The sequence below is a fragment of the Planococcus salinarum genome, from assembly GCF_007004625.1.
Lineage (GTDB): Bacteria > Bacillota > Bacilli > Bacillales_A > Planococcaceae > Planococcus > Planococcus salinarum.
On record NZ_VIFV01000010.1, the window covers coordinates 1 to 104829 of the forward strand.

105 protein-coding genes and 1 riboswitch are annotated in these 104829 nt (G+C 46.8%); of the genes, 97 read left to right on the forward strand and 8 right to left on the reverse strand.

What is annotated here, in order from left to right:
* The first annotated feature begins 217 nt into the window (after positions 1–217).
* The 28 genes from DIJ65_RS07560 to DIJ65_RS07695 all read left to right on the forward strand — a co-directional run bounded on the left by DIJ65_RS07560 (position 218) and on the right by DIJ65_RS07695 (position 35173).
* The gene (locus DIJ65_RS07560) at positions 218–1231 is read left to right on the forward strand and encodes an aspartate-semialdehyde dehydrogenase (protein WP_230321320.1); all 1014 of its coding nucleotides are present in this window, start codon (positions 218–220) and stop codon (positions 1229–1231) included.
* Positions 1232–1658: 427 nt separating this feature from the next.
* The gene (locus tag DIJ65_RS07565) at positions 1659–3326 is read left to right on the forward strand and encodes a ribonuclease J (protein ID WP_117300818.1); all 1668 of its coding nucleotides are present in this window, start codon (positions 1659–1661) and stop codon (positions 3324–3326) included.
* Between the two features lie 80 nt (positions 3327–3406).
* Entirely contained in the window at positions 3407–5737 is a 2331-nt protein-coding gene (locus DIJ65_RS07570; protein ID WP_117300820.1) for an FtsK/SpoIIIE family DNA translocase, read from the forward strand.
* Between the two features lie 178 nt (positions 5738–5915).
* Entirely contained in the window at positions 5916–6644 is a 729-nt protein-coding gene (locus tag DIJ65_RS07575) for a GntR family transcriptional regulator (protein ID WP_071152033.1), read from the forward strand.
* 47 nt (positions 6645–6691) lie between these two features.
* On the forward strand, positions 6692–7768 hold the full coding sequence (locus DIJ65_RS07580; protein WP_117300822.1) for a BMP family lipoprotein: 1077 nt from the start codon (positions 6692–6694) through the stop codon (positions 7766–7768).
* 164 nt (positions 7769–7932) lie between these two features.
* Positions 7933–9492: an ABC transporter ATP-binding protein gene (locus tag DIJ65_RS07585; RefSeq protein ID WP_117300977.1), complete on the forward strand. Its 1560-nt coding sequence runs from the start codon at positions 7933–7935 to the stop codon at positions 9490–9492.
* Entirely contained in the window at positions 9482–10531 is a 1050-nt protein-coding gene (locus DIJ65_RS07590) for an ABC transporter permease (RefSeq protein WP_117300824.1), read from the forward strand. Before DIJ65_RS07585 ends, DIJ65_RS07590 begins: the two co-directional genes overlap by 11 nt.
* A gap of 1 nt (position 10532) precedes the next feature.
* Positions 10533–11492, forward strand: coding sequence for an ABC transporter permease (locus tag DIJ65_RS07595; protein ID WP_117300825.1), 960 nt, complete (start codon positions 10533–10535; stop codon positions 11490–11492).
* A 313-nt stretch (positions 11493–11805) separates the two neighbouring features.
* Positions 11806–13080 carry an EF-P 5-aminopentanol modification-associated protein YfmF gene (gene yfmF / locus DIJ65_RS07600; protein ID WP_117300827.1) on the forward strand — a complete coding sequence of 425 codons (1275 nt, stop codon included), beginning with the start codon at positions 11806–11808 and terminating at the stop codon, positions 13078–13080.
* Positions 13073–14377, forward strand: a complete 1305-nt coding sequence (yfmH, locus tag DIJ65_RS07605) for an EF-P 5-aminopentanol modification-associated protein YfmH (RefSeq protein WP_117300829.1) — start codon at positions 13073–13075, stop codon at positions 14375–14377. Before yfmF ends, yfmH begins: the two co-directional genes overlap by 8 nt.
* Complete coding sequence (gene ymfI / locus DIJ65_RS07610; protein ID WP_117300831.1) at positions 14374–15093, forward strand: elongation factor P 5-aminopentanone reductase; 720 nt, start codon at positions 14374–14376, stop codon at positions 15091–15093. The genes yfmH and ymfI overlap by 4 nt, the downstream gene beginning before the upstream one ends.
* A gap of 110 nt (positions 15094–15203) precedes the next feature.
* Positions 15204–16007, forward strand: a complete 804-nt coding sequence (locus tag DIJ65_RS07615; protein WP_117300833.1) for a YmfK family protein — start codon at positions 15204–15206, stop codon at positions 16005–16007.
* Between the two features lie 14 nt (positions 16008–16021).
* Positions 16022–16918: a helix-turn-helix domain-containing protein gene (locus DIJ65_RS07620; protein ID WP_230321318.1), complete on the forward strand. Its 897-nt coding sequence runs from the start codon at positions 16022–16024 to the stop codon at positions 16916–16918.
* Between the two features lie 50 nt (positions 16919–16968).
* Entirely contained in the window at positions 16969–17547 is a 579-nt protein-coding gene (gene pgsA / locus DIJ65_RS07625; RefSeq protein ID WP_117300834.1) for a CDP-diacylglycerol--glycerol-3-phosphate 3-phosphatidyltransferase, read from the forward strand.
* A gap of 190 nt (positions 17548–17737) precedes the next feature.
* Positions 17738–18973: a competence/damage-inducible protein A gene (locus DIJ65_RS07630; RefSeq protein ID WP_117300836.1), complete on the forward strand. Its 1236-nt coding sequence runs from the start codon at positions 17738–17740 to the stop codon at positions 18971–18973.
* 192 nt (positions 18974–19165) lie between these two features.
* Positions 19166–20227, forward strand: coding sequence for a recombinase RecA (gene recA, locus DIJ65_RS07635; RefSeq protein ID WP_117300838.1), 1062 nt, complete (start codon positions 19166–19168; stop codon positions 20225–20227).
* Positions 20228–20523: 296 nt separating this feature from the next.
* On the forward strand, positions 20524–22080 hold the full coding sequence (gene rny, locus DIJ65_RS07640; protein WP_117300840.1) for a ribonuclease Y: 1557 nt from the start codon (positions 20524–20526) through the stop codon (positions 22078–22080).
* Positions 22081–22145: 65 nt separating this feature from the next.
* Positions 22146–22943, forward strand: a complete 798-nt coding sequence (locus tag DIJ65_RS07645) for a TIGR00282 family metallophosphoesterase (RefSeq protein WP_117300979.1) — start codon at positions 22146–22148, stop codon at positions 22941–22943.
* A 100-nt stretch (positions 22944–23043) separates the two neighbouring features.
* Positions 23044–24591 (forward strand): tRNA (N6-isopentenyl adenosine(37)-C2)-methylthiotransferase MiaB, encoded by a 1548-nt coding sequence (gene miaB / locus DIJ65_RS07650; protein ID WP_117300842.1) that lies wholly within the window; start codon positions 23044–23046, stop codon positions 24589–24591.
* Positions 24592–25020: a YlbF/YmcA family competence regulator gene (locus tag DIJ65_RS07655; protein WP_117300844.1), complete on the forward strand. Its 429-nt coding sequence runs from the start codon at positions 24592–24594 to the stop codon at positions 25018–25020.
* A 128-nt stretch (positions 25021–25148) separates the two neighbouring features.
* Positions 25149–27674, forward strand: coding sequence for a DNA mismatch repair protein MutS (gene mutS / locus DIJ65_RS07660; protein WP_117300846.1), 2526 nt, complete (start codon positions 25149–25151; stop codon positions 27672–27674).
* 4 nt (positions 27675–27678) lie between these two features.
* Positions 27679–29487: a DNA mismatch repair endonuclease MutL gene (gene mutL, locus DIJ65_RS07665; RefSeq protein ID WP_117300847.1), complete on the forward strand. Its 1809-nt coding sequence runs from the start codon at positions 27679–27681 to the stop codon at positions 29485–29487.
* A gap of 15 nt (positions 29488–29502) precedes the next feature.
* A complete protein-coding gene (gene glpK / locus DIJ65_RS07670; protein WP_117300849.1) occupies positions 29503–30996 on the forward strand; it encodes a glycerol kinase GlpK in 1494 nt (497 codons plus the stop codon).
* 12 nt (positions 30997–31008) lie between these two features.
* On the forward strand, positions 31009–32673 hold the full coding sequence (locus DIJ65_RS07675; protein ID WP_071152250.1) for a glycerol-3-phosphate dehydrogenase/oxidase: 1665 nt from the start codon (positions 31009–31011) through the stop codon (positions 32671–32673).
* A complete protein-coding gene (locus tag DIJ65_RS07680; protein ID WP_071152249.1) occupies positions 32670–33590 on the forward strand; it encodes an alpha/beta fold hydrolase in 921 nt (306 codons plus the stop codon). Before DIJ65_RS07675 ends, DIJ65_RS07680 begins: the two co-directional genes overlap by 4 nt.
* Positions 33583–34539, forward strand: coding sequence for a tRNA (adenosine(37)-N6)-dimethylallyltransferase MiaA (miaA, locus tag DIJ65_RS07685; RefSeq protein WP_071152248.1), 957 nt, complete (start codon positions 33583–33585; stop codon positions 34537–34539). The genes DIJ65_RS07680 and miaA overlap by 8 nt, the downstream gene beginning before the upstream one ends.
* Positions 34540–34549: 10 nt before the next feature.
* Positions 34550–34774, forward strand: a complete 225-nt coding sequence (gene hfq / locus DIJ65_RS07690) for an RNA chaperone Hfq (RefSeq protein WP_033544068.1) — start codon at positions 34550–34552, stop codon at positions 34772–34774.
* 99 nt (positions 34775–34873) lie between these two features.
* The gene (locus DIJ65_RS07695; protein ID WP_071152247.1) at positions 34874–35173 is read left to right on the forward strand and encodes a rhodanese-like domain-containing protein; all 300 of its coding nucleotides are present in this window, start codon (positions 34874–34876) and stop codon (positions 35171–35173) included.
* A gap of 50 nt (positions 35174–35223) precedes the next feature.
* On the opposite strand, the gene DIJ65_RS07700 is transcribed toward DIJ65_RS07695, so the two are convergent.
* Positions 35224–35829: a trimeric intracellular cation channel family protein gene (locus tag DIJ65_RS07700; protein ID WP_071152246.1), complete on the reverse strand. Its 606-nt coding sequence runs from the start codon at positions 35827–35829 to the stop codon at positions 35224–35226.
* Positions 35830–35935: 106 nt separating this feature from the next.
* Here DIJ65_RS07700 and DIJ65_RS07705 point away from each other — a divergent pair, with 106 nt between their 5' ends.
* The 6 genes from DIJ65_RS07705 to DIJ65_RS07730 all read left to right on the forward strand — a co-directional run bounded on the left by DIJ65_RS07705 (position 35936) and on the right by DIJ65_RS07730 (position 40846).
* A complete protein-coding gene (locus DIJ65_RS07705; RefSeq protein WP_071152245.1) occupies positions 35936–37168 on the forward strand; it encodes a methionine gamma-lyase family protein in 1233 nt (410 codons plus the stop codon).
* A 100-nt stretch (positions 37169–37268) separates the two neighbouring features.
* Complete coding sequence (locus DIJ65_RS07710; protein ID WP_071152251.1) at positions 37269–37652, forward strand: MerR family transcriptional regulator; 384 nt, start codon at positions 37269–37271, stop codon at positions 37650–37652.
* A gap of 39 nt (positions 37653–37691) precedes the next feature.
* The gene (gene glnA / locus DIJ65_RS07715) at positions 37692–39026 is read left to right on the forward strand and encodes a type I glutamate--ammonia ligase (protein WP_117300851.1); all 1335 of its coding nucleotides are present in this window, start codon (positions 37692–37694) and stop codon (positions 39024–39026) included.
* Between the two features lie 368 nt (positions 39027–39394).
* The gene (locus tag DIJ65_RS07720; protein WP_117300853.1) at positions 39395–39595 is read left to right on the forward strand and encodes a hypothetical protein; all 201 of its coding nucleotides are present in this window, start codon (positions 39395–39397) and stop codon (positions 39593–39595) included.
* Positions 39596–39764: 169 nt separating this feature from the next.
* Positions 39765–39959 carry a hypothetical protein gene (locus DIJ65_RS07725; protein WP_117300855.1) on the forward strand — a complete coding sequence of 65 codons (195 nt, stop codon included), beginning with the start codon at positions 39765–39767 and terminating at the stop codon, positions 39957–39959.
* A gap of 140 nt (positions 39960–40099) precedes the next feature.
* Positions 40100–40846: a class I SAM-dependent methyltransferase gene (locus tag DIJ65_RS07730; protein ID WP_117300857.1), complete on the forward strand. Its 747-nt coding sequence runs from the start codon at positions 40100–40102 to the stop codon at positions 40844–40846.
* 85 nt (positions 40847–40931) lie between these two features.
* Here the strand turns inward: DIJ65_RS07730 and lexA are convergent, their stop codons facing one another.
* Positions 40932–41552: a transcriptional repressor LexA gene (lexA, locus tag DIJ65_RS07735; RefSeq protein WP_117300859.1), complete on the reverse strand. Its 621-nt coding sequence runs from the start codon at positions 41550–41552 to the stop codon at positions 40932–40934.
* A gap of 164 nt (positions 41553–41716) precedes the next feature.
* Between lexA and yneA the strand changes: the two genes are divergently transcribed.
* From yneA to DIJ65_RS07760, 5 genes are all read left to right on the forward strand, one after another.
* Positions 41717–42034: a cell division suppressor protein YneA gene (yneA, locus tag DIJ65_RS07740; RefSeq protein WP_117300861.1), complete on the forward strand. Its 318-nt coding sequence runs from the start codon at positions 41717–41719 to the stop codon at positions 42032–42034.
* Complete coding sequence (locus DIJ65_RS07745) at positions 42031–42684, forward strand: YneB family resolvase-like protein (RefSeq protein ID WP_117300862.1); 654 nt, start codon at positions 42031–42033, stop codon at positions 42682–42684. Before yneA ends, DIJ65_RS07745 begins: the two co-directional genes overlap by 4 nt.
* A gap of 57 nt (positions 42685–42741) precedes the next feature.
* Positions 42742–42975, forward strand: coding sequence for a DUF896 domain-containing protein (locus DIJ65_RS07750; RefSeq protein ID WP_117300864.1), 234 nt, complete (start codon positions 42742–42744; stop codon positions 42973–42975).
* Between the two features lie 87 nt (positions 42976–43062).
* Positions 43063–45063, forward strand: a complete 2001-nt coding sequence (gene tkt / locus DIJ65_RS07755) for a transketolase (protein WP_117300866.1) — start codon at positions 43063–43065, stop codon at positions 45061–45063.
* 123 nt (positions 45064–45186) lie between these two features.
* Positions 45187–45429 carry a YneF family protein gene (locus DIJ65_RS07760; protein ID WP_117300868.1) on the forward strand — a complete coding sequence of 81 codons (243 nt, stop codon included), beginning with the start codon at positions 45187–45189 and terminating at the stop codon, positions 45427–45429.
* 85 nt (positions 45430–45514) lie between these two features.
* Here DIJ65_RS07760 and DIJ65_RS07765 read toward each other — a convergent pair whose 3' ends face one another.
* Entirely contained in the window at positions 45515–46513 is a 999-nt protein-coding gene (locus DIJ65_RS07765; protein WP_117300870.1) for an alpha/beta hydrolase, read from the reverse strand.
* Between the two features lie 13 nt (positions 46514–46526).
* A complete protein-coding gene (locus DIJ65_RS07770) occupies positions 46527–47426 on the reverse strand; it encodes a hydroxymethylglutaryl-CoA lyase (protein ID WP_117300871.1) in 900 nt (299 codons plus the stop codon).
* A 79-nt stretch (positions 47427–47505) separates the two neighbouring features.
* On the opposite strand from DIJ65_RS07770, the gene DIJ65_RS07775 reads away from it, so the two are divergent.
* The 3 genes from DIJ65_RS07775 (at position 47506) to guaC (ending at position 50066) form a co-directional block, all read left to right on the forward strand.
* The gene (locus DIJ65_RS07775) at positions 47506–48690 is read left to right on the forward strand and encodes an acetyl-CoA C-acetyltransferase (RefSeq protein WP_117300873.1); all 1185 of its coding nucleotides are present in this window, start codon (positions 47506–47508) and stop codon (positions 48688–48690) included.
* 13 nt (positions 48691–48703) lie between these two features.
* Entirely contained in the window at positions 48704–48913 is a 210-nt protein-coding gene (locus tag DIJ65_RS07780) for a DUF3886 domain-containing protein (protein WP_117300875.1), read from the forward strand.
* Positions 48914–49082: 169 nt separating this feature from the next.
* Entirely contained in the window at positions 49083–50066 is a 984-nt protein-coding gene (gene guaC / locus DIJ65_RS07785) for a GMP reductase (protein WP_117300877.1), read from the forward strand.
* A 129-nt stretch (positions 50067–50195) separates the two neighbouring features.
* On the opposite strand, the gene DIJ65_RS07790 is transcribed toward guaC, so the two are convergent.
* A complete protein-coding gene (locus DIJ65_RS07790; protein WP_117300879.1) occupies positions 50196–51653 on the reverse strand; it encodes a UDP-N-acetylmuramoyl-L-alanyl-D-glutamate--2,6-diaminopimelate ligase in 1458 nt (485 codons plus the stop codon).
* A 308-nt stretch (positions 51654–51961) separates the two neighbouring features.
* Positions 51962–52864 carry an aldo/keto reductase gene (locus tag DIJ65_RS07795; RefSeq protein WP_117300880.1) on the reverse strand — a complete coding sequence of 301 codons (903 nt, stop codon included), beginning with the start codon at positions 52862–52864 and terminating at the stop codon, positions 51962–51964.
* An 81-nt stretch (positions 52865–52945) separates the two neighbouring features.
* Here DIJ65_RS07795 and DIJ65_RS07800 point away from each other — a divergent pair, with 81 nt between their 5' ends.
* From DIJ65_RS07800 to DIJ65_RS07830, 7 genes are all read left to right on the forward strand, one after another.
* Positions 52946–53506 (forward strand): NUDIX hydrolase, encoded by a 561-nt coding sequence (locus DIJ65_RS07800; protein ID WP_117300882.1) that lies wholly within the window; start codon positions 52946–52948, stop codon positions 53504–53506.
* 95 nt (positions 53507–53601) lie between these two features.
* Entirely contained in the window at positions 53602–54066 is a 465-nt protein-coding gene (fur, locus tag DIJ65_RS07805) for a ferric iron uptake transcriptional regulator (RefSeq protein WP_117300884.1), read from the forward strand.
* A 237-nt stretch (positions 54067–54303) separates the two neighbouring features.
* On the forward strand, positions 54304–55206 hold the full coding sequence (gene xerD / locus DIJ65_RS07810; protein WP_117300886.1) for a site-specific tyrosine recombinase XerD: 903 nt from the start codon (positions 54304–54306) through the stop codon (positions 55204–55206).
* A gap of 77 nt (positions 55207–55283) precedes the next feature.
* Complete coding sequence (gene deoB / locus DIJ65_RS07815) at positions 55284–56468, forward strand: phosphopentomutase (RefSeq protein ID WP_117300888.1); 1185 nt, start codon at positions 55284–55286, stop codon at positions 56466–56468.
* An 18-nt stretch (positions 56469–56486) separates the two neighbouring features.
* Positions 56487–57791 carry a pyrimidine-nucleoside phosphorylase gene (locus DIJ65_RS07820; protein ID WP_117300890.1) on the forward strand — a complete coding sequence of 435 codons (1305 nt, stop codon included), beginning with the start codon at positions 56487–56489 and terminating at the stop codon, positions 57789–57791.
* A gap of 60 nt (positions 57792–57851) precedes the next feature.
* Positions 57852–59174 carry a diaminopimelate decarboxylase gene (lysA, locus tag DIJ65_RS07825; RefSeq protein WP_117300892.1) on the forward strand — a complete coding sequence of 441 codons (1323 nt, stop codon included), beginning with the start codon at positions 57852–57854 and terminating at the stop codon, positions 59172–59174.
* 269 nt (positions 59175–59443) lie between these two features.
* The gene (locus DIJ65_RS07830) at positions 59444–59803 is read left to right on the forward strand and encodes a GNAT family N-acetyltransferase (protein WP_071152120.1); all 360 of its coding nucleotides are present in this window, start codon (positions 59444–59446) and stop codon (positions 59801–59803) included.
* Position 59804: 1 nt separating this feature from the next.
* On the opposite strand, the gene DIJ65_RS07835 is transcribed toward DIJ65_RS07830, so the two are convergent.
* Positions 59805–60305 (reverse strand): DUF309 domain-containing protein, encoded by a 501-nt coding sequence (locus DIJ65_RS07835; RefSeq protein WP_117300894.1) that lies wholly within the window; start codon positions 60303–60305, stop codon positions 59805–59807.
* Positions 60306–60364: 59 nt separating this feature from the next.
* Between DIJ65_RS07835 and DIJ65_RS07840 the strand changes: the two genes are divergently transcribed.
* From DIJ65_RS07840 to DIJ65_RS07890, 11 genes are all read left to right on the forward strand, one after another.
* On the forward strand, positions 60365–61138 hold the full coding sequence (locus tag DIJ65_RS07840) for a segregation/condensation protein A (RefSeq protein ID WP_071152119.1): 774 nt from the start codon (positions 60365–60367) through the stop codon (positions 61136–61138).
* On the forward strand, positions 61116–61709 hold the full coding sequence (gene scpB, locus DIJ65_RS07845) for an SMC-Scp complex subunit ScpB (RefSeq protein WP_117300896.1): 594 nt from the start codon (positions 61116–61118) through the stop codon (positions 61707–61709). The genes DIJ65_RS07840 and scpB overlap by 23 nt, the downstream gene beginning before the upstream one ends.
* A gap of 134 nt (positions 61710–61843) precedes the next feature.
* Positions 61844–62575, forward strand: coding sequence for a pseudouridine synthase (locus tag DIJ65_RS07850; protein WP_117300898.1), 732 nt, complete (start codon positions 61844–61846; stop codon positions 62573–62575).
* An 89-nt stretch (positions 62576–62664) separates the two neighbouring features.
* A complete protein-coding gene (resA, locus tag DIJ65_RS07855) occupies positions 62665–63225 on the forward strand; it encodes a thiol-disulfide oxidoreductase ResA (RefSeq protein WP_117300900.1) in 561 nt (186 codons plus the stop codon).
* A gap of 13 nt (positions 63226–63238) precedes the next feature.
* Positions 63239–64915 carry a cytochrome c biogenesis ResB family protein gene (locus DIJ65_RS07860; RefSeq protein ID WP_117300902.1) on the forward strand — a complete coding sequence of 559 codons (1677 nt, stop codon included), beginning with the start codon at positions 63239–63241 and terminating at the stop codon, positions 64913–64915.
* Entirely contained in the window at positions 64912–66096 is a 1185-nt protein-coding gene (ccsB, locus tag DIJ65_RS07865) for a c-type cytochrome biogenesis protein CcsB (RefSeq protein WP_117300904.1), read from the forward strand. The genes DIJ65_RS07860 and ccsB overlap by 4 nt, the downstream gene beginning before the upstream one ends.
* A gap of 502 nt (positions 66097–66598) precedes the next feature.
* Positions 66599–67315: a response regulator transcription factor gene (locus DIJ65_RS07870; protein ID WP_117300906.1), complete on the forward strand. Its 717-nt coding sequence runs from the start codon at positions 66599–66601 to the stop codon at positions 67313–67315.
* A complete protein-coding gene (locus DIJ65_RS07875) occupies positions 67308–69089 on the forward strand; it encodes an ATP-binding protein (protein WP_142836487.1) in 1782 nt (593 codons plus the stop codon). Before DIJ65_RS07870 ends, DIJ65_RS07875 begins: the two co-directional genes overlap by 8 nt.
* Positions 69090–69134: 45 nt before the next feature.
* The gene (gene sigX / locus DIJ65_RS07880) at positions 69135–69668 is read left to right on the forward strand and encodes an RNA polymerase sigma factor SigX (protein WP_071152484.1); all 534 of its coding nucleotides are present in this window, start codon (positions 69135–69137) and stop codon (positions 69666–69668) included.
* Positions 69658–70896: a hypothetical protein gene (locus tag DIJ65_RS07885; RefSeq protein WP_117300909.1), complete on the forward strand. Its 1239-nt coding sequence runs from the start codon at positions 69658–69660 to the stop codon at positions 70894–70896. Before sigX ends, DIJ65_RS07885 begins: the two co-directional genes overlap by 11 nt.
* Positions 70897–70977: 81 nt before the next feature.
* Positions 70978–71111, forward strand: a riboswitch (FMN riboswitch).
* 146 nt (positions 71112–71257) lie between these two features.
* Positions 71258–71839 carry an ECF transporter S component gene (locus tag DIJ65_RS07890; RefSeq protein ID WP_117300911.1) on the forward strand — a complete coding sequence of 194 codons (582 nt, stop codon included), beginning with the start codon at positions 71258–71260 and terminating at the stop codon, positions 71837–71839.
* A 145-nt stretch (positions 71840–71984) separates the two neighbouring features.
* On the opposite strand, the gene DIJ65_RS07895 is transcribed toward DIJ65_RS07890, so the two are convergent.
* On the reverse strand, positions 71985–72236 hold the full coding sequence (locus DIJ65_RS07895) for a ferredoxin (RefSeq protein ID WP_117300980.1): 252 nt from the start codon (positions 72234–72236) through the stop codon (positions 71985–71987).
* A 107-nt stretch (positions 72237–72343) separates the two neighbouring features.
* Here DIJ65_RS07895 and DIJ65_RS07900 point away from each other — a divergent pair, with 107 nt between their 5' ends.
* The 37 genes from DIJ65_RS07900 to ltrA form a co-directional block, all read left to right on the forward strand.
* Complete coding sequence (locus DIJ65_RS07900) at positions 72344–73366, forward strand: YpbB family protein (protein ID WP_117300913.1); 1023 nt, start codon at positions 72344–72346, stop codon at positions 73364–73366.
* Complete coding sequence (locus DIJ65_RS07905) at positions 73366–74793, forward strand: RecQ family ATP-dependent DNA helicase (protein ID WP_117300916.1); 1428 nt, start codon at positions 73366–73368, stop codon at positions 74791–74793. The genes DIJ65_RS07900 and DIJ65_RS07905 overlap by 1 nt, the downstream gene beginning before the upstream one ends.
* A gap of 80 nt (positions 74794–74873) precedes the next feature.
* Positions 74874–75554, forward strand: a complete 681-nt coding sequence (locus DIJ65_RS07910) for a LysM peptidoglycan-binding domain-containing protein (protein WP_117300918.1) — start codon at positions 74874–74876, stop codon at positions 75552–75554.
* Positions 75555–75617: 63 nt separating this feature from the next.
* The gene (locus tag DIJ65_RS07915) at positions 75618–76247 is read left to right on the forward strand and encodes a CBS domain-containing protein (RefSeq protein WP_117300920.1); all 630 of its coding nucleotides are present in this window, start codon (positions 75618–75620) and stop codon (positions 76245–76247) included.
* 63 nt (positions 76248–76310) lie between these two features.
* Entirely contained in the window at positions 76311–77072 is a 762-nt protein-coding gene (locus DIJ65_RS07920; protein WP_117300922.1) for a metallophosphoesterase, read from the forward strand.
* A gap of 35 nt (positions 77073–77107) precedes the next feature.
* On the forward strand, positions 77108–78124 hold the full coding sequence (locus DIJ65_RS07925) for a YpdA family putative bacillithiol disulfide reductase (RefSeq protein ID WP_260678692.1): 1017 nt from the start codon (positions 77108–77110) through the stop codon (positions 78122–78124).
* A 144-nt stretch (positions 78125–78268) separates the two neighbouring features.
* A complete protein-coding gene (locus DIJ65_RS07930; protein ID WP_117300926.1) occupies positions 78269–79237 on the forward strand; it encodes an asparaginase in 969 nt (322 codons plus the stop codon).
* A gap of 81 nt (positions 79238–79318) precedes the next feature.
* A complete protein-coding gene (gene prsW, locus DIJ65_RS07935; RefSeq protein WP_117300928.1) occupies positions 79319–79999 on the forward strand; it encodes a glutamic-type intramembrane protease PrsW in 681 nt (226 codons plus the stop codon).
* Positions 80000–80456: 457 nt separating this feature from the next.
* On the forward strand, positions 80457–81131 hold the full coding sequence (gene cmk, locus DIJ65_RS07940) for a (d)CMP kinase (protein WP_117300930.1): 675 nt from the start codon (positions 80457–80459) through the stop codon (positions 81129–81131).
* Position 81132: 1 nt separating this feature from the next.
* Positions 81133–81717, forward strand: coding sequence for a lysophospholipid acyltransferase family protein (locus DIJ65_RS07945; protein WP_117300932.1), 585 nt, complete (start codon positions 81133–81135; stop codon positions 81715–81717).
* A 75-nt stretch (positions 81718–81792) separates the two neighbouring features.
* Complete coding sequence (rpsA, locus tag DIJ65_RS07950) at positions 81793–82938, forward strand: 30S ribosomal protein S1 (protein ID WP_117300934.1); 1146 nt, start codon at positions 81793–81795, stop codon at positions 82936–82938.
* A gap of 21 nt (positions 82939–82959) precedes the next feature.
* A complete protein-coding gene (gene fni, locus DIJ65_RS07955) occupies positions 82960–83994 on the forward strand; it encodes a type 2 isopentenyl-diphosphate Delta-isomerase (protein WP_313903015.1) in 1035 nt (344 codons plus the stop codon).
* 93 nt (positions 83995–84087) lie between these two features.
* The gene (der, locus tag DIJ65_RS07960; RefSeq protein ID WP_117300938.1) at positions 84088–85398 is read left to right on the forward strand and encodes a ribosome biogenesis GTPase Der; all 1311 of its coding nucleotides are present in this window, start codon (positions 84088–84090) and stop codon (positions 85396–85398) included.
* A gap of 24 nt (positions 85399–85422) precedes the next feature.
* Positions 85423–86442: an NAD(P)H-dependent glycerol-3-phosphate dehydrogenase gene (locus DIJ65_RS07965; protein ID WP_117300940.1), complete on the forward strand. Its 1020-nt coding sequence runs from the start codon at positions 85423–85425 to the stop codon at positions 86440–86442.
* A 171-nt stretch (positions 86443–86613) separates the two neighbouring features.
* Complete coding sequence (locus DIJ65_RS07970; protein ID WP_117300942.1) at positions 86614–86817, forward strand: DUF2768 domain-containing protein; 204 nt, start codon at positions 86614–86616, stop codon at positions 86815–86817.
* A 10-nt stretch (positions 86818–86827) separates the two neighbouring features.
* Entirely contained in the window at positions 86828–87538 is a 711-nt protein-coding gene (locus tag DIJ65_RS07975) for a hypothetical protein (RefSeq protein WP_117300944.1), read from the forward strand.
* A gap of 175 nt (positions 87539–87713) precedes the next feature.
* Positions 87714–87986 (forward strand): HU family DNA-binding protein, encoded by a 273-nt coding sequence (locus DIJ65_RS07980; RefSeq protein ID WP_117300946.1) that lies wholly within the window; start codon positions 87714–87716, stop codon positions 87984–87986.
* 459 nt (positions 87987–88445) lie between these two features.
* Complete coding sequence (folE, locus tag DIJ65_RS07985; RefSeq protein ID WP_117300981.1) at positions 88446–89015, forward strand: GTP cyclohydrolase I FolE; 570 nt, start codon at positions 88446–88448, stop codon at positions 89013–89015.
* Positions 89016–89037: 22 nt separating this feature from the next.
* Positions 89038–89259, forward strand: coding sequence for a trp RNA-binding attenuation protein MtrB (mtrB, locus tag DIJ65_RS07990; RefSeq protein WP_117300948.1), 222 nt, complete (start codon positions 89038–89040; stop codon positions 89257–89259).
* An 88-nt stretch (positions 89260–89347) separates the two neighbouring features.
* Positions 89348–90124, forward strand: a complete 777-nt coding sequence (locus tag DIJ65_RS07995) for a heptaprenyl diphosphate synthase component 1 (protein WP_117300950.1) — start codon at positions 89348–89350, stop codon at positions 90122–90124.
* 5 nt (positions 90125–90129) lie between these two features.
* Complete coding sequence (locus tag DIJ65_RS08000) at positions 90130–90834, forward strand: demethylmenaquinone methyltransferase (RefSeq protein ID WP_117300952.1); 705 nt, start codon at positions 90130–90132, stop codon at positions 90832–90834.
* Positions 90835–90851: 17 nt separating this feature from the next.
* A complete protein-coding gene (hepT, locus tag DIJ65_RS08005) occupies positions 90852–91826 on the forward strand; it encodes a heptaprenyl diphosphate synthase component II (RefSeq protein ID WP_117300954.1) in 975 nt (324 codons plus the stop codon).
* An 88-nt stretch (positions 91827–91914) separates the two neighbouring features.
* Positions 91915–92361 (forward strand): nucleoside-diphosphate kinase, encoded by a 447-nt coding sequence (ndk, locus tag DIJ65_RS08010; protein WP_117300956.1) that lies wholly within the window; start codon positions 91915–91917, stop codon positions 92359–92361.
* A 194-nt stretch (positions 92362–92555) separates the two neighbouring features.
* Positions 92556–93728 (forward strand): chorismate synthase, encoded by a 1173-nt coding sequence (gene aroC, locus DIJ65_RS08015; protein WP_117300958.1) that lies wholly within the window; start codon positions 92556–92558, stop codon positions 93726–93728.
* A gap of 4 nt (positions 93729–93732) precedes the next feature.
* On the forward strand, positions 93733–94812 hold the full coding sequence (gene aroB / locus DIJ65_RS08020) for a 3-dehydroquinate synthase (protein ID WP_117300960.1): 1080 nt from the start codon (positions 93733–93735) through the stop codon (positions 94810–94812).
* The gene (aroH, locus tag DIJ65_RS08025; protein WP_117300982.1) at positions 94812–95192 is read left to right on the forward strand and encodes a chorismate mutase; all 381 of its coding nucleotides are present in this window, start codon (positions 94812–94814) and stop codon (positions 95190–95192) included. Before aroB ends, aroH begins: the two co-directional genes overlap by 1 nt.
* Positions 95192–96280, forward strand: a complete 1089-nt coding sequence (locus tag DIJ65_RS08030; protein ID WP_117300962.1) for a prephenate dehydrogenase — start codon at positions 95192–95194, stop codon at positions 96278–96280. The genes aroH and DIJ65_RS08030 overlap by 1 nt, the downstream gene beginning before the upstream one ends.
* Before the next feature lie 15 nt (positions 96281–96295).
* The gene (gene aroA / locus DIJ65_RS08035; RefSeq protein ID WP_117300963.1) at positions 96296–97579 is read left to right on the forward strand and encodes a 3-phosphoshikimate 1-carboxyvinyltransferase; all 1284 of its coding nucleotides are present in this window, start codon (positions 96296–96298) and stop codon (positions 97577–97579) included.
* Positions 97580–97663: 84 nt separating this feature from the next.
* Positions 97664–98917 carry a tetratricopeptide repeat protein gene (locus tag DIJ65_RS08040; RefSeq protein WP_117300965.1) on the forward strand — a complete coding sequence of 418 codons (1254 nt, stop codon included), beginning with the start codon at positions 97664–97666 and terminating at the stop codon, positions 98915–98917.
* A 14-nt stretch (positions 98918–98931) separates the two neighbouring features.
* Positions 98932–99495, forward strand: coding sequence for a ReoY family proteolytic degradation factor (locus tag DIJ65_RS08045; protein ID WP_117300966.1), 564 nt, complete (start codon positions 98932–98934; stop codon positions 99493–99495).
* 5 nt (positions 99496–99500) lie between these two features.
* Entirely contained in the window at positions 99501–99944 is a 444-nt protein-coding gene (locus tag DIJ65_RS08050) for a DUF2487 family protein (RefSeq protein ID WP_117300968.1), read from the forward strand.
* A 148-nt stretch (positions 99945–100092) separates the two neighbouring features.
* Positions 100093–100596, forward strand: coding sequence for a Rieske (2Fe-2S) protein (locus DIJ65_RS08055; RefSeq protein WP_117300970.1), 504 nt, complete (start codon positions 100093–100095; stop codon positions 100594–100596).
* A gap of 21 nt (positions 100597–100617) precedes the next feature.
* Complete coding sequence (gene qcrB / locus DIJ65_RS08060) at positions 100618–101292, forward strand: menaquinol-cytochrome c reductase cytochrome b subunit (RefSeq protein ID WP_117300971.1); 675 nt, start codon at positions 100618–100620, stop codon at positions 101290–101292.
* Between the two features lie 38 nt (positions 101293–101330).
* On the forward strand, positions 101331–102113 hold the full coding sequence (locus DIJ65_RS08065) for a menaquinol-cytochrome c reductase cytochrome b/c subunit (RefSeq protein WP_117300973.1): 783 nt from the start codon (positions 101331–101333) through the stop codon (positions 102111–102113).
* Between the two features lie 60 nt (positions 102114–102173).
* The gene (gene lhaT / locus DIJ65_RS08070) at positions 102174–102797 is read left to right on the forward strand and encodes a lipoprotein heptaprenylglyceryl N-acetyltransferase LhaT (protein ID WP_117300974.1); all 624 of its coding nucleotides are present in this window, start codon (positions 102174–102176) and stop codon (positions 102795–102797) included.
* A 41-nt stretch (positions 102798–102838) separates the two neighbouring features.
* Positions 102839–103522: a zinc metallopeptidase gene (locus DIJ65_RS08075; RefSeq protein WP_117300975.1), complete on the forward strand. Its 684-nt coding sequence runs from the start codon at positions 102839–102841 to the stop codon at positions 103520–103522.
* Between the two features lie 598 nt (positions 103523–104120).
* Positions 104121–104829, forward strand: a 709-nt coding sequence (gene ltrA / locus DIJ65_RS08080; protein ID WP_142836489.1) for a group II intron reverse transcriptase/maturase, incomplete at its 3' end; no start/stop codon positions are given.

Genomic DNA, 104829 nt, shown 5'->3' on the forward strand with positions numbered 1-104829 from the left:
GGGCTCAAAAGTCTGGTAGCACGTTATGAAACTTTGCGTTATGCATCTTAATTGAACCGCCGTATACCGAACGGTACGTACGGTGGTGTGAGAGGTCGGGAGTTAATCGCTCCCTCCTACTCGATTGATTCAATGCGTCAGTGCGCTAAATTATGATACAATTATCCAAATTATCATTGAAGGAGAGAGTCGAGTGAAAACTTATAACATAGCAATCATGGGCGCAACGGGCGCCGTTGGGCAGCAGATGAAAGAACAGTTGGAAAAGCGTGATTTTCCGGTCAACGAAATCCGATTCCTGTCCTCCAGCCGCTCAGCTGGCACCGAAATCAGTTTCAAAGGGGAGACCTATATTGTGCAGGAAGCAGTACCGGACTCTTTTGATGGTGTCGATATCGCGCTGTTCAGCGCAGGAGGCAGCGTTTCCGAGAAGTTCGCACCCGAAGCAGTCAAACGCGGTGCTGTTGTCATCGATAATACCAGCGCCTTCCGGATGGACCCGGAAGTGCCCCTGGTCGTGCCGGAAGTCAACAAAAACGACCTTTCTCTGCATAAAGGGATCATCTCCAACCCGAACTGCTCAACCATTCAGATGGTCTGTGCCCTGCAGCCGCTGAAAGAACAATTCGGATTGAGCAAAATTGTGGTATCAACATACCAGGCCGTGTCCGGTGCCGGAATCGATGCCATCAATGAACTGAAAGAACAGGCGGATGCCGGTTTTGACCGGGCGAAGGATGCACAGGCAAAAATGCTGCCCGTTAAATCAGCCGAGAAACATTACCCGATTGCTTATAATGCCATCCCGCAAATCGATGTTTTTGCGGACAACGGCTACACACTTGAAGAAATGAAAATGATCAACGAAACGAAGAAAATCATGCATGACGATTCTTTATCCGTAGCGGCCACTTGTGTAAGATTGCCGGTTGTTACCGGCCATTCGGAATCCGTCTATGTGGAATTGGATGCGGCACCGACTCTTGCAGAAATAAAAGACGCAATCGCTGCAGCACCTGGTGTGACATTGATGGATGATCCATCATCGCAACTCTATCCGATGCCATTGATGGCAGCAGGCAAGGACGATGTATTCGTCGGCCGCATCCGTCTGGATCTTGATAACCCGCAGGGCTTCCACTTGTGGGTTGTTTCCGACAACCTCGTGAAAGGCGCAGCCCTAAACTCGGTGCAGATCGCGGAAGCTTTGATAGAAGAAAAAATAATCTGATAAATTTTAGTTGAACCAAGTTAAATGCATTATAAAGACTCTGCGGTGCTTTGGAAAGCAAGCTGTTTTGCTGCATATCACCAATCACTTTCAATATAAGATATTCATTTCAGCTATTTTATAGTATTGAAGCAGATCCTATATTTTCGACCAGATTCAGAATGAAGTGACAGACGGTGACTCCTGCGGGAACCAGAGCGAGTCCTGAGACCCCGCAGTGAGCGAAGCGAGCGAGGAGGCTTAGGCCGCTCCCCGCGGAAAGCATCCGTCTAAAACGTAATGATTATAGAAGTTGATGGTTTCTCGACAGCCCGAAAATAAACCGGCGAATCCGCCGGTTTATTTTTTTCTTTGGACTGTTTCCTTCGATTCCCGTATAATAGATTTTATGGATGTGTACGGGTAAATTTTTTTAGGAGGAAATAAATTGAGTAAAATTAAAAATGAACTTATTAAAGTAATACCGTTAGGCGGAGTCGGCGAAGTCGGCAAAGCGATGTATGTAATTGAGGTTGACCAAGACCTGTTTGTTGTAGACAGCGGATTGATGTTCCCGGAAGATGAAATGCTTGGCGTGGACATCGTGATTCCGGATGTAACATACCTGGAAGAGAACAAGGATCGCGTAAAAGGCATCTTCCTTACGCACGGTCATGAAGATGCAATCGGTTCGATCGCTTACCTGCTGAAAAAAGTGCAGGCGCCAGTCTATGGTTCAAAACTGACGATTGGCCTTGCAAAAGAACATATCAAAGAACAGGGTTCTTTGAAGCAAGTAAAGTTCTTTGAAGTCACCAATAAGAGCCGCATGAATTTCGATACGACACATGTGACTTTCTTCCATACAACACACAGTATTCCGGATGCACTTGGTATCGTTTTCCATACTTCGGAAGGGGCCATTGTCCACACAGGCGAATTTAAATTCGATCAGTCGGCGAAAGGCAGTTATCAGCCGGATATCGCAAAAATGGCGAAATTGGGGGAAGATGGCGTTTTGATGCTGTTGTCTGACTCTACTGAAGCGGAGCGTCCCGGCCATACAACTTCTGAAATAGTTGTGGCAGAGCATCTTCTTTCAGAATTCCGCAAAGCGGAAGGAAGAATACTTGTTTCACTCTACTCATCCAATTTCATCCGCATCCAGCAAGTTTTCGATATTGCACAGGCGACAGGCAAAAAAGTCGCAGTTGTGGGCAGAAGTTTGGAAAGCAGCTATGAAGTCGGAGTCCGACTGGGTTATCTGAATGCCGGTGAAGACACCGTTATTTCCTTGAAGGATCTCGATAAATACCGTGACGAAGAAGTGGTTATCATTGTTACAGGCAACCAGGGGGAACCTCTTGAAGCGCTTGATAAGATGGTCCGCAAACAGCATAAAGATGTAAGAATCAAAGAGACGGATACAGTCCTTATTACATTCACACCATCGCCCGGCATGGAAGTTCCGATGTATCAGACGATGAATAAGTTGGCAAAAGCCGGTGCAACAGTCCTGACATCCAGCAAAAAAGTCCACGTATCAGGACATGGCAGCCAGGAAGACCTGAAAATGATGCTGAATATGATGAAACCGAAATATTTCATCCCCATCCAGGGTGAATACAAAATGCTGATTGCCCATTCCAAATTGGCACAGCAGGTCGGTTTGCAGAAATCCCAGATCTTTATCGCTGATAAAGGGGATATCGTTGAATATACAGGTGGAAAAGTACGCATGAGTGGCAGGGTTACGGCAGGAAATGTACTGATTGATGGAATTGGGATTGGTGATGTGGGCAATATCGTCCTCCGAGACCGGAAATTGCTTTCCCAGGATGGCATTTTCATCGTTGTTGTAACACTGAACCGCAAACAGAAAAAAATCGCTTCCGGTCCAGAGATGATTTCCCGCGGATTTGTCTATGTCCGCGAATCGGAAGAACTAATGGATGAATCAGCGAAACTGGTCAGAAAAGTCGTAGAAAAATACGTGACGCGTGATACATTTGAATGGAATAATATCAAACAGGAAATACGTGATACGTTGAATTCCTATTTGTTCCAGCAAACAAAACGCCGTCCGATGATCATTCCGATTATTATGGAATATTAAGATAGAAAAAGTAAAAGGATTTCCATACCGATCTATCGGGGGAAATCCTTTTTCGATTACATAGGAAATGAGGGGAAGATATGCCTCGCAGTGGACAGAATAAGAAAAAGAAAAAAGCACCAAAGGCAAAAGCAAAGAAAAACAATGTTCAACCCTTGCCGACTATCCTCTTTGAAATCATTGGGATTGTGATGCTTGGCGTTGCACTTCTAATGGCTTTTCAATTGGGCAAAGTTGGGCGACTGCTCTTTAATGCAACGGAATATATGACGGGGTACCTGGCTTTTTTGGTTCCGGTTTCCCTGGTTTTACTGGCAGTCTTTATAATGGTCAACCGCAAATGGCCCAAACCGCAGTTTCGAAAGAGTATCGGCTCCATTTTTTTGCTGACAGGTATTTTTCTGATCAGCCATCTTATCTGGGCCTCCGGTTCAATTTTGCCGATTACTTCTGCGAATGTAATAGGAGAAACAAGCAAGTCAATTCAGATCAGCGGCACGCTCTGGACCGAATTTACCGCAATCGGCGGGGGCATGATTGGGGCAATGCTCTATGCTGTGCTGCACCTGCTGTTTGAAACGGCCGGGACCTGGATTGTTTCCATCATCATTCTATCCATCGGAGCCATTATTCTGACCGGCAGAACAGCTGCACCGTTTATTGCTGAAAAAGTTCCGAGTTTCCAGCCGATGATTCAATCTCTGGGCAAACGCTTTTCGAGGCCCGCGAAAAAGGAAAAGGAAAATCGGGTCGTAACCGGTGAAACGGCAAGTAATGAAAGTTACGTTGACACCCATGAGCCGGCGGATAACAATTATGAATTTGAAAATGAAACAGTTTATATGGATACTCCGCAAGAACCGATTATTTCTGCCTTTACCGAAAATGTGAAGCCGAAACAGCCGGAAGCTCCAAAAGAAACAGAAAGTGAAACCGCAGAAGTTGCCACAGGAGAGGTCCAGTTGCTGACGACTGCAGAGGAGATGGAAAATGAGGAGTACCAACTGCCTCCGATTGACCTTCTTACTTTGCCTCCGCACAGTGATCAGAGCGGGGAGTATGCAGGCATTCAGAAGAATGCCAAAAAACTTGAAAAGACTTTCCAAAGTTTCGGTGTCCGTGCCAAGGTGACGCAAGTGCACCTTGGACCGGCTGTCACCAAATATGAAGTGCTGCCTGATACCGGTGTTAAAGTCAGTAAAATCGTCAGCCTGCACGATGATTTGGCACTCGCGCTTGCGGCAAGGGATATCCGGATCGAAGCACCAATCCCGGGAAAATCCGCCATCGGTATCGAAGTTCCGAACTCGGAAGTGGCGATCGTCAGCCTGCGTGAAGTTCTGGAATCTGAAGAAAACAACAAGCCAGATTCCAAATTGCTGTTTGGCCTTGGACGGGATGTCACCGGCCAGGCGGTCATGACGGAATTGAACAAAATGCCGCATTTGCTTGTTGCCGGTTCTACGGGCAGCGGGAAATCGGTTTGTATCAACGGCATCATCACCAGCATCATTATGCGCGCAAAACCGCATGAAGTGAAAATGATGATGATCGATCCGAAAATGGTGGAGCTGAATGTCTATAACGGTATTCCACATTTATTGGCGCCGGTTGTGACGGATCCCCGTAAAGCGGCGCAGGCTTTGAAGAAAATTGTTTCTGAAATGGAGCGGCGCTACGAACTGTTTTCTCATACCGGAACAAGAAACATCGAGGGCTACAACGAATATGTGAGAGTATTTAATGAGGAAAACGAAGACAAACATCCGAAGTTGCCGTTTATCGTCGTCATAGTTGATGAGCTTGCGGATCTGATGATGGTGGCTTCGAACGAAGTGGAAGATGCCATCACCCGTCTTGCGCAAATGGCGCGTGCAGCCGGCATTCACTTGGTCATTGCGACCCAGCGTCCAAGTGTCAACGTCATTACCGGTGTCATTAAAGCGAATATCCCGTCGCGGATCGCCTTTGCGGTTTCTTCCGCAATCGATTCCCGTACCATTCTTGATATGGGTGGGGCTGAAAAATTACTCGGTCGCGGTGATATGCTGTTTCTCGGTGCCGGTCAATCGAAGCCGGTGCGTGTTCAGGGGGCATTCCTGTCGGACACGGAAGTTGAAAAAATCGTTGATTTTGCCATCGAGCAGCAAAAAGCCCAATATCAGGAGGATATGATTCCGACTGAAGTGGAAGAGAAGAGCATTGATGATGAAACCGATGAAATTTACGATGATGCGGTGCAATTGGTAACTGAAATGCAAACAGCCTCGGTTTCCATGCTGCAGCGCAGGTTCCGCGTAGGCTATTCCCGCGCGGCCCGAATTATCGATCAGATGGAGCAGCGTGGGGTGGTCGGCCCTTATGAAGGGAGCAAACCGCGTTCTGTATTAGTTCAAAAGCATGAAGAATAGCAGTTAGCTACTCAATTTTCGTGACAAAATACGCGCATAAATAGGGACTTGTATCCGAAAATATCGCGAAATTCGACAAAACACTATTTATTTCAGCGGAAATAAGTGTTATAGTAATTCTGATTAGTAGGAATGTTTTACATCAGATGTCTGATCTCTGTCATTGGTGGTGAATCGTATGACAATTAAATCGGATCATCGGGCATTGTATCTCCAGGTGATTGATCGAATGAAGCAGGATATCGCTTCCGGAATATACAAAGAGAAAGAAAAGTTGCCTTCCGAATTCGAACTTGCTAAAACACTTGGGGTCAGCCGCGCCACCTTACGGGAAGCGCTCAGGCTGCTGGAAGAGGAAAATATCATAGTCAGGCGCCATGGGGTAGGTACATTCGTCAATCCGAAACCACTTTTTACATCCGGCATCGAACAATTGACAAGTGTTTCTGAGACAATCAGAAAGGCTGGAATGGAACCGGGCTCTATTTATTTGAGTACATCAGAGACACTGGCTTCTGACGATGATATAAAACGCTTACATTGCAAACCCGAAGATTCTGTAATTACTATTGAACGGGTCCGGACCGCTAACGGTGAACCTGTCGTATATTGCATCGACAAAGTTCTGTCCAGCTTTTTGCCGGATGATTTTCTGGGACGGGCCGAAAGCTCGATTTTCTCGGCAATCGAGGAGAGCGGAGAAACCCATATTAGTTATGCAGTGACGTATATCGATCCGGTTGGATACCACGATGTGGCGTCTCCAATTTTGGAATGTGATCCCGAAACTGCGTTGTTGGTATTAAAACAGCTCCATTATGATACAGACGATCAAGTGGTGCTTTATTCGAAGAACTATTTCAGGGCTGATAAGTTCAGTTTCCATGTAGTTCGAAAACGTGTGTAAAACAAACCATTCCTGCTAATATCAAAAAAACCTTGGGGGTTATTACATTGACAAAACGCAAATTTGGTCTAGGTCTTTCCTTAATGCTTGCTGCAGGCGTGCTTGCTGCATGTGGTACTGATGAAGACACTTCAAACGGCTCAACAACTGATGATGGTGGAGAAGGCACTGAAGAAACAAGCGATTTTTCTGTAGCGATGGTTACTGATGTCGGCGGTGTTGATGACAAATCTTTCAACCAATCGGCCTGGGAAGGTCTTCAAAGATTTGGCGAAGACAATGGGCTTGAAGAGGGCGATGGTGGTTATGCTTACCTTCAGTCACAATCAGATGCAGATTACAACACGAACCTGAACAATTTGATCCGTCGTGATTTCGATGTCGTCTTCGGTATCGGATTCCTGATGGAAGGCGCAGTAGCTGAAATCGCTGAACAGCAGCCGGACGCTCAGATCGCAATCATCGATGCAGTTGTTGAAAAAGATAACGTTGCAAGCGTATTGTTCAAAGAACAAGAGGGCGCATTCCTTGCAGGCGTTGCTGCTGCGCTTATGACTGAAACAGGAAAAGTCGGTTTTGTTGGCGGAATGGATATTCCGGTAATCGAGCGTTTCGAAGCTGGATTCCTTGCTGGAGTAGAAGCAGCTGACCCTAGCGTTGAAGTTGATGTTCAATACACAGGTGCTTTTGATAAAGCGGAATTGGGTAAAACTACAGCGAACCGCATGTACCAAGGCGGAGCTGATATCATCTTCCACGCTGCAGGCGGAACTGGAAACGGTGTATTCACGGAAGCTAAAGAGCGTAAAGAATCAGATGCAGATGCAAATGTTTGGGTAATCGGTGTAGACTCTGACCAATACGACGAAGGCCAGGTTGGCGATGACAACATCACGTTGACTTCTGTATTGAAACGCGTTGACAATGCTGTTTACAACATCTCTGAACAAGCGATGAACGGGGAATTCCCTGGTGGAGAAACGGTCGTTTACGGTCTTTCTGACGATGGTATCGGCCTTGCTGATTCCCGCGGAGCAATTCCGGAAGACATTATGACCCAGATCGAAGACTTCAAACAACAGATTATTGATGGCGAAATTACAGTTCCAGAAACTGTAGAGTAATTATCGTCTCGCACGGTCAACCTCATAAAGACCGGTTCCACCGGTCTTTATGGTTTTTTTTTCGCCAAAAATGACAAAAATTAATAGATGAAAGGTTTTTTGAAATGGAAACCTTTCCTGTATTAATTAAAAAGAATTTAGCAGTTTTCGAGGGAGTGAAAACAGTGGAATATGTTGTTGAAATGCTGAATATCCGTAAGGAATTCGGAAACTTTGTCGCCAATGACAATATCACCCTGCAATTAAAGAAAGGCGAAATACATGCCTTACTGGGTGAAAACGGTGCTGGAAAATCGACATTGATGAACGTCCTCTTCGGGCTGTATCAGCCAGAAGGCGGAGAAATTCGTGTTCGCGGGAAAAAAGTGGATATCACAAATCCGAATATCGCCAATGATTTGGGGATCGGTATGGTTCACCAGCATTTCATGCTGGTTGAAAACTTTTCTGTTACCGAAAATATCATTCTGGGATCAGAACCGACCAAGCTCGGTGTGACCAATAAGAAAGATGCGGCACAAAAAGTTCAGGCTTTGTCGGAACAATATGGTCTGAATGTGGATCCATATGCAATCATTGAAGATATTTCGGTCGGGATGCAACAACGGGTGGAAATTTTGAAAACGCTTTATCGCGGAGCTGAAATCCTGATTTTTGATGAACCGACTGCTTCACTGACTCCACAGGAAATCATTGAATTGACTCAAATTATGAAACGCCTGGTTGCTGAAGGCAAATCCATTATTTTAATTACGCATAAACTGAAGGAAATCATGGATATTTCTGACCGGGTTACTGTTATAAGAAAAGGTGAAGGAATCGGGACAGTTGTCACATCTGAAACAAATCCGAGCGAACTCGCGTCTTTGATGGTTGGAAGGCAGGTCGAATTTACGACTGAAAAAGGCCCTGCATTTCCGAAGGATGAAGTTCTTGATATCCATAATCTGGTAGTTGAAGATTATCGCGGCGTCGAGAAAGTCAAAAACTTGAACTTGAATGTACGCAAAGGTGAAATTGTTGGCATTGCCGGAATAGATGGCAACGGACAATCCGAGTTGATCGAAGCAATTACCGGATTACGAAAAGTGAAAAGTGGTACCATTCGCATCAACGAAAAGGATGTTACGGGATTAAAGCCCCGTAAAGTCACAGAATCCGGTGTAGGGCACATCCCGCAGGATCGCCACAAACATGGTCTTGTGCTGGATTTCCCGATAGGACACAATATTGCCCTTCAGACATATTACAAATCACCGATATCAAAAAACGGCATTATCGATTATGACAAGATCAACGAAAAAGCGAAGCAGGTCATAGCTGATTTCGATGTCCGGACACAAGGGCCACACGAGCCGGCGCGGGCGCTGTCAGGAGGTAACCAGCAAAAAGCGATCATCGGGCGTGAAGTCGATCGGGATCCGGATCTGTTAATTGCCGCATTGCCGACACGCGGCCTGGATGTTGGTGCAATCGAATTCATCCATAGCCGCCTGATTGAACAGCGTGATAACGGGAAAGCGGTCCTGTTGATTTCTTTTGAACTCGATGAGGTCATGAATGTTTCGGATCGAATCGCTGTTATTCATGACGGTGAGATTGTTGATATTGTGACTCCGGAAACTACCACGGAGCAGGAGCTCGGGCTGTTGATGGCCGGGCATAAAAATGGCGCTGGCGTAAAAGGCGTAGATAAGGAGGGTGAGGATCAGCATGTCGAATAGAGCAACCAATATTCTGGTCCCCCTGATATCCGTTATTCTGGGCTTGCTGGTCGGAGCGATTATCATGCTGGTCAGTGGATACAACCCGATTAGAGGATACACAGCTTTATGGAATGGGATTTTTGGGGATCTTTATACAATAGGAGAAACTCTCCGACAAATAACACCTTATTTATTGGCTGGTCTGGCAGTAGCCTTTGCATTCCGGTCCGGATTATTCAACATCGGGGTCGAAGGACAATTGATTGTCGGCTGGTTTGCAGCCGCATATGTGGGTGTTGCTGTTGAGCTACCTAAAATTATCCATTTACCGCTTGCAATTTTGGCTGCAGCGGTTGCCGGTGCTTTATGGGGCTTCGTGCCGGGGCTTTTAAAAGCTAAGTTTCGGGTGCATGAAGTAATTGTGACGATCATGATGAACTATATCGCTCTCCACGTAACCAATGCATTGATCAAAACGGTTTCGGGTGGAGGAGACCGCACGGAATTAATCTTTACAAGCGCTTCATTGCGTTCGGAATTCTTACAGAACCTGACGGAATTTTCACGCCTCCATTACGGAATTCTGTTGGCTTTGGTCATGGTTGGTGTGATGTGGCTGATCCTGGAGAAGACAACGTTGGGCTTTGAATTGAAAGCTGTTGGGTTCAACCAGAATGCATCCGAATATGCAGGGATGAACGTTAACAAGAATATTATTTTGGCAATGGTCATTTCTGGAGCATTTGCCGGGATGGCCGGAGCGATGGAAGCGCTGGGAACATTTGAATATGTTTCCTCCAAAGGCGGATTTACCGGAATCGGATTTGATGGTATCGCTGTCGCTCTATTGGGTATGAATACTCCGATTGGTGTCATTTTTGGTGCGACACTTTTCGGCTCTTTGAAATATGGTGCACTTAATATGCCAAACGAAGCACAAATTCCGATGGAAATTGTGGAAATCGTTATTGCTGTCATCATATTCTTTGTAGCTTCCGGCTATGTGATCCGCCTGTTCTTGCTGCGGGCAGCAAATAAGAAGAAGGAGGTGAAGTAATATGACATTCCTTGAAGTATTATATTTCATCGTTCCTTCTGCCATATTTTACGCTGCTCCGTTGATTCTGGTTGCAATTGGCGGCGTGTTTTCTGAAAGATCGGGTGTTGTCAACATCGGTCTGGAAGGATTGATGGTGATTGGTGCCTTTACCGGTATTCTGTTCAATCTTTTCTACGCTGATACCTTCGGTGGGGCCACTCCTTGGCTGGCACTTATCGCCGCCATGGTAGCGGCACTGCTCCTGTCGCTGCTGCATGCCGTGGCGTCAATTTCATTCCGCGCCGATCAGGTTGTGTCCGGTGTCGCCATCAACTTGCTGGCAATCGCCCTGGCACTGTATCTTGTGAAAAAGATATTCGGTAAAGGACAGACGGATTTCATCACTGAACGTTTTGCACGTTATAGTGTGCCAGTGCTGTCTGATATTCCTTTTATTGGAGATCTATTCTTTAAATCGATTTACAATACGTCATTTTTCGCAATTGCTGTGGCGATCCTTGCCTGGTTTGTCATCTATAAGACACCGTTCGGGCTTCGCCTGAGAGCGGTTGGTGAACATCCGATGGCTGCTGACACGATGGGTATTAATGTTACGAGAATGCGTTATATCGCTGTAATGATTTCCGGTGCTCTTGCCGGCATCGGCGGTGCAATTTATGCGCAGACGATTTCCAATGATTTCGGCCATGCCACGATCAATGGACAGGGGTTCATGGCGCTTGCTGCCATGATCTTTGGTAAATGGCATCCGCTTGGTGCGATGGGCGCCGCTCTTTTCTTCGGGTTGGCTCAATCATTGAGTATCGCGGGATCATCGATTCCTTATATTCAAAATATACCAAGTGTGTTCCTGCTGATTTTGCCTTACGTTTTGACAATATTGGCACTTGCAGGATTTATCGGCAAAGCCAATGCACCGAAAGCGATTGGCAAGCCTTATATCAAAGGTGAACGATAAGATTCTACTATATAAAAGAGCCGTCCAAGCGACGGCTTTTTTTCTTTATGGTCCAGACTCCCGTGGCCCAGCTCTTCGGGTCATAAGCCAAACAAGCTGCGTGGCAAAGAGCGCCACTTCTCTGGGTCGCCTTATACCTGTCAGAGCTGAACAGGCACTTCCGTTTTTCGCGACTGTGCGGCTTAAAACATGCCGCTTCGCCAGATTGTCTTATGCCTTTCAGAGCTCAACAGGCGCAGTCGCTTTTCTTTATTTGCAATTGGCTGAAACAGTTCGGTATAGTAAAAGAATGAACAATGAGAGGGGATTCCTAATGTTTGAAACTATCAGACTCGCAAAAGGCGTGAATGTCCACGTCAACGAAACTACACAATTCAAAACGATTAATATTTCAATAAAATTTAAAGATAAACTTTCCAAAGAAAAAGCATCGGCACGCTCGATTCTGGCAAACGTCCTGCAGCACAGCAACGAAGCTTACCCGTCCCATACTGCCCTTCGGATGGTGTTGGACGATTTATACGGAACTTCGCTGTATATGGACAGTTCCAAACGTGGAAATGAACATATTGTGAGCCTGAACGTCGAGACAGTGAATGATCAGTATCTTTCAGAAAGCGGCGTGCTCGAAAAAGTATTGAATCTGATGTATCTGGTTCTTTTCAAACCGAACCTCGAGCACGACCTTTTCAAAGAAACAATTTTCCAGCGGGAGAAAAATGCGGTAAAAGAGAGAATCGAGTCTCTTATTGATGATAAGACGCGCTACGCGCAGCAGCGCATGATGGACCTGGCACTGCCGGACCACCCGGCATCCATCCCGGCAACCGGTACAATCGAAGAAGTTGAAGCGATCAGCAACGAAAAGCTGATGGAAGAATACCGCACGATGATTGAGTCCAATGAAGTGGAAATCTATGCAGTCGGCGATGTGAAACCTGAAACGATCGCAGCATATATCAGAGATTACTTCCATTTCACGGACAGGGAGAAACCTCTCGCTGCACCTTCAATGGAATTGAAAAAACCGGCACAGCAGCGGGTTGCTGAATTTGAGGACATGAAACAAGGCAAATTGCATATGACGTTTTTCAGCCCGGTGACATTCCGTGATGAAAAATTCCCTGTCATGCAATTATTCAACGGGATTTTCGGCGGTTATGCGCATTCGAAATTGTTCGTCAATATCCGCGAAAAAGAGAGCATGGCCTATTATGTATCGAGTTCATATTCCTCCCAGTTCGGCCTGATGTTTGTGTTGGCCGGAATTGATGGAAAACTTGAAGAAAAGGCAGTCAAACTGATACTGCAGCAATTGGAAGAAATCAAAGCCGGAAATATAACGGACGTGGAATTTGGCCAGACTAAAGCGCTCCTTACCAATCAATTGACGGAAGCTCTTGATTCCGCCCGCGGCCAAATCGATATTTACGATCAATATATGGAGCTGGATGAGGGGTTCGAACCGGATTACCTGATCAGCAGATGGAATAAGGTGACAAAAGAAGACATCGCTCAGGCAGCACAGGATCTGAGCCTGGAAATGACGTATTTCCTGTCAGGAAAGGAAAGTGAAATAAATGCATAAAGTGGAATTCAAACAATTGGACGAAACCTTATACCATGAAAAATTGGACAACGGCCTTGAAGTGTTCATTTTGCCGAAAAAAGGGTTTTCCAAGACCTTTGCTACTTTCACCACCAAATATGGTTCGATTGATAACCACTTTGTTCCCCGCGGTGAAAAGGAAGCGATCAAAGTACCTGATGGCATCGCCCATTTTTTGGAACATAAAATGTTTGAAAAAGAAGAAGGAGATATTTTTCAGCAGTTCAGCAAACAGGGAGCATCAGCCAACGCGTTTACATCGTTTACGCGGACAGCATACCTGTTTTCAGCCACAGGGCAGCTGAATGAAAATATCGAAACCCTGCTTGATTTTGTCCAGGAACCTTATTTCACGGAATCGACCGTGGAAAAGGAGAAAGGCATCATTGCACAGGAAATCACCATGTACGATGACCAGCCGGATTGGCGCCTGTATTTCGGCATCATCGAAAATATGTATAAGAACCATCCGGTGAAAATCGATATTGCCGGAACTGTGGAGTCGATCCAGGACATCACTGCCGAACACTTGTATACCTGCTACAACACCTTTTACCATCCTTCCAATATGGTGCTGTTCGTCGTGGGCGCAGTGGACCCGGAAGCGATGATGAAGCTGGTCAAAGAAAACCAGTCACGCAAAACGTTTGAGGATGCACATGAAATCGAGAGAATCTTTCCGGATGAACCGGTCGAAACAGCGGTTAAGGAACGCGTGCTGACGATGAGCGTTCAGAAGCCGAAAGTTTTCGTCGGCATCAAGCCGGAGAAGATGGACATGCAAGGATCGGAAATGCTGAAACATGAACTTGCTGCCGAACTGGCCTTTGAGTTGCTGTTTGGCCGGACTTCCGATTTCTACCATAATGCTTATGAGAAAAACTGGATTGATGAGTCCTATTCTTTCGATTACTCACTGGAGAACGGATTCGGATATGCCATTATCGGATCGGATACAGCCGAACCACAGATCCTGGCAGATGAAATAAAACATACCATCGCCAATGCAGTTGAAAAATGGCCATTTGGACAGGCGGACCTCGACCGCATGCGCCGCAAGAAAATAGGCTTTTTCCTTCGGGCATTGAATTCCCCGGAGTATATCGCCAACCAGTTTACCCGTTACACATTCAACGGGATGAATCTTTTTGAGGTCGTACCGGTTCTTGAGGAAATCGAAGTGACGGACCTGCAGCAGGCATTTGCCCTGGTCAGTGCCGAAAGCCAGCAGTCCGTCTTTACGATCGAGCCGCCAGCCAAGAAGGAAGCGGAGTGAAGAAATTCGCCCTTGTTATGGGGGCTTCCGGAGAAATCGGGGAAAGCATTTCCCGCGTACTCGCTGCTTCGGGCTGGTCACTTTACCTTCATTGGAATACGAACCCGCCAGTCGAATTGGCGTCTTTCCTTCGAGAGGCTTATCCGCAGCTTGAGATTATCGAAGTTCATGCGGACCTTTCCAAGCCTGGTGCTTCGGAACGTCTGGCGAGCCAGGTGTTTGATGTATCCTGCATCGTTGTGGCGAGCGGCCACGCACTGGTGAAAATGCTGATGGATACGGATGATGGCGAAATGGATAGGCTTTGGCAGGTGCACGTTCAAAACCCTGTCTCCGCAATCCGGCAATTGTCGCATATATTCCAACGACATCCGAAATCCTATATTGTATTTATCTCCTCCATCTGGGGCGAAACAGGAGCTTCGATGGAAACTGTCTATTCCGCTGTGAAAGGGGCGCAGCTGGCATTTGTAAAAGCCTGTGCAAAAGAAATGGCTTCCTCAGGAACCCGGGTCAACGCCGTTGCACCCGGGTTTATCATGACCAAAATGAACAACGCGCTGGATCCCGCCGAACTGGAATCGATTCGTGAGGAAATCCCTCTTGGCATCGGCAAAACACAGGATGTCGCAGATGCGGTGGACTTTCTGGTGAGCGGAAAAGCGGACTATATTACTGGTCAGACTTTGCGAATAAACGGCGGCTGGCATATGTGAATGCCTTATTGCTTATTCTTTTGACGACCCCTTTTATTGCAGCACTAAATCAGCTATTATAAGAGGATAGGAATTTACTGAAAAATTGATAGCGAAAGGTCGGACGCTCAATGAGAGAATGGTATTTTGAATACGAAATTCAAGTGAACCGTCCGGGTTTGCTGGGAGATATAGCTTCGCTTCTTGGGATGTTGCGCGTTAATATTGTCACCATCAATGGTGTCGACCAGGGGCGGCGGGGAATGCTCTTGCGTGCAGAGCATGATGTGCAGCTTGAACGCTTTGAACAGATCCTTTCAACCATCGAAACGATTGCGGTCACGAAATTCCGTGAGCCGAAACTGCGCGATATTCTGGCGGTCCGCCACGGACGCTATATCCAACGCGATGCCGACGACCGGAAAACATTCCGTTTTGTCCGGGACGAACTCGGCCTCCTGGTCGATTTCATGGCGGAGATTTTTAAACAGGAAGGCCATAAACTGGTCGGACTGCGGGGCATGCCGCGTGTGGGCAAGACCGAATCCATCGTTGCTGCAAGTGTCAGTGCCAATAAAAAATGGATTTTCCTGTCATCCACTATGATCAAACAAACTGTAAGAAATCAGCTGATGGGCGATGAATTCAGTGAGAATAATATTTTCATACTGGATGGCATTGTTACACGCCGCGCCCATGATGAACGCCACATGCAGCTTGTCCGTGAAATGATGCGTATGCCTACCATCAAAGTGGTGGAACACCCGGATATGTTCATCCAGCAATCCGAATACAGCATCGAAGATTTCGATTATATCATCGAATTGCGCCATCATCCTGATGAAGAAATTACTTATGAAATAATGGAAAAGAATAATTTTACAAATGATAAGAGCCAGATGGATGATATGTTTGGCGGCGGATTTAATTTTTAGGCAGGCAGGTGATCGTGTTGAATGAAATGGGTACTCGTCTGAAAGAGGCGAGAATCGCAAAAGGTTACAGCCTGGAAGATTTACAGGATGTAACCAAAATACAGAAACGCTATTTGGCGGGCATTGAAGAAGGCAATTACAGCATGATGCCCGGACAGTTTTATGTCCGTGCTTTTATAAAGCAGTATGCCGAAGCTGTCGGACTGAATGCCGATGAACTTTTGGAACAGCATAAAGCGGAAATGCCGGAGACGACAAAAGAGCAGGTCGGCAAACCGATGGCTGCACCGTCCCCGTCCCGCAGGAAATCGATTTCAAAATCGTCTTCCAACAGCCGGATCAACGAAAAAATGCCGATGATCATCGTCGCGTTGTTTATCGTTGTCATTATTTTTGTGACGTGGTTCTTCTATAATATGCTGGCGCAAAACGATCCGACGGAAGAAGAAACAGGAACGGATGACGGTCTGCAATACGAGGCTCCTGCTGAAAATACTTCCTCCGCAACCGAGGGAGAAGCACCAGCTGATGAAGAAGAAGCGGCCGAAGAAGCAACAGAAGAGCCGGCCGAAGATGAAGCTGCAGAACCGGACACTGAAATTAGCGTTGCGGGAACTGACGGCCAGACGACGACATACCAATGGACAGGACCTGCTGAGCGGGAGTTGAACATGGATGTTTCCGGCCCATCATGGGTTGCGGTCACAAATGAGAACCAAGAAGAGCTTACTACCCCAGTCGAGATGCAGGCTGGCCAAAGCGAAACCATAGATCTCACAGATGAATCTTATGTGCGCTTGCGTCTCGGTGCTGCACCGAACGTGGAACTGACGCTGAACGGTGAATCGATCGAATATGAACAGGATCTGACAACGCAAAACATTGTCATTGAATTTACAGACGCTGAATAGCCATCTAAACAGATGGCTATTTTTCTTGAAAGAAAGGAAGGGGAAGAAAAATGAATATACCAAACAAGATCACGGTTTCACGCATTCTTTTAATACCGGTTTTTATGATATTCATGTTGGTTGATTTTGGCTGGGGAGAAATGACCTTGTTTGGCGCCACAATGCCGATCACCCATTTTATCGGAGCACTTATTTTCATTTTTGCATCATTGACGGATTGGGTGGATGGGTTTTATGCCCGCAAATATAACCTTGTGACGACTTTCGGCAAATTCCTTGATCCATTGGCTGACAAATTGCTCGTTTCAGCGGCCTTAATCATATTGGTGGAACTCGGCTTTGCGCCATCGTGGATTGTTATCATCATCATCAGCCGGGAATTTGCGGTCACAGGTCTTCGGCTTGTGCTTGCAGGCGAAGGAGAAGTGGTGGCAGCCGGGAACCTGGGCAAGATCAAAACGACTGCGCAGATCCTTGCGGTATCCTCTCTGCTGTTGTATGATACGATTTTCACATTGATCGGTCTGCCGTTCGGTTTGATAATGCTCTATGTTGCCCTGATCTTTACGGTATGGTCAGGCTGGGATTATTTTTACGCGAACAGAAAAGCGCTGATGGTTTCGAAATAAGGGTGGCAATCTTTCATACCATCCGCCTGTAAAATGTAAGATTAAAAATCAGCTTGTATATGACGGTTCGGCGCTTTGCGCAAAGGCAAAGATCGTGCTCGTGAGCTGTGCTCACTCTGGATTTTGTGGCATATCGACTTTATTGGTTTTATTCAACTTAAATAATGCACAACAGAAAGGGGTTTGACCGATGAATGCAGAAATTATTGCGGTAGGTTCAGAATTGCTGCTCGGACAGATTACGAATACGAATGCCCGTTTTGTTTCAGGCCATTTGGCTGAACTCGGCATCAACGTCTATTACCATACAGCGGTGGGCGACAATCCCGAACGGCTCGAACAGGCGATCCAAATTGCTGAAGGCCGGGCAGACCTGATCATTTTCTCAGGCGGGCTGGGGCCCACGAAAGACGATTTGACTAAAGAGACAATCGCAAGGCATCTGGGCACTACGCTCGAGAAGGATGAACACGCGATGAATTCGATCGAAGCCTATTTCGAGCGCGTCAAACGTCCGATGACTGAAAACAATAAAAAACAGGCAATGGTTCTAAAGGGCAGTGAAGTGCTCGTCAATGACAATGGGATGGCACCCGGCATGTTTTACATGCACGAAGGGCGTGTCTATATCCTGTTGCCTGGACCGCCGCATGAAATCGAGCCGATGTTCCAATTTGAAGCCAAGCCGAAATTGATTCGCATGCTCAACAAAGAAAATGTCATCATTTCGCATGTTCTCCGGTTTTACGGTATTGGAGAAGCGGCATTGGAAGACCTTCTGGACAGTATTCTGGAAAAGCAGACGAATCCGACAATCGCCCCTTTGGCATCTGCGGATGAAGTGACTTTGCGGATTACTGCCAAAACAGATACCACAGAACAAGCCTGGCAGCTGATCAATGAAGCAAAACGTGAAATTCTTGAGGTTGTGGGCCAATACCTTTATGGATATGACGATGATTCGCTTGCATCCCGGGCAGTGGACTTGCTGAAGCAGGAAAACAAGACAATTTCAGCTGCAGAAAGCCTGACTGCCGGACTGTTCCAGTCAGAACTTGCTTCTGTTTCTGGAGCCAGTGCGGTTCTTTCGGGTGGTGTCATTGTATATAATGAAGAAACCAAAATCAGCCAGCTTGGTATTGCTGCTGAACTGTTGGACAGCCATGGCGTTGTGAGCGAAGAAACGGCAATTGCGATGGCGGATGCAGTCCGTAAAAAGTTTGGGACTGACTATGGCATCGGACTGACAGGAGCAGCCGGGCCGGATGCCCACGGAGGCGAGCCTGCGGGAACTGTTTGGATCGGCATCGCATCAGAGTCGGGGAGTGAGGCATACCGGCTTCAATTGTCCGGCATGCGCAACACCAACCGCATCCGTGCTGTGAAACTGGCTTTGCATTATTTAATACGAACACTGACCCCTTAAAAAAACGCGCAAAATTCATTTTTGCGCGTTTTTCCATTCCATAACTCGAATATGGTCTCTATATAAGTTTCAAAATCGTGATTTCGAATGCGAACACGAATAAACGTTCGCTTTTTTCTTGTGTATTTCTCAATAACCTAGTATACTAGAAACAGGTAGAAAAATTGGTTTTAATTAAGAGGAGGATTTCTTTTGAGTGATCGTAAAGCAGCGTTAGATGTTGCGTTAAAACAAATTGAAAAACAATTTGGTAAAGGTTCAGTTATGAAATTAGGAGAAAAAAGTGACCGGAATATTTCATCGGTTTCCAGTGGTTCACTGGCAGTTGACTCTGCACTTGGAATAGGCGGATATCCACGTGGCCGTGTCATCGAAATTTACGGTCCTGAAAGTTCAGGTAAAACGACAGTTTCCCTCCACGCCATTGCGGAAGTCCAGGCTTCAGGCGGAACAGCAGCATTTATCGATGCAGAGCATGCGCTCGATCCGGTTTATGCACAGAACCTTGGCGTTAACATTGATGAGTTACTGTTGTCTCAGCCCGATACAGGTGAACAGGCTTTGGAAATCTGCGAAGCACTGGTGCGAAGCGGAGCTGTGGATATCGTCGTAATCGACTCGGTTGCTGCACTTGTTCCAAAAGCGGAAATTGAAGGGGAAATGGGCGATTCGCACATGGGCTTGCAAGCCCGTCTGATGTCTCAGGCCCTCCGTAAATTGTCCGGTATCATCAATAAATCGAATTCAATCGTAATCTTTATCAACCAGGTCCGTGAGAAGATCGGTGTGATGTTCGGTAATCCTGAAACAACAACCGGTGGACGTGCATTGAAATTCTATTCTTCCATCCGTATGGAAGTGCGTCGTGCCGAAGCTTTGAAATCCGGCAACGACATCATCGGTAACAGAACGAAGATCAAGATCGTCAAAAACAAAGTTGCACCACCGTTCCGTACGGCAGAAGTGGATATCATGTACGGCAAAGGGATTTCGCGTGAAGGTGAAATCGTTGATATCGGTGCAGAACTCGAAATCATCCAGAAGAGTGGTTCATGGTATTCCTATAAAGAGGAGCGTATCGGCCAGGGCCGTGAGAATGCGAAGCAATTCCTTCGCGACCACGAAGATATCCGCAATGAGGTTGCAGGGAAAATTCGTGAACAGTACGGCATGGCGGCAGCGTCATATACAATTGCCGCTACAAAAGAAGAACCTGAAGACTTCAATCTCCTGATCGATGAGGACGATAAATAAGTTTGAGCCCCAACAGCCGGTGGTGCCAAAGCGATGCTTTGGTTCTGCCGGTTTTTTATTTCGGATTTGGAAATTGCAAAGTTCCACTGGTGCTGGCGTGGCAAAGTCTGAAACGCAGTCCGAAGGTTTACTGGACCACATGCTGCCTGAATTCCGCGATATCAGCGGGTTGACACTTTAAAGGTCCATCTATACAATTAAAACTGTATAATTTACTAATTTTACAGCATTAGAGTAGCAAGAAAATTTAATCTATTTTTGAAACGTTAAAACGAATAGCAAGAGGAGGTGTCCGAATGGAAAACGTGATCATCTTCGCTTTGCTTGGTATCATCGTCGGTATAGTTGTTGGTTATTTTGTAATGAAAAAATCAAATGAATCCAAAATGGCAGGTGCGAGAAACTCTGCAGAGCAAGTTATTGAAGATGCTAAGAGAGAAGCCGAAGCGCTGAAAAAAGAAGCCCTATTGGAAGCAAAAGACGAAAATCACAAATTGCGTACTGAAACAGAATCTGATATTCGGGAACGCCGATCAGAACTTCAAAAACAGGAGAATCGGTTGTTGCAGAGAGAAGAAAATTTAGATCGCAAGGATGATGCATTAAACAAAAGGGAAGCTGGGCTTGAACGCAAAGATGAAGCCCTTGCCGAAAAACAACAGCATATTGAACAGATGGAAAGCAAAGCTGAAGAACTGGTTCAACAGCAGCAATCCGAAATGGAACGGATTTCATCATTGACACGCGAAGAAGCGAAGTCGATCATCCTGCAGCAGGTTGAAAATGAACTTTCAACCGATATTGCCGTGATGGTCAAAGAAACTGAAGCCCGTGCCAAAGAGGAATCCGATAAAAAGGCCAAAAACATTTTGTCACTGGCGATGCAGCGTTTCGCGGCAGACCATGTGGCGGAGACGACTGTATCAGTTGTCAATCTGCCGAACGATGAGATGAAAGGCCGTATTATTGGACGTGAAGGCCGTAACATCCGAACACTTGAAACATTGACCGGAATCGATTTGATCATCGATGATACGCCTGAAGCGGTTATTCTTTCAGGTTTCGACCCGATCAGACGCGAGACTGCGAGATTGGCACTCGAAAAACTGGTATCCGATGGCCGTATCCATCCGGCACGGATTGAAGAGATGGTTGAAAAATCCAGACGCGAAGTCGATGAGCAAATCCGTGAAATTGGTGAACAAACCACATTTGACGTTGGGGTACATAATCTGCATCCCGATTTGATCAAAATTCTTGGCCGTCTGCGTTACCGCACAAGTTACGGGCAAAATGTCCTCAAGCACTCAGTGGAGGTCGCATTCCTCTCCGGCTTGATGGCGGCGGAACTTGGCGAAGATGTCACTTTGGCACGGCGCGCAGGATTGCTTCATGACATCGGTAAAGCGATCGACCATGAAGTGGAAGGCAGCCATGTTGAAATCGGGGTTGAGCTTGGAACCAAATACAAAGAGCATCCAGTCGTCATCAACAGTATCGCGTCCCACCACGGCGACACCGAAGCGACATCGATTATTTCGGTTATCGTTGCAGCAGCGGATGCCCTATCAGCGGCACGTCCGGGAGCGAGAAGTGAGACATTGGAAAACTATATCCGCCGTCTGGAAAAACTTGAAGAAATTTCAGAATCCTATGAAGGCGTTGAGAAATCATTCGCCATTCAAGCGGGACGCGAAATTCGCATCATGGTCAGACCGGAACAGATTGATGATATGACTGCACACCGTCTGGCTCGCGATATCCGTAAGCGGATTGAAGAAGAGCTTGATTATCCGGGACACATCAAAGTGACCGTAATCAGGGAAACCAGAGCAGTTGAATACGCAAAATAATAGGATAAAGGCTTCGATGAATGTCTATTCAAAGAAGCCTTTTTCTTATGGAAAAAGGTGAGAGCATGAAAGTTTTATTTATTGGAGATATTGTGGGCTCGATTGGCCGCGATGCATTGGAGTCCTACCTGCCGCGCCTGAAGAAAAAATATCAGCCGGATGCGGTGATTGCAAACGGCGAGAACGCTGCTGCAGGAAGAGGGATCACGAAATCGATTTACCAGGATCTTCTCTTCATGGGCGTGGATATGGTGACGATGGGCAATCACACCTGGGATCAGAAAGAGATCTTTGATTTTATTGATGATGTGGATTATTTGATCCGTCCGGCGAACTTCTCTTCGGAAGCGCCGGGGCGGGGAATGGCAACCCTGACGAAGAATGGCAAAACATTATCGGTGATCAACCTTCATGGCCGGGTATTTCTGCCGCCGCACGATGATCCATTCCAAAAAGCGGACGAACTGCTGGCAGAAGCGAAAGCTGTTTCCCCGCTGGTATTTGTGGATTTCCACGCAGAAGCGACAAGTGAAAAAATCGCCATGGGCTGGCACCTTGATGGGCGCGCATCCGTGGTCGTTGGTACGCATACACATGTCCAAACCGCGGATTCGCGCATCCTTCCGGGTGGCACAGCCTATATTTCGGACGTCGGCATGACGGGTCCGTACGATGAAGTGCTTGGCATGAGCAAGGATTCGGTGCTTTACCGCTTTAAAACCAATATGCCAACACGTTTCGAGGTGCCAAAACGCGGACGTGCTGTCGTCAGCGGATTTTTCACTGAAATTGATGATGAAACAGGCAAAGCTGTGTCCTGTGAGCGAATCTATATCAATGAAGACTACCCCTTCCGGGGATAAATGGCCAGTTGGTGACGATTCTCCGACAATTCCATAGAATGACTTGTCGGAAGACAGGCTGTTTCAGTATAATTACGGTATAGTTGAAAGGGGTTTCTCGATGAATGAAGACCAGCGTTTGCATTCGACCCAAGTAACGGCTTCCCGAACGGACGATAAGACCGAAAAGGATTACAGCCAGTACTTTCAAAATGTCTATACTGCACCTTCATTGAAAAACGCTAAAAAGCGCGGAAAAGAGCAGGTGTCCTATGTGGATAATTTTGCAGTCGATTCCCGCTTTGAAAATATGGGCCGAGGTCGGAGATTCTATATCCGCACTTACGGCTGTCAAATGAATGAGCATGATACTGAAGTAATCGCCGGTATACTGATGCAGCTCGGTTACGAACCCACCGAGTCAGTCAAGGACGCCAATGTGATTCTGCTGAATACGTGTGCCATCCGTGAAAATGCGGAAAATAAGGTATTCGGTGAACTTGGTCATTTCAAGCCTTTGAAACTGGAGAATCCGGATCTGCTGATCGGTGTCTGCGGCTGCATGTCGCAGGAAGAATCAGTGGTCCATAAAATCCTGAAAACCTACGACCAGGTTGATATGATTTTTGGAACACATAATATTCACCGCCTGCCGGAGATTCTCGACAATGCCTATAAGTCGAAAGAGATTGTCATCGACGTATGGTCGAAAGAAGGCGATGTCATCGAGAATCTGCCGAAGGAGCGGAAAGGCAAGATCAAAGCGTGGGTTAACATCATGTACGGCTGCGATAAGTTCTGTACGTACTGCATCGTGCCGTATACGCGCGGCAAAGAACGCTCCAGGCGTCCGGAGGATATCATCCGGGAAGTTCGCCACCTTGCCGCACAGGGCTATAAGGAAGTCACATTGCTGGGGCAGAACGTCAATGCCTATGGCAAGGATTTCGCTGACAGCGATTACCGGCTCGGAGACCTGATGGAGGAGTTGGGAAAAATCGATATTCCCCGCATCCGGTTTACGACAAGCCACCCAAGGGATTTCGATGATCATCTGATCGGGGTCCTTGCCCAAGGCGGAAATCTTGTCGACCACATCCATTTACCTGTACAATCAGGGTCGACGGGTATGCTGAAAATTATGGCCCGCAAGTACACACGGGAACAATATATCGAACTGGTCCGAAAAATCCGGGCTGCGATTCCAACGGTATCATTGACAACCGATATTATTGTCGGTTTTCCAAATGAAACCGATGAACAGTTCGAAGAAACGATGTCGTTATTCCGGGAAATCGGCTATGAGATGGCGTTCACTTACATCTATTCCCCAAGGGAAGGGACTCCGGCTGCGAAAATGGAGGATAACATCCCGATGGAAGTAAAGAAAGAGCGCCTGCAGCGCCTCAACGAACTGGTCAAGGAACAGGCGCTGGCCGCCATGCAGTCTTACCAGGGGCAAGTGGTGGAAGTATTGGTTGAAGGCGAGAGCAAGAAAAATCCGGATGTTTTGTCCGGCTATACGGCGAAAAACAAACTTGTCAATTTCGTCGGGTCGAAGTCGATCGTCGGCCAACTTGTCAAAGTGAAAATAACTGAAACTAAAACATGGTCGCTGAACGGAGAACTTTCAGAAGTTGCCGCCGGCCAAGAAGTGGGTGTCCAATAGATGACTTATTCAAAAGATGAAATCGTAGCAAAAGCACGTGAAGTGGCGGACATGATCGCCGAGACCGAAGAAGTTGACTTCTTCAAACGTGCAGAAGCACAAATCAATGAAAACCAGCAGATTCGCGAAAAAATCGCCAGTCTGAAAAGCCTTCAGAAGCAAGCGGTCAACTTCCAGCATTACGGCAAAGAACGTGCGCTCGAATTGATCGAAGGCAAAATCAAGAAAATCGAAGATGATATCGACGCAGTGCCGATTGTGCAGGAGTTCAAGCAATCCCAGAGCGATGTAAATTCATTGCTCCAGATGGTGTCGACTGCAATCGCCAACCAGGTGACAAACAACATCATCACTGAAACAGGCGGCGACTTGCTGCGCGGCGAAACAGGTTCGAAAGTGAAAAACGATTCACCTGGAAGCTGTTCGTAAGCCTGCAACCCCAATAGAAAGTAATAGTTAAAACCGGAAGAGCCACATTGCTCTTTCGGTTTTTCTTTTATGCCCGCATTTTTGTTATAATGGAGAAACGAAGAATCGAATGCGAAAGAGGTTTTAAAATGGCGATTACACCAATGATGCAACAATACTTCCAAGTGAAAGCGGATTACCAGGATGCATTCCTTTTTTTCCGCCTTGGAGATTTTTATGAAATGTTTTATGACGATGCCCTGCAGGCGTCCCAATTACTTGAAATTACGCTGACCAGCAGGGGCGGTAATGGCGATGACCGGATTCCGATGTGCGGCGTGCCGCACCATGCGGCGAAGAATTACATAGACCAGCTCATTGCGAAAGGCCATAAAGTCGCCATCTGTGAACAGGTGGAAGATCCGAAATTGACGAAAGGTGTCGTCAAACGGGAAGTAGTGCGCCTCATCACACCGGGCACCCATACCGAAGGCAAAAGCGTGGACTCCAAATCGAACCACTTTATCGCGGCAGCGGAAGAATTGCCGGGCGGCTTTTCTTTATCCTACATCGATATCTCTACGGGAGAATCGACGGCCACATACATAATGGGCGAGGGGAAATCGCTGCTGCAGGAACTGCAGTCACTTGGAATCCGCGAACTGGTTGTCTCGGACTCCCTGTTCTTACTATTGAACGAAGATGCACAGGACTTATTATTGTCGATTGAACCGATGGAATTTTTCTATGATCTTGATGGATTGCTGGTAAAAGAATGTCCGCCGGAACTGACAGGCAGCAGCCACCGCTTGCTGACGTATATCGCGCAGACACAGAAGCAGTCACTGGAGCATATTCAGCCTTTTGTCTATCACGAAGAAGGGCAGTTGCTCAGCATCGATTTTCATTCCAAGCGCAATCTGGAATTATTGCAGTCGATCCGCGGAGGGGAAACGAAAGGGACGCTCCTGTGGCTGCTGGATGAAACCGTCACCGCAATGGGCAGCCGCAAGCTGAAGCAATGGCTGCATCAGCCGCTGGCAAACCGGCCCCGTATCGAACTTCGCCAGCAGATGGTCGAATCGCTCATTGAACATTATTTCAGCCGTGTTGAATTGCAGAATGCCCTGAAGGAAGTGTATGACCTGGAGCGGTTGAGCGGACGCATTGCATTTGGCAGTGCCAGTGGCCGCGATTTGGCGCAGCTCAGAAGTTCACTGGAAAAAGTTCCGGCCCTCATTGAAGAGTTGAGCGGATCGGGCAACCGGCAGCTTTCTGATTATGCCGGCACGCTGGACCACTGCGGAGAAGTCTGTGAATTGCTCCAGGCAATCAGCGACAGCCCCCCATTATCTGCAAAAGAAGGGGGCGTCATACGGGAAGGCTACAACAAGCAATTGGATGAATACCGGGATGCTTCGCGCAATGGCAAAGACTGGATTGCCCAGCTCGAGCAGCAGGAGCGCCAAAGGTCGGGCATCAAATCGCTGAAAATCGGCTATAACCGGATTTTTGGGTATTATATCGAAATTTCAAAAGCCAATATGCATCTGGCCGACCTGAACCGCTATGAACGCAAACAGACGTTGGCAAATGCCGAAAGGTATATTACGCCGGAGTTGAAAGAAAAGGAAAGCCTGATCCTGACTGCGGAGGAAGATAGCCTTGCTCTGGAATACAAATTGTTTACCGTGATTCGTGATGAAGTGAAACAGTATATTTCACGTATTCAAAATCTCGCATCAACTTTGAGTGCATTGGATGTATTCCTCAGTTTTGCGAATGTGGCAGAAAAATACCGCTTTACGAAACCGTCATTTACAGACACTCGGGAAATATCGATTGTCGGTGGACGTCATCCGGTAGTTGAAAAGATGCTCAACAGGCAGCATTATGTGCCGAATGATTGCGAGCTGAAGGAAGACAGCAATATGCTGCTCATTACCGGGCCGAATATGTCCGGTAAAAGTACGTACATGCGCCAGGTGGCTCTGACAATAGTACTCGCGCAAATCGGCAGTTACGTACCGGCGGAATCAGCAAAGCTTCCGGTGACTGACCAGATTTTCACGCGCATCGGAGCGGCAGATGACCTTGTCTCCGGACAAAGCACGTTCATGGTCGAAATGCTCGAGTCCCAATATGCCATCACCCATGCCACGGAGAGGAGCCTGCTGCTGTTTGATGAAATCGGCCGCGGGACTTCCACATATGATGGCATGGCATTGGCCCAGTCGATGATTGAGTATATCCATAAGGAAATTGGGGCCAATACATTATTCTCCACACATTATCATGAGCTGACGGCGCTCGATCAATCACTCGAGCGTTTAAACAACGTCCATGTGGCAGCAATGGAACAATCGGGTAAAGTGGTATTTCTCCATAAAGTGAAGCCTGGACCGGCAGACAAAAGCTACGGGATCCATGTCGCTGAACTCGCCAATCTGCCGCAGCCCATCCTGTCCCGTGCACGCGAATTATTGAAAACGTTTGAGGAAGAAAAGAAGCAGCAAATCCAGCATATCGAACAATTATCTTTCTTCGATGACCGCGACACAGACTCAGAAGAAGTGGTCCAGGCAATTTCGGAGGCCGATATATCATCGATGACACCGCTTGAAGCCTTGCAGATGATTAACCAACTGCAACAGAAGCTTAGCCGGAAGGAGTGATTCCATGGGGAAAATCCGTTTGATGGATGAACCTTTATCAAATAAGATTGCAGCAGGTGAAGTGGTTGAGCGGCCGACATCGGTCGTCAAGGAATTGGTGGAGAACGCCATTGATGCCGGCAGCGGGACGGTCGAAGTCCTGTTGGAAGAAGCCGGGCTCACTTCAATCCACATCATAGATAACGGAGCGGGAATGGACAGGGAAGATGCTTTGCTGTCTTTTTCCCGTCACGCCACCAGCAAAATTGCGAATGAACATGACTTATTCCGAATCCGGACGCTCGGGTTCCGGGGAGAAGCGCTGGCAAGTATCGCTTCTGTCTCGAAAGTGACTCTGCAGACTTCAGATGGTGTCAACGGCACATTCGTGAACCTGGAGGGTGGAAGGCTGGTGGAGAGCCGGCCAAATGCGCTGCGCCAGGGAACCGATATTAAGGTCGAGCAATTGTTTTTTAATACGCCAGCACGTTTGAAGTACATGAAGACCCTGCAAACGGAACTCGGCCATACGATCGATTTGATGAACCGGTTCGCACTCAGTTATCCGGCGGTGGCTTTCAAACTGGTCCATGACGGCAAAACCATTCTGCAGACTTCGGGCAGTGGAGAAATCCGCCGTGTGCTTGCAGATATCTACGGTGTTGCCATCGCGAAAAAAATGATTCCGTTTGAAGGGGAGACGCAGGATTACAAAGTGTCCGGCTTTACTTCTCTGCCGGAAATCACGCGTGCCAATAAAAACTATATTTCCTTATTCGTCAACGGCCGGTGGGTGAAGCATTACGCCATTGCCACAACCGTGCACCGGGCATATCATACGTTTTTGCCGCTTGAGCGGCAACCGATTGCCGTTCTGAATATTGAAGGCGATCCCTATTTGACCGATGTCAACGTCCATCCCTCAAAACAGCAGATTCGCCTGAGCAAAGAAAAAGAATTGATGGAATTGATCCATCAGACGATTCGGCAGGCAGTGGGCGCTGCGGTCCGGGCTCCGGTCATCGAAGAACCCAAACCGAAAAAAACGACGTTTTCGCCGTCGAGTCAACTCGACCTCTGGAAGACTTCCGTCACGGTGAAGGAACCGCAAGCAGCAGAAAAACCGCCATACAGTTCTCCGGTGACAGAACAAGAAGAATTGGAGGCAGCAGCCCAGGCAGACCCGGAGCCGATTTCACCTCCCCAGGAATATTCTTCTGCAGTTGAGGGAATGGAAGAAAGTCCTCAGTTTCCTGAGCTGGAAGTGGTTGGCCAGATTCATGGCACATATATCGTTGCCCAAAGTTCTGACGGCTTTTATCTCGTCGACCAGCATGCTGCGCAGGAACGGATCAAGTATGAATACTTTCGTGAAAAAGTGGGTCAGGCCGATGCAATGGAACGGCAGCCGCTGTTGCTGCCATTGACATTCCACTACAGCAGGGACGAAGCACTGCGCCTGCAGGACAACCTGGCCAGTCTGGCAGAAATCGGTGTGTTTCTGGAAGTGTTCGGTGATGCGTCGTTTATCGTAAGAGAGCATCCGACCTGGTTCCCGAAAGGTTTTGAACAGGAAATTGTTGAAGAGCTGATTGAACAGATTTTGAACGGCAACCGTGCGGATGTAAAAAAATTGCGTGAAGACGCAGCAATCATGATGAGCTGCAAGCGCTCCATCAAGGCGAACCATTATCTGCAGAAACAGGATATGGAACAATTGCTGGCAGATCTCAAAAGAGCCGAGCAGCCTTTTACCTGTCCACATGGCAGGCCTGTCATCATACATTTCAGAACCTACGATGTCGAAAAAATGTTTAAACGCATCATGAATTAAAGGAGGTATGTTGTCGTGGAAAGCTATATCCTATCCATCGACCAGGGAACGACAAGTTCCCGGGCGATCCTGTTCAACAAAAAAGGTGAAGTGGTCCATAGCTCCCAAAAGGAATTCAAGCAATATTATCCGAAACCGGGCTGGGTCGAACACAACGCCAGTGAAATCTGGGGTTCCGTCCTGTCGGTACTGGCTGCTGCATTGACCGAAAGCGGCATCCAGCAAACCCAGATTGCCGGGATCGGCATCACAAACCAGCGTGAAACGACAGTGGTGTGGAACAAGAAAACCGGCCAACCCGTCTATCCCGCGATTGTCTGGCAGTCGCGGCAGACACAGTCAATCATCGATGAGCTGAAAAAAGAAAATCTCGGAGAATGGTTCCGGAACAAGACGGGCCTGCTGCTGGATCCTTACTTTTCCGGCACAAAAGTCAAGTGGATCCTCGACAATGTGGAAGGTGCCAGGGAAGCCGCTGAACAGGGTGATTTGCTGTTCGGCACAATCGATTCGTGGCTGATCTGGAAAATGACCGATGGAAAAGTACACGTGACGGATCCTTCCAATGCCTCCCGAACTTTGCTCTATAATATCTTCGACTTGAAGTGGGATGAGGAAATCTGCGGGAAACTGGGCATCCCGATGCAAATGCTGCCGGAAGTCAAGTCTTCATCCGAGGTATATGGTCACACAGATCCAAATGTATTCTTCGGTCAGCGCGTTCCGATTGCCGGAATCGCAGGAGACCAGCAGGCGGCCCTTTTTGGCCAGCATTGCATCGAAAAAGGAATGGCGAAGAATACATACGGCACAGGCTGCTTTCTGCTGATGAATACCGGTGAAGAGCCGGTCCAGTCGGCCAATGGCCTGTTGACAACCATTGCATGGGGGCTTGACGGAAAAGTCGTCTATGCCCTCGAAGGCAGCGTATTCGTCGCTGGATCAGCGATTCAGTGGCTGCGTGACGGCATGCGCATGTTAAAGAATGCGGCGGATTCGGAAGATTACGCAAAACGTGTTCCTTCGACGGATGGCGTCTACATGGTACCCGCATTTGTGGGTCTCGGAACGCCTTATTGGGACTCTGAAGCCCGCGGTGCAGTGTTCGGGCTGACCAGAGGCACCGAAAAAGAACATTTCATCCGTGCGACATTGGAATCCCTGGCTTATCAGACAAAAGATGTGCTGGACTGCATGGAACAGGATTCCGGCATCGACATCAAAGTTTTGCGAGCGGACGGAGGAGCCGTAGCGAATGCCTTTTTGATGCAATTCCAAAGCGATATTCTTCAAAAGGATGTGGAATTGGCCCGGCTCAATGAAACTACAGCCCTAGGTGCAGCATATCTCGCAGGACTTGCAACAGGGTTTTGGGGTAATTTGGATGAAATTGGAATGTTGGCATCACACCAGCAAGTTTATCAACCGGCATTAGATGAAAAGAACCGGGACGAATTATATGCGGGGTGGAAAAAGGCGGTTGCCGCCACCCGTCAATTCAGTAGATGAGGGGTGAAGTATATGTTTTCTTCAAAAATGCGCGAGCAAAAGCTTGAAGATTTGCTGAAGTATCAATTCGACCTGGTGGTGATCGGTGGCGGCATCACAGGAGCAGGAATAGCACTCGACGCAGTTTCCCGTGGATTGTCGGTTGCTTTAATAGAGAAAAACGATTTTGCATCCGGCACTTCCAGTAAATCCACCAAACTGATACACGGGGGACTGCGCTATCTCAAGCAATTTGAAGTGAAGATGGTGCGTGATGTGGGCCGCGAGAGGGAAGTGGTCTATGAAAATGCGGTTCATGTGACCGAACCTCAGTGGATGCTGCTGCCTTTCCATAAAGGGGGAACATTCGGCCCCTTTACCACTTCGGTAGGATTGCGCGTTTATGATTACCTGGCAGGGGTCAAAAAAGGGGAACGGCGCAAAATGCTGAGTGCTGCCGAAGTATTGGAAAAGGAACCTCTATTAAAAAATGAAGGGTTGCAGGGTGGCGGCTACTATGTTGAATACAGGACCGACGATGCCAGGCTGACCTTGGAAATCCTGAAAAAGGCTGCTGAATTGGGCGCGCTCTGCCTTAATTATGTGAAAGCGGAAGATTTCCTTTACACGAACGGCAAAGTAAGCGGAGTCGAAGCGACATGTGGCGTCACCGGCAAAAAAATGAATATCGCCGGCAGAAAAGTTGTAAATGCGGCAGGTCCGTGGGTGGATGAAATCCGCGATATCGATTCGACAGCTGCCGATAAACAAATACGCCTGACAAAGGGTGTGCATATTGTAGTTGACCGCAAAACCTTTCCGCTTGGACAGCCGGTTTACTATGATGCTCCAGATGGCAGGATGATATTCGCCATTCCGCGAGACGATAAAGCATATATAGGAACGACTGATACTTTTTACGAAGGTGATCCTTCGGATGCTGCTGCAACGGAAGACGATGTTTCCTATCTGTTGGCCGCAATCAGCCATATGTTCCCTTCAGTGAAACCAGTGAAGGAACATGTGGAATCGACCTGGGCAGGTGTCAGGCCGCTGGTATATGAAGAAGGGAAAAACCCTTCGGAAATTTCGAGGAAAGACGAAGTTTGGGAATCTGAAAACGGTCTGATCTCCATAGCGGGCGGTAAGTTGACCGGCTACCGTAAAATGGCGGAAGCGATCATTGACCGGGTCACGAAGTCTCTGGAAAAAGAGGGAGACAAAAAGTTCGGCAAATCGGTGACGAAAACACTGCCTTTGTCCGGAGGTGATTTCGGAGGGTCGAAAAATTTTGCGCGCTTTGTAAACAGCATGGCCCTTCAGTCGCAACAATTCGGGTTGACTCCGGAAGAAGGACGGATGTTCGCGCAATTTTTCGGCACGAACGCCGGCAGAGTCTTCGAGTTTTATGAGAAGCGTTCTGCGAATTCAAAACCGGGCAGCCTGCCAGCTGTCCTTGCTGCAGTCGTTGAATATGCAGTAATTGAAGAAATGGCGCAGACGCCAAGTGACTTTTTCATCAGAAGAACAGGCGATCTCTATTTCCATATGGAAGATGTTCTCCGCTTCAAAGACCAGGTGCTGGAATTTATGGCGGAATTGCTCGATTACAGCGAGCTGCAAAAAGAAACCTATCGCCGGGAACTGCTCGAAGAAATCGACAAAGCGACAAGGTTTGGAAAGGGAGTGCCGCTATGAAAGTAACAAAAAATTTCATCAGAGCTTCAGACGGGCATGAAATCTATTATGAAGTGTACGAACCTGAAAATGCGAGCTCCCACATCCATCTCATACACGGGATGGCAGAACATATAGCCCGCTACGAAGAGTTCATATTCTACCTGACATCCCGGGGCTTTACCGTATCGGGCCATGACCAAAGAGGGCACGGGCGAACATCCGAACGAAACGGCGTTCAAGGTTTTCTTGCAGAAGAAAACGGCTTTGACCGGGTTGTCGAGGATGTAAGGGAAGTCATCGGGGAAGTGCAGCAGCAAATCGGTGAACTTCCGCTGGTGCTGTTCGGCCACAGCATGGGATCATTTGTCGGGCGTCGCTATATTCAACTTTACAGTGACAGTATTGAACGGGCATTGTTCTCGGGAACCGGTGAAGATCCGGGGGGCTCCGGAAAAGCAGGAATCCAGCTGGCAAAGACAAGTGGGAAAATAAATGGAAAGTCAGCTAAAAGCCAAGCGATCAGCTCGCTGGTTTTTGGTCCGTTCATCAAGGATTTCAAGGAGGAAGGTTCGGCATTTGCATGGCTCAGCAGTGATTCCTCGGAAGTTGCAAAATATGAAGCAGACCCGATGAGCGGATTTGTCGCCACCAATCAGTTCTTTGTCGACCTTTTCACGGGGATGCTGCTCGTTAATAAAGAAAGAGAAGTAGCCAAAATCAGAAAAGATCTCCCGATATTGCTGATCAGTGGATCAGATGACCCTGTGGGCCATAAAGGAAAAGACCTTTTCAGTGCAGCCAGGCAATATAAACAGGCCGGCATCGAAGAAGTGAAGGTTTACCTCGGAGAAGGGGCGCGCCACGAATTGCTTCACGAAGTGGATAAGGAACGTTATTTCTCCGTCATGGGAGATTGGATGGCTGGAGATGATTGATGTGTTGGCCATTGTCGGACCGACTGCTTCCGGCAAAACCGCCCTCAGCATCGATTTGGCAAAAAAATTCAACGGAGAAATCATCAACGGGGATTCGATGCAGATTTATCGCGAAATGTCGATTGGCACTGCAAAGGTGAAGCCCGAAGAAATGAGTGGCGTGACGCATCACCTGCTGGACATCAAAGATCCGGCAGAACCATTTTCGGTAGCGGAATACCAGCAGCTTGTGCGCAGCAAGATAAAAGAAATTTCCAGTGCCGGAAAATTACCGATCATTGTCGGCGGTGCAGGCCTCTATATTCAGGCAGTGCTGTTCGATTACCGTTTTTCCGAATCACAGGTTGACGAAAAGTTGCGAAATAAGCTCTACGCGGAGTTGGAAAGATACGGTCCGGAGCATATGCACAAAAAGCTGACCGAACTGGATCCTGATATCGATATTCATCCCAATAACACCCGGAGAGTGCTGCGAGCACTGGAAATCAGGCTTGGAAGTGAAGAGCAAGTGGACAGGAGCCTGGCTCTCGAGCCGATGTATAACGAACTGATCATCGGCATCGATATGCCCCGCCCCATCCTTTATGAACGCATCGACCGCAGAGTCGATGCAATGATGCAAGAAGGGCTTCTGGATGAAGTGGAAATGCTCCACAAACGCGGATTAAGGGAAGCGCAATCGATAAAGGCCATCGGCTATAAGGAAATCTATGCATATTTTGATCATAAAATGGATCTCGGCCCTGCGACAAAATTGCTTAAAAAGAATTCGCGGAATTATGCCAAGCGCCAACTAACTTATTTCCGGAACAAATTGCCGGTGTATTGGATTGACGGCCAAAGGAATTTAAAGGAAAATATTGAAGAAATTCAAATGATCATGCAGGAAAACGACCGCAGTCGTCGAATTAGGTTAATTGGTGAACAAAAACTAGATCAGGGGAAATAGGGGGAATTTCATGAAACCAGTAAATATCCAAGACGTTTATTTAAATCAGCTGCGTAAAAACAATATTTTTGTTACTGTCTTTTTACTAAACGGCTTCCAATTGAAAGGAACCATAAAATCCTATGATAATTTTACGGTACTGGTCGAGACAGATGGCAAGCAGCAACTTATCTACAAACATGCAATTTCCACATTCTCACCCGCGAAAGCGGTCTCGATTGAACACCAGGAATAATGTTGAACCGGCCGCATCGTTGGCCGGTTTTTCCGTTGACAGCAAGAATTTTTCCATATAGGATTTTGTTGTAACCAATAAATACGGAGGTGGATTTTTATGAAAACGATTACGACTGAGGAATTGCAGAAACGTGTGGAAGCAGGCGAACAATTGAATATCATAGATGTGCGTGAAGAGGAAGAAGTGTCAGCTGGCATGATTCCGGGTGCAAAGCATATCCCATTGGGAGAAATTGACAGCCGCGTAGGGGATTTTTCAAAAGGACAGCCTTATTATATGGTCTGCCGTTCAGGTGCCCGAAGCGGAAGAGCAAGTGCTTTTCTGAATGACCAGGGAATTGATGCTACCAATGTAGAAGGCGGCATGTTGAGCTGGAACGGAGAGACAAGAGCCTGAAATTTTGATGGTGCATGAAAAACCGACCGGAACTGATTCCGGTCGGTTTTTTAAAATGCGGTGATTTTTCTCGATGGCAGACGCCATTTGTAAGTATAGGATAAAATCCGCAAACCCGTGATGGCCGCAAACAATACATACAGATAGAAATCATTTCGGATGATGTCGACACTGATGAGCAATCCAGCCATTGCTGCCCAGACAGCATAGATTTCCGCTTTCAAAACCAGGGGCTTTCTGCCGGCCAGCATATCACGTATGATACCGCCGCCGGAGCCGGTCAGCACTGCTGCCACGACAACGGCGTAGACTGGAAGATCCAGTTCCACTGCGAACAGTGCACCCTGGACGGCAAATGCCGACAGGCCGATGGCATCAAAGAAATGGCCCCATCGGTTCCATTGCCCGAGCAGCCGGTGAGGGAAAAGAAAGACCAGTGTAATCGATACCAATGCCAACTGAAACATCATTTCCTGTTCCCATAGATTTGAAACGGGAACACCGATCAGCAGGTTGCGAACCGCGCCTCCACCGAATGCCGTCACTACGCCAAGAAGGTAGACACCGAAAATATCATATTCTTCTTCCATAGCGATAATTGCACCCGAAATTGCAAAAGCGATGGTACCGATTGCACTTAATACTTCCCAAGCCATTCTGTTCCCTCCCGGAATCTTCAACTCTAAGAATTGTAGCAGAGTTTGACGCAATTTCAAGGGCGTGACAATAATAGAAGGAATAAATAAAAGAACGGAGAAAAATATGCTTAATTCCATTCGAATAATAGAAGAGAAAATCCGTCCACAATTGCAGGAGGCGGATGAAACAGCATTTCTGAACCAGCAAAAAGTGCTGGCGGCATTCCACAGCCAGAAGGTAAGCGATCATCATTTCAATCCCTCCACCGGCTATGGCTATGATGACGAAGGAAGGGATACATTGGAAAGAGTCTATGCAGACGTATTCAGAGCGGAAGCCGCGCTTGTCCGTGCACAGATCATTTCCGGAACACACGCCATCACCATATCCTTGTTCGGTGTCCTGCGTCCAGGTGACGAACTTTTATACATAACCGGCAAACCTTATGACACATTGGAGTCGATTGTCAGTGGCGGCGGCAAGGATACCGGCTCATTGGAGGATTTCGGCATCAGTTATCGCCACATCGATTTGACCGGAGCCAATGGAATCGACTGGGATGAGGTCGGAAGCGCAATCAGCGAAAAGACCAAAGTCATTGCCATTCAGCGCTCCAGGGGATATGATACACGCCCTTCATTTACGGTGGATGAAATTGAAGAAATGATAACAAGAATTCGCATACTGAAAAGGAATGCCATTGTTTTTGTCGACAATTGTTACGGAGAATTCGTCGAGGAGCGGGAGCCGATTGAAGCGGGAGCAGACCTGATCGCCGGTTCCCTCATCAAAAATCCTGGCGGAGGGATGGCGAAAATCGGAGGCTACATAGCCGGAAGACGTGATTTGGTCGAAAAATGCGCTTACCGCATGACATCTCCGGGTATAGGAGGAGAGGCAGGAGCATCACTCAATACATTACCGGATATGTATCAGGGGTTCTTCATGGCACCGCATATCGTTTCGCAGGCTTTAAAAGGGGCAGTATTCACCGCTGCACTCCTGGAAAAGGAAGGGATGAAGACCACTCCTCATTACAGCGATAAACGGACAGACCTGATTCAGTCAGTGTCGTTTGAAAACGCGGCACAGATGATTGCATTTTGCCGTACAATCCAGGCAAGCAGCCCCGTTAACGCCCAATTTTTGCCGGAAGCCGCTTATATGCCCGGTTATGAGGACGATGTCATCATGGCTGCAGGGACATTCGTTCAGGGCTCAAGCATCGAATTGACTGCGGATGGACCGATTCGGCCGCCTTATACTGCATTCATACAGGGCGGGCTGACTTATGAACATGTAAAGATTGCAGTGATGACTTCAGTGGAATATTTAAAGAAAAATAATCTGATTTAATTCCTTTTAATTTTCATGTTATATTTTCTGACATTCATTTGACAGGAAACCTAACGCGTTATATACTTATAAATGAAGTATGAGTTAAAGGATGAGCATTATGACGAATCGCGTACGACGGACTATGCCGATCCTGCCGATCAGCATAGTGATGCAACTTACAGAATTATCGGCCCGTCAAATCCGTTACTATGAAGAAAACGGATTAATAAGCCCAGCCCGGACAGAAGGAAACAAACGGATGTTTTCGCTGAATGATGTCGACGTCCTCTTCGAAATCAAGGATTTCTTGGATCAGGGGCTTAATATTGCAGGCATCAAGAAAATGTTTGAACTGAAAAATCAGCCGACGAACGTTATGGCTGAACCGAAAAATCTCAGTGATGATGAACTGCGGAGAATTTTCCGTGAAGAAATGATGACTGGGAAACTGAATGACAGACATGGACTTAGACAAGGTGATCTATCCCGGTTCTATCATTAGGATTGGGTTTTATAAAACTTATAGGAGAGTGAAGAGAGCATGGGCAAGTATTCAAAAGAAGACATTCAAAGGTTAGTAAAAGAAGAGGATGTAAACTTTATCCGCCTTCAATTCACCGATATTCTTGGAATTATTAAAAACGTTGAAATCCCAACTTCGCAGCTTGAAAAAGCACTGGACAATAAAATGATGTTCGACGGATCGTCAATCGACGGATTTGTGCGAATCGAAGAATCAGATATGTATCTGTTTCCCGATCTTGATACATGGGTTGTATTCCCTTGGATTACAGGGAAAGGGAAAGTGGCTCGTTTAATCTGTGACATCTATAATGCGGATGGAACTCCATTCGCCGGAGATCCACGCACTAACTTGAAGCGGGTTCTGAAAGAAATGGAAGAGCTTGGATTCACACACTTCAATTTGGGGCCTGAGCCGGAATTCTTCCTGTTCAAACTTGACGAAAGAGGAGAACCTTCTCTTGAACTGAATGACCATGGCGGATACTTTGACCTTGCACCAATGGATCTTGGTGAAAACTGCCGTCGCGACATCGTTTTGGAACTGGAAGAAATGGGCTTTGAAATTGAAGCTTCCCACCACGAAGTGGCACCGGGCCAGCACGAAATCGATTTTAAATACGCAGACGCGATCAAAGCTTGTGACGATATCCAGACATTCAAATTGGTTGTTAAAACGATTGCAAGAAAACACGGTCTTCATGCTACATTCATGCCGAAACCGTTATTCGGTGTAAATGGTTCCGGTATGCATATGAACGTTTCATTGTTCAACGGCAAGGAAAATGCTTTTCTTGATGAAGACGGCGACATGAAGCTAAGTGAAACAGCATTTCACTTCATGGCAGGAATCCTTGAGCACGCACAAGGTTTCACCGCTGTAACGAATCCAACAGTGAACTCTTATAAACGTTTGGTGCCTGGATATGAAGCACCATGCTACGTAGCATGGTCGGGACAGAACCGCAGTCCGCTTATCCGTATTCCAGCTTCACGCGGACTTTCGACTCGCGTTGAAGTAAGATCTGTCGATCCTGCTGCTAATCCTTACCTTGCAATGGCTGTTCTGCTTGGTGCTGGACTTGACGGGATCAAACGTAAATTGACTCCGCCAAAACCAGTTGACCGCAACATCTATGCGATGAACAAAAAAGAGCGTCAAGCTGTAGGTATCGAAGATTTACCAGGCACTTTGTATGCAGCATTGCAGGAATTGCAGGCAGATGAAGTGATGATCGAATCTCTTGGTGAACACATTCTTAAGAACTTTGTGGAAGCGAAGGAAATCGAATGGGATATGTTCAGAACTTCTGTCCACCCATGGGAACGCGAACAGTATTTGAAAATGTATTAAGAGAGAAAAGCGTTGGGGCCTGGGCCTCAACGCTTTTTTTGGGTATCTAACCCCGGAACGTGGCAAGAGCGATAAAGGAAACGCCGGTTTCTTTCTATACATCTTCTTTATATAGGGGAACAATCTGATGGAGACGGTAACTCACAGGCAGAAACTACCTGATTTGCCAGCCGGTCAAGAGGAAGCGGTACCGCAGCCCAGATTCGAATGAATCGAAAGAAGTTTAGAATGAATATTATAATAGTGATATATAAATTTATGGTTAGTAAATTTATATTGGGGTATAAACAAATAAGGCTTCAATTTAATAACTCGTACTGAATTTTCTTTGGTATTTTTTCAAGGAGGATTTTGTGGGAGGTGATTAAATGGCCAAAATACAAGGTGTTGAAAATTTGCTGGTTTACTTGGATTCAGTGGGTTACCCACTGTCAGAACAGCAGATCAATGAGTTTCTATTGGCTAGAAAGATTCCTCATAGCAAACCGTTTGGCAAATTGATCGTATTTGATCGCTCCCACATTGAATGGTGGGTGGCAATGCAACGGAAAAATGATTCATTAACTTAACATGCTTTGTGCGCAAAACTCCGTACCCGCCTGAAATTTAGGGCAGTACCGGAGTTTTTGTGTGCAAGAGAAATGCTGGGCCCATATTTTCTTCGAAATTCGGTCTGCTTGAATAATTATGCTAAACTGGAAGTGAGAGATGGAAACAGTCTACAGGGAGGGGAATTGCATGAAAACATTTCAGGTCGAGTTCTATTTTGATCAGGGCAATACATTGACACATTATGTGAAAGCTACAAGCAAAGAATCTGCCTTGAGCAGCATACCGACAAACGGCACTTATGAATTCCAAAATGGAGAGAACAGAAACAATTACCGGATCACGGTCAACCTGGTCAAATATATTATCGTTTCAGAATTATAATCACATCAGCAAGACGAATTACTGTGAAAAAAAGCGCTGCAAGTTGCAGCGCTTTTTTGCGGCGGAATTTTCATATGCATACTGAATTGCCCGGCAGAAAGGTGTTTGTAACTAGGATCAGGTAGACGAGGGGGAGAAGCATGGATTATAAAGGATCAAGTGTGTATGAGGAACGGGATTTTTTGGAGAACTTCCTGAAACGGCGTTCGCGTAAAGACAGTCCGAACAATGCTATTGAAGGTCCGGCGATTGATTTGTTACTGGCATCAGTCGAAGGGGCTGATATCCTAGATCTGGGCTGCGGAGACGGGACGTACGGCAATGAATTGCTTGCCAGGGGAGCGGGCTCTTATACCGGAGTGGAAGGTGCTGCTGCAATGGTGGAGCTGGCGGCCAGTCGTTTGCTAAGTCCAAAAGGCGCAGTAATCCATTCCAGTTTGGAGAACTTTGAATATCCGGCAAACAGGTATGATGTTGTGCTGTCGCGAATGGTCATTCATTACATCGACAACATTGAAAAGTTGTTTGCCTCCATCAGCCAAACGATGAAGAAAGAGGGGAAATTCGTCTTCAGTGTCCAGCACCCGCTGATAACTGCATCTTTTGCAAGCAAAATCGATGGTGATAAGAGGGGAAACTGGCTTGTGGATGATTACTTTATACAGGGCGAACGGCAGGAACCCTGGATTGGAAAAACAGTTGTGAAATATCATCGGAGCATTGAAACGTATTTCGGTGCTTTGAGTTCTGCCGGATTTATGGTGGAAGCCCTGCAGGAAGGGCAACCGAAGCCGGAGAATTTTGCTGACAGCGGGGAATTCGAACGGCGAACACGGATTCCGGTAGTGCTGATCTTTTCTTGCCGCATAGCCGAGGATGGCCAATAGAGAGGAACTGCGCAATGCTGCAAAACCCATATGAAATGCAAAGAGCCCAGCGGAAATTTTCCTCTGGGCTCTTTTATATTTGGAATCAGTGTATTTGACGGTACACGCCGACAACTTTACCCAGAATGGATACCGAGTCAACGATGATAGGGTCCATGGAAGAGTTTTCAGGTTGGAGCCGGAAATAGTTCTCTTCCCGGAAAAAGCGTTTGACAGTTGCTTCATCTTCCTCGGTCATCGCAACGACAATATCTCCGTTATTGGCTGTCTGCTGCTGTTTGACGATAACGTAATCGCCATTCAGAATGCCAGCTTCAATCATACTTTCACCCATGATTTCAAGCATGAAGATATGGTCATCTTCTGTGCCGTAGCTTTGTGGGAGGGGAAAATACTCCTCAACATTTTCAATGGCCGTAATCGGCTGGCCAGCCGTTACTTTACCGATAAGCGGCACATGCAGAACCGGACTTTTGTCGATTAAGGCTTCATCAGTGGAAATGACTTCGATGGCTCTTGGCTTGGTAGGGTCACGTCTGATCAGGCCTTTGCTCTCCAAACGGGCCAGGTGGCCGTGGACAGTAGAACTGGAAGCCAGCCCAACTGCTTCTCCGATTTCGCGTACGGAAGGTGGATAACCCTTTTCACGCACTTCATCTTTAATGAAAGTCAGAATGTCTTCTTGGCGTTTTGATACTTTTTTCAACAGTTTCACCTCTTTGGGTTAAAATTCATATTTTCTAATTTAATTATATCAACTTGGTTAATGAAATGCAAACATAGGTTCGAATTTTCGGTTGACAAAAACACTTGTTCGCATTAATATAAGAACATACATTCCGAACACACATTCCAGGAGGCGGTTATTTTATGGCTTATATCCAGAAAAACACATTTGTATTGCTATTTTTCTTTCTTGTATTGATCCTTTCATTTTATTACGTCCTCTCCCATAATAGTGAACAGGTACATATGGTCCAGCTGAAAATTGAGCAGGGAGATACCCTTTGGACATTGGCCGACGAATACAGCGGGAATATGCCGCATCATGAATGGATTGATGAAATTATGAAAGAAAACAGCTTGACGGCCCCGGTGATCACAGCCGGCCAGACTCTCAAGATACCGGAAGGGCAGCTTGATTTTGCCCCCGACCACGATCTTAAACTGGCGAGTGATTCCGAATGAAGAAGAAAGCTTTCATTTATTGCCGGGTCAGCACTGAAAAAGAGACGCAGGAAACCTCACTGGACCGCCAGGAAGAAGAGCTGATGAAATTCGCTTTCGATCAGGGCTATCTGGTGGAACAGGTCTTCCACGATCAGCACAGCGGCTATGAAATGGACAGGGACGGGTTGCTGGAAATGCTCAACAGCATCAAGACCGAAAAATTGGATGCGGTATTTGTGCAGGACGAAACGCGGCTCGGCCGCGGCCATGCCCGGATTGCGCTGCTGCATGTCATGAATAAATATGGCGTCGCCGTCTACACATTGTCCGATAAAGGGCAAATCGCGTTGAATGACATGGACGACATGGTGCTGGAGATCCTGGCCATCGTTGAAGAGTACCAGCGCAAAATACATAATGCCAAGATAAAACGCGGGATGAGACGTGCTGTGGAAAATGGCTACAAACCCGAGAAAAATCTCAAGGGGAAGGGAAATCCGCAGGGGCGGGAGCGGCTTGAGCTGCCGTTGGACCAAATAGTCAACCTGAAGGCCAATGGATTAACTTTCCACGAAATCGCCGTGACACTTGAGGGCTTCGGCTACAAAGCCAGTAAAGCTACAGTACACCGCAGATACAGAGAGTTCCAGAAACTGTCCCAAAACTAAATTCTTGCACTTGCCTTTCAATTTTTATACCATATGAAAGTAGAAAGGCGGATGTATATGTTAGTACCTGATAAAATGAACCGAATAAATGAACTTGCGAAAAAATCCAAGACTGCCGGTTTATCCGTTGAGGAAGCCAGGGAGCAAAGCTCTTTGAGGCAGGAGTATTTGGAGACATTCCGCAAGACGATGCGGGGCACAATTGAAAATGTTACTGTCATTGATCCAAACGGAGATGATGTTACTCCGGAAAAGGTCAAAAATAGCCGGGAGAATAAGTATTTGAATTAATACTTATTCTCTTTTTCGTTGTATTCTTTTCTATTGTTGACTAAACTAGAAAAGGAGAAAATTTTTTGTATCAGAGAGGATGTTACGATGTCGAACCATACAGATCAACTTGCAGTAACTACTATTCGCACACTTTCCATCGATGCGATTGAAAAAGCGAATTCCGGTCATCCCGGATTGCCTATGGGCGCAGCACCAATGGCTTATACCTTGTGGACCAAGCACATGAATCATAATCCGAAAAACCCGGATTGGTTCAACCGTGACCGATTTGTATTGTCGGCGGGCCACGGCTCGATGCTTCTATACAGTTTGCTTCATTTGAGCGGTTACGGACTTGAAATGGACGAAATCAAGAATTTCCGTCAATGGGATTCCAAAACTCCGGGTCATCCGGAATACCACCACACAACAGGAGTGGAAGCGACAACCGGACCGCTTGGACAGGGTATCGGTATGGCAGTCGGCATGGCTATGGCTGAAAAACACCTCGCAGCAACATATAATAAAGACAATATGGATATCGTCGATCACCACACTTTCGCTCTTTGCGGAGATGGAGATCTGATGGAAGGTGTCGCAGGCGAAGCGATTTCACTTGCAGGCCATCTGAAACTGGATAAACTGGTAATTCTTTATGACAGCAACGATATATCGCTTGATGGCGACCTCAGCATGAGTTTTTCCGAAGATATCCGGAAACGCTTTGAATCATACGGATGGAATTATCTGCGTGTTGAAGACGGCAATGAATTGGATGATCTGTCAGCGAAGATTGCAGCTGCCAAATCAAATTCAGACAAACCGACTTTGATCGAAGTGAAAACCGTCATCGGCTACGGCGCACCGAACAAATCCGGTAAAGCGGACGCGCACGGTGCACCTCTGGGTGAAGACGAGATGAAACTGGTCAAGGAAGCTTATGAATGGACGTTTGATAAAGATTTCCACGTGCCGGAAGAAGTCTATGAAACTTTCCAACAGGCGACAGAAGAGCTTGGCGGCAAAGCGGAAGCTGAATGGAACAAACTTTTCGAACAATACGAATCCGAGCATCCGGAATTGGCCGAGCAGCTGAAAGCCGCGATTCGCGGAGATCTTCCTGAAGGCTATGATGCTGAATTCCCGGAATACGAAGTAGGCAAAAAGCAGGCAACTCGCGCTTCATCAGGTGATATGGTCAATGCAATTGCCAAAACCGTCCCTTCATTCTTTGGAGGAAGTGCGGATCTTGCCGGTTCAAACAAAACAAATATCAAAGGCGGCGGAGATTTCGACGCAGAAAATGCGGCTGGCCGCAATATCTGGTTCGGCGTACGCGAATTCGCAATGGGAACTGCTTTGAATGGCATGGCCCTTCATGGAGGCTTGCATGTGTTCGGCGGTACGTTCTTCGTATTCAGCGATTATGCGCGTCCGGCAATTCGTTTGTCGGCACTGATGGGCTTGCCGGTTACGTACGTCTTTACCCATGACAGTGTTGCTGTTGGTGAAGATGGACCAACACATGAACCTGTTGAACATTTGGCATCTCTTCGTGCTATGCCGAACTTGAATGTAATCCGCCCGGCTGATGCCAACGAAACCAAACAAGCCTGGAAATTGGCGCTTACAGCAAAATCACACCCTACTTTATTGGTGCTTTCACGTCAGGACCTGCCAGTGCTTGAACAGACAGGCGAGCTTGCAGCAACAGGAGTGGAAAAAGGTGCTTATGTCGTATCAGGTGTTGAAAATCCGCAGGCGATTTTACTTGCTACCGGTTCTGAAGTGAGTTTGGCCGTTGAAGCTCAAAAGCAGTTGGCTGAAGAGAATATTTCAGTATCTGTGGTTTCCATGCCATCATGGGACCGTTTTGAGAAGCAGGATAAAGAATACAAACAATCAGTAATTCCTCCGACAGTGAAAAAACGCCTTGCCATTGAAATGGGATCATCGTTCGGATGGGACCGCTACATTGGAGAAGAAGGCGATATTCTTGCGATTGACCGATTTGGAGCAAGTGCTCCCGGCCAGCGCGTCATGGAAGAATTCGGATTTACACCGGATAATGTAGCAGCAAAAGTTAAGAAATTGATCAACGGTTAATTTTTGGCGGGAGCGAACTTGCTCCCGTTTTTCTTTTTTCTTATTATGGTCAGTGCGCCTGTTTTATAGTATAATTTTTTGGGTGCACTATTATATTTAAGCAACACGAGGGAGGTAATAAATTTGGATACATGGATCTGGATCACAATCGTTATTTTCGCTTTGCTCGCAGGTGTTGCTCTTGGATTCTTCATCGCACGCCGTTACATGATGAAGTATTTGCAGGACAATCCACCGATTAACGAAGAAATGTTACGCATCATGATGATGCAAATGGGACAAAAACCATCTCAGAAAAAAATCAATCAAATGATGGCTCAAATGAATAAAGCGTCTACTAAGCCTGGGAAACCGGCTAAAAAATAAAAAGCACTCAGCTGAGTGCTTTTTTTATATGCTTTATTAAAAAATAATATTATTATGTAATCTTGAAGGTGGTCAAATGACACCTTCAAGATTTTTCTTCTTTTTCGGGTTCTTTCTTTTCAGCGGGAAACAGCAGTGCAGATGCATATTCAGTCTCCACTGGCGGTAGGATTCCATGCTGCTTCAGGAAATCCCTCACTGTTTTTTTGTATTCCAGCGGGTTTTCATTGAAAGACTGGGCGTGTCCGCCTTTTTCAAATAATTTCAATGCTTTCGGCCCGTGCTTCAGTCTGTGCATATCGATGCTCATTTCAGGAAGCACGAAGTCATCAGGCAGGCTGTGGATGAACAAAACGGGTTTGTTTATCGATTTAACCGCATCGCGCGGCGTTACAGTGCTGATGTGATACCCTTCGCGCAGTTTCATGAAAACACCGGCAAGTTTTAATGCCAAAGGCGTTTTCATGGAGGTAGTGGTCTGCATGACATGCCGAATCTGCTCTGATATATCCGAATAGCCGCAATCGGAAATATAGAAAGCGGCGTCATCCCGCATCCCCGCATAAAGCAAAGTTGTTGCGGCGCCCATCGACTCTCCGTGAATGCCGAATACCAGCTCGGGTCCGATATGTTCCTTCAGCACGTCCACTACCACCTTGAGGTCCATCTTCTCGAAATGGCCAAAGCTGGTGGTTTTGCCGCCGGTGTCCCCATGGCGGCGGTGATCGTATACCACTGAGTTGAATCCGAGCTCTTCAAACATCCGTGCATATTTGAACGAATTGACTTTTGTTTCCGTCACCCCGTGGCAGATGACAGCATAGTATTTGGTATCATGCGGTTCAAGGAAAATAGCGTGGACTTTATAACCGTTTTCGGACTGGATCCAATGCTCTTCTTTATTTACATTGGCATACCATACTTCGTCATAGCGTTTGGCCGAGGTTTCGCGCTCCAGTATCAGATCTTCATCCTTTTTCTTTACATACATAAGCCGGTTGCTTGCGATGATGCCAACCGCGGTTGCCCATAATGTGAAAATCCCTGAGACAGCGGCTGAGATTTGGAGGATGCGTTTTCTCATGGCCAGTACTCCTTTACGCTCGGTTTTTGTATAGCGTATACATTCCCGTATTTATCGGATTTGACACATGCGGTTCTATTTTATCTATCGCTTTATAAAGCTCTTCCAAATCAATCCCTGTCCGGATATCCATCCTGTGCAGCATATTTACGACATCTTCCGTTGCGACGTTGCCTGTGGCTCCGGGTGCAAACGGGCAGCCGCCAAGTCCGCCGGCTGATGTGTCAAAACGGTCGACACCTGCCTGCAGCGCAGCGAAAATATTTGCCAGCGCCATTTTTCTGGTGTCATGGAAATGGGCAGTAATCAATGTACCAGGGAATGTTTCTATCAATTGATGAAACAATCCATAGCTTTCGGCAGGATTTGCCATGCCGATTGTGTCAGCGACACTCAATTCATCGACACCCCAATCGACGAATTGACGGCATAGGCTGATGGTATCTTCCGGTTTGATTGCGCCCTCAAATGGACAATAAAATGCAGTTGAAATACAAGCCCTTATAAAGACATCGTCTTCTTTCAATTGCAGGATCAGTGGCTTTAACGCTTCCATGCTTTCTGCTGTAGATTTATTGATATTTTTCTTATTGAAAGAATCTGATACACCGACAAAAACAGCAAGTGCATCGGCACCGGCTTCACGGGCCGCGTTGATTCCGCGCTCATTGGGTGTCAGCACGAACTGGCGGCCGGCCTTTTTGGTTTCGGTTACGATTTCTTTTGAATCCCCCATCTGTGGCACCCATTTCGGTGATACAAAAGAGGTCAGTTCCATTTCTTCCACCCCCGCAAGCTGAAGACCTGCGATGAATTGCAATTTATCTTCAGTTGTAACAAGCTGCTTTTCATTTTGCAGGCCGTCACGCGGTCCAACCTCGATAATCGTTACTTTTTTTGGTAAACTTAACATAGTATCCCCCCTGATTCCATTGTATCGATGCGGGGGATAAAAGAGCAACAGTTTCAATCAAACAAGGGGGAAATGTAAAATGTCACATGAAATCGTAATCGTAAGTGCAGTTCGAACAGCAGTAGGATCGTTTCAAGGGAGCCTGAAAGATGTACCCGCCACTCAATTGGGTGCAATTGTCATAAAGGAAGCGGTAAACCGAGCCGGACTGAAACCGGAACAAGTATCTGAAGTCATCATGGGGAACGTTCTGCAGGCAGGCTTGGGACAAAATCCCGCGCGCCAGGCAGCCATCAATGCAGGCTTGCCGGAAACGGTTCCATCCATGACCATCAATAAGGTTTGCGGATCCGGCTTGAAGTCGATTCACCTTGCATATCAGGCGATTTTCGCCGGAGACGCTGAGATCGTGGTAGCAGGCGGCATGGAGAACATGAGCCGCGCACCTTACCTTCTTGAAAATGCACGCGACGGATTCCGGATGGGTGACCAGAAAGTTGTCGACAGCATGATTTCAGATGGTTTGACGTGTGCCTTCAACGATTATCATATGGGCAATACGGCTGAAAACCTTTGCGACATGTACGGGATTTCGAGAGAAGAGCAGGATAAATTCTCTGCACGTTCACAGGCGCGCGCCGCAGCGGCAGTAGAAGCCGGCAAGTTCCAGGATGAAATCATTCCTGTGGAAATTCCTCAGCGCAAAGGGGATCCGATCATCTTTGCAGTTGATGAATATATCAAAGCTTCCTCCACGGAAGAAAAATTGGGCAAGCTGCGTCCGGCATTCAAAAAAGACGGCAGTGTCACAGCGGGCAATGCTTCCGGGATCAACGACGGCGCAGCGGCGGTGGTCGTGATGACAAAAGCGAAAGCGGACGAATTGGGGCTGACTCCGCTTGCGACAATCGCGGCAAACGGCAATGCGGGTGTGGATCCGGCGATTATGGGGATCGGACCGGTCCAAGCCGTGAAAAATGCATTGGCGAAAGCGCAAATGTCACTCGAAGACATCGAATTGATCGAAGCGAACGAAGCTTTTGCGGCACAGTCGATTGCAGTCGATCGTGAGTTGAAGTTCAATCACGATATCCTGAATGTCAACGGCGGCGCAATTGCAATCGGACATCCAATCGGGGCAAGCGGAACACGCATATTTGTTACCTTGCTGCACGAAATGCAGAAACGTGACGCAAAAACAGGTTTGGCCACATTGTGCATTGGCGGCGGCCAGGGTGTGGCAACGATCGTCAAACGTCCGTAAGGAGAGGATTTCAATGGCAAAAAAAGAAGAACAGAACAATGGCTTATTCAATGAAGACGTCCTCGCGAAACTGAAAGACACCAAAAAAGCCTTGCAGGCCGAAGAGCAAGAGCGCAGGGAAGAGGAAGAGGCGAAACGCATTTTTGAGCGCAAACAGCGTGAGAAGAATATGTCCTTCGCCGAAATGTTGGATAAACACGATAATCAAGGCAGTAAATTTTAAGGAAAGAGCAACCCGGATATGCGAATGCATATCCGGGTTTTTCTTGCTGTAAAAAAGTTTCTGACGGAATGATAGTTTTTGACTTGGGAGAGAGATTGGGTTACATTATAAATTGGCGAACAATCAATGGTGATTTAAAATATAATGTTCGTATATAGGAGTGTTAATGATGGAAAATGTATTTGATTATGAAGATATTCAGTTAGTTCCTGCAAAAGCGATAGTAAACAGCCGGTCCGAATGTGACACGTCAGTGGTATTCGGAGGCCGCACTTTCAGGCTGCCGGTCGTCCCTGCCAATATGCAGACGATCATCGATGAAAAGACTGCCCTGTACCTTGCGGAAAATGATTATTTCTATATTCTCCATAGATTTAAACCTGAAGAACGTATCAGCTTTATCAAAGACATGCACAGCCGCAATCTTTTTGCCTCCATCAGTGTAGGCGTCAAAGAAGAGGAATATATTTTTATAAACCAATTGGCGGAAGCAGGATTGACGCCGGAATACATTACCATCGATGTGGCACATGGACATTCCGATGCGGTCATCAATATGATCAAACATATCAAAAAGGTGGTGCCGCAAAGCTTCCTGATCGCCGGCAACGTCGGGACACCGGAAGCTGTCAGGGAGTTGGAGAATGCTGGTGCCGATGCCACGAAGGTCGGGATAGGACCGGGGAAAGTGTGCATTACAAAGATTAAAACCGGATTCGGTACCGGCGGATGGCAGCTGGCTGCGGTAAGGTTGTGTTCAAAAGCGGCAAGCAAGCCGATTATTGCTGATGGCGGAATCCGTACCCATGGCGATATTGCGAAATCCGTCCGCTTTGGTGCATCGATGGTGATGATCGGTTCCCTGTTTGCGGGACATGAAGAATCACCGGGTGAAACTGTCGAACGCGATGGCGTATTGTATAAAGAATATTTCGGATCAGCTTCCGAATTTCAAAAAGGCGAAAAGAAAAATGTTGAAGGCAAAAAAATGTTTGTCGAATACAGAGGCGCATTGCAGGATACATTGACCGAAATGGAACAGGATCTGCAGTCGTCCATTTCCTATGCGGGCGGCGACAAACTGGATGCCATCCGTCATGTGGATTATGTGATTGTGAAAAGTTCCATCTTCAATGGCGACAGAGTGTATTAAGAAACGTACAGAAGCGGCAATTTGAATCGAAGTCGCAACAAAGCCGGCACCGAGAGCGAAACAAGGCTCTCGGCGCCGGCTTTTAATATGTCTGTCATTTAATTGTATCCCAAAGTACGGAAACAGAATTTATTCAGATTCTGCCAACTCCATCATATAGCGGACGGTTTCCTTGTCAGAGCCGGTCGGGAGCTGGAACTCATGGCTGTATTTTTCATGGCCCTTACCGGTGATGACCACCCAGTCGCCTTCTGAACTTTCATTGATGGCTTTCTGAATGGCTGTTGTACGGTCCATCTCGACCGCCCCTTTATCATTTCCGTAACGATCAGCGAGCTCAGAAGATAACGTTTGCATCTCTTCAGCAGAAACCGAATTCAAGTCATCGGTCGTAAGGATGAAGTGGTCACTGAGCCGTGAACTGATTTCAATCATTTCCTTGCGCTTGGTGGTGTCGCGGTCTCCGCGGAAGCCGAATATGTGGATGATCCTTTTTGCACCGGATTCTTTTGCTGTTGTCAGACAATGGTAAACAGCATCAGGCGTATGGGCATAATCGACAATTACAACAGCGCCATTTGGAGTTTTTGAAGTTTCAAATCTTCCTTCCACCCCCTGGAAATTCTTAATGGTGCGGAGCGCATCCTCTTTCTCTACGCCTATAGAAGTCGCGGTTGCATAAGCCATTATGGAATTATACATATTGTGGATGCCGGCCATTGGTGAATGGATGATGGTCTGTTCCGGATCTTCGAGATGGACAGTGGAATCCGCCATATCAAGGGAACGGATCCGCAACCGGCTGTCAGGTGTGCGCCCGATGCTGCAGACATTAAAGCCTCTCTGCAGGAGATTGCGGTTGAGTTTTGTGCCCCACTCATCGTCTATGTTGATAATTGCTGTGCCTGCGGGCTTCAGGTGATCGAACAGGATGGATTTGGCTGCGAAATAACTTTCCATCGAGCCGTGGTAATCGAGGTGTTCATGATGCAGATTGGTGAACAGACACACATCGAATTCGATTCCTTCAATTCTATGCTGCGTCAGGCCATGGGAAGAAACTTCCATGACCACGGCCGAATCATTGCTCAAAGACAGCAATTGCTGAAGAACAAGAGCGCTGGGAGTAGTATTTGCTGATTTGATGGAAGCTCCATTTACGATATTCTGAATGGTGCCCATCACAGCGCAGGAAATGCCATTCTGCTCCAGCAGATGCTTGATCAGATAACTTGTAGTTGTCTTGCCGTTCGTACCTGTAATGCCGATCATTATTTTTCGGCTGGCCGGATCCCCGTAAAAATTCTTGGCGAGAATCCCGAGTGCGATTCGGGTGTTTGCCACTTGCAGATAGGGAACAGGCAGCCCATCCATTTCTTGTTCACCAATAACCATTGAGGCTCCTTGTTCGATGGCATGTACGATATGATTATGGCCGTCTTCCTTGAAGCCCTTTATGGCAATGAAAATAAACCCCTCTTTGACCTCCTGGGAGCTGTCAGCTAAGCCTTGTATGCCAAGGTCAAATAAATTTTCTTCTATGCTGTTTTGGAGTGTCAGTCCTTGTAAAAGGTGAGTTAGTTTCATTTATATGCTGACCTTTCTATCAGTGGATTTTGTCACTCAGCTTTTCTCAGGTGAGTTGAAGATATAAAGCTTGTATGTATAGATGTATACACGTCCTGACAGAAGATGAAGATTCCTATTAGTATTACACCACGCATCCCTCTGGAAACCAAGTAACTTTAGAACTAGTGCTTTTCTATTTAACGGATAATTCTTACTATTCAGTCTATTATAACCGAAGCACAATTACAATTGAAAGCTGGTATTTTCTTCGTTTTTTCCTTTAAAATTGACCCCAGTGGAAAGGGGAGGCTATGAATCTCCCCATTTCAAGTCCGGTGCTGGGTATATTGGGATTTTTTTGTAATCTTTTTTGCTGTATTGATCTTTTCGGTGGAAACGGCAATATGATAGGCGGCAATCGTTTCCCGGATCTGGTCGGGTGAACTGGCACCGGCGACAACGGAGGCTACAGCGTTGTGCTGTAGGACAGAATGGATAGCCAGGGCATTCAAATTACCTTCGATTGCCAATAAATCTGTCAGCACCTTTTGTAGTTCGTTGGAATTGTAATCCATATAGCCGTCATGATTCTTTGCCCGTGCAAGGCCATCGGTCGTCAATAAACCTTTTGCGAAAGTGCCCCGTGTTACTACGGATCTTCCCGCATCATCGATTCTGTCCAGAAGCTCTTCTGGCCGGCGGTCAAGAAGGCTGTATTGCATCATAATTGAAACGATGGCACTCCTTTCAAGGAAACGGTTGATGACATTGGGGCGTATTGACGAGATGGCATATTCGCGGATCAGCCCCTCTTTTTTCAACGACTCGAAAGCTTCGATCGCTTCTTCTGACGAATCTGTGATCATTCCTCCATGGAGCTGATATAAGTCGATCCAATCAGTATTCAGGCGTCGCAGGCTTTCATGGACTTGGGACACGATATAGGATTTTGACGGATTCCATTTTACTTCATCGGAATCCTCTTGCCATTGATTGCCTACTTTTGTCGCTAAGATGATATCTTTTCGCCGGTTGCCCAGCGAACGGCCGACAATTTCCTCGTTCATTCCTTTGCCGTAGAGATCGGCCGTATCAAAATAATTGATGCCTCCGTCAAGCGCTTCATCGACGATGGCTTTTGCTTCTGGCAGATTGTTCGGCAAAGACATGCAGCCGAGGGCGACTTCGCTTACTTCCAGTGAACTGTTGCCCAGTTGCTTGCGTTTCATCTGTTTCACCCCGTTTTAGAATGTTGTTCTTCCTATGGTATACTTTGCGGTAGAAAAATCACAAACGAAAAGAGGCTCTTTATGAAAAAATTCGAAGAAAAGACAATCAGTTCGGAGCGCATATACGAAGGGAAAATCATTAACTTGAAAGTCGATGAAGTAAGTTTGCCAAACGGACATACCTCAAAACGCGAGTTGATCGAACATCCCGGTGCTGTTGCTATAGTCGCCATCACCGCGGAGAAGAAGATAATAATGGTCGAACAATACCGTAAAGCACTTGAGCGTTCAATCATTGAAGTGCCGGCAGGAAAGCTCGAAAAGGGGGAAGACCCGGAAACTACGGCTATGCGGGAACTCGAGGAGGAAACGGGCTATACAGCGGCTTCACTCCAGCTGATCCAATCGTTTTCCACTTCTCCCGGCTTTGCGGACGAAGTGGTTCACTTATTTTTTGCTGAAGGGCTCAGTAAATCCCAATCAGGCGCTGTTACCGATGAAGATGAATTTGTCGAACTCATGGAAGTGACGGTGGAAGAAGCCGAGCAAATGATGCAGGATAACCGGATTTATGACGCGAAAACCGCTTTCGCCGTTCTGTGGGCAAAACAACGATTGTCAAATGAGAATCAGAGGGGTTAGCACATTATAATCATTATAATTTAAACGCGGCGTGTATCCTTGTAATTGAGAACGGACCTTTGATATAATGAAAGCAGTTTGAGGGAGGGCGTCGCATGGAAACCAGGATTGACCGGATTAAAAAGCAATTACACGCTGCGAGCTACAAGTTGACGCCACAGCGCGAAGCGACCGTACGAGTATTGCTAGACCATGAAGAGGATCATCTGAGTGCAGAAGACGTCTATCTGTTAGTAAAGGATATTGCACCGGAAATCGGACTGGCAACAGTTTATCGGACCTTGGAGTTATTGACTGAATTAAAAATTGTCGACAAAATAAATTTCGGTGACGGAGTCTCGCGTTTCGACCTCCGTCAAGAAGGCGCCGCCCATTTTCATCATCATCTCGTGTGCCTCGAATGCGGTGCAGTGGATGAAATACAGGAAGATTTGCTGGAAGATGTAGAAGGTGTAGTGGAAAAACGCTGGAATTTTCAAATTAAAGACCACCGTCTTACTTTCCATGGCATCTGCTGGCGCTGCCATGACCGCAGCTCACAAGATTCACCGGAAAAATGAGGCGACAGAAAGTAACGGCCATTAATGGCCGTTTTTTTTGTTTTTATTCAATTTGAATTAAAGAATCAGTTTTCATATATACTGCTTTGCGCCAAAGCCGGCGCCTGCAATGCAGACAGAGACAGGAGCACAAGTTTTGGGAAGTCGAACTGTTTTGCAGAATATCGGCTGCTGTAGATCATGAGTTCGGCTAATATAACTTCTATGACCAAGCAAACAACAAAGGAGGCGGAGAAGATGAAATACGCGAAAGATGCTCTGGATGATTATATGCAATTTCTCCGAGTGGAACGGCAGTTGGCAGCCAATACTTTATTATCCTACGAACGCGACCTGAAAAGTTATGTGCAATACCTGAAAGAAGTTGAACAATTGGACTCGCTGCGCAATGTGGAACGGATACATATATTGAATCATCTCAGCCACCTGAAAGAGACGACGATGTCATCGAGGACGGTGGCACGGCACATTTCTTCCATACGGTCGTTCCACCAGTTCCTGATAAGGGAACGGATTGTCGACAAAGATCCGACTGTGCATCTTGAAATGCCACAGATGGACAAGAAATTGCCGAATGTGCTGTCGATAGAAGAAGTGGAAGCTCTGATTGAGGCACCTGATACTTCCAAAGCGAATGGCAAAAGAGACCAGGCCATGCTTGAATTGTTATATGCCAGCGGAATGCGTGTCAGCGAATGCATCAATTTGGATATGGAGGATGTCAACCTCACGATGGGCTTTGTGCGCTGTTTCGGAAAAGGCGGCAAAGAGCGCATTATTCCTCTCGGAAAATCAGCACTGGGTGCCTGCAAAGATTATTTAGCCGGTCCAAGAAGCGAGCTGGAAAAAACCGGAGTTACGACAGATGCTTTATTCATCAACCAAAGGGGTAAAAGACTTACGAGGCAGGGATTTTGGAAATTGCTGAAACAACATGCCCAAAAAGCGGGAATACAAAAAGAATTGACGCCGCATACATTAAGGCATTCCTTTGCGACCCATCTGATTGAGAATGGCGCAGATCTCCGGGCAGTCCAGGAAATGCTGGGCCATGCAGACATTTCGACAACGCAGATCTACACTCATGTCAGCAAAACAAGATTGAAAGATGTTTATTCACAATTTCATCCTAGAGCATAAAATAGGTCAGACATCTGACATTTTAAAGTTTTGTGGTAAAATAGCAAGGTAAATAAGGTAAACAAGGAGGGTGTTAAATGACAAACAAACGATTTAATCGCATTCATTTAGTTGTTCTGGATTCCGTGGGGATTGGCGAAGCCCCTGATGCTGAAGCATTCGGCGATAAAGGTTCCGATACACTGGGCCATATCGCTGAAGCAGTGGGTGGTTTGAACATGCCGAATATGGAACGGTTGGGCCTCGGCAATATCAAGGCGGCAGAAGGGATTTCCCCTGTAACTTCACCGGAAGCTTATTATGGGCGCCTGCAGGAAGCATCTGTCGGAAAAGACACGATGACCGGACACTGGGAGATCATGGGGCTGAATATTGATACGCCATTCAAGGTCTATCCTGATGGTTTCCCGCCGGAACTGATTGCACAACTCGAAGAAAAAACGGGGCGCAAAGTAATCGGCAACAAACCTGCCAGCGGCACAGAAATTTTGGATGAACTTGGGGAAGAACACATGAAAACCGGCGCAATCATCGTCTATACTTCCGCTGATCCGGTTCTTCAGATTGCAGCGCATGAAGAAGTCGTGCCGCTTGAGGAACTGTATAAAATCTGTGAAATAGCGCGGGAACTGACCCTGTCGCCCGAATTTTTGGTGGGCCGGGTAATCGCCCGTCCTTTCCTTGGGGAAAAAGGGGCGTTTAAACGGACAACGAATCGACATGATTACGCCCTGACACCATTCAGCCGGACAGTCATGAACGAATTGAAGGATAACGGCAAGGATGTCATCGCCATCGGAAAAATTGATGATATTTATAACGGAGCAGGTGTAACCAAAGCGCTTCGCACGAAAGACAACACTGACGGAATGGACATACTGGCTCAAGTGGCCGGAGAACCCTTCACCGGCATCAGCTTCCTGAACCTGGTTGATTTTGATGCGCTGTTCGGACATCGCCGGGATCCACATGGATACGGAGCGGCACTTGAAGAATTCGACCGCCGATTGCCTGAAGTTCTGGAAAAGATGGACAGCGAAGATCTTTTGATCCTCACTGCTGACCATGGCAACGACCCGACATTCTCGGGCACGGACCATACACGCGAATTTGTCCCTTTGCTGGCCTATTCACCGCGCTTTGCCAGAGGGAAAGAATTGGGGCTCGGTTCCACATTTGCGGATATTGGTGCCACAATTGCTGATAACTTCTCCGTGCCGATGCCGGAGTTCGGAACAAGCTTCCTGTCAAAATTAAAATAACAAAGGTGGTTACCCTGCATGAGAATGGTAGATTTGATCGAAAAGAAAAGAGACGGTTTTGAACTTTCAACAGAAGAAATTCAATATATCGTTACTGGCTATACAGCTGGCGATATTGATGATTACCAGATGAGCGCATTTTTAATGGCTGTCTATTTCCAGAACATGACCGACCGCGAACGTGCGGACCTGACGATGGCCATGGCCGCTTCAGGAGATCAGATTGACCTTTCCGCAATTGACGGCATTAAAGTGGACAAGCATTCCACAGGGGGTGTCGGAGATACGACGACATTGGTTCTGGGGCCATTGGTAGCTGCATGCGGAGTGCCGGTAGCAAAAATGAGCGGACGCGGCCTCGGCCATACAGGCGGTACGATCGATAAACTGGAAGCCATCGAAGGTTTCCATGTTGAACTGTCCACGGAAGACTTTATCAAACAGGTTAACGATATCAAAGTGGCGGTTATCGGCCAAAGCGGCAACCTGACACCTGCTGATAAAAAGCTATATGCACTTCGGGATGTTACGGCTACTGTAAACAGTATTCCGTTGATCGCCAGCTCGATCATGAGCAAAAAGATTGCAGCCGGAGCTGACGCCATCGTGCTCGACGTGAAGACGGGTGAAGGTGCATTTATGAAAACGGCTGAAGATGCTGAGGAATTGGCACATGCCATGGTCGGCATCGGCAATGCCACAGGACGCAAGACAATGGCGATCATTTCTGATATGAGCCAGCCTCTGGGCTTTGCCATCGGCAATGCGCTGGAAGTAAAAGAGGCAATTGAAACATTGCAGGGCAAAGGACCTGAAGATCTCACCGAACTTTGCCTCGTGCTCGGCAGCCAGATGGTCGTTGTAGGCGGAAAAGCAGATAACCTGGATCAGGCACGCAAAATGCTGGAAGAAGTAATCGACAATGGGAAAGCATTGGAAGTGTTCCGCCAGTTTATCAAAGCCCAGGGCGGAAATCCTTCAGTAGTGGACGACGTCAGCTTATTACCGCAGGCGAAATTCGTGAAAGAGGTTCCATCCCAGAAAGAAGGTTACGTTTCCTTTATGGAAGCAGACGAAATCGGTACTGCAGCAATGGTGTTGGGAGCTGGCAGAGCAACAAAAGACTCCGAGATTGATTTGGCTGTAGGCATCGTGCTTCACAAAAAAGTCGGTGATTTCGTCCGGAAAGGTGAGGCGATAGCGACTGTCTATTCAAATACAGAGGACCTCGCACAATGCCTGGAGATGTTATATAATAGTATAGAATTCAAAGATGAACCGGTTGAAAAGATTCAGCTGATTTCAAAATTGATTACAGACTAGGAAAATCTTGCCGGAAACTCCGGCAAGGTTTTTTCAAATTTTCCATTCAGGGGGACAATTATGCATTTATACGGGACTCAAACCATCGACGGACATGGCCACTTAACTATCGGAGGGGTCGATTCGGTCGATTTGGCCAAAGAATATGGGACTCCGCTGTTTGTTTATGATATCGAACTTTTCCGGAACCGGGCACAGGCCTTCCAGCAAACTTTTGAAAACGCCGGTATCGGTTATCAGGTGGCATATGCCAGCAAAGCTTTTTCAAGTGTTGCAATCTATCAGGTTGCGGCTCAGGAAAACCTTTCGCTTGATGTGGTATCCAGTGGAGAATTATTCACAGCTGTTAAAGCGGGTTTTCCGAAAGAAAAGATTCACTTCCATGGCAATAATAAAAGCATCGATGAACTGATGATGGCGTTTCAAGAAGAAATAGGGTGCATCGTTGTAGATAATTTTCACGAAATTTCACAGCTGAAATTTCTTTCTGAGAAGCTGGAACAGCCGATGAATATACTTCTGAGGGTTACACCGGGAATTGAAGCCCATACGCACGATTATATTACAACCGGCCAGGAAGACTCGAAATTCGGGTTTGATCTGAATAACGGCCAGGCTGATGAAGCATTCCAACAAACTTACCAGCATGAATTCCTGAACGTTCTCGGCCTTCATTGCCACATCGGTTCACAGATTTTTGATACCGCCGCATTCCGGCTGGCCGCGGAAAAATTGGTCAAAAAAATGGCGGTTTGGCAAAAAGAATTTGGCTACCGATGCGAAGTGTTGAATCTGGGCGGTGGTTTCGGGATACGCTATACAGACGAAGACCAGCCTCTTGAGCCCTCACAATATGTAAAAGAGATGATCGAAACGGTTAAGGAAATTTCCGGGGAGGCAGAATTCCCTGTTCCTGAAATCTGGATTGAGCCCGGACGTTCGTTGGTAGGGGATGCAGGCACCACGCTTTATACAATAGGTTCGATGAAGGAAGTTCCGGGGGTTCGGAAATACATTGCGGTGGATGGCGGCATGTCCGATAATATCAGACCGGCGTTATACGGGGCGGCCTACAGCTCGCTGATTGCCAACAAAGCGGGCCAGGCACTGACAGAAACTTATACGGTAGCCGGAAAATGCTGTGAATCGGGAGACAAGCTGATTGAACGGGCAGAACTGCCTGAAGCTTCTGCCGGAGACATTTTGGCGGTATTCTGCACAGGCGCATACGGCTATTCGATGGCGAGCAATTATAACCGCATTGCACGCCCTGCAATCGTATTTGCAGAAAATGGTACGCATCAGCTGGCGGTCAGACGCGAGACGAATGACGATATGACCCGTCTTGATCTGGAATACAGGGCCGGGGCGAAACGAAAATGAGGAACACCAATATTGTACTTCTCATCATCCTATTGGTGATGGCGATTGGCTGGAGCCTGGCTTATTGGTTTTTCTTTGCAGATCAGGTAGGGTGAGTTTGCACGACCGCTTTTCCCTGTCCCTGCATCGCTGCGCCGGCTTCGTCGCAAAGAGCCGGCGCCAAAAAGTTTGAGCCAGCTCTCGCTGCCACCTTTCTTCTGAACTTGAGTTATTAAGGGATATATAGTAGGATAAGTTAAGTTGCTTTAAGATGAAAACGAGGGATTATTATGTTATACAGATACAAAAAATCATTCGAAAAAATTGCAATGGGTTTGCTGTCGTTCATGCCGAAAGAGCGTGAACTGAAAAAATTGCAGCAGACGATGCATATATATGAAGAAAATCCGGATTGGCAATTATATCTTTGGAAAAAAAATGAGGATTTTGTCGGGCTGCTGGGCATTGAAATGGCTGAAGACCGTTTCACGGTCCATCATATTTCCGTTAATCCTTCCCATCGCGGTGAAGGCATCGGACGTGCAATGATCGAAAAAATCCAACAGATCATGCAAGACAAAAAAATGCTTGCGACAAAAGAAACTGAAGCTTTCCTTACAAAATGTCCATCAAAAAAAGGCGAACTCTAATTTAAAGGTTCCGCCTTTTTTTTTGTTCCCGCAAATTGATGATTGATGTCCGGTCCCGAAGCCTGTGTTTGTGCATTAAAAAATGGGCGTCCAGAGTCTCGGATGGATTTTTAGCCATATGATGCCTGACTGCCTGGGCCAGTTCCTCTGATACGACAGGCAACCTGTAAGGAGTGAATGCTGTCCGGGCTGTTACTGCTTCGATTGAACCTGAAAGCTGATTCGCCAGGATTTTTCCGTCAAAGCCTTCTGTCCAAATTCCTGCATCCGACAATTTGTCTTTGGCCCGGATGAAAGAGCGCAGTGCCCCCGGGAAGTTGCTTCGGCGCCAATGGTACATGCCGACAGACATCTGGATCCACCCCGCAAGCGGATGCGTCTTGTCTTTCGGGGCGACATCCTTCCAATATTCTTCGCCGACTTCGTGGCATTCGAAATAATCTTCATTGGAATTGAAGTGTATGATGTATTGGATAAAGAGTGGATGATGGAGTGGGTGCATTTTGATCCCCTTTCTACTATAATATATTGAGTATCTTTAACAGTCAGGTGGTTGGAAGAATGTCCTATGAAGTAAAGGTGGAGGCTTTTGAAGGGCCCCTTGATTTATTATTGCATTTAATACACCGTTTGGAAATTGATATATACGATATTCCGGTTTCTCAAATCACTACCCAGTATATGGAGCATATCCGCGCGATGCAAGTTCTTGAGCTTAATGAGGCGAGTGAATATCTGGTTTTTGCGGCCACTCTGCTGGCTATAAAAAGCAAAACGTTGCTGCCGGTCCATCAGGGCGACCTTGAAGATCCTGATTATGAGTTTGAAGAGCAGGATCCCCGGGATGAACTGGTTTCCCGGCTGATCGAATACCGGAAATTCAAGGAAGCTTCTGCACAGCTTAAGGAATTGGAAAGCGGGAGAGCGGCCATCTTCACGAAGCCGCCGATGGATTTGTCGGAATATCAGACCCTTGCCCCTTTTGAGAATATCGACCTTGAAGTCAATGCTTACGATATGCTTGGCGCATTCCAGAAACTAATGCGCAGAAAGAAATTGAAGGCGCCGTTGTCAGCCCGAATTGCCAGGCAGGAATTGTCCATCAAGGATCAGATGGCATCCATTGTCAGCACTTTAAAGGCGGCAAACGGAAAAGCGCACTTTACGGAATTATTCGCACACGATGACCGGTCAGTCATGGTGGTATCTTTCCTGTCGTTACTGGAGCTGATGAAAAGGCAAGTCGTGGCAGTCGACCAGGAAAAGAACTTCACCGATCTGATGGTCGAACTGAGAAAGGAATCGTGGAACTATGATGACGCATCTTTCAAGTAAAATAGAAGCTTTGCTGTTTGTAGCCGGTGATGACGGCCTTTCGATGAAGCAGCTTGAATTTCTGACCGAGGCCGAAGAAAAGGTGATTTCAGATGAAATTGCCGCAATGGCGGTAAGATATGAACAAACTGAAACGGCTGGAATCGTGATCAAGGAATTGGCTGGTGTCTATCAACTGGTTACGAAAAAAGAAGTAGCCGACACGATTCAACGTCTAGTGGAAAACCCGACCGTCCAGTCCCTATCCCAGGCCTCCCTCGAAGTTTTGGCAATCATCGCCTACAAGCAGCCCATTACAAGAGTGGAGATAGAAGATCTCAGAGGCGTAAAAAGTGAAAAGGCTTTATATACCCTTGCCGGCAAAGGACTTATTCAGGAAACCGGCAGAGCAGAAGGAACGGGACGTGCGATTCTTTACGGCACGACCGGCGAGTTCCTGAATTATTTTGGGCTGAAGAACCTCGATGAACTGCCTGCGCTGCCGGAAGAAGCGGGAGCAGACACGGAAGATGAAACGGACCTTTTCATGACCAAATTCCAGGAAGCATTCAAAGAAGAAGCGAAAGTATAACATATAGTAAGTTGATTTAAAGAACCAGCAAAATTATGACGCTTCGGCTAATGTCTTTGAAGCTGTTTTGCGGAATATCGGCTACTGAAATTTATTTATTCAATATAGAACATTAAATTAGATGGGGTGAGTTTATGGAACGATTGCAAAAAATGCTGGCACATGCCGGCGTCGCTTCAAGACGAAAAGCGGAACAAATGATTTTGGACGGAAAAGTCCGCGTGAACGGAAAAGTGATCAAGGAATTGGGCACGAAAGTTTCCAGTTCGGATACGATTGAAGTCGAAGGCGTACAACTTGAAAAAGAACAGAAAGTCTATTTCTTATTGTACAAACCGCGCGGTGTCATATCAGCGGTAACAGATGATAAAAATCGGAAAGTGGTTACAGACTTTTTTGAAGGGATAGATAAGCGGATTTATCCTGTGGGACGCCTGGATTATGATACGTCCGGTTTGTTGATCATGACCAATGATGGAGAATTCGCAAATATCCTTACACACCCGAAATATGAAATTGATAAGACTTATGTGGCAAGACTGAAGGGGATACCTGAAAAGGATGAACTTCGGAAATTGGAAAAAGGCATCAAGTTGGAAGACGGGATGACGGCGCCAGCGAAGGTTAAACTCCTTTCAGGTGACAGCAAACAGGGCAAAGGGATCGTCCAGATTACAATTCACGAAGGCAGAAACCGTCAGGTAAGAAGAATGTTCGAAGCAATTGGCTATCCTGTACAAAAACTGAGCCGCGAACAATTCGGATTTTTGACGTTGCACGGACTGAATGCAGGAGAGTCGCGCCAATTGACATCGCATGAAGTGAAACTGCTGCGTGTCATGGCTGAAACAGGCAAGAGGCACTAACGTTCACAAACCCTTCAAAACTCCGGGTTTTTTGTATATTAAACTTTGCTATAATGGGTTCAATAATGACCTCGGAGGAGGAACTACGCATGTCAGAAGATAAAAAAGCGAAAAAACCGATAAAAAAAAGAAACCGCGCGATCATGCGTTCAGCCATATTAGCTTTGCTGGTATTCGCAATCGGCTACACAATCTATAACAGTGTCACCGCTGAGGATGTCGAATTTTTGAGAACAGGCGATAAGGCTCCGGATTTTGTCCTCAAGGATATGGAAGGCAACCAACACAAGCTGTCAGATTATAAAGGCCAGGGTGTATTCCTGAATTTCTGGGGCACCTGGTGTGAACCCTGCGTTGAAGAAATGCCTGCCATGGACAGGCAGTATAAAGAGTTCGAAGAACAGGGTGTACAAGTACTTGCTGTAAATATCGCCCAATCTGATTTCGAAGTGCAGTCATTTGTTGATCGTTTCAAATTGTCTTTTCCGGTAGTGATAGATAAATCCAAATCGGTTATGACGGCTTATAATATCAGGCCTTTACCGACTACCATTCTCGTCAATCCGGAAGGTGAGATTGAGCGGATTGTCACCGGTGAAATGTCGGAACAGGATATTAAAGGCTTCATGGAAGAAATCAGACCTCAATAAGGAGTTTTTTGGGATGGAAAATTTGCAATGTAAATGTGGACACATTAATCCGCCTGGAACAATTCTGTGTGAATCCTGCGGCCGTTCATTGACTGAAGAAGAACAGAACAAAAAATTGGCGGACATGCGCTACGAAGGAACTGCCCGCCGCTCTCAGACTTACAATAAATCAATAATCGATAAGATATGGAATTTCTTTTCGAGTGTGAAAGTGGGCGTCAGCATCATTGCATTGCTGCTGGTTGCAGCCGCGGTCGGCACTATATTGCCCCAAGCCCAGTATGTTAATGTACCGGTCAGAAATGACGCAACCATCAAAGCCTATTACGCTGATGTCTACGGTGAAATCGGCAAAATCTATCATTTCCTCGGCTTCCATGATCTCTATGGATCGATCTGGTTCATTGTTTTGGTCGGCATGTTGGCCATTTCACTTATCGTGGCCAGTCTGGACCGATTTGTACCTTTATACCGCTCGTTAAAAAACCAGCGCGTACTGCGCCATCGCAGCTTCATGAATAAGCAGCGGATCTATGCTGAAGGCGATGCACCAGCAGACGCCATGCAAAAGGCTGAGGGGAAACTGAAAGAGCTGAAATATAATGTGACAGTCGATAAAAATGGCTTGCTTGCAGAAAAAGGCCGTTTTTCACGATGGGGCCCTTATGTGAATCACATAGGCCTCATCATTTTCCTGTTCGGGGTCATGCTTCGCATGATGCCCGGATTTTATGTGGACGAAACGCTGTGGATTCGCGAAGGAGAGACTCGGGCAATCCCGGAAGCACCTGGTTACTTCCTGGAAAATGAGAACTTCACCCTTGAAACATACACAGGCGAAGGCGAGGAAGCAAAGTTTGAAGAAGCCATTGACCGCGTAGGTTCTGTCGCCAAGAACTATCAAACGGATATCGTTCTCTATGAGGCACCGGAAGAAAGTCTTCCCGGAGCTACCGACGAGATGGAAAAAGTCAAAGAACATGCTATCCAGGTCAATCAACCGTTGAAATTTGACGGTTATGCCGTTTACCAGATGGATTTCCGTCAGAATGAGTTGAGAGCAATGACTTTCGATCTGACGAATAAGGAAACGGAAGAATCGCTTGGTTCACTGACGGTCGATCTGGTCAATCCTGAGAAATCCTATGATTTGGGCAATGATGCCCGTGTTGATCTGCTGGGTTATTACCCGGATTTTTCAGGCTTTGAGGACGGCGAACCACAAACAGAAACTCCGATTCCGAACAACCCCGGATTTCTTGTAAGAATGTTTACGCCGGAAACTCCTGAGGGCGAAGTCAGTTTTATCGTCATACAGAATACGATTGAACCGTTGGGAGATAATCAGTATAAACTTACTTTCCAGGGAGCCGAAACCCGTGACGTTTCAGGTTTGACCATACGGAAAGACAAAACATTGCCAATCCTCGGGCTTGGTGGGCTGATCTTTATGATCGGCGTCGCCCAGGGCATGTATTTCAACCATCGCCGTTTCTGGATTCAACAGCAGGCGGATGGCTCGCTTATTATGGCTGGTCATACAAACAAAAACTGGTTCGGTCTCAAGAAAGATCTTGACCAGGTTTCCGAACATGCATCTCTTCCACCTTACACAGATCAGCAGGAAGAGATTGAGACACAGGAAAAGCTGAAGAATCAGCAGAAAGTGGAAGGTGATGAATTGTCATGACATTGGCGGATATAAGTTCAAATTTACTGTACGTCGCTTTCGTAGCGTACTTGATCGCCACATTCGTTTTCGGTGGGGCAGTCAGAGGCAATAAGGAAGGCTCATTCAAATCCGAAGGCCGTTGGGGGAACATCGCTTTCATCATCACCATAATCGGATTTCTTTCTCATCTGGGTTACTTCTTTACCCGGTGGGGAGCGACCGGGCATGCACCATTAAGCAATATGTTTGAGTTCACCACAGCTTTCGGTATGACCCTGGTTGGTGGATTCATCGTCATCTACCTGCTTTATAGAACGCCGGTACTTGGCATGGTCGTTCTGCCGATCGCTTTGCTGATTATCGCGTTTGCCAGTATGTTCCCGAGCGAGGTCAGTCCGCTGATTCCTGCGCTGCAGACAAATTGGCTGGCGATCCATGTCAGCACTGTCGTGATAGCTGAAGGGATTTTGGCAATAAGTGCAGGTGCAGGATTGATTTACCTGCTGAAAGTTGTTGATATGACCAAAAAGTCGAACCAGCGATTTTGGCTGGAAGCGATGATGTATTCACTGGTTGTTGTAATGGGATTCGTCGTTGCAAACAGTTACTTTACCTTGACCGGCTACGAAGCCGAATTTACCTATATTGATAAAGATGATAATGAGTCTTCAATCACTTATAATATGCCGCCACTTGTCGGGATGAACGAGTACACCGCTTTGACGGATGATGCGATGGAGCCATTATTCCAAACTCCTCCCATTATCAATGCCGGCAAAGTTACTACTATACTGTGGTCGCTTATTTTCGGAACAGCACTGTACTGGTCCATCCGGTTGATTGCACGCAAGCGAATTGCAGCGATCTTCAAGCCGTACGTCAAAAACGTTAATCTGCAATTAATGGATGAAATCAATTACCGCGCAGTAATTATCGGTTTTCCGTTGTTTACGCTTGGCGCATTGATCTTCGCCATGATTTGGGCACAGATTGCCTGGTCTCGTTTCTGGGGCTGGGATCCAAAAGAGGTATGGGCACTTGTCACCTGGTTATTCTACGCTGCGTATCTTCACCTTCGTCTCGGCAAAGGCTGGCAGGGCGAGAAATCAGCATGGCTTGCTGTCGGTGGATTTGCCATCATCATGTTCAACCTGGTGGCGGTCAACCTGATTATTGCCGGACTGCATTCCTACGCTTAAGGCATTGAATGAATACTAGATAAGGTGAATTTAAAGTATCAGACTAAATATGCCGCGCCGGCGCTAGAGAGATTTCTAGAGATATGGAGCAAAACAGCGAAGACGCCATGGGGAGCAACGCTCTTTCATGTCTCGAAGCTAGCGCAGCGATGCAGAGACAGAAACGAAGTTGGCTTTCCAACTTCGTTTCGACGAAGTGCGCTTTATGCCAGTGCTCCTGCATCGCTTCGCTGCTTCGTCGCAAAGACTTAGCCTCGCAAGCGTCGGCTAATGTCTTCGAAGTTGTTTTGCGGAATATCGGCTACTTAAGTTATTTATTTCCACTTATTATATAGTTACTTTTTACAATAAAGAGAAAGCGGGTGGAGAAAATGCAATATTTTTCTCCGTCCGCTTTTCTGGTTTAAGCTGCTGCAATATATATAGAAGAAACCCATTTTCATTTATTTTTGGAAATGTTATCGGTACAATGGAAGAATAGAAGAAAGTTGGAGGGATTGCGATGTCTGAGGAAATTACAATTTTAGTTGTGGACGATGAGGAAAGGATCCGCAGATTATTAAAAATGTATCTCGAGCGGGAAGGTTATTTGGTAGAAGAAGCGGAAAATGGTGTGCAGGCCGTTGAGATGGCAACAGAAAAGGACTACCATTGTATCTTGTTGGATCTCATGATGCCAGAAAAAGACGGCATTGAAGTCACAAACGAATTGCGTGAAACGAAAATGACACCGATTATCATGCTGACTGCAAAAGGCGAAGAGGCAAACCGCGTGGAAGGCTTTGAATCCGGCGCGGATGATTATATCGTCAAGCCTTTCAGCCCGCGGGAAGTGGTGTTAAGGGTCAAAGCGATTCTTCGCCGGTCCTCCGCATATTCACCATCATCCAATTCGACCGTTTCAAAAGATCTCGTGGTATTCCCGCATCTGACAATTGATCATGATGCCCACCGCGTAACAGCGGATGGAACTGAAGTGAATCTGACACCGAAAGAGTATGAGTTGCTGTATTTTCTCGCGAAAGCCCCTGATAAGGTGTTTGACCGGGAGCATCTGCTGAAAGAAGTTTGGCATTATGATTTCTTCGGTGATCTGCGGACGGTGGACACCCATGTAAAGCGCTTGCGTGAAAAATTGAACCGGGTTTCCGAATCTGCCGCTAAAATGATTGTCACCGTGTGGGGAGTAGGATATAAATTCGAGGTCGGGAATGAATAGAATATGGAATAGTGTAGTCGGGAAGCTGTGGATCACCATACTGCTTCTCGTTTCCTTTGTCCTTTTTATTGTGACCGTGCTGCTGTTGGAATTCATGGGTAATTATCACTCGCAGACAGTGGAAGAAACACTTAATACTGAAGCTGCAACAATTGCCCGTATTTTCAATGACGACGCCAATCTGGAAATCTCCTTGAATATCATCGACGATATTCTCGGCCCTGAGACCAATGCGGTAATTGCAGAAGTTCCATATGAAAGCAGTTATTATTTGCATGATGGGATGAACGGCGAAGAGATCCGGGAGAAAATCCTTAACGAACAGGCTTTCCAGAAAGTGTTCGAAAGCGATGAAACGGTGATGAAACAAATGCTTCTCCCTTCTTTGACGGATGAAGACAGGATGGAATCATATATTGTTCTGGCAAGCCCTTTGCAGACGGGAGAAGAACTCCATGGTACCGTTTTTATTTACCAGTCTTTGGAGGTAATGGATCGGACAGCGGAAAGAACGACCAATATTGTATTCCTGTCTGCCTTCATTGCGTTGCTGCTGACAACATTTTTTGCATTTTTTCTTTCTTCCCGCATCACTTCTCCCCTGCGTAAAATGCGTGAAGGGGCATTTGAACTGGCAAAAGGAAACTTTGATACAAGGGTCAAATCCACTTCAAAATATGAAATCGGACAGTTGGCAACTGCATTTAACCAGATGGGGGCACAATTAAAGCATCATCTGGAAGTTATCAGCCAGGAAAAAGAACAATTATCAAGCATCCTGACATCAATGGCTGATGCTGTAATCACCTTCAATCAGGATAAGACGGTCCTATTGAGCAACCCGCCGGCAGAAAAACTGATGCAGTATTGGGTCCTCAAAAAAACAAATCCGGATGGCAAACCTTTGCCCTCCGAACTTGTGCATATGCTTGACCACGTTCTGCATTTTGAAGAAGAAGTCGAAGAGGAGCTCGAAATTGAAGGTGCTTATTACGCCATTTCTTTCAGCCCATTGTACAGCGGTGAATCAGTGCGCGGTGCTGTAGCCGTTCTTCACAATATGACCGAGCAGCATGAACTTGAAAAACTTCGGGAAGATTTTATCGCTAATGTTTCCCATGAATTGCGAACTCCGATCGCCATGCTGCAGGGGTATAGTGAAGCACTTCTGGACGATGTGGGAACGACTGAAGAAGAGGGCAGGGAAATGACGAAAATTATTTATGAGGAATCACAGAGAATGGGGCGCCTCGTTACCGATCTGCTGAATTTGGCAAGGCTGGAGTCCGGCCAGATGAGGCTTTATAAAACTGTTGTCCAATTGAACGGTGTTATTGAGCGTATGACGTTGAAATTCTCGCAGGCTGCAAAAGAAGCGGGAGTGGAATTGCTGTTCGAAACAACAATCAGCGACTGGAGTGCCGCAGAACTTGATGAAGACCGGATTGAACAGGTGATGACAAATTTAATCGATAACGCGCTGCGCCATACACCGGAAGGCGGAACGGTGATTGTCAGAGCAGAGGAACAGGGCAAGTTCGCCAAAATTTCCGTTAATGACACCGGGTCGGGTATCCCGCCTGAGGATATGGCTTTTGTCTTTGAAAGGTTCTATAAAGCGGATAAGGCACGGACACTCGGCAAAGGCGGTACTGGTCTGGGCTTGGCAATAGCAAGCAATATTATAAAAGCACACGATGGAATGATCGATGTTGAAAGCGAGCTCGGGCAAGGGACTTCTTTCTATTTCCTTCTCCCATTAAAAAAGATGTAACTTTATTCGACATAAAACGACTAATTTTAAGAACGGGGGGAGTACATGAATGACTCCGTTTTCCACAGGCTATATGACCAGTATCACCAGGACGTTTTTCAGTTCCTGATTTATTTGGTCAAGAACCGCCATATCGCAGAAGATCTTATGCATGAAGTGTATATCCGGGTTTTCAGGGCATATGACCGGTTTGAGGGGAAGAGTACAGAAAAAACCTGGCTTTTCTCCATCGCAAAAAATGTAGCAATCGATCATTTCCGTAAAGCTTCTGTCAGGCAGAAGCATTCGATGGAACACTTCGATTGGGAAACGCAGCAATTGACCTCTTCTGAGCGCTTGCCGGAAGAAATATCTTTGTTGAATGAGGATAAGCTCTCATTATATAAAGCATTGGATACTTGCACAGGTGACCAGAAAATGGTCGTCATCATGCGCTTCTTCCAGGATTTGTCCATAGTTGAAACTGCCGATATCCTTGGATGGACGGAAGGGAAAGTCAAAACGACCCAGCACCGGGCCATCAAATCCCTGCGCCAAAAATTATCTGCGAAGGAAGGGGGATTGCAAAATGCCGAATAACAAATGGGATGAAGAAAACATCGAAAATTTGTTAAAGGATTTCCCCGCTATAAAAGATGAACGATCAAAAGAAGATGTTTATAAATGCCTTAAACAGGCGCGCAAACCACAGAAAAAGACGAGGCACTGGATTCCCTATTTAGTTGCAGCGCTGGCATTTATCACATTTGGTGTCCTGTTGGCTTCCATGCTCGGACAAAACAGCAACGACAGCGCTTTTGAAATGAGCAGCTCTGAAGGTGAAGGTGCCGAAGAAAGCATGGCCGAAAGCGGAGATGCCAATTCAGCTGCTGTCGAAGAAAGTGCAGGGGATGAAGCGGAAACGGCCGTAACAGATTCATCTGAAACAACGGATTCAGAAGAAGGTTCTGAAGCAGTCACCTCTGCGGAAAATACTGGCGAAGAGGCAGAGTTGTCCCTGTATGCCGACCAACTCGATGGAATGTCCCTTTTCACAATCGGACTTACGGAGAATGCGGTGGTGATTCCGGTTTCTTTCGTGCTTTGGGATGACAGGCTGCAGGAGGATTTTGGCACAACTGAAGTGGATGCGGCCCAACTCTATAACCGCTATGCAGCTGAAATAGATGAAGAAGCTTTAGGGTTTGAAGATTATCATCCATACAGCGGTACGGTCACGCGGACTGATGAAGGGATCGAACATGTTCTGCCGCAAAATCATGACTACGATATGGCTTCGGCGTCGATGACTGTCTATTTCAATTCACTGGCAGCCACGTTCGCTGATGCAGCTGAAATTTCAAGTATTGATGAATCCGGAAACCCTGCGAACTTTGATCAGGTGGGACCGGTGGAACCAATCGATCCCGCAGCGCAGAGGATTGCTTATTATTCCTATACGGCGACCACTGGAAATCCCTACCTCGTTCCGGGCTATAATATGCCGCACGAGACAGCAGTCGAAGCTCTAAATGCGATGAAGACGTCTCCAAATGATCTATATGGTTCATTAATACCGGCTGGCTTGGATTATACGGTTTCTGAAACGGAAGGGACGGTTACAGTCGAGTTTAACGAAACAGTTGATTTCGATTCTTATGGATATCAGGAAGTGATGCGCATGATTGAAGGGATGTCACTTGCCGCTGATTCATTCGGCAAAGAACTTATGTTGGAGAATACCGCTGCGAATAGTTGGGGCAGATTTGATTTTTCTGAACCCCTGCCGGTTCCGGCAGGCATAAACGTAAAGGACTTTAATAGCTGAAGGGAAGGTGCATTGTAAGCATAGCTGTTTACAATGCACCTTTTTTCGATTATCATTATTTTGTAATCCAATAAAATATCGATTCATCTTCGGGGCAGGGTGCAAGTCCCTACCGGCGGTAATTGAACTCCTGTTCATAAGCCCGCGAGCCGTAAAACGCAGGATTTGGTGAGACTCCAAAGCCGACAGTATAGTCTGGATGGGAGAAGGTGAAGGTGCGGATGTGTGTCGTTTACTGCAAACGGTATGCTTTATTCAGTGTGCCTTATCTCCCTTAAGTGTTTTTGCGCTTGAGGGTTTTTGTATGTAAACACATGTTCCAAGCCTTTCTTCTGGTGAATCACGACAAGGAGAGAGGAATATGAAGAACAAAAAATTACAGTCGATGATTGTAATCGGAATGTTGAGCAGTATTTCATTTATATTGATGCTTTTCAACTTCCCACTGCCTGCATTGCCGGCATTTTTAAAAGTGGATTTCAGTGATGTACCGGCGTTGATTGCCGCAATCACGATGGGACCGGTAGCCGGTATACTCGTGGCGTTTTTCAAAAATGCATTGGATTGGCTTTTCCAGGGAAGCCCTACAGGCGTTCCGGTCGGCCATTTGGCGAATTTCGCAACGAGCATCTTATTTTTCATGCCGGTGTACTGGATATACCGCAGAATATCGACTAAAAAAGGAATGGCAATCGGTCTGGCTGCGGGTACGCTGACGATGGCAATCGGCATGAGCGTACTGAATTACCTGGTCTTTCTTCCGATGTACACGTACTTCCTGAATATGCCTGCTCAAACGGGCAACGCATTGTTCGGCACCATCGTTCTTGGTATATTGCCGTTCAATTTGATCAAAGGGGCTTTATTGACGTTTGTGGTCCTGTTGATGTTCAGCAGTATGCACAGATGGATTGAAAAGCAGCGAATGTTCTATCAGTCTTAACGACACCAATAAAATGAAATTTCTATGAGCCCAAACGCATAAAAGCCAGTGTAAGAAAGCAATCGCTTTTTTACACTGGCTTTTTTCTGCTTCTAAAATAAATGCCCGCGAGATTTTTTCCCGGGGCAATTATGCAGATTGTCTATCAGTCTTCATATTTTAATGGATCGCCTTCAAACGGTGTGTCCGAAACTTTGATGGAATCAGTTGGACAGCCTTCGAATGCATCTTCCATATCTTCTTCCAATTCATCTGGAACTTGGGTATTTCCCGTGTTATCATCTAGGATAACAAACGCGATTCCTTCATCATCATAATCGTAAATATCAGGTGCCGCAGCTCCGCAGGCGCCACAGGCGATACAAGTATCTTTATCGACAATGGTATACTTAGCCATAATCATATTCCTCTCCTTTATCTCCGAACTAGTTCAGTTATACTCTCGTATTCATTCTAAAGGTGTTTGATCAGTTTTTCAACCAAAAACCGCTAGGGGGCGCAGTCTTGTTATTTGAAGATATTCTTATCAAAATTTTAAACGCTGTTGATGGCGAGCGGACGATTTCTTCCCCCTACCATCTGGTGAAAGGGAAAAAATCGGGCCAGACATTACAGGATATCGGCTATTATAAACTCTATCCTTTTTTCGGGCTTCTGCCCCGACTCCAAAAAAAGGACTACGATCAGGCTGTGCAAAATCTCTTCGACAAAGGGATGATTGTGATCGACGGCCAGGTCGTCCGTGTCACGGAAAAATCCCGCAGCCAAAATTCCGGACCGACCCTATTGAATGGTTGGAAATTCCGGGGGAATGAACGATTATTCATGTCCCGTTTGTCTCTCATTGTCCAGACCCTGTCACATATCCATCAGAACAGCAGGGTTTTCGATCCCGTGGTCATCGCAGAGGATACACAGCGATGGGTAAAAGCCTACCTCCAAAGGATCGATTATCGAAATGTGGAAAACTGCCGAAAGTTCAAAAATGAAATTGCCGGGAGCCTGGCGGCGGTCGAAGTTGCCGACCAGCAAAAAATGGTCGTGCTGCAGCGCCTTTCCGGATACAAGCTTGGCGGCATGACGTGGGAACAGATTTCCAGACAAAATGGCTATGGCATCATCGATGTTCAACTGCAGGCGATTGAAACCCTGCATGGGTGGATGCAAACGGTCGAAGCCGGGAGTTTTCCAATGCTGCAAGACCTGCTTGAAGGAGTCATTCAGCAGTCGTCGTTGACAGAGACGGCAAAACGGACAGAAAGTTATTTCAAAAGCGGCCGGACTCTTGAGGAAATTGCGGCTTTACGGGGATTGAAGACCAGTACGATTGAAGATCATTTTGTCGAATTGGCGATGAATGATCCCAGCTTCGATATCTTCGCCTTTATGGAAAAGCCCCGCTTGGACAAAATTACCACGGTCAGCCAAGATCAAAAAACAAAAAGGCTCAGGGATATCAAAGAAAAAGTTCCGGAAGCAACCTATTTTCAAATCAGGCTGGCATTGGCTGCGAAGGGGGAAACTTGATGGATCTTGAAAAAACACTGTTAAACACTTATGGCTTTACTTCCTTCCGTCCCGGCCAGAAAGAAGTGATCGAAAAAATTCTTTCCGGACAGGATGTCATCGCACTCCTTCCGACAGGGATGGGCAAATCGATGTGCTATCAACTTCCTGCGCATCTGCTCGAAGGAAGCGTCCTGATCGTTTCGCCTTTGCTCTCCCTGATGCAGGACCAGGTAGCCCAGTTGAAGAAAATGGGGGAAAAGTCGGTCACTGCCATCAACTCATTTCTGGACCCGCAGGAACGCACAAACGTACTGAACAATCTTGGCAGTTACCGCTTTATCTTTATCTCCCCCGAGATGCTTGTCCAGCCTTATATCAAGAAAAAGCTGCAAGGCATACACATTTCTTTGCTGGTTGCTGATGAAGCTCATTGCATATCGCAATGGGGATTCGATTTCCGCCCGGATTATTTGCGTATTGCGGAAATTTTGCCGGTTCTCAAGCATCCCAGGGTACTGGCATTGACCGCTACTGCGACCGCCAAAGTCACATCAGAAATCATAAAGTATCTGGAAATAGTTGATCCTTTTATATATAGCCACCCGATGGACAGAAGAAACATTGCCTATGATATCCAAAAATTCAATAGCGGCAATGAAAAACTTAAATGGCTGACTCGCTTCGTGACAACCAATGGAGGGGCTGGGATCATTTACGCCGGGACCCGCAAAAAGTCACAGGAATTATCAGGTTTGCTGAATCAGGCGGGAATTCGGTCTGCATACTACCATGGCGGCATGGAGCACCAGGACCGGATTTTTGTCCAGCAGCAATTTCAAAATGGTGAACTGGATTGGGTCTGTTCCACAAATGCATTTGGCATGGGCGTACACATTCCCGATATACGACACGTAATTCATTTTCAGGTTCCGACATCCATCGAAGGTTATGTTCAGGAAGTGGGAAGAGCGGGAAGAGACGGCAGCCCGGCGCTCGCCACGCTGCTCTATGCCACAGGCGATGAAGAGCTTCTCGAAAGCCTGGTGCTTGATGATCTCCCAAACCGAAACGAAATCAGGGAAATCTATCAAAGTGAAAACGGCGGTGCTCAATTGGTCGAACAGGGCATTGTCAGAGAAACATCATTCAAGGTGATTTCCTACTGGAAAAATTTGTTGACAGAAAAAGAAACTATCCGTCAAATCGAAAGGCAAAAAATTGAGAAAATACTACAAACAGCCAAGATGAAAAAATTGGTGAAAATAGACAGCTGCATCAGAGAATACCTGCTCGAATGTTTCGATCAGCACCTGGAGAACCGCCCAGTTAATTGCTGTATCAACGAAGGATTGGATTACAGCGACTTTTTGGGGCGCAGCAAACAGAGTGCACTTGCGGTCCCGGATACATGGGAAAGTCGATTGAACGCTATTTTGTTATGCTAATTATGTATTATTATGGCATTTACAAATGGGACTTTTTTCGTCATAATAAAGTTATTAGCTAAGATTGGGGTAATTTGCGAATGGATAAAAGAAACTATCGGGATTCCTTGGAAAAAGATCGCCAGGAAATCAATGCAGAAGGCATTTCTGGCATGTCACGGAGAGCGCAGCGGCAAACGGGCAAGCAAAAATCCCAGAAGCGCAAAAATCTTTTATTGCCGGCACTATTCTTTATTTTCATCCTTATTCCGGTAACTATCTTAATTTATGTAGCTTTTATTTTTGAACCGGATGATACCTTGCTTGGAGCGGAAAATGAAAACGAAGTCAGCTTTGAAAATGTTTCAACATCTGAAGAATCGGCAGTATTGGTCCCTGAAGAAACAGAGGAGGACGTGGCTGAAGAAACAGAAGAAGTAAGAGATGATGAGGAAACCATTGTAACAGAGGTGAAAACAGAAGAAAAAGCTGAAGAAGCCGAAGAAACTGTAGAGGAAGAAACTCCTGCAGAAAGTGAAACGCCTGCTGAACAGGAAGCTCCTGCCGAGGAATCACCGGTTGTGGAAGCCCCTGAAGAGTCTTCTGATACTTCGAATGCAGTAACGAAAACGGTGATCGTGCAAGAGAATGAAACTTTGTACAGAATAGCCGTCAATAACTACGGTGCTTCCGGAGCCGGGGCAGCGGTCGAAAAGATTAAACAGGCCAACAGCTTAAGTTCCAATGAAATATATGTCGGACAAAAGTTAATCCTGCCTTAATAGAGGGTATCCGTTAGAGTCAGCAGGAATTGTTGAGTTAAACAAATAGACAGGAGTGAGCGAATGTTCGTAAAAAGCGCAATGATCAAAAAAGAAAAATGTTACACAGTCAAGCCCGGTGATTCTGTTCAAGTCGGATTGGATTTACTGGAAAAATATTCTGTGGATGCATTGCCGGTAGTCGATGGCAACAAATTTAAAGGCATTTTTACCTGGTACCATGCATATCAAGCGTTCTTCAATGCAGGAAAGAGCAAGGAAGAATACATAAATACAACCAAAATCAGCGACGTTATGGTGAACGGGGATGTTTACCTGAGTCTCGATGACGTTTATGAGAAAGCTTTGGTTGAATTGAGCGACTTTCCGATTATTGCAGTTGTGGAAGAAGGGGAATTCCTCGGTATCGTCACACGCTTCGATCTGGTGAACCAGTTGCAGAGTGCTTTCGGGATGAAGAAATCCGGTTATCGGATCACCTTCACTTCCGTGGAATCAGAAGGCCGGATTGGACGGCTGGGCGAGCTGATCGAAAAATTCAAAGAATCGGTCATTTCGTTGGTGACTTTTGATGAAACCGATAAAGTTGTGCGCAGAATTGTCCTGAAAATCCGGAAAAAAGATAATGTTGATAAATTCGTCAAGGAACTTGAGAAATCCGGATTCCGTGTACTGGATATTTCAGAGGATTAATAGGAAAATAAAAGGCATAAGCAGAAATTGCTTATGCCTTTTATTGATTGGAGGAGCAAGGTTTTGAAATTTGTTTTTCGCACGGGAATTGCGGCGGCTGCGCTGCTTCTTTTTATGTTCAGAAATGCACATAAGATCCAAAAGGAACACCATGCGCTCACGCTGGAAACCACAAATGGCTTTCGCCCGTTCCGGCTGGTTTTTATTGCAGATATACACAGAAAAAAACTCCCTTTAAATTTCCTGGATTTCCCACTGGATGCAATCATAATCGGTGGAGACCTCACTGAACAGGGAGTACCGCTCAAGAGGACTGCAGACAACTTGAAGATATTGACGGACGCGGCACCTGTTTTTTTCATCTGGGGCAACAATGACAGGGAAGTGGGGGAGTGGAAACTGCGAAGATTATTGGCTCATTTCCATGTAAAAGTCATGGACAACGAGTCTGTTGAATTATTCGGCAACCCCCATTTGAAGCTGGTGGGCATCGACTATTTCAGCGAAACTGAAGACAAGTTTGAAAAAGCGTTCTCCCAGGTGATGCCTGAAGATACGGTGATATTCGCTTCCCACACTCCCTCCGTTTTCAAATTTTTGCGCAGTGAAGGAAGAGCGGGTTTTCTAATGGCCGGCCATACACATGGCGGCCAGATCAGGCTGGGAAAAATTGGGCTTTACAGGAAAGGAAGCATGAGAAAGTTTGGCTCTTCATATGAACTTGTCACCAATGGCATCGGCACTACATCATTACCTTTGCGGTTAGGTGCGGAAGCACAATACCATATTATGGATATTGAACCGCGATATAATAGTGGTCGGTAGTGACTGATATTGACAGGGAATTATTTTATGCTTAAATGGAAAAGAAATGTAACAGGCAGGAGTTGGCTCTAATGGAAAAGACAGACGTCGTCATTATCGGCGGTGGCCCTTGCGGCCTTTCCGCCGCTATCGAAATAAAGAAAACAGGAATGCAGGCGGTAGTAATCGAGAAAGGCAACGTGGTCAACGCTATTTATAAATATCCGACCCACCAAACTTTCTTCAGCTCAAGTGAACGATTGTCGATTGGGGACATCCCCTTTATAACGGAAGAAAGAAAGCCAAAAAGAAATCAGGCGCTTGTTTATTACCGAAATGTTGTCACGATGAGCGGTATTGATGTGAGAGCTTATGAAACGGCATTATCAGTAGAAAAGGAAGATGGATTCATCGTCACTACAACGAAAGGCGTCTACCACTCAAAATATCTGGTGGCGGCGACAGGATATTATGATCAGCCGAATGTGCTGGAAGTTGAAGGGGCGGAACTGCCAAAAGTAATGCATTATTTCAAGGAAGGGCATCCTTATTTCAATCAGGATGTCCTGGTGATCGGGGGTAAGAATTCAGCTGTGGATGCCGCGCTGGAATTGCATAAAGCCGGCAGCCGGGTCACTGTTTCCTATCATGGGACCAGTTATTCCAAGAGCATCAAACCATGGATTCTGCCTGAGTTTGATGGCCTGGTCCGGAATGGCGAAATTCGGATGCTGTTCGATTCCATGGTTGACCGGATAACAGAAGATACGGTTGAACTTACGGCAGACGACAGGAAAGAATTCATCAGGAACGATTTTGTTTTTGCAATGATCGGCTATCATCCGAACCATGAATTCCTGCAAAGCATGGGCATCGGGATAGATCCGGCCACTGGGCGTCCGGAATTTGATGAAAAGTCCATGGAAACCGGAGTGGAAGGCCTTTTTATCGCCGGAGTTATCGCAGCCGGCAATAATGCCAATGAAATCTTCATTGAAAACGGCCGCTTTCATGGCCAGCAGATTGCAGCAGCGATCCGTGCGAAGGAATTGGGGCAACAGGAAAAGCGGTGAGATCGGTTGAACTGAAGAATCTTACTGGCCATAATGCTTCGGCACTGGGAGGAATAATGGCTGCTGCAGATTATCAATTCGACTTATATAGTAGTAGAAGCAGGTGAATATCCGTTTAATAAGCATCGAAGGGAGTTTCATATTATGAAGAAAAAAGTATCATTGATTACTACGGGAGGCACAATTGCCAGCCGTGAAGTTTCAAAAGGCCTGCTGAAGTCCGGTGCAATCTCCGGAAAAGAGCTGGCGGAACTGTGCCAGCTTCCTGATGACATCGAAGTTAAAGTGATAGATATTTTCCAGCTGCCGAGCATGCATATCGGTTTTGAACAGATGCAGGAACTCCAGAAAGCTGTCGAACTGGAATTTCAGGATCCCTCAGTAAGCGGGATCGTCGTGACTCACGGAACCGATACACTTGAGGAAACCGCTTTTTTCGTTGATTTAACAATAGATGACAGCCGGCCTGTAGTGGTCACGGGATCCCAGCGCGCACCGGAGGAAGTCGGCACGGATGTGTATTCGAATTTGCGGAACTCAATAAATGCGGCGGTTGATCAAACACTTCATAACGTTGGAACTGTTGTTGTTTTCAATGAAAGGATCTATTCGGCAAAATATGTAAAAAAAGTGCATTCGAGCAATCTTCAGGGGTTTGATTCTTTCGGGCATGGCTATCTGGGGATTATTGACAACGACAAAGTCAGAGTCTATCAAAAACCGATTTACCGTGAAATACATAAGCTTACAGCTGGTTTGCCGCGAGTGGATATCATCAAATGCCATTCGGGCCAGGATGGCTATATGATCGACATGCTCGTACAGGGAGGGACCTCAGGGATCGTCCTGGAGGCTGCCGGAAGGGGGCAGGTTTCACCGGATATGGTTGGCTCCATTGCACGGGCAGTGGCAGCAGGGGTGGTTGTCATATTGACAACAAGTGCAGAGGAAGGGAATGTGTACCCATCTTACGGTTATCCCGGCAGTGCCCACGATTTAATGGCAAAAGGGGTCCTTCTCGGAAGTGATTATGACAGCAAAAAAGCACGTATCAAGTTGGCGGTTGTGCTGGCATCTTCCGGAAGAGTGGATGAACTGACATTTTCCGTCTGATTTCCCCATTTCTTAAAACTGGGTAAATTCTCCTGAGGCACCGTGGTATACTGAAAATACTATGAGCAAAGGAGCATCACGATGATAATTTTATTAACAGCAGCGATCGCTCCCAGCCTGGCATTATTCAGTTATTTTTATCTGCGGGACCAGTTTTCACAGGAGCCATCAAAATTATTATTCCAAAGCTTCGTTTACGGCGCTGTATTGACATTTCCCATACTGTTCCTGCAATTTGTGTTCAAGGAGGAAGAAGTATTCAGCAGTATATTCGCCTCGTACATTTTTTTCCCAAGTATCATAGAAGAGTTTTTTAAATGGCTGGTTTTGCTGATCGCCATTTTCAGACATGTGGATTTTGAAGATCCCTATGACGGTATATTATACGGTGCGAGTGTATCGTTGGGATTTGCAACGATTGAAAATATACTGTATTTGCTGGAATTCGGGACGGATATCGCTTTTATCAGGGCCCTGTTGCCGGTTTCAAGCCATGCATTATTCGGTGTGGTGATGGGCTATTATCTCGGAAAAGCCAAATTTTCCCACGAGGGCGTCGAACATAAGTGGTTGTTTCTTGCATTGTTCATCCCGTTTGTCCTTCATGTCCTTTATAACGCCAGCCTCTTTTTCAATGATAATTTCCTGGCGGGGGCCGCTCCTTTTATGCTGTTCCTTTGGTGGTTCGGCTTAAGGAAAGTAAAGCAGGCCCATTTGCTGTCGCTGTCACATTACCATCAGCAAAATTCCAAAATGCCCTGAAGTTCCAGCCGGAAACATTCGGCCCGGAGATTTCGGGCATTTTTCTTTGTCTGATCTCCGGCGGCCTGATTCTCAGATTATAAGTCACTAAAGTGCTCCTGCATCGCTCCGCTGCTTCGTCGCAAGAGATGGCCCTAAAAATATGGCCATCTCTCGCAGTCGCTTTTCTTTGTCCAGACTCCAGCGGCCCAGTCCCTCGAGACGCTTCGGTCTTGGCCGCAATGACAAAGGACGCCATTACATCCAAGCCCTCCAGCGCTTGTCGGGACTGAACGGGCGCTGTCGCTTTTCTTTGTCCAGACTCCAGCGGCCCAGTCCCTCGAGAGGCTTCGGTCTTGGCCGCAATGGCAAAGGACGCCATTACATCCAAGCCCTCCAGCGCTTGTCGGGACTGAACGGGCGCTGTCGCTTTTCTTATGTTAAAATATGTTGAATACATATGATGAGGTGACTTTTTTTGACGAAAACAATTCAAATAGCGCTCGACGGCCCAGCAGCGGCCGGCAAGAGCACAATTGCAAAAATAGTGGCAGAAAAACTGGGCTACGTCTATATTGATACAGGAGCAATGTACCGTGCCATCACATTAAAGGCATTGGATGCCGGGATCGATTTGGCGAGCAGCGAAGAGACCGGCAGGCTGCTGATGGATACAAAAATTGATTTGCAGCCCTCCCCAGCAGGCCAACTGGTTTTCCTGGACGGCAAAAACGTGACAGAAGACATCCGTTCAGAAGCTGTGACAAAGTCGGTATCACAAATTGCCTCGCATGAATCCGTCCGGAAACAGATGGTTGAGCTGCAGCAACAGCTTGCATCCGGAAGAGGCGTCGTGATGGATGGCCGCGATATCGGCACGCACGTATTGCCGGATGCTGAACTGAAAGTATTCATGTCCGCAACGGTTGCCGAACGTGCAAGGCGCCGGTATGAAGAAAATAACAAAAGGGGCTTCAAAACCCCACTTGAAGATTTGCAGAAGGAAATTGCTGCGCGCGATAAAATGGACAGCGAAAGGGAAGTTTCCCCGCTGCGCCAAGCCGAAGATGCTCTGTACCTTGATACGACCAACCTGACAATCGAGCAGGCGGCAACAGACATTTTAAAATTAGCGGAAGAAAGGTTGAACTGATGTGAATTTATATACATTTGGAAAAGCATTGGTCAAAACGGCGTTAACCCCTCTGTACCGGTTTGAAGTGCTGGGGACGGAAAAGTTTCCGAAAGAGGGCGGAATCCTTCTTTGTTCAAATCATATCCACGCACTTGATCCGCCGGTAGTGGGGATGACTTCCCCTCGGACTGTGCACTTCATGGCAAAAGAAGAATTATTTAAATTGCCGGTTCTCGGCCGGCTTCTGCCGCAGGTCAACGCGTTTCCGGTCAAACGGGGAATGAGCGACAGGGAAGCATTGCGGAGTGCACTTCGAATTCTGAAGAACGGCGATGTGGTCGGATTATTTCCGGAAGGGACCAGATCAACAGACGGGGTATTGAAAAAAGGGTTGAGCGGTGCCGGCTTTTTTGCGCTGAGAGGCAATGCCGATGTGATGCCATGTGCCATAATCGGGCCTTACAAGCCGTTCCGCAAAGTAAAAGTGATCTACGGCGACCCGGTTCTTATGGAGCCATACCGTGAACGGAAAGCTTCAGCAGAAGAAGTGACAGCGGTAATCATGGCAAGCATCCAGCAACTTCTTGACGAAAACACAAAATAATAAGGGTTAATTTTTGTTTTTATTAGAGAATTCGAATAAAATAGAAATTGGATAGTTTGTGAAGGAGGGCTACTTATGTCTGAGGAAATGAACGCGATGGAAAACAGTGAGTTCCAAACTGGAGATCACGTTAAGGGTACAGTTGCTAAAATTGAAGAAAAAGCGGTAACCGTAACAATCGAAGGTGCTCCTTTTGAGGGAGTTATTCCAATCAGTGAGTTATCGAGCCTCCACATTGAAAAAGCGTCGGATTCAGTTCAGGTTGGAGACATACTTGATCTGGTGATTACGAAAGTGGAAGACGAAAACTTTGTTTTATCCAAACGCAAAGTGGATGCCGAACAAGCATGGGGAGAACTGGAAGAGAAATTCAATTCCGGTGAAATCATCGAAGCGGAAGTAAAGGACGTCGTTAAGGGTGGACTTGTAGTCGACCTGGGTGTCCGCGGATTCGTTCCGGCTTCGCTGGTGGAAGATTATTTTGTCGAATCGTTCGAAGATTACAAAGGCAGAGTAATGACTTTTAAAATAGTAGAGATGGAAAAAGAGAATAATCGTTTGATTCTTTCTCACCGCGCCGTTGTGGAGAAAGAAAAAGAATCCCATAAAGTTGAAGTGATGGAAAAAATTGAAGCTGGTGACGTGATCAAAGGAAAAGTCCAGCGTATCGCTTCATTTGGAGCGTTTGTGGATATTGGCGGAGTGGACGGGCTAGTCCATATCTCCCAGCTTTCCCATGAGCATATCGACCAGGTGTCGGATGCAGTCACTGAAGGGCAGGAAGTTACTGTTAAAGTGCTTTCGGTGGACCGCGATGCGGAACGCATTTCACTCTCCATCAAAGATACATTGCCGGGACCGTGGGATTCGATTGAAGATAAAGCGCCAAAAGGTTCAGTCCATACGGGCAAGGTGAAACGTCTTGTAAGTTACGGTGCTTTTGTTGAAGTTCTCCCTGGTGTTGAGGGGCTTGTGCATATTTCTCAAATCGCCCACAAACACGTCGCTACACCCAATGAGGTGCTCAGCGAAGGTGATGAAGTTCAGGTGAAAGTGCTGGACGTCAATAAAGAAGATAAACGCCTGTCATTGAGTATCAAGGAACTTCAGGAAAAAGAAGCTGAACATGATTTCTCCGATTATGAAATGCCGGAAGAATCCAGCGGCTTCTCCATCAGCGACGTTATCGGCGATAAATTGAAAGGATTCAAATCCGAGTAGATGTCGAGAGCTCAGCGAAAGATGGACCACATCAATTACGCATTATCCACAGGCCAGGGAACCGGAACGATGTTTGATGACATTCGTTTTGTCCATCAGGCATTGCCGAATCTCGGTGTGGACGATATTGATCTGCGCCCGGAAACAGGTGATTTGAACTTAAAATCACCTGTTTTTATTAATGCTATGACAGGCGGGGGCGGAGAACAGACCAAAAAAATGAATGCCATTTTTGCAAGAACAGCGAAGGAAACGGGAATGGCAATGGCGGTTGGCTCCCAGATGTCGGCCATAAAGGATCCTTCCGAAAGGTCAACTTTCAGTGTGGTGCGCAAAGAGAACCCGGATGGCGTCATTTTTGCAAATCTCGGCAGCGAGGCCAGCCTGGAGCAGGCTCAAGTGGCGGTCGAAATTCTTGAGGCGAACGCATTGCAGATCCATTTGAATGTGGTGCAGGAATTGACGATGCCAGAGGGCGATCGCGACTTCAAGGGGGCGTTGGAAAGGATAGGGCTGATTGCCGAATCTCTTCAAGTGCCGGTCATTGTTAAAGAGACCGGCTTCGGTATATCATACGAAACTGCTGTAAAGCTGGCAGGTTCCGGAATTTCTGCAATTGATGTCAGCGGTTACGGTGGCACGAATTTCGCGAAAATTGAAAATGAGCGGCGTGCAAAGAAGCTGGAATACTTTCAGGACTGGGGCATTCCAACCGCCGCGGCGATTGTTGAAGTTAAGCATGCATTCCCGGGCACTATCCTTGCTTCCGGAGGAATCAGGAATGCACAGGACATGGTGAAAGCGTTTGTGCTGGGAGCCGATGCAGCTGGGCTGGCAGGATCCTTCTTAAAGTTGGCGGTGGAAGAGGGAGAAAGCCGGCTCATTGAAAGTGTGACCGAGCTTCACGAAGATCTGGCCATGATGATGACCGCTCTCGGGGCGGCATCGATTCAAGAGCTTCGGAATTGCCCGGCCTTAGTATCAGGGAATCTGGCGAATTACCTTTTGATGCGGGGCTTCGAGCCGGCTTCTTTTGCCCGTCCTGGGAAAAACTGAATATTGCACCTTCAGAGAGGATGGACATTTACCGGATGCCATCCTCTTTTTCGTGTATAATAGGCATATCAGAAGTGGAAGGATGAAATTATTATGTCAAAACCGACAGTAGCAATAGTCGGCCGACCGAACGTAGGCAAGTCTACGATTTTCAATCGTATAGTTGGAGAACGTGTTTCAATCGTGGAAGATATTCCAGGAGTAACGCGTGATCGCATTTACAGTTCTGCAGATTGGCTGACCCATGAATTTAATATTATCGATACAGGAGGCATCGACCTTCGTGATGAACCGTTTCTTGAACAGATACGGCAGCAGGCGGAAATCGCCATGGACGAAGCCGATGTCATCATTTTCCTTGTAAACGGCCGTGACGGTGTTACCGTACAGGACGAACAAGTCGCAAGAATTCTTTTCCGTGCAAAAAAACCCGTTATTTTGGCGGTCAATAAAATCGACAACCCGGATATGAAACCGATGATTTATGATTTCTATACCCTGGGTATGGGCGAGCCCTATCCGATTTCAGGTTCTCACGGACTTGGGCTTGGGGATCTTTTGGATGAAGTTGCCAAAAATTTCCCGGCAGAGGACGATGGAGATTATCCGGACGATGTCATCAAATTCTCGTTGATTGGACGGCCGAATGTCGGCAAATCGTCATTGGTCAATTCCTTCCTCGGTGAAGAGCGCGTCATTGTCAGCGAAGTGGCAGGAACAACCCGCGATGCAGTGGATACGCAGTATGAATATGAGGATCAGCCTTATGTCATCATTGATACTGCAGGTATGCGCAAAAAAGGGAAAGTCTATGAATCCACAGAAAAATACAGTGTTCTCCGTGCTTTGCGTGCCATTGAACGGTCTGATGTTGTTCTTGTTATTCTGAATGCCGAAGAAGGCATACAGGAGCAGGATAAAAAAATTGCCGGCTATGCACACGAAGCAGGAAAAGCAGTTATCATCGTTGTGAACAAATGGGATGCCATCGAGAAAGATGAAAAAACCATGAATGTCTTTTCCCGCAAGATCAAGGAACATTTCCTGTTCCTGGATTATGCGCCGATCATGTTCGTTTCCGCGATAAGCGGCAAACGCGTCCACAGCATTCTTGAAACCATTAAGAAGGTCAATGAAAACCATTCACGCCGCATTCAGTCCAGCATTCTGAACGAAGTTATTGCTGACGCAGTGGCGATGAATCCGGCACCATCGGATAAAGGTCAAAGATTGCGTCTGTACTATGTGACGCAAGTGGCCGTTCAACCGCCGACTTTTGTCGTTTTCGTCAATGAGCCGGAATTGATGCATTTCAGTTATATAAGATTTCTTCAGAACAGGATACGGGAAAGTTTCGATTTCGAAGGCACACCCCTCCGTCTTATTACCCGTGCCCGCACTTAATAGGATAAAGGTGGTTGTTTAACTATGGAGAAAATTACCGTTTACGGAGCCGGAAGCTGGGGAACGGCGTTAAGCTATGTGCTGGCGCAAAACGGCCACGACATCCTGTTGTGGTCACATCGCGCTGAACAGGCAGACGAAATCAACCAGCATTCGAATGAACGTTATTTGAAGGGCATCAAACTGCCGGAAAACCTGAAAGCCACCAGCAGCCTGGAAGAGGCCGTCCGCCATGCGAATGTCCATGTCCTGGCTGTGCCGACGAAAGCGATGAGGGAAGTAAGTTCGGAAATAGCGGAACTTATTGAAAAACCGTCTCTTTTTGTCCATGTCTCCAAAGGCATTGAACCGGATTCGCTGAAAAGAGTCAGTGAGCTGATCCGTGAGGAAATTCCGGAAAAATGGGTAGAGGATCTGGTGGTCTTATCGGGTCCGAGCCATGCAGAGGAAGTCGTATTGGAGCATCCAACGACCGTTACCGCTGCCTGTGAAAATACGCGCTCAGCTGAGCGTGTCCAGGATCTGTTCATGAACCAATATTTCCGTGTTTACACGAATACGGATGTGATTGGTGTGGAAATCGGCGGTGCATTGAAAAACATTATCGCTTTGGCAGTAGGGATCACCGATGGTCTTGGTCTGGGTGATAATGCCAAAGCGGCGATAATGACTCGCGGCCTGGCAGAAATAGCACGTCTTGGAGTTAAAATGGGAGCCACACCTTTGACATTCTCGGGCCTGACTGGAGTGGGCGACCTGATTGTCACATGCACCAGCCAGCATTCCCGGAATTGGCGTGCCGGCAATATGCTCGGAAAAGGCAAATCACTTGAAGAAGTGCTGGAAGAGATGGGCATGGTAGTCGAAGGAATCCGGACTACGAAAGCTGCGCATCAAATGGCAGAAGCTTATGATGTTCCGATGCCGATAACAGAAGCGCTGTACAGCGTATTGTTTGAAAATGTTCCGACAGAAGAGGCTGTGGGACATCTGATGGGCCGCATGAAGAAAAACGAGATGGAAGATTTGATAGATTTGCTGTAATGGCTGAAAACGGAAGTGGCGGAATATCGCCGCTTCTTTTTGTTGTCTTTTCGGAAAACAGAAAGCCGGCAGCAGCTGCAAATTGTCTGTTCTCCGTCATATTCTGTACGGGCAATGGGGCTATTGATATGCTATACTATTGACTGAAACTGAACGAGAGGCGGCTGTTTTATGACTTCGTTGGATAAAATGTGGGTATCATTTGCCGGCATTGCTTTTTTGATAATTTCAATGGGAATGATTTACTTTAGCAGATACAAATTGAATAATGGCATACTGAAATTCATATTTGCCCTGGTTGCTTATATTTTGCTGATACTTGGATTCATCATTATGGTTTTCACAGTCTTCAGCGGACCAACCGGCGGCGCGTGAGGTGAAAAACATGAAGAAGACATTTTTTTTCTTACTGCTTGTTTCCGTTACAATGCTTCTGAGTGCTTGTATGTTTCCGGAAAGTGAACGTGCAGAAAATCAGCTGCCCTACGAAGATCAATTGATTTCGGTTCAGAATGCAGTGAATCAGTACCGCAATGCAACCGGTGGTTTACTGCCGATCAAAACGCGGGATATGGATGTAGACCAGTTTATCAAGTATCCGGTTGATTTTGGCAAGATTGTTCCTGATTATACAGCTGAAGTCCCGACGAATGCCTTTGAAGCAGGTGGAATCTTCCAGTATGTCCTGATCGATGTTGAAGAGAATCCGACCGTGAAATTAGTGGATCTGCGCATCGCCGAGACAATCCGTTCTGTAAATATCCGCAAAAGCGCGAACGGTGGACAGGCGCCGATTGAAAAGATAATAGCGGACAATGTTTATAAATTCAATTACGCTGCAATGGGGTTCAATGAAGAGCCGACAGTCATCAGCCCTTACAGCGGAAGAAATCTTCCGCTCGTGGTAACGGGACGCGGAGATGTGTATGTCGATTATTCCATGGATCTGTTCACCGCTTTGCAGGAATACGAAGGGGAACTGGAAGAAGGGCAGGACATCCGTTTTCTTCTGTATGAAGACAACCCGGTTTTGCCGGCATATTCACTGCCTTACACCATTGATGAAAATCGGGAGCCGATATTCCTGAAAGAGTAGAAAATGTTGATTTAACGCGGGTTTTGATAGAAAACCATTCTTTTTAGAATATTTTGTCAGTATTTGGCGTGAAACTGCTGAAACCGCGGTAATAGTGGTTGCTAAGCGTTTTTCGATGTGATACTCTTTTTACAGGATTGATGGTAAACATCCCCTTTGAGAGGAGGTGAATAGCATGAACAAGACAGAATTAGTTAACTCTGTTGCTGAAGCAGCTGAACTTTCCCGTAAAGATGCTGCAAAAGCAGTTGACGCTGCTTTTGAAGCAATTCAAGGCGCATTAACGCAAGGTGATAAAGTACAGTTGATCGGTTTCGGTAACTTCGAGGTACGCGAACGCGCTGCCCGTAAAGGACGCAACCCACAAACTGGTGCTGAGATCGAAATCGCTGCCAGCAAAGTCCCTGCATTTAAACCAGGTAAAGCGCTTAAAGACGCAGTGAAGTAAGCCACAGTGCTGTACATAGAATGGCTCCGCCGGAATGCAGATTCCGCCGGGGCCATTCTTTTTAATTGTCCGGCTGCCGGTGGCTGTTGGTTGGGACCATCTTTCAACCCGGAACCAGACTCCAACGGTGAATTCTTCGGACACATACTGTCCTGTCAGTCCGGAAAAGAGCGCCACTTAGCCACGTCGCTGTTGAGGCTGGCGCCTTTCAGAGCATCAAAGGCACTTCCGCTTTTCGAGGCCCCAGTTTTGCGAAACACGGTCTCTTATGCTAAGATTCTTATGCCAAGAAGGTTAAGTGGACAAAGTGTCTGTCTTTATTGCAGTGGATGAAATCGCAATCCCTGGCATGACGAAAATTTGAAATTTGAATCAGATGATTATGAAGCGTGAACTACATAAAAATGGATCTATACGAAATTGTCTTTTACAGGAGGAACCAATGTGACCGATACTGAAATGCAGAATGTTGATCTGGAAAAAATAGAAAAGGCGGTTTCGATGATTTTGGAAGCGGTCGGCGAAGACGTTTCACGCGAAGGCCTGCTTGACACGCCGAAGCGGGTGGCGAAAATGTACGCAGAAGTGTTTTCCGGACTGAAAGAAGATCCGAAGGAATATTTCAAAACTGTTTTTCATGAAGACCACGAGGAATTGGTTCTGGTAAAAGATATTCCGTTCTACTCCATGTGCGAACATCACCTCGTACCGTTCTTCGGAAAAGCGCACATTGCCTATATTCCCCGGGATGGTGTTGTTACAGGATTAAGCAAATTGGCGCGTGCAGTCGACACAGTCGCAAGACGGCCGCAGCTGCAGGAGAGAATTACTTCCACAATTGCTGATTCCATGATGGACACATTGGATCCGCACGGCGTTTTTGTGATGGTCGAAGCGGAACATATGTGCATGACGATGAGAGGCATCAAGAAACCCGGCGCAACAACGATTACGGCCGTTGCACGCGGCGTTCTTGAAACGGATGCGATTAAGCGTTCAGAAGTGATAACTTATATCAATAAAAATTAGAAACAGGAAAGCAGGCGGAATTATGGCTCAGACAGAATACATTGTGATTCGGGCTCAGGAAGATGGCGTCAATGTCATCGGTTTGACCCGGGGAAATGACACGAAATTTCATCATACAGAAAAACTGGATAAAGGCGAAGTGATGATTGCCCAATTTACCGAGCATACATCAGCGATGAAAATACGCGGCAAAGCGGAGATCCATTCTGCCCATGGAGTGGTCGAAAGTGAAGCCAAGAAATAGGACCTAATTGATGAAGCGGGGCCCGGTGCTGTGTTATACTTATGTAGAACTTATGTAGAATTTCTAAATAACGAATGGAGCACGCGGTATGAATGACATACAAATACATTCGAAAATCACATTAATGGAAATCGACGTCCTGCAGGCTTTGTATCAGCGGACACTCGAAAAATATACAGCCGGCCCTTCAATTGATCGGGCACGATTGTTCTTTTTGCTACTGCCTTTTTTTGACGGAAAGCAATGGTCTGAGGATGTGGAAGATTCCGCAAAAACAGTGGCAATCGTTTACGCTGCACTTCAAGCCCATGATCAGGTTAAAGAGGAGTCCCCGATAAGCAAAAGCCAGCAATTGACAGTGTTGGCCGGGGATTTTTACAGCGGCATCTACTACCAGATGCTGAGCAACACGAATAATATTAAGCTGATCCAGTTACTGGCCAGCGGCATTATTGGTGTGAGCGAGAAAAAAGCGACACTTTTTGAGAAGACAGCTATGTCAGCTAATGATGTGGAATCGGCGGCAGAAGTTATCGAAACGCGATTATTGACTATTTTCTATGATCATTACGGTTACTCCCATTACAAGGGAATTGCTGTTCCTGCTATGAAGTATGTTTATTACTCGAACCAGCTGGATTATTTGCGTGATGGGGTGGAGACCAATATTCTGCGTAAGCTGAATATGGCTTTGCCGTTCCCGCTGTACTCAGAACGCTGGATTCTTGATAAATTGGATTCGCTCCACATTGAGCTGACTAAAGCTTTGGATATACACCCTATGGATTACCGCCTTAAAAATTTTATGCTTCATCAAATCACTCCGCATCAGCATTTAGCTGAACAGCTTACCCGAGAAGGATGACCGAGATGCCAAAAACCAAAGAACAGCGAGTACACGAGGTATTCGAAAAAATATCAACAAACTATGACCAGATGAATTCAGTCATCAGTTTCCAGCAGCACAGTAAATGGCGCAGGGACACCATGCACAAGATGCAGGTCGCACCAGGTGCCTCGGCAATTGATGTGTGTTGCGGCACGGCGGACTGGACGATTGCTCTGGCTGAAGCGGCAGGCAAGGATGGTCGGGTTGTCGGCCTTGATTTCAGCCAGAATATGTTGAATGTAGGCATAGACAAAACAAATCACCTTCCTCAGGTGGAACTGGTGCAAGGCAATGCGATGTCGTTGCCATACCCGGACAATACGTTTGATTTTGCGACAATCGGTTTCGGCTTGCGCAATGTACCTGATTACAAACAGGTTCTTTCCGAGATGCACCGTGTGCTTAAACCCGGAGGCATGATTGCGTGTCTGGAAACATCCCAGCCGGAAAGCTTCCTGTTCAAACCGTTCTTCCGTTTTTATTTCCGGTTCATCATGCCGGTTTTCGGTAAACTGTTCGCAAAAAGCTATAAGGAATACTCCTGGCTCCAGGAGTCTGCAAAAGAATTTCCTGGGATGAAGCAGCTGGCCAGGCTGTTTTCTGATGTCGGGTTTGAAAAGGTTAAATACAAGCCTTATACAGGTGGAGCGGCAGCGCTTCATATGGGCATCAAAAAAGTAAAGTAGCGGGAGAAGGTTTTTAAGTGGAAAAGGTGAAATTGAAACTGCTCTATTCCGACATTAGACCGGAATTGGAAATGATTGAAAAAGAATTGGAAGTCGCAGTGGATTCCAATTCCCTCCTCCTTAATGAAGCTTCCCTACACTTATTGCAGGCCGGAGGAAAGAGAATCCGGCCTGTTTTTGTTTTGCTTGCAGGAAAATTCGGCGATTATAATGTCGATGTTATGAAGCAGGTGGCAGTTCCGCTTGAGTTGATCCATATGGCTTCCCTTGTCCATGACGACGTCATTGACGACTCCGAGATGAGACGGGGACAGGCTACTGTGAAAGCGCAATGGAACAATAGTGTAGCGATGTATACCGGAGATTTCATACTGGCACGCGCTTTGGAATATATCACCGTTATAGAAGATCCGAAAATCCACGACATTCTTTCCAGAACAATGATTGAAGTTTGCCGCGGGGAAATTATCCAAATCGAGGATAAGTTCAAATTGGACCAGACGGTGCGGGATTACCTTCGCCGCATCAAACGCAAAACAGCTTTACTTATTTCTTCAAGCTGTGAACTCGGCGCGACCGTTTCAGGAACGGACGCTGAAACGGCTGCACGCTTGCGCAGATTCGGCTATTTTATCGGAATGGCATTCCAGATAACAGATGATATCCTGGATTTCACTTCTTCGGATGAAGAACTTGGCAAACCCGCCGGCAGCGACTTTATTCAGGGGAACATCACTTTGCCCGTCCTTTTTGCCCGCAGGGATCCTGAAATCTACAGCAGATTAAAGAATGCGCTAGGCAAAGACATGACTGACACCGAGCGGATGGAGATCGTCAAAATGATTCGCAGCAGCCCGGCTTTGCAGGAAGCGAAAGCTCTCAGCGATCGCTATCTGGACAAAGCGTTAAAAGAGCTTTCCTATCTGCCGAAAGGCCAGGCCAATAAAACGATGCGTAAGATTGCAATGTTTATCGGCAAACGAAAGTTTTAACCAGGGAGTTGACAAACCGCTCCATAATGATAGTATTTTTTAAGGTGGGCAACTTATGCCCGAGCTTTTAATAGAGGAGTGTTCATTAATGGAAAAAACATTTTTAATGGTTAAACCCGATGGTGTACAACGCAATGTAATCGGAGAAATCGTTGCCCGTTTCGAGAAAAAAGGCTACAATCTTGCAGGTGCTAAATTGATGCAGATTTCAACTGAATTGGCAGAAGAGCATTACGGCGAGCACAAAGAGCGTCCGTTCTTCGGCGAATTGGTTGAATTCATCACTTCTGGCCCTGTATTCGCAATGGTTTGGGAAGGCGAAAACGTTATTTTGACTGCACGTCAAATGATGGGCGCTACAAACCCTAAAGATGCAGCTCCAGGAACGATCCGCGGCGACTTCGCAGTCACTGTCGGCAAAAACATGATCCACGGATCAGATTCTGCTGAGAGCGCAGAGCGTGAAATCGGCTTGTTCTTCAAAGAAGAAGAATTGGTATCTTACGAAAAAACAATGAGCAGCTGGGTTAACTAATCCGGTTATGAAGAGGCAGCCTAAGGGCTGCCTCTTTTTTGATTCCTTTAATTTCCATTTCGCCGATTCTGGCTGTCTCATACATAAAGTGTTGCTCCAGTTCACTTTCTTGGAACTTTCGTATAGAATTGATGAAATATTATATGTTATAGTGATACATAAATACTTTAGTGCGTTGAAGGGGGAAAGCGTTTATGCGTTATTTGACAGCAGGAGAATCACACGGACCGCAATTGACAGCTATTATTGAGGGATTGCCGGCACAGATGCCATTAACAGCCGAAATGATCAACAAAGAATTAAAAAGAAGGCAAGGCGGTCATGGCCGGGGAAGAAGAATGCAGATTGAGACTGATACGGTGGAAATCGTTTCGGGTGTAAGACACGGCAAAACCCTCGGTTCACCGGTTACGCTGGTCGTAAAGAATGATGACTGGAAACACTGGACAAACATCATGGGCATTGAGCCGATTGAAGAAACGGACGAAGTGAAACGCCAAATTTCCAGACCGCGTCCGGGGCACGCCGATTTGAACGGTGGATTGAAATATGGCCATCGCGATCTTCGCAATGTGCTTGAACGTTCTTCCGCCAGAGAAACAACGGTACGTGTGGCTGTAGGTGCTGTAGCGAAGCAGCTCCTTTCCCAGTTGGGAATCCAAATGGTGTCGCATGTCACTGAAATCGGCGGCATCAAAGTGGATCCTGAAACCTATACCGGAAAATCGGTTGAAGAAATAAGGGAAGCTGTTGAAAAGGATGCGGTTTATTGCGCAGATCCTTCCATTACGCAGCAAATGACCGATCTGATTGACGAAACGAAAAAAAATGGGGATTCCATCGGTGGCACTGTCGAAGTGATTGTCGAAGGAATGCCACCGGGTATCGGCAGTTATGTCCATTACGATCGGAAACTGGATGCCAAAATTGCGGCTTCCGTAATGAGCATCAATGCGTTTAAAGGGGTCGAATTCGGCATCGGTTTTGAAATGGCCCGCAGACCCGGCAGTGAAGTCCACGATGAAATTCTGTGGTCGGAGTCGCAAGGTTATACGCGGAAAACTAACAATCTTGGCGGTTTTGAAGGCGGAATGACAACCGGTATGCCGATTGTGGTGCGCGGCGTCATGAAACCGATTCCGACATTGTATAAACCTCTTCAAAGTGTCGACATTGAAACGAAAGAACCCTTCCAGGCGAGCATCGAACGTTCAGACAGCTGTGCGGTGCCTGCCGCTTCGATTGTGGCGGAACACGTTGTCGCCTGGGAAGTTGCCAATGCGCTGCTCGAGCAATTCGATGCGGATCAAATGCCAAGGCTGCAGGACAACATCGCGAACTACCTGAGCTATACGAAGGAGTTCTGATCCTATGAAGACACTCACTGTAGAAGCCTCCCATCCTTATCAGGTCCATATCGGCACCAGAGCCTTACGAGCATTGTACGAAGAATACAGGGAATTGATCGAGGATGCAGATAAAATTGGCATCATTGCGGATGAAACAGTTTTGAAATTGCATTCAAACTATTTTAAAATGCATGTGCCGAGTTCCGACAAAGTAAAATACAAGGTGATTCCCTCCGGCGAACAGGCTAAATCCATCAGCACATATATGGATTGCCAGAGTTTTTTATTGCAGGAAGGATTTTCCAGAAACTCCCTCATCCTGGCTTTTGGTGGAGGGGCAACTGGCGATTTGGCGGGGTTTGTCGCTTCGACATTCATGAGAGGCATTCCGTTCATCCAAATTCCCACGACAATATTGGCCCATGACAGTGCAGTGGGGGGCAAAACGGCTATCAACCATGAGCTCGGAAAAAACATGATTGGTACGTTTTACCAACCGCTTGCAGTCCTTTACGATACCCATTTTCTTTCGACATTGCCGGAGCAGGAACTTCGCTCTGGTATGGCAGAAGTCATCAAGCACGCTTTTATTTCAAATGAAGCCTGGCTGGATGAGTTGTTGGCCGTTACGGATTTCAACCAACTGAGCGACGGGGAATTGGCACTGCATCTGGAAAGAGGCATCGCCGTGAAGGCGGCGATCGTTGAAGAAGACGAATATGAAACAGGTGTGCGGAAATATTTGAATTTTGGCCATACCCTTGCCCATGCCATAGAAGCGGCGTCGGGTTATGGGAAAATTACGCACGGAGAAGCAGTTGCCATCGGTATGGCGTACGCACTGCTCCTGTCGGAACACGATAAATTCCAGCAGTTTCTGGAGTGGTGCAAAGCAAATGGCTATCCGCTCGAGTTGTTAAAAGGGATTCCTTTTGAAACGCTGCAAAGCTATATGAAAAAAGACAAAAAAACAGCCGGCGGTCTATTGAACTTCGTGCTTCTCCGCGAAACTGGCAGGCCTTTGATGGAAACGGTCGAAGCAGAGAAGGCAGAAAATGCATACACCGAACTATGCGCAACGATTGGAGAGATGCATATATGATGATGCGAGGCATTAGGGGAGCTATTACTGTTTCAGCCGATCACCCGGATGAAATCCTCAAAGAGACAAAGAAGTTGGTTTTGGAAATGGCAAAGGAAAATGATGTGGAGCCGGATCAGGTTGCATCCGTTGTCATTTCGACAACGACAGACATATCCTCCGCATTCCCGGCAAAAGCGGTTCGGACGATTGACAATTGGACCTATGTGCCGGTGATGTGCACGCACGAAATGGATGTGCATGGCAGCATGCCTTTGTGCATACGTGTCATGATGCATGCCAATACTGAGAAGAGCCAGCAGGAGATTAACCATATATATATGAATGAAGCTGTGAAATTGCGCCCGGATCTTATTAAAGACAGCAAGGTGGATATATAGTGAAGACAAATATTCTGGTTATCGGGCTCGGCCTGATCGGCGGATCTCTTGCGAAATCGCTGATGAGGCATGAGGACGCGATTGTTTATGGTTATGACGCGGACGCTTTGACGGTGCGGAAAGCATACAAGATGGGCATCATCCACAAGCCGGTGCTGTCTCTCGAAGAAGCGGCGGCGGAAGCGGATTTCATTTTTTTTGCCACGCCGGTCGGCGCTGCAAAAAAACTCCTGCAGCAAAGCCGTTTCTGGAAACTGCGCAAGGATGTTATTCTCAGTGATACCGGCAGCACAAAAATGGAGATAATGGAAGCGGCGAAGGATCTCGAACACGTGTTTATCGGCGGCCATCCAATGGCCGGTTCCCATAAAAGCGGAGTAGAAGCGGCAAAAGAAGTCCTGTTTGAGAATGCCTATTATATTTTGACGCCGGGCCCTCTGGCCGGGGCAGCGCACATCAACAAATTAAAGGATTTACTGGCCGTAACAAAAGCGAAGGTTCATACACTGTCAGCAACAGAACATGATCATATGACATCGATTGTCAGCCATTTCCCCCACCTGATCGCCGCCTCGCTTGTCCATCAGCTGGACAGGGAGCAGGAGTATCCGTTTACCCGGCAGCTTGCTGCGGGCGGGTTCAGGGACATTACCCGCATTGCTTCATCAGATCCCGTCATGTGGCGTGATATCACGACTCAAAATAACGGCATGATCACCCGGCAGCTTGCGCAGTGGATTGATGAAATGGCAAACCTGAAAAAACTGCTTGAAGCAAACGAAGAAGAGCCGATAAGGCGTTATTTCGAAAAAGCCAAAATCGTCAGAGATCAACTGCCGATAGCCGGCCACGGAGCCATGTATTCTGTTTTCGACCTTTATATTGATGTTCCGGATGTTCCCGGCATCATTTCTGAATTGACCGGCTATCTCGCCGAAGAGCAGATCAGCATTGTCAATCTCCGGATACTGGAAACCCGTGAAGATGTTTTCGGTATTTTGGTGATCAGTTTTCAGACAGATGAAGATCGGCAACGGGCGAAAGCATGCATTGCTGCGAGAACTGTCTATGACGTATATATTTCCTGAGAGGAGGCAGAAAGAATGCCGTTAAATCTTGAGTATAAGAAACCGGTTTTAAAGGGTACCATACAGGTTCCGGGAGATAAGTCGATTTCTCACCGTTCCATCATGTTCGGTGCAATGGCTTCCGGAAAAACTACAGTAGAAGGGTTTCTTCTCGGGGCGGATTGCTTGAGCACAATCAGCTGTTTCCGGAAACTTGGGGTCACAATAGATCTGGATGGAGATCGGGTGACGATTACCAGTGAAGGTGCTGCCGGGTGGAAAGAACCTGCTGCGATTTTGGATACCGGCAATTCCGGAACGACCACCCGTTTGATGCTGGGGCTATTGGCTGCGACAAATTTCCATTCAGTTGTTGCCGGCGATGATTCAATTGCCAAACGTCCGATGAAACGGATTGTCGAACCTTTGCGCCAAATGGGAGCAGACATCCGAGGACGCCAAAATGGTCATTTTACGCCTTTGGCAATACAGGGTACCAAACTGTCAGCGATCAACTATACCCTGCCGGTTGCCAGCGCCCAGGTGAAATCTGCAATACTGCTGGCTGCTCTTTATGCTGATGGGATTACTCTTATCGAGGAACCTGTCGCAACCCGTGACCATACTGAAATCATGCTTGGTCATTTTGGAGCTGTGATAAAGCGTAGCGGCAATACCATTCGAGTGGGAGGCGGCCAGAAGCTTACAGCCAACCACGTAAAAGTTCCGGGCGATATTTCGTCCGCCGCATTTATGATAGGTGCGGCACTCATAACCCAGGGCAGTGAAATCCGGTTGACCAATGTGGGAACAAACCCGACCAGAACGGGAATACTGGATGTTATTGGACAAATGGGGGCAGACTTTGAAATGGAAGAAACTGCTGTGGAAGGTGAACGCTCGGCTGACCTGGTCATCCGGTCGTCACGCCTGAAGGGAATAGAAATCGGAGGCGCCCTCATTCCGAGATTGATTGATGAAATCCCGGTCATTGCGCTGATAGCGACGCAGTGCCACGGGACGACAGTGATAAAAGATGCTGAGGAATTGCGCGTCAAAGAAACAGACCGCATTTCTGCGGTGGTGGATGAGCTGGCAAAAATGGGTGCGGATATCACTGCCACCAGCGACGGCATGATCATAAATGGACCGACTCCGCTGACAGGTGCAGAAATGAAAACCTACGGCGACCACAGGCTTGGCATGATGGCTGCTGTCGCTTCCCTGACAGCAGACGGCCCTGTAACAATCGATGATCCGGATTGCATCGCTGTCTCATATCCGGGCTTTATGGAACATCTTAAAAGACTGATTGACTGACTCTCCTTCGGGGGGGTTTTTATTATGCTTAAAACAGCGTATCGTGTAGGATGGAGTAAGGAAACTGAAAGAAAAGGTGATTGTATGGCAACTGTAGAAGACGTTCAAAAAGCTGTGGAACTTGGGGACATGGCAAAGGTCAATTCCCTGCTCGATACCTATTTATTGAGCGGCGATCCCGATGAGCAATACGGCTTGTCGGAATGGCTCGGGGAAATCGGCTTTGTCGAAGAAGCGATAAAAGTATTGGAACATCTCGAATATCTTTTTCCGGAAGAAAGCCAATTGAAAATCGACAGGGCAAATCTGCTGATCGAAGCGGACCGGGAAGATGAAGCGTTGAACCTGCTGATGGAAGTTCCAAAAGACGACGAATACTATCCGCAGGCATTGGTTACTCTGGCGGATCTGTTCCAGCTTCAGGGATTGATGGAAGCTGCTGAAAACCGGTTGGATGAAGCCATCGGGCTGTTGCCGGAGGAACCCCTTCTGATGCAGGCCAAAGCGGAATTGCTGCTGGACTCAGGCAGGTATTTGGAATCCGCAAAAATTTATCGGGATCTGAACGCTGCAGGAATTGAATTGGAGGGTGTGAACTTTTCAGAAAGGCTGGCAGAGGTTTATAGCGCTGGAGCAGCTTATGAAGAAGCATTGCCTTATTATGAAGAAGCTTTGAAGAACCAGGTGCAGCCGGATGTTCTTTTCGGCGCAGCAGTCGCTGCATTCCAGACCCGCCAGTACGACCGAGCAGTGGGACGGCTCGACGAATTGATCATTCTCGATCCCGATTATTTTTCAGCCTATCTGCTGAAAGCCCAAAGCCTGAATATGGCCGAAGATTACAAGGGGGCTTATGAAGCTGTTAAAGAAGGATTGAAAAGGGACGAGTTCGATAAAGAGTTATATCTTTTTGCCGGCAAACTGGCGATGAAACTCGGCAGCACGGAAGAAGGTGTGGAACATCTGCGGCAGGCGGTCGCTCTTGATCCGGAATACATGGAGGCGATTTATGCGCTTGCAGCCTATTTCCATTCCAACGAAATGGATGAAGACGTTCTTGAGTTGGCAGAAGCAGTGGTGGCAAGCGGTGATGATTGGGCCGGGTTGTATCCGATGATTGCGGAATCCTATGAACGCACCGAACAGTTTGAGAAAGCCTCTTCCTACTTTGAATTGGCCTACCCGTCTTTCCGTGATGATTCGGACTTTCTCGGAAAATATGCCCGATTCCTTATCGAAGAAGGAAAAAGGGAGCGTGCTCTTGAAGTTATTAAGGAATTGCAGGTTTTGGAACCTGAAAATCAGGAATGGCTGGACATGCAGCAATCTTTTGAATGAAAGGAGGAGTTATCATGACCGCTTCCGTTTCGGTTGGAGATAAAAAGCAATTTGTCCGCTGGTTTCTTCAATCGTATAAAATGAAACGCCGCGAATGTATTTGGATCTTGAACTATATGCTCAGCAATGAAGAACTGTTGGAGAAAACCCATTTTGTTGAAGAGGCGCATTATTGTCCGCGCGCAATGGTCATGTCCTCAACGGAATCAAAAGAACTGCCGTTCCGTTTTTATAAGGGCAATTTGATGACTGCAGATGCAGAGAAGTCTTTTCATGACCTGCGCTTGAATCCGGAACAGGATTTATACCTGCAATTGAATTTTCCGAACCGGCCGCCTTCTCCACTGTATCTTTCCGTGCTGGAAGAAAATCCATATATTCCGATGGATGAAACAATCAGTGCCGAAGACCGGAAGCTGGCGGAAGAGGTGCTGGCGGAGAGCCTGTCTTCTTTCCAGGAAGAAACGATTCTCAAACAGATTGATGAAGCCCTCGATGCAAATGACAAAGAAAAGTTTTTTGAACTTTCATCGTTGCTGCATAACATAAAAATGATCAAAAAATTGGAAGGTGAGTAAATCTCATGCATTTTATCGGCAAAGACATGGACCAATATCTCAGCCAGCAGGAATATGTTGACACTGCGGTTGTGCCTCTTCTGGAGCTTGATTTAAGCCCCTCCGGCCTGAAATCGAGTGCCGGTGCTTCTGAATATCTGCAATCCTTGACGGCTCTGCTTGAAAAACAGTTCAGAGGCCGTATTCTTTTGTTCCCTCCGGTCACTTATACGAGCGGAGCGGACAGAGTGAGGCTGGCGGAGGAAATTTCAACTGAAATGAAAAGAGCTGCTTTCAAGCACGTATTCTATATGACCACAGATGCCGAATGGCGGTCGGTCGATCAACTCGAAAATGTACTGTGGCTGCCGGCAATTCCAACGGAACATATGGACAGGAATTTCAAGCAATCTGTCATGGAAGACCAGTTGCGGCAGGTTCTCCCACTTTTTATCAAAGAATGGTCATAAGCTTCATGAAATGTTCACAAACTGGCAATTAGCTTCACAGCTTTATTGACCTGCACTTTTTATTGATATATCATTAAGTTGTCCTAGTAATTATATTTGAATGAGTATGTCCATTGGACTGACCTTGAATGTTAGAGGGGGGAAAAGGATGAGTAACAATCGTGTATCACGACGTCAATTTTTGGGCTACACATTAACAGGTGTAGGTGGATTCATGGCAGCAGGTATGCTGATGCCTATGGTGCGTTTTGCAGTTGACCCGGTTCTTCAACAGAAGGGCGGAGGCGACTTCGTATTGACAGACCAGCGAGCGGAAGATGTCACTGAAGAACCAGTGCGCGTCGACTTTACATTTGAACAAACTGATGCATGGTATGTATCTGAAGTAACAAATTCAGCTTGGGTGTACAGAGACGGCGACATATTAATCGCGCTTTCACCTGTCTGTAAACATTTGGGATGTACAGTCAACTGGGCCGGTGATCCGGAAAAGCCGAACCAATTTTTCTGCCCGTGCCACGCCGGACGTTATGAGAAAAATGGGCTGAATGTTCCAGGCACACCACCGCTTGGGCCACTCGATCAGTATGAAGTCGAGGAACAGGATGGCTATGTAGCCATCGGAGCAATAAAACTGAACACATTAGTTTAATAGTTAGGGGGTACGACACCAGTGCTAAACAAGTTATATGATTGGGTTGATGAGCGTCTGGACATTACGCCGATCTGGCGTGATATTGCGGACCATGAAGTACCGGAACACGTAAACCCCGCACACCACTTTTCGGCATTCGTTTATTGTTTTGGGGGATTGACGTTCTTCATCACGGTAATTCAGATCTTATCCGGTATGTTCTTAACTATGTACTACGTACCAGATATCGAGAATGCATGGCAGTCGGTTTATTATCTTCAGAATGAAGTAGCATTCGGGGAAATTGTGCGCGGTATGCACCACTGGGGAGCTTCTCTTGTAGTAGTTATGATTTTCCTCCATACGCTTCGCGTATTCTTCACCGGTTCTTACAAGAAACCGCGTGAATTGAACTGGGTTGTCGGCGTATTGCTGTTCGGTGTTATCCTTGGATTGAGTTTCACTGGTTACCTTCTTCCATGGGATATGAAAGCATTATTCGCGACTAAGGTTGGTATTGAAATCGCTGCATCTGTTCCAGTAATCGGCGGTATGATCAAAGTCCTGCTTGCCGGGGATTCAACGATTCTTGGTGCACAAACCTTAACCCGTTTCTTCGCAATTCATGTATTCTTCTTGCCTGCCGCTTTGCTTGGGTTGCTCGGTGCGCATTTTATCATGATTCGGAGACAGGGTATTTCAGGCCCATTGTAAGCAATGGGGCTTAATGGATTTTTAAAGGAGGGGACACTATGCATCGCGGAAAAGGGATGAAATTTGTAGGGGATTCGCGCGTACCATCTTTGGAGCATCGCAAGCCGAATATCCCGAAGGATTATTCCGAATACCCTGGTAAGACAGAAGCTTTCTGGCCAAACTTCCTTTTGAAAGAATGGATGATCGGCTCAGTGTTCTTGATCGGGTATCTGCTTTTGACTGTCGCTCACCCGTCGCCTCTAGAGGGTCAGGCGGATCCGACTGATACAGCATATATTCCATTGCCAGACTGGTATTTCTTATTCTTATACCAATTACTTAAGTACGAATTCGCTTCAGGCCCATTCAATGTCGTGGGTGCCATCATCATTCCAGGACTCGCTTTTGGCGCATTGATGCTGGCTCCATTCTTGGATCGCGGTGAAGAAAGAAGACCATCAAAACGGCCATTGCCAACTGGATTCATGCTTCTTGGAATCGTTTCCATCATTTTCCTGACTTGGGAATCTGTCGCTAATCATGACTGGGAAGCTGCTGAAGCTCAAGGCGAGATTACACAAGAAGTTGAGATCGATACATCCGATCCCGGCTATGAAATTTACTCCCAAGCCACCTGTATCAGCTGTCACGGCGATAACCTCGAAGGAGCAGTCGGACCTACACTTGTAGGAACCGGTTTGACTCCTGAAGAAATTGCTGAAATTGCTGTCAACGGTATCGAAGAGGGCGGAGTACAATCTATGCCGCCTTCATGGGATGGTACTGAAGAAAATCTGCAGGTCTTGTCTGAGTTCATCGCTGGCCTGGAAGCAGAATAACATATTAAAAAAGAGCCGGGAAACCGGCTCTTTTTTGCTATCTTGAGAGGACGGAACTGAATGTTTTCCTTTGTAAATAAACTTTCTGCATGGCTTATGTTCAAGCCATTTCTCCTGCTGCTGTTTTTTATAAATCTGGGAGGAACAATTTATGGATACATATGGTATGGATGGCAAATGGCTGTTACAGAACCGAAATTTCTACTGTTTGTTCCGGACAGCCCGACGGCCAGTCTGTTTTTTACCATCGTCCTCGGATTATGGTTGATCGGCAAGCAGAACAGCCTGGTTGAAGCGTTGGCATTTATAACCTTAATCAAATACGGATTATGGGCAGTGGTGATGAATCTCCTGACACTCTGGCAGACAGGGGACATCGGTTGGATCGGTTGGATGCTTGTGGTATCCCATTTTGCAATGGCGATGCAGGCAGTGCTTTATATCGATCATTACCGGTTCGGCTGGCTTGCAGCAGCCCTTGCTGCCGTTTGGACGTTGCATAACGATGTAATCGATTATGTGTTCGGCCAAATGCCGATTTACAGCAGTTTGTCCGAGTTCAGCAATGGGATTGGCTATTTCACTTTCTGGCTTTCGATTGGCTGCATAGCGTTTGCTTTGTTTGTTTCATGGCTTCATAAACCCGCATCGTTTCAGTTGACCAAAACTGACCAAAGCAGGTAAAATAGAGTTAACAGACAACTAAGAAAGGGTGTTATTTCTATATGGGATTAGGTTCTTACCTCATTTATTTCGCCGTTTTGCTATTACTGCCTTTATGGGCCCAATTTAAATTAAAAAAAACGTACAAAAAATATTCGAAAATCCGTTCCACTTCCGGCCATACCGGAGCAGAAGTGGCCCGCATCATTCTGGACGAAAATGGCCTGTTTGACGTTAAAGTCATCGAAAGCCGGGGAATGTTGAGCGATCATTATAACCCGTTGAAAAAAACTGTGGCGCTTTCCAGCCATAACTATCATGAAGCTTCTGTCGCAGGTACAGCTGTAGCGGCTCATGAAGTGGGGCACGCAATTCAGGATGCGGAAGATTATTCCTTCCTTCGCTTGCGCCACCGCCTTGTGCCGGTAGTGAATATTTCATCCAACATGTCGTGGATATTCATCATGATCGGAATTTTTTCGTCCATCAGTGGAGCTTTGCTGATCGGCATCATCCTGCTGGCAATGGGCGTCTTGTTCCAGATCATCACCCTGCCGGTTGAATTCAACGCATCCAACCGGGCAATGGACCAAATGCTGTCAGCCAATATCATCCGCAACGAGGAAGAACCTCATGCAAAGAAAGTATTGAATGCAGCAGCGATGACGTATGTCGCTGCAACAGCAGTCGCTGTGATTGAACTAGCGCGTCTCCTATTGATCTATACCGGCATGAACCGTTCGTAAAAATAGTAAAACCGTCCCGAAGTGAAAATCGGGACGGTTTTTTTGGTGTGCCCGGCATGGGCGTAATCTATAGGGTGCAAGTCCCGAACTGTGAAGGCAGAAGTAACAGTTAGCCAAGCGCAAGGGTGTCCACGGCGACGTGGAATCTGAAGGAAGCGGGCGGCAAACCTCCGGTCTGAGGAACACGAACTTCATAGAAGGCTATGTGCGATTGGGTGAGCCTGCCAAACAAGGCGAAGTCCTTTCTGCCGAAGGTCGCATGCAGTAAATGAAGCAGATAGGTGGAGGGAAAGATTGCGTTCTTACCCGGGGAGGTCTGGTTGAAATGCCAAGTACCCTTGGTAACCTGCCCAGTGATGGACAGCTGAACAACCAGAAGTCAGCAGAAGCCATAGTACCATTCGCTCTCGAGACGGATGGGAAGGGCTGAACAATTAAGAGAGAGCAACATCTTGGCAGGCAGTTTCTGCATTGAACACAGACAACCCGTGAGGGCTTGCTTGAATGGAGGACGTGGTGAATTCCACTGGGGACATCAAGAGGGTGGAGCAGAAACTGGATAAAGAAGAAACGTTGTTCACGGAAAGAGGCATAACGAATGTTAATGGAACAGATTCTTTCACGGGAAAATTTAATACGTGCCCTGAACCGAGTGGTTCGGAATAAAGGAAGCCACGGTGTCGACGAAATGACCGTACAAAACCTGCGAGCGCATGTCATCGAACACTGGGATACCATGAAAATGGAACTTCTGTCGGGAACCTATCAGCCGCAGCCGGTCCGCAGGGTCGAAATCCCGAAACCTGACGGCGGTGTGCGACTGCTTGGCATCCCTACCGTGATTGATCGTTTCATTCAACAGGCGATTGCCCAAGTGTTGTCGTCTATTTATGACCCCACTTTCTCTGACCATAGCTACGGGTTCCGACCAAATCGGAGTGCCCACGGGGCGGTCAAGAAAGCAAGAGGCTATATCGCAGATGGCAACCGCTGGGTAGTCGATATCGACTTGGAGAAATTCTTCGACCGGGTGAACCATGACAAGCTCATGGGGCAACTGGCGAAGCGAATCGAGGACAAGCGTCTGCTTAAGCTCATCCACAAGTATCTGAAAACCGGCATCATGATAAACGGAGTTGTGATGAATAGTGAAGAAGGCACTCCGCAAGGAGGTCCCCTAAGCCCGCTGCTCTCGAACATTGTCCTGGATGAACTGGACAAGGAACTCGAGAAGCGCGGGCATCAGTTCGTCCGCTACGCCGATGACTGCAACATCTACGTGAAGACGCCGAAAGCAGGTAATCGGG

Excerpts from the sequence above, each read along its gene's own strand:
- aroC (WP_117300958.1), top strand. The coding sequence starts at position 92,556 with ATGCGTTATTTGACAGCAGGAGAATCACACGGACCGCAATTGACAGCT.
- xerD (WP_117300886.1), top strand. The coding sequence starts at position 54,304 with ATGAAATACGCGAAAGATGCTCTGGATGATTATATGCAATTTCTCCGA.
- lysA (WP_117300892.1), top strand. The coding sequence starts at position 57,852 with ATGCATTTATACGGGACTCAAACCATCGACGGACATGGCCACTTAACT.
- DIJ65_RS07730 (WP_117300857.1), top strand. The coding sequence starts at position 40,100 with ATGGATTATAAAGGATCAAGTGTGTATGAGGAACGGGATTTTTTGGAG.
- DIJ65_RS07980 (WP_117300946.1), top strand. The coding sequence starts at position 87,714 with ATGAACAAGACAGAATTAGTTAACTCTGTTGCTGAAGCAGCTGAACTT.
- DIJ65_RS07680 (WP_071152249.1), top strand. The coding sequence starts at position 32,670 with ATGAAAGTAACAAAAAATTTCATCAGAGCTTCAGACGGGCATGAAATC.
- DIJ65_RS07765 (WP_117300870.1), bottom strand. The coding sequence starts at position 46,513 with ATGAGAAAACGCATCCTCCAAATCTCAGCCGCTGTCTCAGGGATTTTC.
- DIJ65_RS07790 (WP_117300879.1), bottom strand. The coding sequence starts at position 51,653 with ATGAAACTAACTCACCTTTTACAAGGACTGACACTCCAAAACAGCATA.
- DIJ65_RS07720 (WP_117300853.1), top strand. The coding sequence starts at position 39,395 with ATGGCCAAAATACAAGGTGTTGAAAATTTGCTGGTTTACTTGGATTCA.
- tkt (WP_117300866.1), top strand. The coding sequence starts at position 43,063 with ATGTCGAACCATACAGATCAACTTGCAGTAACTACTATTCGCACACTT.
- yneA (WP_117300861.1), top strand. The coding sequence starts at position 41,717 with ATGGCTTATATCCAGAAAAACACATTTGTATTGCTATTTTTCTTTCTT.
- DIJ65_RS07925 (WP_260678692.1), top strand. The coding sequence starts at position 77,108 with ATGGAAAAGAAATGTAACAGGCAGGAGTTGGCTCTAATGGAAAAGACA.
- deoB (WP_117300888.1), top strand. The coding sequence starts at position 55,284 with ATGACAAACAAACGATTTAATCGCATTCATTTAGTTGTTCTGGATTCC.
- ndk (WP_117300956.1), top strand. The coding sequence starts at position 91,915 with ATGGAAAAAACATTTTTAATGGTTAAACCCGATGGTGTACAACGCAAT.
- DIJ65_RS07700 (WP_071152246.1), bottom strand. The coding sequence starts at position 35,829 with ATGGCTTGGGAAGTATTAAGTGCAATCGGTACCATCGCTTTTGCAATT.
- DIJ65_RS07975 (WP_117300944.1), top strand. The coding sequence starts at position 86,828 with ATGAAGAAGACATTTTTTTTCTTACTGCTTGTTTCCGTTACAATGCTT.
- DIJ65_RS08040 (WP_117300965.1), top strand. The coding sequence starts at position 97,664 with ATGGCAACTGTAGAAGACGTTCAAAAAGCTGTGGAACTTGGGGACATG.
- fni (WP_313903015.1), top strand. The coding sequence starts at position 82,960 with ATGGACCACATCAATTACGCATTATCCACAGGCCAGGGAACCGGAACG.
- DIJ65_RS07910 (WP_117300918.1), top strand. The coding sequence starts at position 74,874 with ATGGATAAAAGAAACTATCGGGATTCCTTGGAAAAAGATCGCCAGGAA.
- miaB (WP_117300842.1), top strand. The coding sequence starts at position 23,044 with ATGAATGAAGACCAGCGTTTGCATTCGACCCAAGTAACGGCTTCCCGA.
- DIJ65_RS07870 (WP_117300906.1), top strand. The coding sequence starts at position 66,599 with ATGTCTGAGGAAATTACAATTTTAGTTGTGGACGATGAGGAAAGGATC.
- DIJ65_RS07770 (WP_117300871.1), bottom strand. The coding sequence starts at position 47,426 with ATGTTAAGTTTACCAAAAAAAGTAACGATTATCGAGGTTGGACCGCGT.
- der (WP_117300938.1), top strand. The coding sequence starts at position 84,088 with ATGTCAAAACCGACAGTAGCAATAGTCGGCCGACCGAACGTAGGCAAG.
- DIJ65_RS07840 (WP_071152119.1), top strand. The coding sequence starts at position 60,365 with ATGTCCTATGAAGTAAAGGTGGAGGCTTTTGAAGGGCCCCTTGATTTA.
- DIJ65_RS07830 (WP_071152120.1), top strand. The coding sequence starts at position 59,444 with ATGTTATACAGATACAAAAAATCATTCGAAAAAATTGCAATGGGTTTG.
- DIJ65_RS08000 (WP_117300952.1), top strand. The coding sequence starts at position 90,130 with ATGCCAAAAACCAAAGAACAGCGAGTACACGAGGTATTCGAAAAAATA.
- aroB (WP_117300960.1), top strand. The coding sequence starts at position 93,733 with ATGAAGACACTCACTGTAGAAGCCTCCCATCCTTATCAGGTCCATATC.
- scpB (WP_117300896.1), top strand. The coding sequence starts at position 61,116 with ATGATGACGCATCTTTCAAGTAAAATAGAAGCTTTGCTGTTTGTAGCC.
- rpsA (WP_117300934.1), top strand. The coding sequence starts at position 81,793 with ATGTCTGAGGAAATGAACGCGATGGAAAACAGTGAGTTCCAAACTGGA.
- DIJ65_RS07930 (WP_117300926.1), top strand. The coding sequence starts at position 78,269 with ATGAAGAAAAAAGTATCATTGATTACTACGGGAGGCACAATTGCCAGC.
- DIJ65_RS07710 (WP_071152251.1), top strand. The coding sequence starts at position 37,269 with ATGACGAATCGCGTACGACGGACTATGCCGATCCTGCCGATCAGCATA.
- DIJ65_RS07795 (WP_117300880.1), bottom strand. The coding sequence starts at position 52,864 with ATGAAACGCAAGCAACTGGGCAACAGTTCACTGGAAGTAAGCGAAGTC.
- DIJ65_RS07595 (WP_117300825.1), top strand. The coding sequence starts at position 10,533 with ATGACATTCCTTGAAGTATTATATTTCATCGTTCCTTCTGCCATATTT.
- sigX (WP_071152484.1), top strand. The coding sequence starts at position 69,135 with ATGAATGACTCCGTTTTCCACAGGCTATATGACCAGTATCACCAGGAC.
- pgsA (WP_117300834.1), top strand. The coding sequence starts at position 16,969 with ATGAATATACCAAACAAGATCACGGTTTCACGCATTCTTTTAATACCG.
- folE (WP_117300981.1), top strand. The coding sequence starts at position 88,446 with ATGCAGAATGTTGATCTGGAAAAAATAGAAAAGGCGGTTTCGATGATT.
- DIJ65_RS08065 (WP_117300973.1), top strand. The coding sequence starts at position 101,331 with ATGCATCGCGGAAAAGGGATGAAATTTGTAGGGGATTCGCGCGTACCA.
- DIJ65_RS07835 (WP_117300894.1), bottom strand. The coding sequence starts at position 60,305 with ATGCACCCACTCCATCATCCACTCTTTATCCAATACATCATACACTTC.
- DIJ65_RS07860 (WP_117300902.1), top strand. The coding sequence starts at position 63,239 with ATGGAAAATTTGCAATGTAAATGTGGACACATTAATCCGCCTGGAACA.
- DIJ65_RS07965 (WP_117300940.1), top strand. The coding sequence starts at position 85,423 with ATGGAGAAAATTACCGTTTACGGAGCCGGAAGCTGGGGAACGGCGTTA.
- DIJ65_RS08050 (WP_117300968.1), top strand. The coding sequence starts at position 99,501 with ATGCATTTTATCGGCAAAGACATGGACCAATATCTCAGCCAGCAGGAA.
- DIJ65_RS07575 (WP_071152033.1), top strand. The coding sequence starts at position 5,916 with ATGACAATTAAATCGGATCATCGGGCATTGTATCTCCAGGTGATTGAT.
- resA (WP_117300900.1), top strand. The coding sequence starts at position 62,665 with ATGTCAGAAGATAAAAAAGCGAAAAAACCGATAAAAAAAAGAAACCGC.
- DIJ65_RS07995 (WP_117300950.1), top strand. The coding sequence starts at position 89,348 with ATGAATGACATACAAATACATTCGAAAATCACATTAATGGAAATCGAC.
- DIJ65_RS07905 (WP_117300916.1), top strand. The coding sequence starts at position 73,366 with ATGGATCTTGAAAAAACACTGTTAAACACTTATGGCTTTACTTCCTTC.
- DIJ65_RS07705 (WP_071152245.1), top strand. The coding sequence starts at position 35,936 with ATGCTTAATTCCATTCGAATAATAGAAGAGAAAATCCGTCCACAATTG.
- DIJ65_RS07885 (WP_117300909.1), top strand. The coding sequence starts at position 69,658 with ATGCCGAATAACAAATGGGATGAAGAAAACATCGAAAATTTGTTAAAG.
- aroH (WP_117300982.1), top strand. The coding sequence starts at position 94,812 with ATGATGCGAGGCATTAGGGGAGCTATTACTGTTTCAGCCGATCACCCG.
- DIJ65_RS07780 (WP_117300875.1), top strand. The coding sequence starts at position 48,704 with ATGGCAAAAAAAGAAGAACAGAACAATGGCTTATTCAATGAAGACGTC.
- DIJ65_RS07570 (WP_117300820.1), top strand. The coding sequence starts at position 3,407 with ATGCCTCGCAGTGGACAGAATAAGAAAAAGAAAAAAGCACCAAAGGCA.
- mutS (WP_117300846.1), top strand. The coding sequence starts at position 25,149 with ATGGCGATTACACCAATGATGCAACAATACTTCCAAGTGAAAGCGGAT.
- DIJ65_RS07745 (WP_117300862.1), top strand. The coding sequence starts at position 42,031 with ATGAAGAAGAAAGCTTTCATTTATTGCCGGGTCAGCACTGAAAAAGAG.
- lhaT (WP_117300974.1), top strand. The coding sequence starts at position 102,174 with ATGTTTTCCTTTGTAAATAAACTTTCTGCATGGCTTATGTTCAAGCCA.
- DIJ65_RS07590 (WP_117300824.1), top strand. The coding sequence starts at position 9,482 with ATGTCGAATAGAGCAACCAATATTCTGGTCCCCCTGATATCCGTTATT.
- DIJ65_RS07750 (WP_117300864.1), top strand. The coding sequence starts at position 42,742 with ATGTTAGTACCTGATAAAATGAACCGAATAAATGAACTTGCGAAAAAA.
- DIJ65_RS07725 (WP_117300855.1), top strand. The coding sequence starts at position 39,765 with ATGAAAACATTTCAGGTCGAGTTCTATTTTGATCAGGGCAATACATTG.
- hfq (WP_033544068.1), top strand. The coding sequence starts at position 34,550 with ATGAAACCAGTAAATATCCAAGACGTTTATTTAAATCAGCTGCGTAAA.
- DIJ65_RS08055 (WP_117300970.1), top strand. The coding sequence starts at position 100,093 with ATGAGTAACAATCGTGTATCACGACGTCAATTTTTGGGCTACACATTA.
- DIJ65_RS08075 (WP_117300975.1), top strand. The coding sequence starts at position 102,839 with ATGGGATTAGGTTCTTACCTCATTTATTTCGCCGTTTTGCTATTACTG.
- prsW (WP_117300928.1), top strand. The coding sequence starts at position 79,319 with ATGATAATTTTATTAACAGCAGCGATCGCTCCCAGCCTGGCATTATTC.
- aroA (WP_117300963.1), top strand. The coding sequence starts at position 96,296 with ATGCCGTTAAATCTTGAGTATAAGAAACCGGTTTTAAAGGGTACCATA.
- fur (WP_117300884.1), top strand. The coding sequence starts at position 53,602 with ATGGAAACCAGGATTGACCGGATTAAAAAGCAATTACACGCTGCGAGC.
- DIJ65_RS07895 (WP_117300980.1), bottom strand. The coding sequence starts at position 72,236 with ATGGCTAAGTATACCATTGTCGATAAAGATACTTGTATCGCCTGTGGC.
- DIJ65_RS07850 (WP_117300898.1), top strand. The coding sequence starts at position 61,844 with ATGGAACGATTGCAAAAAATGCTGGCACATGCCGGCGTCGCTTCAAGA.
- DIJ65_RS07915 (WP_117300920.1), top strand. The coding sequence starts at position 75,618 with ATGTTCGTAAAAAGCGCAATGATCAAAAAAGAAAAATGTTACACAGTC.
- DIJ65_RS07645 (WP_117300979.1), top strand. The coding sequence starts at position 22,146 with ATGAAAGTTTTATTTATTGGAGATATTGTGGGCTCGATTGGCCGCGAT.
- ccsB (WP_117300904.1), top strand. The coding sequence starts at position 64,912 with ATGACATTGGCGGATATAAGTTCAAATTTACTGTACGTCGCTTTCGTA.
- DIJ65_RS07775 (WP_117300873.1), top strand. The coding sequence starts at position 47,506 with ATGTCACATGAAATCGTAATCGTAAGTGCAGTTCGAACAGCAGTAGGA.
- yfmH (WP_117300829.1), top strand. The coding sequence starts at position 13,073 with ATGCATAAAGTGGAATTCAAACAATTGGACGAAACCTTATACCATGAA.
- rny (WP_117300840.1), top strand. The coding sequence starts at position 20,524 with ATGGAAAACGTGATCATCTTCGCTTTGCTTGGTATCATCGTCGGTATA.
- glnA (WP_117300851.1), top strand. The coding sequence starts at position 37,692 with ATGGGCAAGTATTCAAAAGAAGACATTCAAAGGTTAGTAAAAGAAGAG.
- DIJ65_RS07890 (WP_117300911.1), top strand. The coding sequence starts at position 71,258 with ATGAAGAACAAAAAATTACAGTCGATGATTGTAATCGGAATGTTGAGC.
- DIJ65_RS07970 (WP_117300942.1), top strand. The coding sequence starts at position 86,614 with ATGACTTCGTTGGATAAAATGTGGGTATCATTTGCCGGCATTGCTTTT.
- DIJ65_RS07630 (WP_117300836.1), top strand. The coding sequence starts at position 17,738 with ATGAATGCAGAAATTATTGCGGTAGGTTCAGAATTGCTGCTCGGACAG.
- DIJ65_RS07655 (WP_117300844.1), top strand. The coding sequence starts at position 24,592 with ATGACTTATTCAAAAGATGAAATCGTAGCAAAAGCACGTGAAGTGGCG.
- DIJ65_RS07820 (WP_117300890.1), top strand. The coding sequence starts at position 56,487 with ATGAGAATGGTAGATTTGATCGAAAAGAAAAGAGACGGTTTTGAACTT.
- mutL (WP_117300847.1), top strand. The coding sequence starts at position 27,679 with ATGGGGAAAATCCGTTTGATGGATGAACCTTTATCAAATAAGATTGCA.
- DIJ65_RS07675 (WP_071152250.1), top strand. The coding sequence starts at position 31,009 with ATGTTTTCTTCAAAAATGCGCGAGCAAAAGCTTGAAGATTTGCTGAAG.
- DIJ65_RS07875 (WP_142836487.1), top strand. The coding sequence starts at position 67,308 with ATGAATAGAATATGGAATAGTGTAGTCGGGAAGCTGTGGATCACCATA.
- mtrB (WP_117300948.1), top strand. The coding sequence starts at position 89,038 with ATGGCTCAGACAGAATACATTGTGATTCGGGCTCAGGAAGATGGCGTC.
- DIJ65_RS07560 (WP_230321320.1), top strand. The coding sequence starts at position 218 with ATGGGCGCAACGGGCGCCGTTGGGCAGCAGATGAAAGAACAGTTGGAA.
- DIJ65_RS08045 (WP_117300966.1), top strand. The coding sequence starts at position 98,932 with ATGACCGCTTCCGTTTCGGTTGGAGATAAAAAGCAATTTGTCCGCTGG.
- yfmF (WP_117300827.1), top strand. The coding sequence starts at position 11,806 with ATGTTTGAAACTATCAGACTCGCAAAAGGCGTGAATGTCCACGTCAAC.
- DIJ65_RS07800 (WP_117300882.1), top strand. The coding sequence starts at position 52,946 with ATGAAAAAATTCGAAGAAAAGACAATCAGTTCGGAGCGCATATACGAA.
- guaC (WP_117300877.1), top strand. The coding sequence starts at position 49,083 with ATGGAAAATGTATTTGATTATGAAGATATTCAGTTAGTTCCTGCAAAA.
- DIJ65_RS07695 (WP_071152247.1), top strand. The coding sequence starts at position 34,874 with ATGAAAACGATTACGACTGAGGAATTGCAGAAACGTGTGGAAGCAGGC.
- DIJ65_RS07615 (WP_117300833.1), top strand. The coding sequence starts at position 15,204 with ATGAGAGAATGGTATTTTGAATACGAAATTCAAGTGAACCGTCCGGGT.
- miaA (WP_071152248.1), top strand. The coding sequence starts at position 33,583 with ATGATTGATGTGTTGGCCATTGTCGGACCGACTGCTTCCGGCAAAACC.